Genomic DNA, 115,343 nt, shown 5'->3' with positions numbered 1-115,343 from the left:
ACGCTGTTCCTAAAAACATTTCGGGGAGTACGAGCTATTTCCCAGTTTGATTAGCCTTTCACCCCTACCCACAGATCATCCGGAAACTTTTCAACGTTTATCGGTTCGGTCCTCCAGTACGTGTTACCGCACCTTCAACCTGTCCATGGGTAGATCACAAGGTTTCGCGTCTACCTCCCCTGACTATACGCCCTATTCAGACTCGCTTTCGCTTCGGATCCGTGTCTGAAACACTTAACCTTGCCAGAGAAGAGTAACTCGTAGGCTCATTATGCAAAAGGCACGCCGTCACGCCACCTGGACGCTCCGACCGCTTGTAAGCACACAGTTTCAGGTTCTATTTCACTCCCCTGTTCGGGGTTCTTTTCACCTTTCCCTCACGGTACTGGTTCACTATCGGTCTCTCAGGAGTATTTAGCCTTACCGGATGGTGCCGGCTGATTCCCACAAGGCGTCTCCGACCTCGCGGTACTCAGGATACTACTAGACTAATGGTACTTACGTGTACGAGGCTCTCACTCTATATTGCCAGGCTTCCCATCCTGTTCCACTTCATCGCATTATAATCACATCGTAGTCCTACAACCCCAGTTATGCCGTAACATAGCTGGTTTGGGCTCTTTCCCTTTCGCTCGCCACTACTCAGGAAATCATTATTATTTTCTCTTCCTCTGCTTACTTAGATGTTTCAGTTCGGCAGGTTTGCGTATATTACGACTGGTCTTCAACCAGCCAGGTTACCCCATTCGGAAATCACCGGATCAAGTCATATTTGCTAATCCCCAGTGCTTATCGCAGCTTATCACGTCCTTCATCGCCTCTGAGAGCCAAGGCATCCCCTGTGTGCTCTTATTTACTTTCTTCTCTCCATAGCCTTTTGCGCCTATGGAAATGCTTTTTTGATTGTCATTATCTCTTTAGTATACCTCATGCAATTGCTTGCTTTTGGTATTCCTCAGGTCAAACAACGTCTCTATTGTTGTTTGCTCTTCTTTTTTAACTTCTTCCAATATGTCAAAGAACTTTTCTATCCCGGAATATCTGTTAGGATATCCTATTTCCTTACCTTTTATAACAGGTAACGGTGATGGTGGAGAATAACGGAGTCGAACCGTTGACCTCCTGCGTGCAAGGCAGGCGCTCTAGCCAGCTGAGCTAATCCCCCTTAAGATTAATCTTGTAGTCCCGAGCAGATTTGAACTGCTGACCCCTACATTATCAGTGTAGTGCTCTAACCAAACTGAGCTACGGGACTTGATGTCTATACTGCAGTATGGAGCACTAAACGATGCTTCATCCTATGGGTTTTCTTTTTGAGATCTTCTGTCATTATATCATTTACGTAGCGAGTAGTCTGGCCTACTCCAGAAAGGAGGTATTCCAGCCGCACCTTCCGGTACGGCTACCTTGTTACGACTTAGCCCCAGTTATCGGTTTTACCCTAGGACGCTCCTTGCGGTTACATACTTTAGGTACCCCCAACTTCCATGGCTTGACGGGCGGTGTGTACAAGGCCCGGGAACGTATTCACCGCGTCATTGCTGATACGCGATTACTAGCGAATCCAACTTCAAGAGGTCGAGTTGCAGACCTCTATCCGAACTGTGAATGGCTTTTTGAGATTCGCTTGCTGTTGCCAGCTTGCTGCCCTCTGTACCATCCATTGTAGCACGTGTGTAGCCCCGGACGTAAGGGCCATGATGACTTGACGTCGTCCCCTCCTTCCTCTCTGTTTGCACAGGCAGTCTGTTTAGAGTCCCCACCTTAACGTGCTGGCAACTAAACATAGGGGTTGCGCTCGTTGCGGGACTTAACCCAACACCTCACGGCACGAGCTGACGACAGCCATGCAGCACCTAGTTTCGTGTGATTGCTCACTGACCTATCTCTAGATCATTCACTAACTTTCAAGCCCGGGTAAGGTTCCTCGCGTATCATCGAATTAAACCACATGCTCCTCCGCTTGTGCGGGCCCCCGTCAATTCCTTTGAGTTTCACCCTTGCGGGCGTACTCCCCAGGTGGAATACTTAACGCTTTCGCTTAGCCGCTAACTGTATATCGCTAACAGCGAGTATTCATCGTTTAGGGCGTGGACTACCAGGGTATCTAATCCTGTTTGATCCCCACGCTTTCGTGCCTCAGCGTCAATAAAACCATAGTAAGCTGCCTTCGCAATCGGTGTTCTGTGACATATCTATGCATTTCACCGCTACTTGTCACATTCCGCCTACCTCTAGTCCATTCAAGCTCATCAGTATCAAGGGCACTGCGATGGTTGAGCCACCGTCTTTCACCCCTGACTTAATAAGCCGCCTACGCACCCTTTAAACCCAATAAATCCGGATAACGCTTGGATCCTCCGTATTACCGCGGCTGCTGGCACGGAGTTAGCCGATCCTTATTCCTTCGGTACATTCAGCACATTACACGTAATGTGGTTTATTCCCGAATAAAAGCAGTTTACAACCCAGAGGGCCGTCTTCCTGCACGCGGCATGGCTGGTTCAGAGTTCCCTCCATTGACCAATATTCCTTACTGCTGCCTCCCGTAGGAGTCTGGTCCGTGTCTCAGTACCAGTGTGGGGGGTCATCCTCTCAGATCCCCTAGTCATCGTCGCCTTGGTGGGCCGTTACCCCGCCAACTAGCTAATGACACGCATGCCCATCTTAATCCTATAAATATTTGAACATTGGATAATGCTATCCTGTGTTTTTATGCGGTGTTAATCCGAATTTCTTCGGGCTATCCCCCTGATTAAGGTAGGTTGCATACGCGTTACGCACCCGTGCGCCACTTTCCCAGCTGGCAAGCCAGATGGTATCGTTCGACTTGCATGTATTAGGCCTGCCGCTAGCGTTCATCCTGAGCCAGGATCAAACTCTCCATTGTAAAATGTTATAGTTTGAATCACTGACCATTCTTAACTTGTTAATAATAGTCTGTATTCTTGTTTTTGTATTGTCTGTCAGAACCTGACTCTAAAATAATAGCACCGGTTTCATGTACTTTGAAATCGTACTTTCTTACCTCGCTACGTTGATAAATGACATCTCTTTAATGAACTTCGCGGGTCACCTCACGGATCCCCTTTCTTATATCTAATCGCTAATGGCTTATGTTGTCTGCAAGGTCGTATTGTTCCCCGCTTGCTGTTTAACCAATAACGCTTTTCAATCTTCTTTTTATCGTTAACAAACTCCGTTTGATAACTCCCGTTTTGTTTGGGACTGCAAAGGTAGAAATCTTTTTCTTCTTCGCAAATCTTTTTTCAAATTTCCTGCAGCATTTCTTTCTCTCCTATACCTTCCCTCTCAATGACGCCCTTCCTCCGAAGCGGGATGCAAAAGTAGAAAAATTCAAACACTCTACAAACTTAAATCACCCTTTTTTACCCCAAAATCCATAACACCCTTAAAAACAACAAGAAAAATTAACAGCAGCTTAAAACATGGGTAACATCGGGGTATATATTATACCCTATAGCTAAGGTTTCGCCCTATCACACTAACGCCTTTCCATCAGCCAACATCACACCTTTAATGGCCTGAAAAATGACCAGGGGTCGTTCAAAGTCGTCTCAAACTCGTTCAGGAGTCGTAAATAAGTCGTCTCTTTAATACACCAAAATCCCAAAAAATCCAATTCTGTAATTCTATTATAGTATTATATTTATCTCATCAAATGCACATGACCAGATGAAGATTAAAGACTCTTATAGTTTATTTATATTTTGACGCAACATTTCTAAATAATTTTAGTCTTTTTCTTAATACATCATAAACCCGATTCTTTATAAGCTATTGACCCAATATGAAAAAAACAATTATTGCTATTCTATTTGTACTGATCAGCGATCTATCCTTTTCGCAAACATTATCAAAAACCGATTTCATGGAAGATTTAGAATTCCTGAAAAAAACTTTACCTGTTAAGCATACTAACCTTTTTGCCAAAATAAACAGTAGCCAATTTGAAAATAAGGTTGATCAGGTATCCATGAGATCGAACGGATTTGATCAAAATCGCTTTATTGCTGAACTCTTTAAGTTAACAAAATCCATAGGTGATGAGCACACTTTTATAGAAGTAGATTTCAGTAAAGTTTTACCCATTCAATTCGAGCTTTTTAAGGAAGGTTTATTCGTTGTGGGGATCGATTCTGCAAATGCTTTGGCACTGAATAGTAAATTGGAGAGTATAAACGGACATCCGGTTAGTGAAGTAATGGCTCGTTTTAAGGAAATCATCCAATATGAAAATCCTGCGTATTTTGATGATCGCCTTTTGCAAAATCTTAACAATCCAGTATTGTTAAATGGTTTAGAACTGATTGACAGCGATTCGATAGCAACCTTTACATTGAGCAATAGCACTGGTCAGATACAAAAGATTAGTCTTAAACCGGTGTCAGGCAAAGATGTCACAAAGCTGAACCTGGTACGATCGGGGGGAAATCTGCTCTCGCACAAAAAAAGAAGTAATTATTGGTTCGATTATAATGCGGATAAAAAAATCCTTTATTTCAATTATAGCGAATGCAGAGAGCACCAACAATATTCTTTTGCAAAATTCAGTGAAGAACTTTTCCCTATCATTGATGAACAAAAACCCGAAAAAATTATACTCGACCTACGTTACAACGGTGGAGGAAATTCGGCCATTTTAAATCCTTTCATTGAAAACCTATCTGCAAGTTATTTAAACAAGAAAGGAAAATTCTATGTACTTATTGGCCGTCATACTTTCTCATCAGCAGTAATGAATGCGGTGAGGATTAAAAGAAATACAAACGCTATCTTTATTGGCCAACCCACCAGTGGCAATATTAATGGATATGGTGAAGTAAGGGGCTTTGAACTACCAAAATCGAAGATAATAGTAGCCTATTCTACCAAATATTGGGAAAACTGGAAAGGAAAGAAAGGCCCGTTAAAGCCTGATACAAGCGTAGAATATTCAATTAAAAACTATGTAGAAGGAAAAGACGAAGCACTGACTCAGGTGTACAAGAATGCGAAAGAACATTCTAATTAATTTTTGAGAAGCTAAAAAGTCTTATAAAAAAGAAAACGGAGTCTCGCTTCTTTCGATTTGAGTTCTCCGTTTCCACCTTTTTATCGCCGTAGCTTTAAAAAAGCATCAATTCTTCTTTTACTTTACCATTTCGTAGTATTCTTAGTTCTCACGAACTTTGAAACCCGTCTAAGTTATCTCTTTGTAAATCATCCCGTAGGTTTCATTATCTGAGATACGTCCGTCCTGAAGCAGTCTACATACCTTTGCGCTGGGGCTCCGGTAATCTTAAATCCCGTGTTCTCTGTCTCCTTTGAACTTCGAGTTTTTATTTACTGATCATCGAAATTTCCAGAATCTTTTTGCCCTTGGGCTAAGTTTTCTTTTTGGAATTTCTTCAGACTGTCAAAGTACTTCGTAATTGATAGATCTAATTTACACACTTAAACCATTGAAAACAAGAAAAATATGATTTATTTTTCTAACAATTCACCAACACCTTATCAACAGGTTTTCAACATAGTTATAAACAGAAAAAATCCAACAAAACAACTGTAATACAACATTTTACAATAGAATGAATCTAAAAGATGTGAATATCTGCAGATTGAGCCCTTCCTTTACTTTTCAAATCGATTTGAAATCATGATATTTATTACATAAAATTAAAGCATGAATTTGTTACGCCCATTCCCTATTATAGCCTTTTTGCTTTTGGGACTGCTATTTTTTAATAGCTGCAACCAATCGGAAAAGAAGGCACCAAAAATTACAAAAGACTCATTAAAAAGACGTTCTATTAAAGATTGGAACAAAACAATTCCTGGAAATTTTAATTCTGAGCAGGAGTTATTCTTTGATACACTTCAATTAGAATCGTTTATCACTGCGCATCCTTTGCTTAAAGAATATACTGCCTCAATCCAAAAATTTTATAGCAACAGGCATTTTGCCTTTGCATGGTATAACAAAAATGGATTAATAGAACAGGCAGGCAACCTTACGGATCGAGTTAAAAACCTTAAAGATGAAGGGATTAACAAAGATATTCCATACAGGGCTTCGCTGGATTCTATGATTTATGCCAAATCAACCAAAAAACCAAACATTGAACTGGAGCTGATGCTAACTGCTCAATATTTTGTTTTTGCTAAACTGGCCTGGGAAGGCATGGATGCTTCCATTAGTAAATCGTCGGAATGGTTTCTTCCACGTAAAAAGATTGCGTACGATGCTTATTTAGATAGTATGATTAAAAGCCCAGCCAAATTTGCCGGAACAACTGTTGCCCCGGTTTACAGACAATACGATCTGTTAAAGAACTTCCTTATTAAATACCGGGAGCTTGAGCAAAACGACCAATGGCAACCCATAGTGGCTGATAAAAAATCATATAAGCCCGGAGATTCATCGGCAGTGATTGCCCAGATAAAAACACGATTATTTAAATTAGAGGATTTTAAAGGCGACACTACTGATACGCATTACAATGATGAATTTCTTTTAGCCGTAAAACAATTTCAGGAAAGAAGTGGCATGCCTGCGGATGGTACAATAGGCCCCGGCACGTTAACTGAGTTAAATACCCCAATCAAAAAAAGGATAAGGCAGCTTTTAGTTAATATGGAGCGCAGCCGCTGGTTACCTGTTCAAATTGACTCGAGCTACCTTGGTGTAAACATTCCTGAATTTAAATTGCATGTTTACCATGCTGATAGCTTATTGTGGAGTGGAAATGTTGTGGTGGGACAATCTATACACAAAACGGTTATCTTTTCGGGTGATATGAAATATGTAGTATTTAGCCCTTATTGGAATGTTCCGACAAGTATTGTGCGTAATGAGGTATTACCTGCCATGAGGCGAGACAAAAGTTACATTAAAAATCACCAAATGGAAATAACCGGCTACAGCGGCGGCTTGCCGGTGGTAAGGCAAAAGCCTGGCCCAAAAAACTCATTAGGCTTAGTAAAGTTCCTTTTTCCAAATAGTTACGATATCTATTTACACGATACACCTTCGAAATCATTATTCGGGGAATCTTCCAGAGCATTTAGTCATGGTTGTATACGTGTAGAAGATCCTGCAAAACTTGCCGCATTTCTGCTTAAAAACAACAAAGGCTGGGATGACAATAAAATAAAAACTGCCATGAATGCGGGGAAAGAGCAATATGTTACTTTAAAAAAGAAAGTGCCCGTTTACATCGCATATTTTACCGCCTTTATAGATCGAAATAATCGGTTAAATTTCCGTAAAGACATTTATAGTAGAGATGAACCTCTGGCTAATATGCTCCTTAAAGAAGAATAATTTTCATCTGTTTATAATTTGTCTTTCATTTGTGATGAAGCTATCAAATTTATTCACACCACTTTGTGGTTTGAAAAATCATGATGGTTTCATTTTTTTTAATCCTGCTGTAGCGATTCCTTTGTAAGCCTCGTTTAGTGGTTTGAGAGCGTTAATTTAGATTCAGGGTCGGCTCTTGATGAGCCGGCTCTGTTTTTTTTTATGCTCATTATTAACTGTAAACCCTAAACCAATTTTTATGGCTACTAAATCCTACACTAAAAGCTCTTATTCAAACTCATTTATAATCTGCATTGTTGCTATAATTATCTTGCTTTTAACCTTACTGATGCAATCTTGTAAAAATGATCCTGCTCCCAACCCAGATCTTTCTTTAGTTAGTGTTACTAATGCATCGCCTACTTTAGCTACTTATAATTTCTATTTGAACCAAAGCAAAGTGAATTCCGGTGCGCTTCCTTTTGGGGGTGTTGTACCTTATTTTCGGTTAAGCCCGGGCGAGTTTACCGGTAAACTTACCACCGAAACCAGTACTGAAAGCTTACTTTCGGAAAGCTTAAAATTTGAAACCGGCAAAATCTATTCCTTATTCATTATAGGAAAGGCAACAAGCCTTGACTATCTTGTTGTTAACGATAACATTAAAGTTCCAGCTGCTGAAAAAGCTTTTGTAAGGTTTATAAATTTATCTCCTGATGCCCCCGCGCTTAATCTTGCATTTAAGGATAGTGTTGCTGTGGCTACCGATAAAGCATATAAAGCTGCGAGTGATTTTGTTGAGATTCCTGCCAAGCTCTACACTTTTGAAATTAAAGACAAAGCATCTGGTGCAGTTAAAAAAGAACTGAAAGATATAGATATCAAAAAAGGCAAAGTTTATACTATAATATCAAAAGGCATGCTTACTCCAGAAGGAACCGAACATGCCTTTAATGGCCAAGTTATTACCAATCAATAAAGCCCCCTACATCTCTCCTCTCTCAATAGCGGCTATTTTTTCTAATCGTTTAACATGTCGTTCTTCGTTAGAAAAGATAGCCTTGAGAAACGCCCTCACAATATCTTTGGCCAATTCAATGCCAATAACACGCTCACCAATACATAATACATTTACGTCATCATGTTCAACTGATTGATGTGCCGAATAGGTATCATGGCATACACCTGCTCTGATACCCTTAAATTTATTTGCTGCCATACTAACTCCTACAGAGCTACCACATACTAAAATCCCCCTGTCGCCTTCTTTATTTAACAAAGCATGAGCAACATGTGCAGCATGATCAGGGTAATCACTTGGCGCACTTGTATGAGTTCCTTTATCTATTACTTCATATCCTTCATCAAGCAACATTTTCACTAATATGGTTTTATATGCAAAACCGGCGTGATCTGATCCAATTATTACTTTCATAAATTTGTTTTTCAGTTTTTTGATTCTAATTCTTCAACTGTAAATGCTTTTTGTCTGCCTTTAAGTTTCTCACGAACGCTCACCACATCCTTAACATCGATTTTACCTCCATTGTTTTGCCATGAGCTTCTGATAAAGCTTAGTAATTGAGCAATATCTTCGTCAGAAATTTCATCGCTATGACCAATTCCAGGCATATCACCTGCAATTTCAGGGGCCTGATACACATGACCATTAACATTTACCGGGCCTGTTAATCCAAACAACACAATTGAAATGAGTGTATTTTTTTCACCATTCACCCATTGAGATTTATTTAGCGGCGGAGCTAAAGAAGCTATGCCATTACCATCGTGCGAATGACAGGTTTGGCAGGTTGACAAGAAAAGAGCCGATCCTTTAGGAAATTGTTTGGCAAGAACATCAGGATCTCTATTCTTTTTAGTGTTATTGTAAGCAGTAATTACCCGCTGCAGCTGTTTGTTTATTTTTAGGTTTGTATCAGGTTCAAATTTGGCGATACTTTCTTTAAAACGCTCTTCGCGATAGGCTAAGTTGCTAATCACGGCATCAGAAACAAAACTATTGTTAGGATATTTTTTTACAAGACCAACCAGCATATTATCGGCTGCCTGTTCATTAAATGGCTTAATATATTTTGATACAAATGCAACATATGGCGCTGCTAACTCATCGTTAGCTTCTATAAGGTCATTTAATGCTTTTACATAATACTCATAAGATGATAAATTAATTACCGAAGGCAACACTGTTAAAGCCTGCATTCGAATTGGCCAGTTTGTATTTTTTAACAAAGGCAATACCTCATTGGTTTCTAAGGCATTAAGACCCTCAAGCGTCCATATTGCATGGATTACTTGTAAAGGATTTGTTGTTTCCTTTAAAATTGCCTTTAAATGCGGAATGGCTTGCTTGTACTTTCCATCAATTAGCGTTTGTTGAGCCATATCGCGCACAAAACCATTCGTACTTCCCAATAAGGCTATAAGTTTATCAGGATCATTAGGTATAGTTACAGCAACTGGCTTTTTACCTTTAGGAACAATCTTATAAATTCGGCCGCATGCCAGTGGTAATGTAAGGTTTCTGGCTTTAATCTGGCCAGAAAGATACGGGGTAACATAGGTTTTATGCTGTATAATTCCCCTATACATATCCACAACATACAATGCACCATCAGGCCCATTATATAAACTTACGGGTCTAAAACGTTCGTCGACGCTGGCTAAAAACTCTTTATTTTTGTATGCTTGTTCTCCATTTACAGCATTTCCGTTCTCTTTTAAAATATTTCTCTTAATTAAGTTTGCCGAAGGCTCAGCAACAAATGCATTAAAATCGAAAGCGCTGCCAAATAAATCTCCACGATAAATCAATGGCCCGCATGCTGCAGTAAAGTTTCTTAATCTCAAGCTATCATCCAGTGTTCCTGGTGAATAACCTCTGTTTACCCCTGGTGTAGGCCTGATTGGGTATACGCGATTATCTGGCACTGTTCTTTCAGAAAAACCATCTACACTTCTTTGGTTCCTATTTGTAGCGCCAAAGCCCGGGCTAAAATAATCGCCTAATAAATTTGTTGAATTATCATTGTAGTACAACCTTCCATAATTATCCTGGCTTATTCCCCACTGGCCTCTAAAATGCGTATCCTCAATTAACCATTTATCGCCTTGCTTTCTGTATCTTTTACTTGATTTGGCGTTATAAATCCAATTATCTAGCGCCCTTAATAATCCATTTGGCTGATGCTCTACATTACCATCAACAGCATATTTATTATCTACAAGGGTTCTTTTTACCGGTTTATCATTTTTAAGTTCATAATACCACAAGTTTGGTGGTTCTGCTACCAGAATTCCATCTTCAATTAAGCAAATTGCTCTTGGCAATACTAATGAATCTAATACCAGTTTACGTTCATCTGCTATACCGTCCTTATTTTTATCCTCCAGAATAACGATTTTACCCGAGGGCTTATCTTCTCCAGTCCCTAAAGTATCGGGCATATAACCATTCATTTCTACTACCCACATGCGTCCTTTCTGATCAAAACTCATTGCCACAGGTGTTGTAACCATCGGTTCGGCGGCAATAAGCTCTACTTCAAATCCATCTTCAATAAGCATTTTACCAATGGATTCGTTGGCGGGAACAACAGGCGACTGACTAAAATCTATAGGCTTATCTGAAACCGATTTCAAAGTAGAAGCCTTTTTATAACTCTGGCATTGGTATAAAGAAAAAACAATAAGTATTAAAAACGCGTATATGTAAACTTTCATAATTTGGGCAAAAGGTTGGCTAGTATTTAGTTATTTTTAACTGGAATTTGCTGAAGTACCTTTAGCAAATAGTCCCAGAACTTTTGTACTGAAGAGATCTGTACCTTTTCGTCTGGCGAATGTGCTCCATGAATTGTTGGTCCAAAAGAAATCATATCCATTCCAGGAAGATGAGCTCCCAGAATACCGCATTCTAAACCTGCATGGCAGGCATTAACGTTAGGTTCTGAATTGAAATTGTTTCTGTATAGCTCTGCCATCAATTCTAAAATGGCAGAATCCGGATTAGGTTTCCAGCCCGGATAATCTCCACTACGCGAAACATCACATCCAATAATTTCCAAAGCCGAAGCTACCGCAATTGCTACATCACGCTTGGTACTTTCAACACTACTTCGTTGTAGCGACTGGGTAACAAATTCTCCGTTTGCAATAATAACTCTAGCAAGGTTAGAGGATGCCTCTACCAGGTCAGCAATATCGGGACTCATTCTAAAAACACCGTTAGGCAACGCATAAATGGCGTTTGTAATCTTTGTAAAATCTCCCTCATCCATCACAAACCCAGGTAACTCTGCCTCAGTTGCCGAAACTGATAAAGAAGGCTCTATAGCATGAAATTCAGCCTTAATAGTAACAGTAAAACTTTTTATAAAGTCGTTAAATTTTTCTTTCCGTGCAGATGTTATAACAATCACTGCATTTGATTCTCTCGGTATGGCATTTCTTAAGCTTCCTCCATCAACTGAGCCCAACTGGATACCAAGCTCCTGATTTGCCTCATAAAGCAACCTGTTCATCAATTTATTCGCATTGGCCCGCCCCTTATGAATATCCATACCAGAATGGCCACCAAGTAAACCTTTTATAGATATCTTGTAAGCTATTACATTGTCTGCAACTTGTTTTTGCTTATACGTATATATCGTATTTGTATCTATACCTCCGGCACATCCAATAGTAAGCTCATCATCTTCTTCGGTATCAAGGTTAAGCAGAATAGTTCCCGAAAGGTTAGATGGATCAAGCTCCTTTGCTCCTGTCATTCCTGTTTCTTCATCTATTGTAAATAAAGCTTCAATAGAAGGATGAGTAATATCTGAAGAGGCCAAAATACTCATGATAGTTGCTACTCCAATACCATTATCGGCACCCAAAGTAGTACCTTTTGCCTTAACCCAATCACCATCTACATACATTTCAATTCCCTGAGTATCGAAATTAAAAATGGTATCGCCATTCTTTTGGTGTACCATATCCAGGTGCGACTGCAAAATTACGGTTTGTCTGTTCTCCATACCAGCAGTTGCAGGCTTCTTAATAACTACATTCCCGATATGATCCTGAATTGTTTGCAGTTTAAGGCTTTCGCCAAAATCAACTATAAACTGTATTACCCTTTGTTCTTTTTTTGATGCCCTGGGTATTGCATTTAAACTGATAAAATTATTCCAAAGCGCTGTCGGCTCTAAATTTTCAACTTTCATTAGTCGCTCATTTGTATGTAAACAAACTTAGAGAAAAGTTTTTATAAACAGTTCAGGCTAATCTTTTATCATCTTATTGTTGCACAAACCGGCCATTTGCAATCACTTAGCGCAACTATCTTTATTGGAAATCCTTGACTCTATTGTAAAAATTAGGTTTTAAATGACGTTTTTTCTTATAAAGAATATGATATTAGCACTTTCTTATTAAGAACATCATGAAAAGACTAATATTCTCCCTAATTCTTTGTGCATTTTCGACCATTGCTTTTAGTCAGACTCTTTTACCGGGTAGTGTGCTACCTACGGCAGTTTTCTATAAAACTGATGGCAATGCCTATTCAACAACTCAAATAGCTAAAGGCAAAAAAGCCTTATTGATGTTTTTTGATGCTACTTGCGAACACTGCCAGAGAACAGCCGCAAACATGTCTAAGAGAACCAAAGAACTAAAGAATATTAATGTTTATATGATTACTCAGGATGAGCAACGTTCTATTGACTATTTCTTTACCAATTATGGCAAACCACTACAAGCCCTAAAGAATGTAACGATTTTACAAGATCGTGATCGTGTATTTATTCCGTTGTTCCATCCAAAACAATACCCGTCACTATACCTTTACGATACAGCTAAAAAGCTAACGTTTTACTCCAGCAATGAAAAGGATTTATCAAAATTCTTTGATTTGATGAAATAAACTAGGCTATAGTGGTGGCAAATACAATTTTATTGTAGGCGCCATCCCATAGTTCAATTCGCTTTTTAAGCGATTCTATGGTTGCTTGCTCTGCAGCATTCCAATACTCTGCGTTATTACCGCATAAGTCTGAAGTCATTTCAAGCGCAAGGTGACTATGATGATCTCCATCAACTTCGATATGCCTATCCAGATAGTACTTAAATAGAGAAATCTGTTCAGGAAATTTCCTATTCAGGTCGTTTACTATAGTCAGGAACATATTAGGTATCAAATCTTCTCTGCCAAAGGTAAACGTGCTTGCTTGCAAATGCGGCTGATTGCTATTGATAACTTTAAATGTAAAATCTACAAAGCTCCTGGCCTCATCCGGAGTATCAGATAACTCATAGGCCTTATTCAAATCACCGGTTGTTTTCAAAGCATTTACGAACTGATTTATCTGGTTTGTATCTGCACCACACTGGCTCATGGCATCAAGGTACATCTCAAAGTGACTTTTTCTTTCGCCTTTGCTGTCTATATCAGATTCTTCTCCGGCTACAATTTCATTAATGAGATACCTGTTATTTGCCGATCCGACCGGGAACCATGGAATAGTTGTACATGTAAGGTTAATTTGAAGCGATTTCAATAGCGACATAAAATCCCATACTGCATACACGTGGTATTGCATGAAGATCCTTAAATCTTCAAGGTCATTGATAACTGAATAAACTTTATGGTTGATTATCTGTTGCCTTAAAGGCTCTATTTCTTTTTGGATTCTTTCCAGCTGTGCACTTCCCATTATTCTTTCTTTATTACTGGGCGCAAAGATAAAACTTTACCACCAAAAACCCTGTACCTTAACACGGCCATTAAAACCCGGTAATGCTTTAATTATTTTCCTGAGTTCTACAACCATAGGAACGTTTCCAGCTAAATAAACCGCACCACTATCAAGGTTTTGTTCTTTTAACCACTCCTGCAAATTGTTAATATTACTATTCACTTTTTGAGGGATTGCTTCTAACGGCGAATCAAAATAAGACCTAAATGCTCTGCGGTGTTCTTCTTCCTTAATTACTACAGCTCCCGAAACGTTACCCTTGCCTGCTAATTGCTCCAAAGCTAAAAAATGTCCTATCGCCGAACTGTCGCCTAAGCAGGTTAAAGATACAGAAGAAACAGGTTTTGTAAAAGTACTCGAAATGCCGAGGTAAACAATCTCATCCTTTGGTTTTAGGCTGGCGGCCCATTTGCTTCCGCTACCATCATGGGCTGCATCAACGTACAAGGTGCAGGTTTGTGTCTCCTCGTCCCAATGTGCAGGTGTATAGTCTCTGTAAACGCCATCTGCAACTTTGCATTTCATATGTTGTACACTTTGCCATTTGCTCATATCCACCCCCGGCAAGTGCAGGTCTATTTCATAAAACGTTGAAGGATTCCATGCACGAACGTCCAGAACCTGCCCGGTTTTACCAAATTGCTTTTCGAATATTACAAGTGCCTTTCTTTTTATTAAATTCATATTTACTTGTTTTGAATTCTACAAAACAACATCAAAAAAGCTCACATTACAATGAAGAAAGAAAGGTAATTATTGGACTATTTGCGGTATCCGGCTCTAAAAGCCCCGGCAGAAGTTCCGGCAACTTTAGTAAATAATCTGGAAAAATAAGTATGATCTGAGTAGCCCAATTCAAATGAAATTTCTTTTACCGTCAGATCACTATAATATAACAACCGCTTTGCTTCAAGTACAACCTCATTATGAATCCAATAGCTAACCGGAAAACCCGTATGCCCTTTAACAACTTCATTCAAATAAGTAAGGGAGATATTCAATTTTTCTGCGTATTCAGAAGGGCTTTTAACTGTTTTAAAATTTGCCAGAAGTAAACTTCTGAACTGGCTGTTGATTTGAATGGGTCTGGTATTTTGTTTTTGCCCGTATTGAGTTTCTGCCAGATAGACCTCAGCAACCATTCCTATATAAGACTGCGCCAGCGAATGCGCGATTGGCCTGCTTAAGGACTCTTCAATAAGCTTAAACCTTTCATAGAGCAATTTCAGGCATTCCTTAAATTTTTCTGCCTTAGCATCATCAACAGATAAAGGCTCATTAGTTATAATGTATTGTTCAAAAACGGCTCTGTATTCTTCATTAACCAGTAGCGTATCAATTGCCAGAAACCAGCCTGTAGCATTCTTACTATCTATGCTATGATGTACCTGCCCTGGCAATACATATAATAAGGCACGACCTTTAACCAAAAGCGGTTTAAAATCAAGCATAAAATTGCTTTCTCCCTTTTCCTGAAATATAAAAATGTAATGATCATCTCTATGTATTCCTAAAGGCGATGCACGTTCTTTTATGCCTTCAAAATAGAGCACCTCCATTCCGGCCGAGGAGCGTTCATAGAGTTTATGGACTGGAATAATGTCTTTCACGACACTAATCTAGAACTTTTAAGCGTAATTCAATTTAGTAACCCTTCTGCTTCTTGCAATAAGCATCCATGCAAATGCTGCACCTGTTAAAGCCATTATTGATCCAACCGAAACCGGAGACGTATAATCGTAACCTGCTGCCAGTGGCAACCCACCTAAAAATGCACCTAGCGCATTTCCTATATTAAAGCTGGCCTGACTAACAGAAGCCGCAAGCATTTCTGATCCTTTAGCGGTATTGATCATCAGCATCTGAATTGGTGATGCTGCTGCGAAAGCTATTGCACCTGTTACGAATGTCATTATTACGGCTAATACCTGATTTCCTGACACGTAATGCACAATTAAAAGACTAACGGACATGGCGATCAGTAAGGTAATAGTTGCTTTTGCAGGCGATATTTTATCCGCAAGTTTACCTCCAATAAAGTTACCTACCAACATACCCAAACCAGCTACAACCAGAATATAGGTGATTGAATTGGCTGAGAATCCTGAAACCTCAGTAAGCAAAGGAGCAATGTAGCTATACCATGAAAATAACCCTCCGGTACCAATTGCAATCATTAAAATGATTAACCATGATTCTGGAAGTTTAAAGAAGTTAAGTTCTTTACCTAAATCACGATTCTTGGTAGCTGGTAGCGCTGGCATCCATGATTTTAAACTCAATAAGGTTACTAAACCTACAATAACAATGATTACAAAAGTATATCTCCATGAGTAATTATGGCCAATGTAAGTGCCCAGAGGTACTCCTATTACATTTGCTATAGTTAAGCCTGCAAACATTAATGACACAGATTGGGCTTCTTTACCCTTTTCCGCTATTTTACTTGCTACTACAGAACCTACTCCAAAAAAAGCACCATGTGGCAAACCTGCCAGCAGGCGTGCTATAAACATGGTATTATAATCGGGTGCAAATGCCGAAAACGCATTAAAGCCTGTAAACATAAGCATTAATACCATCAATATCTTTTTTGGAGGATAACTACCCGCAATAGCTACTAATAATGGTGCGCCAATTACAACCCCTAAAGCATAAGCAGAAATAAGATGCCCGGCCTGAGGTATGGTAATATTTAAATCTTTCGCGATGTCTGGCAAAAGGCCCATCATCACAAATTCTGTGATCCCGATTCCAAGGCCTCCAAGGGTTAAAGCAAGCAAACTTTTCTTCATAATCTACTATAGTTAGTGTAAAAAGTACACACTACAAAAGTAGAGAATAAAATAGGTTAATTAGTCTATTTTTAGTAAAAAAAATTGCGAGCTGATTTTGCCTTATTTCAAGTTATTCTTTTTCATTTTAAGCTCCAGTTCTTTAACTCTATTGGTTTGTTTTTTGGCTTTGGCAGCAGCTATTAGCGCCTTATAAGCAGCCAAGTGGTACGGGTTTACCTGAATGGCTTTTTCAAGCAAGGCAATACTTTGAGCTTTTTGATGATTGGCCTGCAATAATTTGGCAGAAGTATAGAGGTAATCTGAAGTATAAATATTGTCGCCAGACCTATTTAGTGTTTTTAACAATTCAGACGCCTTGGTTTTATATCCAGTTTCGGCTAAAAGCCTTATATACCTTAATTGGTCTGGCCCTTTCACAGAAGACTTATCTAAAAGAAATGACTTCAAATAAGTACCGGTACTATCCTTATATTTCAATTCATTATAAAATTCAGCAATTCTTAAATTATAATCCGGTCTTCCGTTTCCTGAGGCAGTCAAAATCCTCTGCGCTTCCTTTAATGTACCGATTGCTTCTTCGTATTGCTTGTTTCCGGCCAGGGCATCGGCATACATATTTATAAGTTCAAAATCCTGTGGATTCTGATCAACAAGCTTTTTTAAAACCAGAGCTTGTTCTGTGTTGCCTAAAGTTGCCCTTAAAGAAGCAGAAAATGCAATGGCATCGTCTATCCTGTCTCTTAAATATGTAGATACTGTTGCTCCGGTTTTAATGTAAAGATCTGCAGCAGAAATAGCTTCCTTTAGCCTGGCATTTTTCCGGTACATTTCTATCAGTAGCAAATTATTCTTTGCGAGCTCCTGATAATCATCTTCCAGGTCAATTGATTGCTGCAGGTATTCGGCCTGCTGTTTAATAGATTCTTCCTCGCTAATTTGCCTGCCTGCATATTTAGCGGCAACAAGTTCTGCATACATCACGTAAATTGGAGCGTACATAATATTAATACCCTTTGCTTTACTGAGCCATTGTTCAGCACCACTAAAATCTTTATTATATATTTTGAGATGAGTAATGCTCAGATAAGCGGGAAGATACTTACTGTCGTACGTTAAAGCTGTATCCAGGTAAGTTTCAGCAAGTTTCGAATTACCTGCCCTACTTGCCAGGCTAACGTACACCTCAGCCCAATTACTGGCCATAGCCTGTTTGTTCCCAGCTAAATAAGCCCTTTCCTTTGAAACCAATTTATCCAGAAAACTATACATATCCGGATCCTTCGATTTTAAATCAGCAGTAGTATTCATCGATTTAAAATCAAGCGGGTGTACTTTTACCGGTTCAAAATATGCGGGATAGGTTTGTGCGAAATATTCACTTTCGTTATTTTGAGAATAATAATCCAGCGTACGCTTTTGTTTCATCGCATTATAGTATAAAGCTCTGATTTTCCTGTTTTCAGCATCAGTTAATACCGCTCCGTGAAATAAATGCACATACTCATGCAATACTACATTGCGTTCCATAAACGCACCACGTTCAACATATTCTATCCCTGCTGCTCCACTTCCTACTCCTCTTATATCCATCCACTGTCTGTTATCAAACGTGGTCATATACCTAAAGGCCGGGGCATTCATTGTTGTTGCCAGATCGTGATGCAAAGGAGGTATTTTAAACGTATTGACTTGTTTAGATAAAAAAGGAAAGTAAACTACCGATGAATACAACTGATTCCAAACCATTGCTTTCGCTGTTTCTCCGGGATAATAATCTACATCTGAAAACACCTTTACAAAATTCTTAATATCTGTAATTTTTGTTTCGGCCAATTCTTTTGTGATTTTTTCATATACATCCAGATATGGAAGCCTTTTTGATTTAATAACCGCCGACAAACCATTATGAGCCGGGCCATAGTGTTTTTTTCTAAGCAAAATTGCTCTAAAAATATGCTCAGCAGAATCAAGGCGCATGTTTCTATCAAGATTAAATGCACTATAATAAATCGATGCTCTATACATTAAAGGCAAAACCGAGTTACCATATTGTTCCTGTACTATTCTGGTAACTTTTATCGCTTCTGTCAAATTATTGGCTTTAACTAATAAATCAGCCTTTGCGAGGGCTTTTCTAACCTCATCATCATTTGGTTCGGCGTAATCTGCATAGGTTAAATTCGTATGTCCATTGCCCCAATGCCAATGCGTTTGATAATGAAGCGGATTAATTGCCAATGCAAGCTCCCATTGTGCTGCCATGGCCTTAAGTTGTGTTGCATCTACCCTCCTCCATATGGCGTAACCGTAGCTGAATCGTGCATCGGCATTAAAAGGATCTAATTCAAGTGATTTAATCAATGGTTGCTCAGCCTTTTCAGGATGCTGATCCCAAAAATAAACATCGGCTTCAAGCTGGTAGGCTTTTGCACTTTTCTGATTAAGCTGTTGTATCTCACCGGCAATAATTAGGGCTGCTGCGTACTCTTTTTGAAGCAGTTTAACCTTACCAAGTAACAGCGCTGCATCTTCACTTTTTGGATTGGTTTGAAGTACTTGTTTTGCAATACTTTCAGCCTTAGGCAAGCGCCATGCTTGTATCTCTAAAAAGCCTTTTATGAGCAGTGCTTTTTCATTTTTACGCTCTTGCTTCAAAACCTTGAGTACTATAATTTCTGCTTCCTTATATCTATTATTTAAGATTAAGTAATTAGCTTTAAGCAATTGATAATCTATGCCTTTATCTTTTGAATACTCTATAAGGCTGTCAGCCGTTTCCCATAATCCAAGTTCAAGCATCCGGCTAATTGCAGAAACTGTTTGTGTGCCATTGCCCGCCTGTAAAATAAGTTGATTTTTAAGCTTTAACAACTCTGCAAAAACTTGTTGTGTGTTGTCGGGATTAATAGACTGAGATTTTACTTTATCTGCATTGACTACCAAAAATAAAACCAGGGCAAAACAAAATTTTTTCATACTTACCTTAAATATACTGGTTTTCTTATCTCTCTTTTTTAAACTATTACACGATTTTCAATGGACTGCTACACAATATGATAAATTTTAATTTATTAAAACACTCTGGTACGGAATGTGTTAGTGATTAGTAAAAGCTTCTATTATGAATTATAAAAAATTAATATCTAACCGCTTGTCTAATTTCCCCACTATGCCCACTGATAAATCTGGAGCAATAGTAGGATTATTGGCTGGTTTAGCGGTAGGTGCTGTTCTAGGTGTACTATTTGCGCCTAACAGCGGAAAAAGAACGAGAGAAAGAATATCTGACAAAGCCTTAGATCTTGCAGATAATGTAAAAGATGGTTTTCATTCCATTAAGGACAATTTCAATAATGGAAAACAAAGTCTGGGCGGACTAAAAAATCAGGTAGTAGATAACGTTAAAACAAAAGTAAATTCCGTATCGCAGGAGTTTAAAGAGTTTAGAGATACAGAGCTGGAAAAAGCTAAATCTGCCGTTAAAAACGCTGCTGATGATGCTAACGATGCTATTCAGAATGCTTAATCTATAAGTTGCTATCCAGAGATCCTTTGGTGTTTAAAAAACATTTTGGTTATAGGCACAAGCATCAGTCCGCATAATCCAAAAACAACAAAGGATACTCTTAAATTAAATGCATGGGCAAGATATCCTATTAATGGGGGACCTAATAGCATTCCTGTTATAGAATAGGTTGCTATAATAGATATGGCCATCCCTGGTGAGTATTTTTTTGAGGCTCCTGCCAATGCATAGGACATGGGGATTATAGATGCTGTTCCAAAACCTACTAACGAAAAACCGATCATGGCTGTCCAGAATGTTGGAAATATGATGGCTAGCAAAATTCCAGACACTATAAAAACAGCACTCATGATGTATGTTTTTGGCATGCCAAACCTTACAATAATAATATCAGAAAGGAATCTTGATGTTGCCATAAAAGTCATAAAGATCAGGTATCCATAGGTAAATATTGGTGCATTTAATACCTCCTGAAAGTAAATCCCGCTCCAATCGAACATCCCGCCTTCACATATTGCGCATAAAAACACAACTATACCAAGGTAAAAGATATATGGATCTGGTTTGCTCAATATCAATTTATTACCTGTTTCAGATTTATCTCCTTTTAGCAAAAACTGGTATGAGTATGCAGTTACAAGCAACATTAAAATGGCTACAATAGAAAAATGAACCGCCAGTGTTACATTTAAGGTTAGTAAAAGAGTAGACAAAGCAATGCCAGCTATACCTCCAATACTCCAAAACCCATGGAATGAACCTATTATCTTTTTCTCGAATCTTTTTTGCAGGGTTAGTGTTTGGGTATTTACAGAAATATTGAAAATCCTGGTGGTGAAAGCAAACACACAAATTGCCAGTACCAAACTAAAGGTATTGTGTGCAATACCAATTAAAGCAAGAGAGAGTGCATTTAATGCATAACCAACAGTTAAAGGCACTCTGCTATTGTATTTTGACACCAACCAGCCAGATATAGGCAGCCCAATTAAAGACCCCACCGGCATTGCCAGTAAAATACTTCCTAATTCTGCTTCGTTAAATCCAAATGTGGTTTTAATTGTAGGGATTCTTGAAGCCCAGGTAGCAAAGCTAAAGCCTGAAATGAAAAAGAAAAGACTTAAAAAAAACCGATGTTTACTGTTTGAAATCATTAATTTGAGATGAAAAATAAAATTAATCACCCTAAAATGCAGCTAGTCGTAATTAATAGGGTACAAATGTAAACAATTCATATTGTAGCTAGAAAAACTATTTAGCAAGATGATCAGATTATTTTTAAAGGTAAGTTAGGTAGTTGAATAAGTTTTAACCCTTCTATTTGTTTTTCCAAAAAATAACATAGCTTTACAAAAAACTTTAGGGGTGCCTTGTGCTGAGATATACCCTTTGAACCTGATGCAGTTAGTACTGCCGAAGGGAAAAGTAGAAGCAAATCTATTGCTGTCTTTTCGTCCCGCTATGGGCTATCTCTACAGTTTTTCCAAAACATTTAAAGATGGAGATAACTGTAAATCAACAAAATTACGAGTTTAACAGCTCTTGTTCTGTAGAACAAATGCTGTCTGCTATTAACGTTCAGGCGAAAGGTATTGCTGTAGCCATTAATCAAACCATTATTTCTAAATCAGCCTGGGCCGAACATGAGTTAAAACATGGCGATCAGGTAATTCTTATTAAAGCCACACAAGGTGGTTAATACCCAAATCACGTATTAAATCAATCCTTCATATAAATTAAAGTATTTATGAAAAGTGAAAAAACTCCAACCGAAGATGTAATCAGTCGCAGCCCCTTCCCTGCCTCGCGTAAAATTTATGTAAAAGGACAATTGCACGATATTGAAGTTGCAATGCGAGAAATTAGTTTGAGCGATACCAAAATCCATAATGGCTTCGGCTTAACTGAACCAAATCCTCCGGTAACAGTGTACGATACCAGTGGCCCATATACCGACCCTAACGCACATATTGACGTAAAAGAAGGCCTGCCACGACTAAGAGAGAAATGGATAACCGACCGATTGGATGTTGAACAAATGGATAGCATATCTTCGGATTATGGCAAACAACGTTTAGCCGATAATAAGTTGGACTCATTACGGTTTGCACACATCAATAAGCCTTACAAAGCAAAAAAGGGAGCTAATGTTTCGCAAATGCATTATGCTAAAAAAGGCATTATTACAGCCGAAATGGAATACATTGCTATAAGGGAAAACCAAAGAATTGACTTATTAAACGAACAGCTGGGTACACAATACGATGTAATGGGCCATCAGCATAAAGGCCACAGCTTTGGTGCAAATACTCCAAAGGGATATATTACACCAGAGTTTGTACGCAAAGAAGTAGCTTCGGGCAGGGCTGTAATTCCTTGCAACATTAACCACCCAGAGTTAGAGCCAATGGTTATTGGCCGGAATTTTCTGGTTAAAATCAATGCCAACATCGGTAATTCAGCGGTAACCTCTTCTATTGAAGAAGAAGTTGAAAAGGCAGTATGGGCATGCAGATGGGGTGCAGATACGATAATGGACCTATCGACCGGAAAAAACATCCACGAAACACGCGAATGGATTATCAGAAATTCTCCGGTTCCTATTGGAACCGTGCCTATATACCAGGCATTAGAAAAAGTTAACGGGAAAGCCGAAGATTTAACCTGGGAGCTCTTTAGAGATACTTTAATTGAACAGGCCGAACAAGGTGTAGATTACTTTACTATACATGCCGGTGTATTGCTGCGCTACATCCCGCTTACGGCAAAAAGAGTAACCGGAATTGTATCAAGAGGTGGGTCTATTATGGCTAAATGGTGCCTTGCGCATCATAAAGAAAGCTTCCTTTATACTCATTTTGAAGAGATTTGTGAGATCATGAAGGCTTACGATGTATCCTTTTCTCTAGGCGATGGTTTAAGACCGGGCTGTATTGCCGATGCCAATGATGAAGCTCAATTTGCTGAATTGGAAACACTTGGCGAACTAACCAAAATCGCCTGGAAACATGATGTGCAAACTATAATTGAAGGCCCTGGTCACGTACCAATGCACCTGATTAAAGAAAACATGGAGAAACAGTTGGAACATTGCTCTGAAGCTCCATTCTATACATTAGGGCCCTTAACTACTGATATTGCTCCTGGGTATGACCACATCACATCGGCAATTGGTGCTGCCATGATAGGTTGGTTTGGAACTGCAATGTTGTGTTATGTAACGCCCAAAGAACATCTGGGCTTACCTAACAAAAAGGATGTTAAAGATGGTGTAATTACTTATAAGATTGCAGCTCATGCTGCCGATTTAGCAAAAGGACATCCTGGTGCGCAGTATAGAGACAATGCTTTAAGTAAGGCAAGATTTGAATTTAGATGGGAAGACCAGTTTAACCTTTCTCTTGATCCGGATACAGCAAAGGAGTTTCATGATGAAACCTTACCGGCAGATGGCGCAAAAATCGCTCACTTCTGCTCTATGTGTGGTCCAAACTTCTGCTCGATGAAAATTACACAGGATGTTAGAGAATATGCAGTAAAACAGGGTGTTGATGAGGAGGATGCATTGGCTAAGGGAATGGCAGAAAAATCGAAGGAGTTTGCAGAAAAAGGCAGCGAAATCTATTTGTAAATGAATGTAATTGTGATTGCAAATCCTGCTGTAATAGGTAGTGAATCAAAAATAATTAATCAATTGTTTGAAAGCGGATTAGACATATTCCATTTAAGAAAAGAATCATGTACCAGGGCATACTGCAAACAACTGATTTCTGAAATTGATGAGGTATATCACAACAGGATTGCATTACACCATTTTCATGAGCTTACAAACGATTTTGGGATTAAACGACTGCATTATAAGGAGGCGCAAAGAAAACAATTGCAAGAAGCTAATGCAGTGTTTAATTTTAAAAATACAGTGTTAAGTACATCCATCCATCAGCCTGAGGAGATTAACAATTTGCAAGGATTTGATTATACCTTTTTTGGACCAGTGTTTAACAGCATATCTAAACCGGGGTACACCGGTGTACTCAATCCTAATTTTAAATTACCACATAGCCAAAACGGCACCAAATTGATAGCATTAGGTGGAATTGATGCTGGCAATGCTGTGAAACTTAATTCAATGGGATTTGATGGGGTTGCTGTTTTGGGTTACATCTGGAATGATCCGTCAAAAGCCGTACCTAATTTTAAAACTATACAGAAAATATGTTAGCAAACAGGCCATATGCTATTAGTATTGCGGGATTTGACCCGAGTGCGGGTGCCGGTATTTTGGCAGATGTAAAGTGCTTTGAACAACATCAAGTTTATGGTTTTGGCATATGCAGTGCACTAACAGTACAAACAGATAAGGAATTTCTTAAAAACAACTGGTTAAATTCATCGCAAATCATTGAACAACTTGAGCCTTTGATTGCCAAATTTAAGGTATTGACCTGTAAAATAGGGTTAATAAAAGATGTTTCTGTTTTGCTTGATGTGGTCTGTTTCCTTAGATCAAAAAGCCCTGATTTAAAGATCATAGTAGATCCTGTATTAAAGGCAAGCTCAGGTTATGATTTTCATGATTGGACAAATGGAATGGAAATACTATCGCCCGTGCTTAAGCAAATTGACCTGATTACACCAAACTATAATGAAATGCTAAGTTTAGGTGGGCAAACAACAGATGCAAGCAGTATAGCCAGGCTTTGGGCCAATTACTGCCCTGTTTTATTAAAAGGTGGTCACAGTATTACAACATTAGGCACTGATTATCTTTATGAAGAGGATGGCATTTACGAGTTTACTCCCCGCGTTAATGAAATCCATCAAAAGCATGGATCTGGTTGCGTTTTATCAGCCGCTATCGCGGCGAATTTAGCTCTGGGCCATAGTTTAAAACAAGCTTGCGGTAATGCTAAGCTATACATCGAAAATTTTCTAAACAGTAACAATACCCTACTGGGGTACCATTCATTATGATTGATAAACTACACTATATATCACAGGAAACTGAAAACACTGGCCATTTAGACGCCATTAACAAAACACTTATTGCAGGGGCAAAATGGATACAACTGAGGGTTAAAAATAAGCCTGACGATGTGATTCTTGACCTGGCCATTAAAGCTAATGCACTTTGCAAGGCTTATGGCGCAAGGTTAATTGTAAACGACCATCCCTTAATTGCGCTTAAGGCTGAAGCTTATGGGCTGCATTTAGGCCTAACGGATATGCCAATTGCGGAAGCAAGAAACATTGTTGGTAATCAAATAATTATTGGTGGCACAGCGAATACTTTTGAGCATGTAAAACAAAGGGTTGCTGAAGGAGCTGATTATATTGGATTAGGTCCTTATCGTTTTACCAATACCAAACAAAACTTAAGCCCTATAATTGGTTTAAAAGGGTATGAAGCAATTATGAAACAGGTTTCTATAACAGGTATCACCACTCCTGTTATTGCAATTGGAGGCATTGAATTAAAGGATATTCCTTTGATTATGACTACAGGCGTACACGGAGTAGCATTATCGGGTGCATTAACGAATGCAAATGATCCGGCTGCTGAGCTGAGCCAAATGTATAGTGCGCTAAAGATTTTAAACCCTATTAATAACTAACTACTATGTTAAAAATAGCAGACAAAACATTTAACTCCCGTTTGTTTACAGGAACAGGAAAGTTCAGTTCAGCTACTGAAATGGAAAAAGCATTGGTTGCTTCGGAATCGGAATTGGTAACTGTAGCTTTAAAGAGAGTCGATTTAAAAGATAATGACGATGATATTTTAATTCATTTAAATCACCCTCATATTAACCTTTTGCCCAACACTTCTGGTGTACGTAATGCAAAAGAGGCGATTTTTGCAGCTCAAATGGCTAGAGAGTCGTTAGAAACGAATTGGATTAAACTAGAGATTCATCCTGACCCTAAATATTTAATGCCTGACCCGATTGAAACTCTAAAAGCCACAGAAGAATTGGCAAAACTGGGTTTTATTGTTCTTCCTTATATTCATGCGGATCCTGTTTTGTGTAAACGACTGGAAGATGCAGGAACATCGGCTGTAATGCCTTTGGGCTCGCCTATTGGCAGTAATAAGGGTTTAAAAACGATAGACTTTTTAGAAATCATTATTAGTCAGAGCAACGTTCCTGTAGTTATTGATGCTGGAATTGGCTCACCTTCTGATGCTGCAAAGGCTATGGAAATTGGGGCCGATGCAGTTTTGGTAAACACTGCGATTGCGGTTTCGCAACATCCTGAACAAATGGCCAGGGCTTTCAAGATTGCTGTTGAGGCTGGAAGAATGGCTTTTGAGGCCAAACTTGGCTCTGTTAATTTACATGCTGTTGCAAGCAGCCCACTAACCTCATTTTTAGATGACTAACTTTGTAGACCTCTTCGAATCCTGTAGCTGGGATGAAACCAGTAAAAGCATTTATACTAAAACAAGTGTAGATGTGGAACGTGCTTTAAATTCTTCGCAAAGAACATTGGAAGACTTTAAAGCGCTTATCTCCCCGGCAGCAGCTCCCTATTTGGAACAAATGGCGCAGATCAGCCAGCGGTTAACTCTAAAACGGTTTGGTAAAGCCATCCAGATGTACGTGCCTTTATATCTTTCTAACGAGTGCAATAACATTTGTACTTATTGTGGTTTTAGCTATGATAATAAGGTGAGAAGGAAAACGCTTTCGCCTATGGAAATTATGCAGGAAGTGGTCGTAATTAAAGATATGGGGTATGATCATGTATTACTGGTTACCGGCGAGGCAAATCAAACCGTACATACTGAGTACTTTAAAAAGGTATTGGAGCTTATTAAGCCTCATTTTTCCCATATATCAATGGAAGTACAACCACTAGATACTGAAGATTATAAAGAACTTATACCATATGGGTTAAATACAATTCTTGTTTATCAGGAAACTTATCATCAGGAAGATTACAAAAAACATCACCCAAAGGGAAAAAAATCCAATTTTCAATATAGATTGGAAACACCTGACAGATTGGGAGAATCAGGAATTCATAAAATGGGACTTGGCGTGCTTATAGGTTTGGAAGATTGGCGAACAGATTCCTTTTTTACGGCAATGCACTTAAATTATCTTGAAAAAAAGTACTGGAAAAGTAAATACAGCATTTCATTTCCTCGGCTCCGTCCATTTAGCGGGGGCTTAGAACCTAAGGTCGCAATGAATGACAAAGAACTTGTACAACTAATTTGTGCTTACAGATTATTTAATGAAGAGGTTGAATTATCAATTTCTACACGCGAATCCATCGTTTTTAGGAATAATATTGTGAAATTAGGGATCACTTCTATAAGTGCCGGTTCTAAAACTAACCCTGGCGGGTATGCCGTTGAGCCTCAATCGTTAGAGCAATTTGAGATTTCTGATGAGCGCAATGCAAAAGAGATAGCTCAAATGATCAGTTCCCAAGGTTATGAACCTGTGTGGAAAGACTGGGACATGAGTTTAACAAAAAACTAAATTAACTATGGATAGCGCTGAAATGAAGAGATATAACAGACAGATACTACTACCGGAAGTAGGCATTGAAGGTCAGCAAAAGCTAAAAGCTGCCAAAGTTCTGGTTATTGGCGCTGGTGGTTTGGGTTGTCCGGTATTGCTTTATCTTGCCGCAGCCGGGGTTGGTAAAATTGGGGTTATTGATCATGATACCGTAGATGAAAGTAACTTACACAGACAGATATTGTTTAACACTACTGATGTAGGAAAAAGTAAGGCGGATACCTCAGTAAACAAGCTTCAGCTGCTTAATCCGCATATCGATTTTGTTTCCTACCCTTTTAAAATTACTTTAAACAATGCTAATTCAATAGTTCAGGACTATGATTTGGTTGTAGATGGCTCTGATAATTTCCCCACCCGTTATTTGGTTAATGATACTTGTGTTGCTTTAAATAAGCCCTTGGTTTTTGGTTCTATTTTTAAATTTGAAGGTCAGGTATCTGTGTTCAATTATAATGGAGGTACAGATTACAGATCACTATTTCCGGAGCCTCCACCAGCAGACAAAGTTCCTAATTGCGATGAAGGTGGTGTAATTGGCAGCTTGCCCGGAATTATAGGGAGCTATATGGCAAACGAAACCATTAAACTTATTTGTGGTTTTGGCGAACTTCTTTCCGGCAAATTACTTATGGTTAATGTACTCGATAATTCCTCCTTGATTCTTAATATAGGGAAAAATGTAGATGTAGCAGCTCCGGTTAACCTTAGCGAAAAAAAGTATGAAGTAATAGACCTGGAAACATTTGAACAGCTAAAAATCAGTGATCCATCTCTGTTTTTAATTGATGTGCGGGAGGATTTTGAATTTGAGGAGTATAATATAGGTGGATATAACTTCCCGCTATATGAACTTAATGATCATTGGAATTCAATTCCTGAAGATAAAAAAATTGTTCTTTGCTGCACAAGCGGCTTAAGAAGTAAAATTGCCTATAATTTGTTAAAAGCAAAAACAGATACTCAAATCTATATTTTGAGTCTTAATAAATAAAATAATTTTTCTCTCAATATTTCAACCACTTTATATTCTTTTCTATATAGACTTGCAGTATAGATTATATTTTGATGAAAAAACTGGTTGCAAATAAAAACAACACAACTAACAAAACGGTAGTTAGAAAAGTTCAGGATAAAACGGGTCCAAAAAAGTTTAAGCTTTTAGAATTAACGAATAACTTAACTCATAGCGCCTATAAGGCAATGAGAAGAGATCTGCCGAAGTTAATAGGCAAGTGTATTAACACATTAGATAATTACAGCTATATATCAATAGACTCAAATGAAGACATACCTTACCATGTGGCACTTAAAATTGAAAAATATTTTGGCATACAACCCGGCTCTCTTAGCAATTTACCGATTTAGTAATGTTACCTTTGTGCTCAATCATTTCTGGTTTATCAGAAATGAGGCAACAAAGTGACCATGATAGCAATAGGACAATACAACGATTTAAGAATAATAAATAAAACAGAAGCCGGCCTTATTTTAACTGAAGGGGATAAAGAAGTATTACTTCCTTATTATGATGTTCCAAAGAATGCTGAAATAGGTGATAACATAACGGTATTTGTATATGTTCAAAAAGATGGCAGGTTATTAGGTACAACTAAGAAACCCCTGGCCTGTGTTGGCGACTTTGCTTATCTAACCGTTGTTGACGATAACGAGGATGGGGCTTTTATGGATTTAGGTCTGGACAAGGATATTTATGTTCCACGAAAAGAACAAAAACGTCCGATGTTTAAAGGTGACCGCCATGTTGTTTATGTTTTTCTTGATGAAAATAACGACCGTATGGTCGCTTCTTCAAGATTAACCAACTTTATTGAAGAGGAAGATATAGATTTGGAAGAGGGTGATGAAGTTAGTTTGCTTATTGTAGATCGATCTGACCTGGGTTATAATGCTATTGTAGATAATAAATACATTGGATTATTGTATACCAATGAATTGTTTGATGAACTTAATCCAGGTGAATTAAGGAAAGGCTGGATTAAAAAAATCCGTGTTGAAGGCAAAATTGATTTAAGTCTGCAACCAATGGGCTATGGTCATATTCTTGATACAAAGGACAGCGTTCTGGAAGAACTAAAGGAAAGTGGCGGCGTAATTGCTTTAGGCGACAAAAGTACCCCGGAAGAAATATATGCGCGTTTTAAGATTAGCAAAAACGCATTTAAAAAGGTAATTGGAGGATTATATAAAGACCGTTTGATTACGCTTTCAGATCATGAGATAAAAATTATTAAAAGTTAAATCCTATAGAGAAATACGGCATTGTTGCTTCTCTTGAGAACCCTAATGTTGCCTGTATTAAAAGTACCTCGCCAGGAATAACATATAGTCCACCCCCATAGCCATGGTGCCATCTGGCAGATGATTCCCCTTTTTCCCAAACGCGGCCCACATCGTTAAAACCGATCATCCCAACAGTTCCAGGAACAAGATATGAAGTGAAATTAAATAGCTTTAACCTCATATCTAGATTATGGTAAGCCATGGTTGTTCCAGTAAACCTCTTGCTGTTAAAGCCTCTTAAACTATTAACACCTCCAATTTGCATGTACTGGAAAAAAGCCGGATCGCCAACCACAGTTCCTGCTCCTATCCTATTGGCAAACACTAAACCTGATTTCGCAGGATTGATGTAGAACCTGAATTCTGTGGTTACAGAGCCATAACGATCATTCGTTTTATCAACCCGTTGCTGGGCAGTTAATGAAGTTTTCCAGAATACCCCCTTTTTAGGATTAGCAATATTATCACGGCTATCATAAGTCCATCCGGCAACAAAACCTGCATAATATTTATCAGAAAATATTTCCTCGTTAGGATGAGCAGCATTATAATCATTAAAGAAACGCTCCTCATTTCCTGATTGTGTACTTGTATAGAAAGATCCTAATACACCTCCTTCTATTTTTAAGTATTTAGTAAGCTTTCTGCTCAATCTTATATCTACATTTAAATAATCATACCGATTTCTGTAATAAGAAATTCCATCTTCCCTGTCCGACTCTCCATTATCATCCTCATGATCATGCAGATACAGCGTATTATTCCCAATACCGAAGAAGTTGCTCAAGTTATTTGGCCCCAACAGATTTGCATGGACAATAAGGTCATTATTGCCTACAGCCTTCTTAAAATCGCCTAGATAATCTAAAATAAACGATTTCCTTCCGGTTGAGTAATTCGCCCAGAATTCATGTTTTGAAGCATATGGTTCCTTTCTAAACCCTTGTTTTTCGATAATATATCCTAACCCTACTTGTACACCCTGATCTATATTATAATTAAAATTAAAAAGGGGGCCAGATCTATCGTATAAAAACCCAAACTTATCGAACTTATTTACCAATGTATCCTTTGCAAGGCGCAACTTGGCTGTTGCTTTTTCCGGCAGTTGGTTAGATTCATCAGAACGGTCGTAAATGAACGGCTTATTTGAAACATCCTGAGCTATTTGAAATTTGTCTGCATCATCTCCACCAATCATCCTAACCTTTATTTTTGAGTTCTCCTTGCCCCGAACTGCAAATACGTCTTCGCCTCCCATTCCAAACAACCTGACTTCTTTGGTTACATTAGGATCAAATGTTCGTTTATATACCAATCTACCATTTTTACCCTCTTTATTAATATTATATACAGTAACTTCTACATTTCCGTTATCTGCATAATTAACATCAAAGAATTCCTTTTTATCAGAGGTAGGCACATCGACATTTATGGACAAAAACTTGTAATAATGTAAAGCAAGTGTATCCAATTTATCCCTTCTGGATAGGAAATGGCCGATCAACTGATTACCACTTAGTTTAAATATTGTATCCGGCATTTGCCTGAAAGAGGTATTGATAAGGTCTGTAGTCAGTTTTTCTTGTACAAACTTAACAGCATCCTTCCAATCCCGTTCACTAAGCTCATTTAAAAAATACCTATCAAAATAACGTTCATTAAAATTCCAATGATTTACATCCCTTATATTATCACTATAAGGCTGCAGATGAGATTTTAGCCATTGATGGTTAAGAATCCATGGAAATATTCCTGAAGTTTTATAAAACACCTTATCTCTATCCCTTGGAACAGGAATATAGGTAGTTTCTCCTTTTTCTTTCTGAGCGAGCCACCGCCAGTTATCTTCATGTCTGTCCCAATCTCCTAACACAAAATCAAGTAATCTGGCCCTAAGTGTTAGCTTCTGGTCTGATGTATGGTCATTATCCTCCTGTATTTTGCGCTGTACTTTAGCTGTATTATCAGTTTCTTCTTCAAATGGTGATCTTGGTTCTAACAGATAAGCGGCATTAGCAAATTTTTCTCTATACTCTCCAAGTCCTGCATCGTCTGCTACATACACAATTTCGGGTTTGGAATGGGCAAGTCCAAGAGCCTCTGCCAAAGGCGGAACAATTAGTGCCGCAAAAGGATGATTAGTTGAGACCTGGTCCTGAGCAATATCTTTTGCAATAGTTGGCCTTAAACTTTCTGGTAAACCTTGCTCAGGATACTTCTGTATTGTCCTTAAAACATATTCTCTTCCATTTGGATCTACCAATCTTAAAGAGCGGGTTTGCATCCCACCCCCTAGTTTAACGATCTTGAGCCCTCCCTTTTCTTTCTGAAGATCTATAATTCGGATTTTTACAGGTGTTGCCCATACGCGGCGATAACTTTCGCCAAGCCAAAACCGATGAAAACCGCTTACATCATTATATTCTGGCGCTATCGCAACTGTAATTGAATCTGCCGTTTTCTGTACCTGTGCTATTGCGGGAATAGACAAGGTAATAAAAACAACACTTAAGAGCTTCTTTAGAGGGCGCATATTAATTAATTATTCTTTTTAAAGTTACTCCTATCCTAAGAGCTTTTAATCCTTCTACACCTTGTAATTCTTCTATTTCTAAATATTCAAGATCGTTATTTAATAAGCCCCGGTTTTGCAATTTTTTAATGTAACCAAGATATTCTCTGGCCTCTGTACTGTTAAAATACACAATTGATATTTTTCCAGGCTGCGTTAACCGCTCTGAGGTATCCTTAATATGGGCTTTGTCAATTCGTTTCTTAACCATCTGATAGCGAATATTGTAACTACCTTCAACATCAAACCTTTGCTCATCAATCCTAAAGCTTACATCAATTGGCTTATCATAAACAAAAATAAGCTGTGTTGTTTCGAGAGGTAAAGAAAAATATGGTCCTAAATTACTTGTTGTTTGTGCAATCTCTGCCAAAACTCTCAATTGTTTCAGCCGGAATGTATTAAGAAGGTCATCTGGCATTGGTATTTTAGGTGCAATAGACTGCCCAAGATAAATATCAAACTCTACCCCGTCAGTTCTGAATTTTTCAAAATAGCTCGGATAAATATTCTGAATCTCTGCATTAAACTCATCAAGATGACGTGTTACTGCAACATTTATCATTTGCATACTTTTTTCGTAACGTTCCCGGTTTTCAAAAACCTTTCCGTTAACACTGGTAAGCATAAAATATCTGTCTATAATACTTTTTACTTCAGGATGGCTATCTCGTAAATTATTTAGCGAAGCTGGTATTTGTCTCTGCAAATAATCTTCTGTCTTTAATATTTCACGGTCCGAAAGTTCATCAAGATCTTTATATTTCCAGATTGCTGCTTCATGAGGTATTTCAGTTTCCTTACAAGCATTCGCAGTATTCCGTATAGCGGTAATCGTTTCTTCCAGAATCTCAAAATGAACATATAAATCCCTTCTAATTGCGGCATTACGCTGTATACTAGAGTTTCTAATGTCTACCGCTCCATAAAAAGGATACACATTTCTAAAGAAAATGGGTTCAATTGGAAGATTCCTATCCCGTGAACCAGATTGTATGTAATTAAATGCGGCCTCGTGAAAACGCCATTGAACAGAAGGTTGTAAAGCTGTAAACTTATCAGTAATTACATCCTGAATTTCATTATTAAAATCAATAATTATGTTATGAAACAGCTGTGCCAGTAAAGGGAACGCAGCTTCTATTTTTGTAAGGGTATTTCCGTTAAATTTACTCGAATCCTTAGTGTATAGTTCAAGGGCTCCAACAAGTTTTCCGTTATAAAACAACGGAAACAAAGCGTATGACTTAATCCCTACCTCATCCAACAGACTAAGCATTGGATAAACCTCCGGTTCTTCATCTGTTATATCAGGAAAGATTAACGTTCTTGGGTTATCAAGGTAATCTTCAATCAGGCTGGAATAGTCATTATCATCCATCCCCTTTTCTTTTGCCAGCTGAACCACCTTGCTCTGAAAACCTGATTGCTCATTAATCAGTAGTTTTTTGTTTAATTTAAGATAAGGAAGCATTCCAAAATTTACATCATCTGATCCCACAAGTGTCTTAAGCGCTGTGGCAATATCCCTGCTATGCTGTCCATTTTGAGATTCATTATGTTCTATAACCAGGTTTTTCACTGTTTCAAGTGCATACTCGGACGTAACATCAGTTAGTGTTACAATTGATATTCCCTCAATACTAAAAATATCAGGTGGTATTAACTTGGTTAATATCTTCAATGAGTTTCTTTCATCCTTTATATAATCTTTTACATCCTTTAAATTATACTCTGGCAGCTTTGTTTTTGCCCTGATATCCAGAAAGCGGGTATCTACATTTAAACGATAATATTTAAGCAGATGGGTTTTAGGATCTACAATAGATTTAACGGTGAATTTGTTATTGCTAAGGGAGAAGTTGTAAAACTTCTCGAGAATAAGATTGTAAAAGGTTGCCAAAAGATTTTTGTCCATTTCTTTTTTGGATGGCAAACTCAGGTCTGACTTTAAACTACACATTGATGGCTCCATGAATACACTATAAAATGCATCGGTACCATAATGAAAGCATGGAGAAACAGGTGTACCTATAGCCCAGTATTGCTGACTTTCATCATTAATAATAGGCGATAAAGAAGTATAAATTAATTCAAAAAGGGAAGCATAATTCTTAGCATTCTCTGGAGGTATAGGGCTTCTGAGCTCTGGATAGTGATTAAACTGCTCCAGAATATATCTGTAAAAATTAATCTTAGCAGTTTTTTCTTTATTAGCTCTTTGCTGAATGTATTCAATAAACGGATTTAAGGACAACTTAATATCCGCACCTACCGGATGTTTTCCTGACTCTTTTATTGTCTGATTTAGGTTTAAAGTTATTGATTGCATTGATCTATTTCCTTACAGAACTTTAATTACAGTATTAAAGCACTGAAATAAATTCTTTAATATAAATAAAATAACCAGTCAAAGGTAGCACCTGTATTTGCATAATAGGTAAAACGCAGGTAATTATTTACTTGATTTTGTCTGGTTCTTAAGGTGTATATTTGAATTTTATAATATTTCCATCCGTCAATTCATCCCCTTCATTTGAAATATAGAGATTAAGATTTTTATCAAATGCAATCCCCTCGGGCTGATTAAATATTGATGAGCTTAAATGGTGAGCTTCTTTCACATTCCATTTATCATCTGTTATCACCAATAGTTTACTTACTGATGAAATAATATACCAATCATTTGTTTTAGGATTTTTAGCCATTGCCGAAGCCCTTAACTCTGTTCTAAATTTAGGATAAATAGCTTTAATTTGTTTTAAATCAATTTTAAAACTACCAGCGGCAACTAAAGTATCCTTAGATGGCTGATAATCCAGTATATATCCAGTAGCCGTTTTTGCCTTTTTGTCAACCGGGCAGTTCTTACACAGAACATACAACTTACTGGTAGCGGCGTCGGCATATAAACTTTCGTACTCTGCTTTTGGCACCAGGTGCTTTGTTTCCTTTACGAGGTCCGATTTTTCTTTAGTTGCCTCAGAGAAGGGGAAAGAAAAAAGAGCCCCATTGCTTTTTAATACAAAAACTCTATCATGAAAAATACTAAGATCCTCATAATCTCCTCTCGAGCCAAATTTCAGGTTCTTCTGTTCTTTAACATCCCATTTTTGTCTGAACAACTTTCCTTCTTCATCCTGAATACTGTATATCGTATCACTATTACTGTCATGAAAGGCAATACCCGATATTTCAAGCAAACTCGAAGGCATATTGAATTTATCAGGTTTAGTTAAGTCATAACCCTTTGGACTTGTATATTTCCCGAATGGACTTTTACATGCATAAGCTCCAAAAAGAGCCAAAACAATAATAAGATATAGACATTTAGGGTAGATTCGCTTCATAAACAATTTGGATTTATATTGTATTAATGTCTTTTAAAAACTTATAAATAGATTCCTGAGCATTATCTTGTAACTGTAAGTTAACAATTTTCATTATAATATCCTTCAATTTAGTATCATATAATGGGAAACAGACTTCTATCCGACTATAAATATTACGGTTCATCCAATCTGCTGACCCCATAAATATTTCCTTATTGCCATTATTCTCAAAAATGAATATCCTACCATGTTCAAGGTACCTATCTACAATTCTGGTAACGGTAATATTATCACTCAAACCGGCCTTTCCAGGCACCAAACAACATATGCCCCTTACAATAAGTTGTACTTTTACTCCAGCTTTTGATGCTTCGTAAAGTTTAGAGATGAGTATCTTTTCTTCAAGATTATTTAATTTAATAGTGATACCGTTAACCAAACCTGCCTTTGCATTGTCTATTTCTCTTTGTATAAGGTTCAGAAATTTTTGCTGTAAGTTAAATTGGGCTACCAATAAATGTTTAAAATCTATCTGATCTTCAGACCCAGGTGCCTTTTTACTCTTGCTCAAAAAACCAAATATGGATTGAAGCTCTTTAAGCATAGGTTTATGTGAAGTAAGTAAAATCTGATCTGTATAAAATTTTGCTGTAGATTCATTTAAATTACCTGTAGCCAACAAGCCCAAAAACTCTTCTTTTTCACTTATAACCCGCTTTGCAAGAGCAACCTTTGCATGTACTTTTAAATCAACACTGCTATAAATTATCTTTACTCCAGCCGCTTTCATTTGCTTGGCCCACTTGATGTTATTGGCTTCATCAAATCTTGCTTTCAATTCAACCAACGCAACTACTTTCTTGCCATTTCTTGCTGCTGTCATTAAAGCGCTTACAATTCTTGAATTGTTTGCAACTCTATACAAAGTGGTGTAGATTTCATCAACAAAAACATCATTTGCTGCCTCATTAAAAAATCTCAATATAGGGTCATAACTTTGATAGGGAACATTTACAAGTACATCCTCTTTTAGAATAAGGCTGAACAATGTCTCATTACCTGGGATTGGAACAGAATGAATAGATGGCCATTTTGGGTAGCTAAAGCTTGCACCATTCAATGGAAAACTATTAAGGTCTTTTAAATTATGGTATCCACCACCTTCAACAACAGATGCATTCCCTAACTTCAGTGCATATATTAAACGGTATAAGCTTCTTAAAGGAATTCCAGGCTCAATTAGAAAACGTGTTGCAAAGCCGAAATCACGTGTTTCAAGCTGACGTTCCAAAACAGTAGTAATATCCTCTTCTGTAGTATTGTCAATCTTTAATTCGGCATCACGGGTAATCTTAAGATTATAAACCCCCTGTATCGTGTCATTAGGGAAGAGATAAGATAAATTATATTTAATAATATCTTCCAAAAAAACCACATAGGTATGCCCATCATCCTGTAACGAATATAGACGTTGCAGGCTATCTGTTGGAACATTAATTAACTCTAAACGCTCTTCTCCAAGTGCATCTTTTAAAATAACCAGTTGATAGAGCTTATTATTTTCGGCAAAGAAATCTGTAAGGTCTTTATCAATACAAATTGAATAAATGTAAGCCAGTACTTCATTAAAGAACAGGTTTACAACCTGATCTGTTATTTGATTAGGAATGAACTTGTTATAAATCCAATGTATATCGTGATTCGCAAGTTCTGGAAGTATTTGCTCTGCAACGATTGCTCCGAATTTCCTTTGCTGCCTGTTAATTTCAGCTTTAGCCAATTCATAATTCCCCTGGCCATCGGCATTTTGCCTGTGCTCATCAACGGCCATTAGCACCGGCATCCTTACTCTATAAAATTCATCAAGATTAGAAGAATAAATAGAAAGGAATTTAATTCTTTCTAATATTGGTACGGTATCCTTTGCCGCTTCCAGAAGTACTCTTTCATTAAACCCAAGCCAACTCAGATCTCTGTTAAAAAAAACTGTTTCAGCCATAAAGTTATTACATTGTTACCAGTGCAGATGCAATAATAAAGGCCAATACTGCCGCTACAATACCAAACATAAAAACATTGTAGGCAATTCTTAACAATCTGTACTTACGCCCTAAAACTACACCCTGGGCATACACATCCTTTATCAAACTACCGTATAAAAAATCACGATCTTCCATAACTTTAATCATGCCATTTTCGTATTCAGGTAAGCTCATTCTATAGAAATTACCAAAGAACAGCAGGTTTACCCTTTTCTCTTTTATGTCGTCTGTTGTAAATACTCCCGTTGGAATTGAGGGCCTGGTTGCCAGTATTGAAAACACCATAGTAACTACGCAAATGATTAGCAGAAGTAGCGTTGGAATAATTAAATGAGGATTATCTTCAAGTTTACGCAGAAGCACACTCAAAATAACCGAGAGGATAATTGAATTGGTAGAGATCATGATATGAGCTTTATTATCGGCCATATCGCTCAGGCGCTGATGATTAGTGGAGGTGATCCGGAACATAGTTTCGATACCACGCTCTGGTCTGTCGTTCTTTTTCTTTTTTCCTTCTTTTGACTCATTATCTTTTGAATTGTCAAATTTAGAGACTCCAGTTGTATCCACGTTTTGTTCTTTTATAAGTTTACTTTCCAGTTCCGCCAGATTTTCAGCCTTTTTAGCGTTAAGCAGCTGCTGGCAAAATTCTGTATGATAATGGTGTGCTTTAAATAAAGCTATTGTTTTAATTCTCCAGTCTGCCTTATCAATTTTATGCTTTATAAATGCTTCAGCCTCTTTACGCATTAACCTATTACGTTCTTTAAATCTATCGCTTCCCAGATGAAAAAGATCTGCATCACAAACAATCTGCTGTAATAGTCCTTCCGGATTTTGAGGCATTTTAGTGGCCATAATACAGCCTTTTACCTGTTCGATTACTTCTGAAGAAACACCATTGGCAGATAAAAAATCATTGGCTAAACTTGCTCCCTGGCTTTCATGCTGTGTACAATCAAAGAAATATCCCATGTCATGAAACCAGCTTGCGGCAACAACAATAAAAAAATCCTGATCAGATAGCTGGTAATGGTTAGCAATCCTAACTACGTTTTCAACAACCTGCTCTGTATGATGCAAATTGTGATAAATGAACCGCTCATCTTCGTGAGTCTGAAACAAACTTGCAACATGCGTTCTAAGCTGATCTAGTAATTCCCGGTATTGCATTTTTCAGTAGTTAGTAGGTACTTCATTAATTGTATAAATATGGCGTAAGTATATTTAATCTGCAAATTTTAGTTTAGCCTTCATAAGAAAAACATTATAAGGTTTCCACATCGACATTAGAAAATAGAATTCATCTGTGTTCTCATTTGCAGGATGCATAAATGCACCATATAATCCCGGATATTCTGTTGATTTCACTAATGTCTTTTCAGAACTCCACGGGCCGGTTATATTTTGAGCGCTTCTTAATACAATTTCCGCTTTCTTTTCATTTAAATAGGTAATAATCCATCGCTTAAACTTTTTATTATACGCAAGCGAAAGTTCCCCTAAAGGTGCTTCTATTATTGCATCAGCACTCTTCTCATCATTTTTAACCCAACCTTTTGCATTGTTCCAATATTCGTAAGCATCTTGTTTTAAAATATCACTTTCTTTAAAGCGGGCGAGATGAGCAGATCCCCAGCGGCCCGGAACAGTACCTACCATGTATACAAACCCCTCCTTTTTAGCATAAGTTACCTGCGCAAAATTACTAAGGGCACCAAAACTTACCTGATTACACTTAACCCAATTCTGGCCATTATCTAGAGATTTGTATAAACCAGAATAATTTGTAGTCCAGCTGCCAGTACTACCCCATTTCCTTACATCCATATAATGAACATAATCGGCTCCTGCTGCATGTATTGCAGCAGTTGGAATGGTTGTATGACTGCCAGTACCATCTGTAATATGCGGACTTGGAACTATCTGATGCGCTACCATACTTTCAAAAGTAAGTCCGTCTGCTAATGTTTTATCATTCGATAAGCCCAATACGTTTGATCGCCAGTTACCTGCTTTGCCCGGTCCACCTTCATTAACAACTTTAAAATCGTTACCATAAGTATCACCAAAAAAGAAACCCACTTTTCCATTTCCCATTCTCCAGGCTATACCTAAATCTGTACCTCCAACATCATAAAGTTCATTTGTCCGATTTGGATTCGGAAAAGTTTCGCCAGAAATTGACTTGCCTGTTACACGAGCCACACGCTCCAAATTAAATGGAACAACATCACCTTTTACGGCTATAAACGCATAAAACGATACTGACAATAAGCTTCCTGCTAGCATAAGTATTCCGTTTCTGATATATTTATTTTTTATCATATTCTACTATCCTAATAGTCCTAATAAATCCTTTTTTGTTAACGACTTAAATATAGACTCTTCTGTTTTTATTAAATCAGTAGCCAAATCCTTTTTGGCATCCTGCATTTTCATAATTTTCTCTTCAATTGTATCTGGGCAAATTAGTCTTACTGCCACAACATTTTTTTGCTGGCCAATACGATAGCTTCTATCTATCGCCTGATTTTCAACTGCCGGGTTCCACCACGGATCTATAAGATAAACATAATCTGCCTGGGTCAGGTTCAATCCCGTTCCCCCGGCTTTTAAGCTAATTAAAAAAACACGAATATTCGGGTTATCCTGAAAAGAACCAACAACAGCCGATCTATTTTTAGTTTGACCCGTTAAATATTCAAATCCAATATTTTTGTTTACTAGTTCTTTCTTTACCAGATCAAGCATAGTAACAAACTGAGAAAATATAAGAATCTTATGATGAGGGGATTTATTTTCTATCTGTTCCATCAATACATCCAGTTTAGAGGATGTATTTTCATGTTTACCTTCTTTCAAAATTGCCGGCGAATTACATATCTGCCTTAATTTAGTAATCCCCTGCAAAACATGCATACTACTTTTGGCAAGCTCATCTTCAGATTTACCCAGCAGATAGTCGCGTATCTCTTCTTTATTGGCTTCGTAAATGTCCCGCTGTTCTGCGCCCATTTCACAATATATCACCATTTCGGTTTTATCGGGTAGCTCAGTAGCCACCTGCTCTTTTGTACGCCTAAGAATAAATGGATTAATCTTTTTTTGTAACTCCAAAGCATTTCTGGTATTCTTAAATTGATCTATCGGAACTGAATAAAGTCTTTTAAACTGCTGTTTTGTTCCTAATAAACCAGGACATGCGAATGACAACTGCCCATACAAATCGAATGTATTATTCTCTATAGGCGTTCCTGAAAGCACAACTTTATTTCTGGATCTCAATAAGCGAACAGCCTTGTAACGCTGCGATTCAGGATTCTTAATAGTTTGCGATTCATCAAGAAAAATGTAGTTAAATCTATAATCTTTAAGAAATCTTATATCGGCCAACAATGTTCCGTACGAAGTTAAAATGATCTCATAATTATCAAAATCATGAACTACTTTAGCCCTGTCAGAACCATATATGGTTCGTAATTTAATGGACGGGGCAAATTTCTCTACCTCTTGCTGCCAATTAAATATAAGCGAAGCAGGAACGACAATTAAATTAGTATTGTGATGTTCTTTCTTTCTCTGTGAAAGGATGAAAGCAAGCACCTGAATGGTTTTACCCAAACCCATGTCATCGGCCAGACAGGCTCCAAAATTAAAACCATCCAGAAAATTAAGCCAGTTTAAACCCTCTTTTTGATACCCTCTAAGCGTAGCATTAAGTTCTGCAGGAACTTCCACCTGCTTAATAGATTCAAAATCAGATAATTTAGAGCGATAAATCTTTATTTCATCTTTAACTACTCCGTCTAACTGATCTTGCTCATATAGCTCATCAACTGAGGCATAATTAATCTTTGAAGTGCGAATAGTTTCTTCAACTACTTCCCCTGCGCTAAAATAGCCTGTAAACTTCTCAATCCACTCGTCCGGCAATATTCCAAGCGTACCATCATCAAGCTGAACAAATTTGCTTTTATTACGAATTGAGCGATGCAGATGCTTTAACGACACCGTCTGCTTATCAAACTTAACCTTTACCGAGGTCTCAAACCAATCTATACCACTAATTACATTAATAGAAATGTTTGCCTTATATGAATTTAAATTATTGTTCTTTAATTCGTTAAAACCAAGAATTGTAATTCCTTTATTTCGCCATGCTTCAAAAGCATTCAAGAACCAGCTATTTTCTATAAATCTCTTTTTATGAAGATAAAAACAATCTGCATGAGCCTGCTCCGGCAGCTCCTGTACTTGCTCATAAAAAAATGGATGCTCTCTTGAAATGTTAGATATAAACTGGAACTCTCTATCTTCATCTCTGTTCAATGTAAATATGTTTCCCCGTTTATCTTTTGCCTTGATTTGCTTTTTAGAAAGTATTGGAATTTCCAGACTCCCATACCTGATAACAGGCGTAACCAGCACAAAATCTTCTGACTCCGACAAATAAATAATCTGTTCATTATCAAGATCAAAGCCCTTTTCTTCTATTTGCTTTTTAGTTGCCGGTTTTAAATAGGAATAATTTACCTTAACCTTATCCTCTAATTTTGAAAGTATATTTTCCTGAAACAGTTCAAATTCTGATCTGTGTATAACTATAATATCGTTATGCTGTTTAAAGAAGGCAAGCACACTTAAAAAGTATGGATTGCTGATCAGGTAAAGCGTACTATTCAACTCAATAAAATAATGATACCTGATCTTAAGCATATCTAAAGAGAAAGGCCTGTTCTCCAGCATTAGTCTGGCCGAGAGTTCAAAAAAATCCCCCTCTTCATCCACATTTAAAGTAAGATCAACCTTCAATACCTTTAACTTTCCTGGTTTAATGGAAGTTGCGGTAATATTAGTTGAAACCTTATCATCATGCAGGTAAACATCTAATCCCAATGGATTTTTAGCCAGAGCTTTAAGTCCTTCCAGGTCAGACTCTGATTTACCTGCATCATAATTATTTCTGAACTTTGCAATGCCTGTATAAAACTTCAGTTCCTCCTGATTTTCTGTTTTCCAGATCATATCAGTAGGATCAATAAAAGTAAGAGGATTTTTAGGCTTTCCGGTTAAAGTAACCTCTGCTTCTGCCAGCTCTATTACCAAATGTCTGTAAAAACGATGCTGACTAAATATCAGTATCATTTTAGTGTTTTCCTTTTTTTCAGATACTGGCAACTTAATTCTTTGCGCGGCACTCAAAATCGGCTTCAGCGGTGAGAAGTCAAAATTTTCAGAGTTGTATCCTTCCTTTTCCGTCATTCAGTAATGTAATAGTAACTTGCTAAAGATAATAATAAATAGAAGGTTTAGTTTCTATCCCTGCTATTTACAAAAAGTAATATATAATACAGCAAAGTAGCTATTGAACTTATTGCAGCTACAACATAAGTTCTGGCAGCCCATTTTAGTGCATCGGCGGCTTTATCATGTTCGTAAGGTGTGGTAATATGATTATTTTCAAGCCATTTTAATGCACGGTTACTAGCATCATATTCAACCGGGAGTGTAATAATAGTAAAGACCGTTGTAATGGCAAACAAAAGAATTCCAATAAGCAATATAGTTGGATTTGCGCGGCCAATTAAAAAGCCAAGACCTGCAAGTATTACCCATTGTGAGAGTTGGGTACTTATATTAACAAGTGGAACAATTTTACTTCTAAAAGTCAGCATGCTATACGCTGTAGCATGCTGAACAGCGTGACCACATTCATGGGCAGCTACTGCCGCTGCAGATATACTTCTACCTTCATAAACATCAGGACTCAGGTTTACCGTTTTATCTTCAGGATTATAATGATCGCTCAGGTGACCCGGTGTAGACATCACCCGAACGTCATAAATTCCATTATCGTAAAGCATTTTCTCGGCCACTTCCCTACCGCTCATACCATTTGCAAGGCCGATTTCACTATATTCTTTAAACTTACTTTTGAGCCTGTTGCTTACAATAAGCCCCACAATAAACATAATCCCTGCTATCAGGTAATACCCCATTAATCCCATGCATTTAAACTTTTTGTTAAGCTAATAAACCAAAGTTATACCATTAACAATTTAAATTCAAATTGGTTCGTCATGCTACTTTCACTATTACTTATGGGTTACATTTTAATTATGCTTTAAAGTTTGCCTATTGTTTATACTCTCCCAATAAAATATCCATATCTGCCAAAAGCTTCTTTACATCGGCATCATCCGTACCGTCGTAAACACCTCTAATGCGCTTTTCCTTATCTACAAGTGTCAAATATCCGCCATGTACAAAACCACCCGGAGCATTTTTATCTTCTTGTGCTGCAGCTAAATAATTTCGTTCGGCAAGGGTATAAATTTCGTCTCTTGATCCCCATAAATATTCCCACTGTGTTCCTTTAACACCAAGTTTATCCGCATATGCTTTCATTCTTGAGGGAGTATCGTATTTTACATCGATAGTGTGAGAAGCAAGTTTTACCTCAGGATTACCTTCGTACTTCTTGTAAATTTTTAAAAGGTTACGGTGCATAACCGGACAAATTGTAGGGCAAGAAGTAAAAAAGAAATCGGCAACATAAATTGTTCCATCAAAATCTTTTTCAGTTACAGCGACACTATCCTGATTCAATAGTTTAAAAGATGGTATAGTTCGAAATGTTGTATCCGCAACTGATTTTCCTTCAACAACCTTTTCAGCGACTTCCATCTGTAAAAACGGCAATCGTTTAGCTTCATTTTTACAACCCAAACTAAAAAGCCCAATTATAAAAGCTCCAAAAAACAAATTTTTCATTACTTCTTAAATTTTCCAAGGTAATCATCAGACAATTTGATTTCCTGCTTATACAAGCTATCAATTAATTCAATTTTCTTCTTCTCCTCTTTAAAATACTGAACTGCAACCTCATTTGATTTACCCGTTACATCAGGTTCAAATTTGTGCATCCAATCGTTCATCAGATCTTCAGTCTTACTCAGATCATTTACCAAAATCAACATAGCTTGTTTCTCCTTTAAGGTATCCATCTCAGGAAATTTGGTCTTCAAGCCTTTTATATCCTTCATTAAAGTATCCAACTTCATCTGATTATTAACAAGTGTACTATGATCACCCATTACCACATCATGAAATTTCATTACCTCATCACGTACAGCCTTGTAATCAGTTGTACCATTATTTTGCTGGCATCCAGCTGCTATAAGCGCTATAAAAGCGACAAAAATTATTTTCTTCATTTTTCAATATTAAAATATATAAATCACTTATAAGTAAGGCACAAAATTTCTGCGCTAAACTCAGGCGCACAAAACCTATCCGCGCCAAACCTCTCTGCATCCTGTTTCCCCGTAAATTTACCTTCTCAGAAAAGACCTCGGAATCATTGCGCTCCTTCAGCGCATTTATTCCAGTCTTTAAAGAGAACGGTTAATTTACCTCTTTTGGCGGATGAAATATAGAATTCTTAATACTTTGCGGTATTCCTGTAGAAAAAGGAATGTGGAATTTAATAACCGCTAATGAATATTGTTTAAAAACCTGAGGCTTTACAATTAAAGCATCCTGTATTTGAGTTTTTTGCGACTGTCTCTCCTGCTTTTGCTCTTTATCTTGTGCTTGTTTTAATTTTTTCATTAAATAGCACTTGCCATTACAATGCATTTCAGGCTTATCCCTGTTTTCGCAAAGCTCAGTCGCAATATATTTCTTGTTTACCTCAAAACCCATAAACACTAATAAATTTGAGCAATTTGCACTAAGCAAACTAAACAAAAGTAATATGGTTATTGGCTTTAACAGCATCATTTATTTTAATATAGAAGTTGGTTTTTTATTTTCGTCAATTGCTACAAATGAAAACTCTCCTGTTACTGCTTTTTCTCTGTGTTCAGAATACATCTGTTCGATGAAAATCTCTACACTTACTTTAAGGCTTGTATTTCCGATATGACTTACCCTGCCAACCAGTTCTACAATTGTACCAGCTGGAATTGGCTTTTTAAAATCTATCCTGTCACTACTTACTGTTACCATAATCTGCCTGCTAAAACGGGTAGCGGTAATAAAAGCTACCTCATCCATCATATGCATAGCAGTGCCACCAAATAATGTATCGTAATGATTGGTTGTATTTGGAAAAACGGCTTTGAAAATTCTGGTTTCCGAAGCCGTAATTTTTTCTTCTAATGTCATTAATTGGATTTTTTGTTCCTTAAGTTACCCCATTTCAAATAAGTAGCACCCCATGAAAAACCAGCACCAAACGCGGTTAACATTAATTTGTCGCCATATTTGAAATCATCTTTAAAGTCCCATAAACACAAAGGAATAGTTGCGGCAGTTGTATTACCATATCTATCAATATTAACCTTTACCTGATCTTCAGATAGTCCAAGATAATCACCCACAGATTGGATAATTCTTAAATTAGCCTGATGAGGAATCAGATAATTGATTTGTGAACTTTCCAGATCATTAGATTTTAATACCTTATTACAAGTATCAGTCATCCCCTGAATTGCCGCTTTAAATACAACACGACCATCCTGACGCACATAATGTAACTTATCATCAAGCGTTTGCTGAGATGCAGGGAATTTAGACCCTCCAGCAGTAACAATCAAATTCTCTTTACCACTGCCATCTGTTCTGAAATAGCTATCCATTAAACCTACAGGTTCCTCAGTTTGCTCTAATAAAACAGCTCCGGCGCCATCACCAAAAAGAATGCAAGTGTTACGATCAGCATAGTTTATTATAGAACTATTTTTATCAGCACCAATAACAACTACTTTTTTACAACGACCGCTTTCAATCATACTCGAACCAAGGGTTAGTGCATATAAAAAACCGCTGCAAGCCGCGTTGGTATCAATACCCCATGCATTTTTCAAACCCGCCTTTTCACAAACCATGCTCCCGGTTGATACCATTACATAATCGGGTGTTGAAGTAGAGACAATTACACAATCAATCTCATCCGGATCTACATTTCCTTCTTCCATCAACCTCTTTAGGGCATAAGTAGCCATGTCTGAGGTTGCAATATTTGGATCATTTACTATTCTTCTCTCCTTTATCCCGGTCCTCGCAACAATCCACTCGTTATTGGTATCTACCATCTTTTCAAGGTCATGGTTACTTAAAATAGTGTCCGGAACATAACCCCCAACCGCGGTAATCACCGCATTTTTCCTTATTCTCATTTATGTTTATGTAATTCTATAAAAAGGGTCGGGCATAAAACTCTCCTCTTTTTTTTGCAAAGTTACGGCTTCTTCCACATATTCCCGCAGTACTTTTGAAGCTGATATCATTTCTGTTAAATACTTCATCTAATAATTCCATACTTATAAGCTAAAACTTACATTTTATTACCCCCACATTACATATTATTTTTTGAGTAGCGTACCTTTGCAACATTCAAAAAGCATTATTATGAAATTTAACCGATCCATTTTATCAGCACTTTTATTCGGCGGCATAGTATTTCTGGCCTCTTGTAAGGAACAAAAAAAACTTCCAATTTTAGGACCAAGAGAAGCCGCGACAGTCAAAAACGCAGATGGATCGACCAGCGTTGATACAGTTTACAAAACCATACCTGCATTCAGTTTCTTAAATCAGGACAGCAACGTTATTAACAACGATACTTTTAAAGATAAAATTTACATCGCCGATTTCTTTTTCACTTCATGTACAACAATATGCCCCACCATGCACCGCAGCATGAAAACCATATTCGACAAATACAAAGACCACCCGGATGTGATGTTCCTTTCCCATACAATTGATTTTAAATACGACAAGCCTTCAGTTCTAAAGAAGTATGCACAAAAACTAGGTGTTGATGGGCCAAAATGGCAATTTGCATACGGTTCAAAAGACAGCATATACAAAATTGCAGAAAAGGATTATCTGGTAGCAGTAATTGAAGATAGCACAGCCAAAGAAGGATATGTACATCAGGGTTGGCTAATTTTAATTGACAAACAAAAACGTATACGTGGAGCTTACGATGGAACAAACCCAGAGCAGGTTGCGCAACTCACCAAAGATATTCCGGTTTTACTTGCAGAAGATAAGAAGTAATTATGCGTAAGTTAATATTAAGCTCATTATTTCTGATTACAGTTGCTACTATGATCTATTCTTGTCAAAGCTCAGAGCAGTTAAAGCAAGATATTTATTATGCAAACGGCCGTGATCTTTACATTAAACATTGCCAAAACTGCCATGGCGCTAATGGAGAAGGTTTAAATGCTTTAGCCCCACCACTTACAGATACCATTTTTCTGAAAGAAAATAAGCAAAAAATAGCTTGCTTTATTAAAAATGGAGCATCCGGTCCGGTTACAGTAAACGGTCAAAAATATGATGGGAAAATGCCCGACTTTGCTACTCTTGCCAACATAGATATAGCTCAAATTGTTGTTTACATTACCAACACATATGGCAATAAGCAAGGAATGTATACTCCTGAGCAAATAGCTGAGGATTTAAAAAATTGCAAATAATCATATTTAATTAAAAACCCTTGCCGATAAAAATAATTTACAGCAAGGGTTTTTAATTTATAAAGCTAAACTACTTCCAGATAGACTTAGCAGAATAAACTTCCAGATTTTTAACATCAATATTGTTTCCCCAAAAATGGAAACCTTCTTTATTATCAGCAAATGGCTTTCTTTCCATTGAATAAGAATAAGCACCACCATCAATAAATACCTCAATCGATGTCTTGTCTACATAGATGTCGGCTGTCAGTTCCATACTCGTCATATCGTTTGGCGAATAGAAAACACCATTAATTGTATTATTATTCATGTCGTAATCAATAACGCGCTGTCCAAATAAATTAAACCCTGCACTTGTTGCGTGCGAAAGCTTAAAGGTAGTTTTAATGCGTATTTTATCAGCACTATAGAATTCTTTAAGCTTTTGATTTGCATCATCTGATTTTAGATCAGTCCATTGATTTGTACGATCAAACAATTGTTCTGTTTCTTTTATTGGTGTACTAAACACCCTTACCCCATTTTTAGTTGAATGAAGTTTTAGTTCAGTAGGCAATAACATCATGTTATTAAAAGGCATATCCGGCTGAGCTATTCTTCCCCATCCTATTTGAATACGTCTACCGTCGCTTTCAGGAATATTAGTATAAGTTTGAGCAGCATAAATAGACCCTGCCGAATAAAAAAACTTGCCTGCTTCAGGTGTAAAGGCTTTTCCGTCAAATGAACCAATCATATAAGTACCAGATGCACCATACATCACCCATTTGGTATTTTCCTTATTACCATCAATTGGCAATTCAAAAAGCTCAGGGCATTCCCAAAAGCCGGTAACATGGCTTTCATAATTCCATTCTTTTAAATTCTTAGAGGTATAAATAGAATGACCATCGCGTTCATTTAATACCATCACCCAATGCTTACCTGGTTTATACCAAAAAACTTTAGGATCCCGTGTATCTCTGCTGTTCCATTTCTCTTTTGAATCTATAACCGGGTTCTTTGCATATTTAGTCCAGGTACGTCCTTTATCAAGGCTGTAAGCAATACACTGAATCTCTCTATCCGAGTTGTCGGCCGTATATATGGCAACCATTGCAGGGGTATTCCCTTTGTTAAACCCAGCAGTATTGCCATAATCAATTACGGCAGAACCAGAAAACATAGTCCCTAAATTATCAGGATGCAAGGCTACAGATAACTCATCCCAATGCACAAGATCTTTACTTACTGCATGCCCCCACGACATATTTTCCCATTCTCTTTCATAAGGATTATGCTGATAAAACAGATGGTATTCACCTTCATAAAATATTAGTCCATTTGGATCATTAATCCATCCTCTTCTGGTCGAGAAGTGAAATTGAGGACGATTTTTCTCGTGATACAAAGAATCCTGGCCTGCAATCTTATCATCCTGATAAATTTTGCTAAGTCCGGTCCCATCTCCATCATAGCTTATTTTAATGGTTTTGCCTTTATAGGCCGATACATCTGTAAACACCCAATATTCAGGATCACCAGGAGCCAGTCTGATTTTAAATGACCGCTCCTGTTTGCCTCCTATTTCAAATATCATTGTTTTCCTATCCTGACGCTGTGATACAGGCAGATTCAGGTACTTTTTTGTGATTTTAATAGAAATATCGGCTGCAAACATCGAGATACTGCAGCACAGCATTAACCCTGTGGTAAGTATTGTTTTTAACATTGATTTCATCGCTTAATAATTTAGGTTAAATTGTATGTTTATGTAATTATAGTGTTTTAAATCCATTACCAGCCCTTATTTTGTTGATATAAGCCTTTGCTAAAATTAACCTGGTTTAATGGAATTGGAAAATACTCATCTCTCGCAGCTGTAAATTTAGCTGTGGCCAAATGATTAGCTCTTGATTTTTCTACATTAAAATAGGCGTTCATAGTTTGTGCTGCCACACCCCAGCGTACCAAATCAAAAAAATGGTAGCCTTCAGTAGCAAACTCAATTCTTCTTTCAAAACGGAGTGCTTTTCTTGCATATTCCTGTGTCCATGTGCAGTTCACACCCGGTTTATATAACTGAACATTGTAATTTGAGGTTGGATTTCCGTTGGCAAGTTTAAGAAGCGCTTTACTTTTTGATGAACGATCTCTAACCTGGTTTATCAATGGGTAAGCCTCATCTTGTCTGCCAAGTTCTATTAAAGCCTCAGCTTTCCATAAAAGCACATCAGAATAACGAATGATCTCCCAGTTTTTAGAGCTCGACATAAATGGCGGGATTTTCTGAAAAGAAGCATCACCAGGCAATACTGCTTCCTTTAAACTTGCAAATGCATCATAAACAGCAGGAGCCCTGGCCCAAAAGCGTTCAAATATAAAATCTGTTTTATACTTAAATGGAGCACCAGGCTTAGCAACGGTATGGTCTAAACGAGGATCAAAAGTACTGGTCTGAAAATCAAGAGAAGCTGCAACATCCACATCGTTGTAACTTGCAAACATGGGTAAACCACTTGCATCAGTTTTAAATGAATTAATCAGATCATGACTAGGCACATTGAAACCGCAGCAGCCATAATCCTGGTTCATAGGATAGTTAAGCGCATGTCCATAATCAAGTCTTCCTTTAGGCGTTCCATCATCTTTCGAATACTGAATTGCAAACACAGACTCCGGGCCATTTTCAGTTGCCGATAGAAAGTTATCAGCAAAATCATCACTTAAATGGTATCTTCCTGATGCAATTACTTCATCACAAAGCGCATTAACCTCTGTTAATTTTTCATTGCTTATAGAAGTTACCGCATTATTTTCGTCCTGAGTGTATGCCTGATATAATAAAGCCTTGGCTAAATAAGCTTTGGCAGTAAATTTATTTGGTCTGCCCTTATCACTTTGATCCGGTGGAAGCACTGCTGCTGCATCTTTGAAATCAGCCGAGATCTTGTTCCACAATTCATCATTACTTAATGCCCTGTTAGAAATTGTTGGGTAATCTTCTTTTACAATTGTTTCATCAATATAAGGCACATATTTAAAAAGGATTTTAAGCAGAAAATAATAGTGTCCTCTTAAAAACTTCAATTCCCCTTGTCTTTCGGCTTTTTTAGGGTAATCAGCATCAGATAATGCATTTACTCTTTTTAAAGCATCATTAACCCTTCCAACGCCAACATAAAGCCTAAACCATAACTGATCTAACAAGCCATTATCTACGCGGTTTGTAACAAAAGTTTCAAAAAGATGGAATTCTGATAAATCTCCGGGTCCATCTCCTCCTTTGTAAGTATCACCACCTCTAACACTTCCATATGGCCACATACTTGAATATGGAGAAGTATAGTGATCATTTCCTAAAGATGAATAAGCGGCAATTACCATCTTGTCAACATTTTCTGGAGTATTCAACTCCTCACCAGAGGCAACTCCCTGTGCCGGCTCATCCAGTACCTTTTTACACGACGTAAAAAGGATACCAAGAACTACTAGTGTATATAATAATCTTTTCATGTTCTGTTATTTTTAGGTTACAATGTAATGTTCAGGCCAATAGTTCCTATTACAGGTACCGGAAATCCATAATTCGGGGTTTCAGGATCGGTGCCTGTAAATGATTTACTTTTTATAGTGAATAAATTACTCCCTTGTATAAATATCCTGGCATTTTGAATTTTCGATTTGAATAAACTCTTTAAATTATACCCCAATTGCAAGTTTCTTAACTTTATATAAGATCCATCTTCAATAAAGTAGGTAGATGGTCTACCTTCATTATTATTATCTATTAACGTAAGTGCCGGAATTGTTGAACCTGGGTTAGCAGGAGTCCAGGCATCAAGAGTTCTTGCTCCCCAGTTTGTTCCCGTCCACAGGGACGAAAAATCAGTATAAGTCTTAAACTCATTCGTTACTTTAATATTAATTGCCTGCACAAAAAAGCTAAGATCAAAGTTCTTATAGGTAAAAGCGGCGTTTAGTCCATAGGTAAATTTAGGGCTGCCATTGCCAATAAAATCTCTGTCCTTATCATTTATAACATTATCTCCGTTTAGGTCTTTATATCTGATCCTACCAATACCCTTACCAGGCTGTGCTGCTGAGGAATTTACCTCGTCTGCATTTTGAAACAAACCATCAGCCACATATCCAAAGAATGAATTAACTGGTCTGTTCAAAATGGTTTTATCTGTTCCATTTCCAGGATAGGATACCAGAACATCCTGTGGCAAATAAGTAACCTCATTCCGGTATAATGAAAAGTTACCGGTTAGGTTCATTGAAAAGTCATTAGAGAACTTGTTATCGTAAGATAGTAAAGCATCAAAACCCTTATTACGCATTGAGGCCCCATTTATATATTTACTCCCTCCATCGCCTAAAACAGCCAGATAGGCAGGTTTTATTAAAATATCGGAAGTGTTTTTAATAAAATAATCGAATGAACCGGTGATTTTGTTGTTTAGCAAGCCGAAATCTAAACCAAAATTAGATTCCTGTAAAGACTCCCATTTTAATGCATCGTTACCTCTCTGTATCGAAGTAAAACCTGATGGTAATAGTCCTGATCCACTACCGCTAATATCATAAGCACTTCCTGAATCGAAATCCCAGGTAGGATCCATACCATAAATAGCAGCATATAAAGCTCTGTTAGCGTTATTTGGAATTTCCTGATTACCCGACTTACCCCAACCGTACCTAAGTTTTAAATCGGAAATGAAAGGAATCTTTTTCATAAACTCTTCCTCGCTAACACGCCATCCGGCAGAAAACGCGGGGAATGTACCATAACGGTTATCCTGTCCGAAACGGGACGACCCATCTCTTCTTAATGTTACTGAAGCTATATACCTGTCATTAAAAACATAGTTTACTTTTCCAAAATAAGAGAGAAGTGAGTTTCCTGATCCTATACCATCATTTAATGTATTGCCTGTTGCAGCGCCCAGGTAAGCATAGTCAATGGTTTCTAAAGCAAGCCCTTGTCTGGCGGCAAGGAATGACTGATTGATATTTTTAATCTGCTCATGGCCAAGTAAAAATTCAACCTGATGCTTATTGCTGGTTAGCTTATAGTTCAATGTATTTTGCCAAACTATGTTCCCATCATAATTTTGTGAATTGGTAACCTGATTAGAAGGATCGGCCAAAAATCCTGACACGTACGACTTACGCAATGTTCTCTGATAAGTACCGCTATAATCTACCCCTAAACTTGTACGTAAATTTAAACCCGGAATAATGTTATAATCAGCATATACATTACCCATAATACGATAGAAATTACTTGAATTCTGTCTATTATCTTCTATCAGTCTCACAGGGTTTTGTCTGTCAGTCATGCCCGATGCAGGTCCACCCCAACCACCATCTACTGTATGTATTGGAACAATAGGCTGCTGAACCAGAGATGTAAACAAGATATCACTAACAGGCGTAAGTGCATTTTTAATATAACTAGCCGTAAGGTTCTCTCCAATTTTAAGCTTAGAATCCAGGAAATTAAAATCCGTATTTATCCTGGCAGTAAACTTGTCGTTTTTAGACGATCTTACAATTCCCTTGTTTTGATAGTAACCTACAGAAAACATGGTGTTTCCTTTTTCACTCCCATTGCTCAAGGCAACATCATACGATTGAATAATTGAATTTTGAGAAATCGCATCAAACCAATCTGTATTAGCAGGTCTCATTGTTTTGGCATTATCAATAAATTCAGGATAAATAACCTTATTTAAAACGGGGTTATTAAAATCTTTATTCCAGTCAAATTGATAGATCTGATGCTTATTTGGATCTGCTTTATCATTTACGGCAGCCTGCCAATATGCACGGCCTCTACCATCTGCATCCAGAGTCTTTAATTTTGTAGCATAGTTCTGAATAGATGCAGATACATTTACATCAATCTTAGAATATCCTGCTTTGGCTTTTTTTGTAGTAATGATAATTACTCCATTCGCAGCTCTTGATCCATAAATTGTAGATGAAGAAGCATCTTTCAGTACCTGTATAGATTCAATATCATTAGGATTTAACTCTTGTAAACCCCTCTTAGATGGAACACCATCTATTACATACAATGGATCATTGTTACCTAAAGTTCCGATACCACGAATCCTTACAGTAGCACCTCCCGAAGGCGAACCATCAGTGGTAATAAAAACTCCCGGCACCCTTCCCTGAAGTGATTTAACCGGGTTTCCTACAGGAATATCCTTAATGCCTTTTACGTCAACTACATTTACTGCTCCGGTAATGTCCTTTTTACGCTCTTTCTGGTAACCGGTTACTACCACCTGGTTTAAACTGGTACTGGCAACATTCAGTTTGATTTGCAGATTTTGAGATTCCAGCGTAACAGTATAACTGTAAGGATCTGCACCCATGTAGATGAACTTTATGGTCTGTCCATTTTCGGCACTAATTTTAAAGTTACCATTCTGATCAGTAAGCACTGTTGTTTTAGTGCCCGGTATTGCTACTGTTACCGCCTCCAAAGGCACCGATTCTCCATCAGTTACCCTTCCGGTAATGACTCTGGTTTGCCCAAAGCTCGCGCTTATCGCTATGAGCAGCAAGCTGCATAGCAAGAAAAATTTTCTCATGATAATTTGGTTATGGTTTAAATATTTGGTTGTGTTTTACTATGTTTATTTAGGTTTTAAATATTTGATTTTTGAATTCGATGTACTCAGAAATATCGTACTGTGGGCAGCCTCCTTTTTTGGTAGCAATAAAACCACCCATTGCTATCGCTTTCATTAATATATCTTTAGGCTGATCACTGAGGTAATGACTAGCTATAAAAGCCGCCAAAAAAGAATCTCCACTCCCTATTGTATCCGTTACTTTAATCTCATTTCCCCAAATATGATGTGCCTCATCATTCTTATAATAAGAAGCCCCGAACTCTCCTTTTGTAACAATAATTTCGGGCACATTAAAACGGTCCTGAATAAATTTAACCATCTGAGGTTCCCCATCAAATGAACCACTAAACATGGTTTGAACCATACTCAGCTCCGCTTCATTAAATTTCACGATGTCGGCTTTGGTTAATAGAATCTCCAGCAATGAATGATTAATAAAAGGTGGACGAATGTTAATGTCAAAAACTTTTATTGCATCAATATCCAATAACTCTATAAGTGTATTTCTGGAAATATCATTTCTGGAAGCAAGACTGCCATAAATAAAATATTTTGAGGATTTTATTTGTTCCTTTAACCTGTTAGCCTCATTTATAAAATCCCAGGCTACCGGAAAAACAATTTCATAAGTTACCTCATTTCCATTATTCATTCTGGCCAGTACCTGGCTGGTTGCATATTCCTTATCAGTTTGCAGAAAAGCTTTATTCATGCCCCAGTTATCCATCAATTCTTCCAGCTTATGCCCATTGGTATCATCACCAATCCTACTGATCAAACCAGATGCTACACCCATTTTATTAAGGTGATAAGCTACATTTAAAGGAGCTCCGCCTGGCTGAGGGCCATCTGGCAAAACATCCCAAAGTATTTCACCATAACAAACTGCGGCTGTTGCCAATGTTTCTTGTTTCATAGTTCAAAGGTTTAATGTAAAACAATGTTGTCGCCGATGCTCTCTAATGATTTACCTTTAGTTTCGGGCATAAAACGCCATACAAATAACAATTGTAAAACCATCATGGTGCCGAAAAAGCTAAAAGTTGCCGCACCACCAAAAGTTTCGGCAAAATAAGGGAAGTAAAAAGCAACCAGGGCGGCCATTACCCAATGCGTAGAGCTACCTAAAGTTTGCCCTTTTGCACGCACCTGATTCGGAAAAATCTCTGATATAAACACCCAGATAACCGCGCCCTGCGAGAAAGCAAAAAAAGCAATAAACACCATCATATATATTGGAATGGCCATACCGCTAAAACGCTCCGTATAAAATGTAAAGGCCACTAAAAATAAGGAAGCGACAAGGCCAAAAGACCCTATAATCATTAACACCCTTCTACCAACCTTATCTATAAAATTTAAGGCCAGTAAAGTAAAGGCAAAATTGATTAACCCAATTCCAACTGTAGACAATAGTGATGAATGCGCCCCTAAACCAGCCATTTCAAAAATTCTGGGCGCGTAATAAATGATTGCATTAATACCAGAAACCTGATTAAAAAAGGCAAACAATACTGCAAATATCACTGGTTTTGAATACTGACCTGAAAATAAGCTTTCGCTATTTTTTTGAGATTCACCTAGTTTAATTTCCGATGCTTTAATTGCAGCAAGCTCTTTATCACTGTTCAATGGATTAATAATCTTTAATATTTCCAATGCCTTTTCGGTAGCTCCTTTTTTAAGAATTAGCCACCGTGGACTTTCCGGAATAAATTTAATTAAGATCAGAAACACTAAAGATGGTACCGCTTGCACGCCCAGCATCCAACGCCATGATGATTCTCCGCCCTGACTGATCAGGTAATTTGAAAGGTAAGAGATCAGAATTCCAAGTACCACATTAAACTGGAACAACCCTACCAAACGGCCACGCCTATCGGCTGGCGAAATTTCTGATATATAAATTGGAGCAGTTACCGATGATGTGCCAACACCCAGGCCACCTATAAATCTGAATACAAGGAAAACATACCAATTATCTGCAAGCGCAGTTCCTAACGATGACAACAAATAAACTACTGCAACAAAATACAAAGTGTTTTTACGACCGAAATGATCTGATGGTCTGGATCCAAGCAATGATCCAATTACCGTACCTATTAAAGCTATTGAAATGGTTAGCCCATGCTCAAATACGGAAAGGTTCCAATATTGTTGAATTGATTTTTCGGCTCCTGATATTACTGCGGTATCAAAGCCAAATAAAAACCCGCCTAATGCTACTACTACCGACCAGGCCAGCACTGAATTTTTTTTCATGAAGTTCGATTTATAAATGGTTAATGATTGCAAATTATAGGTAAAAAACCAGCAGGTGTTATAATTCTAATATCAAAATCTTTAAAAAAACAAACCAAACACAACAAATTGACTATCAATAAATTAAAAACAAAAAATAATCTAAATTTTCCACACCTTAAATCTGGTTACACGATTCTTTAACTCTCGTTACACTGCTTATTTCAGCTACACATGCGAAATTTTAAAATGAAGTATATAATTTATAGCTTTAATGATCAGCACTTAGTTTTTATCCCATATAATGAGCAATTCAAACAACTTTAAAAGCCTTTTAAAATGCCATATTACAATGCAGATTATAACTGCATTTTGGCTGATATTGGCTTTAACAGGCTGCTCTGATAAAAAAGAAGCAAAAGAGTACAAGATCGGTTTTTCGCAATGCGTTGGGTCTGATTTGTGGCGCAAAACAATGCTCGATGAAATGAAAACAGAGCTATCGCTTCGCCCGGGAACTAAATTAAGCTATGCTGATGCCAATAACAGCAGCAGCAAACAGATTGATCAGGTAAAAGAGATGATTGATGAGGGTATAGATTTGCTGATCATCTCACCAAATGAGGCACTTCCTTTAACTAAAATAGTTGAAGACACTTATAATAAAGGAATCCCTGTAATCGTAATCGATCGTAAAACTTCTTCAGCTCTTTATACTGCTTATGTTGGTGCAGAGAATTACCAGGTAGGCAAAATAGCGGGCGAATATTTGGCCAACAGCTTAAAAGGATCAGGAAATGTTATAGAAGTAATGGGACTACCTGGCTCCTCGCCTGCTATTGAGCGCGATAAAGGTTTTACAGATGCGCTTAAAAAACATCCTCAAATTAAAATAAACGGACAGTTTTATGGTGACTGGCTTGGCGAAAACACCGAGATTGAATTACTTAAAAACAAGGATAAGCTTAAAAACGTAGATGCCATATTTGCCCACAACGATGTAATGGCAACAAGTACCAGAAAAGTACTTCAAAAGCTTGGCTTTAGCCACCAAATACAAGTTATTGGTGTTGATGCTTTGCCTGGCAATGGAGGGGGCTTAAACCTGGTGAGCAACCAAACACTTACTGCAAGTGTACTTTACCCAACCGGTGGTAAAGAAGCCATTAACATCGCCATGCGAATCTTAAACAAAGAATCATTCTCTAAAGAAAATATACTGCAAACTGTAGTTATAGATAGCAGTAATGTGCAGTTAATGAAACTTCAATGGGCAAGAATAAACAGTCAGCAAAGTGACATAGAACGTCAGCAAACTTTACTGGCCGACCAATTTAAGGTATACAATAGCCAAAGGCTTGTATTAAATTTTATTGTAATTACACTTGTACTAGCTGTTGTATTTGGTGGGCTTGCATTTCATGCTTTGCTAGAGAACAGAAAAATTAATAAAAGCCTGGAACTAAAGAATACCGAGATCTTAAATCAACGAAATCAATTAATTGAAATGTCTGAAAAGGCTCAGGCAGCTACAGAGGCTAAACTTAACTTTTTCACCAACATATCTCACGAATTCAGAACACCATTAACACTTATCTTATCGCCACTAGAGGATCTGCTTAAAAATGAAAAGATAAAATTAGCAGCTGGCAGTAACCTTAAACTGATTTACAAAAATGTATACAGGCTGCTTAGACTAGTAAACCAGTTAATGGACTACCGAAAAATTGAGCACAAGAAATTTAAACTACATGCTACTGCCAATAATTTAATAGATTTTATAAAAGAAATTCTGGACAGCTTTAAACACAGTGCCGAAAAACGCAATATAGATTTGAGGTTAATAGTAAAAGAAAGTCCTGGCGTAGTTTGGTTTGATGTAAATATTCTGGACAAAGTGATATTTAACCTTCTTAGTAATGCTTTAAAATTTACCAGCGACAATGGCAGGATATATATTTCAATAGGTAAAATGGAAGGCACTGTTCATATTGATGTAGAAGACAATGGTGTAGGAATGACCGATACAGAACTTAAACATATTTTTGATCAGTTCTACCAATCAGAGCTTAATTACAGCAGAGGCTCAGGCTTAGGGCTATCGCTTTCAAAAGAATTAATTCTTTTGCATAAAGGTAACATCTCTGTAACCAGTAAAAAATGGCAGGGAACTACATTTACAATAGCCCTACCTTTAGGAGAAGACCACCTAACCAACAATGAAAAAGCCACACAGGAACACCAAAGTGCCAAGCTTTATGATCAGGTAAAAATATACACTACAGAACATGATCAGGCTGTAAGCAACGAGAAAGATCGTACATTTGAACACATTAAGGATCAATCCATATTAATTATAGAGGATAATCAGGATCTCCTGGATTATTTAACACATAAATTTGAAACTACCTTCGAGATATTTACTGCCTCTACAGGCACCAATGGATTAGCAGAAGCATATGAAAAAATTCCGGACCTGATTATTACTGATGTTGTAGTACCGGGAATATCCGGAAAAAACCTAACTCATCAATTAAAATCAGATATCCGAACATCACACATTCCTATAATATTACTAACTGCGCAAGGAAGCATTGAGCAACAGGTAAATGGTATTCAAAGCATGGCCGATGTATACATTACCAAACCATTTAATTTTGAATACCTACAGGCCAATGTAGAGAACCTTATTAAAAACAGGGTTATTTTAAAAGAGCATTACTCAAGTGATATTTCGTCATCAGGCGTTAAAAGAACTGCCAATAATCTTATTGACAAAAAATTCTTAAATGATTTTGCGGGCATTGTAGAACATAACCTAAGCAATGAACACTTTAGTGTTGATGATATCAGCAAAGCTATTGGGATATCCAGAGTTCAACTGTACCGTAAAATTAAAGCCTTATTAAACTGTAGTATAACGGACTATATTTTAAACCGCAGGCTTAAAAAAGCGAAGTACTATTTAAGCAACGAAGAATACTCAATTTCCGAGATCACTTATATGGTTGGCATCTCCTCGCCCACTTATTTCTCTACCATATTTAAAAACAAGTACGGTATGACCCCTACCGAATATAAGAAAACCCGGCTACAGTAAAATTTATTATTTTCCGGAACAATCTATAGTCTAGTTTGTTATGCACAATACACAAACCCTAAATACTATGGAACAGTTTAAAATAGAAGTTACTGACACCAGTGTCTTCGGACGTTTTCTGAGTATAAAAGCACTCGAAAACGAGCAATATCAGATTTATAATGAACAACAGGAAAGAATTGCTACAATTGAAATAGACCACGAGGATCACCAACATTTCAGACAAAGTCTGGATTGTAAAGTTGGCCTCCCTTTACTCAATTCAATCAGAGATAGTATTCTCCAACACCAGAAACAAGAATTGGCAATAAGATAATGTATTGCCTAATGATTAGACTTCTTTGCATTTTGCAGATGCATAATCTCATCAAATTCCACTTTTGCCACAGGATACCCCTTTAAGCTCTGCTGCACCTGATACACTTTATTTGATTGATCACCAAAGAGGGCCAATTTCCCATAATTTTTCAAGTAAGTACCACAATTTTCCCTTAACAGTTCAAGCGCTTCAAACTTCTTCATATTGGTATAAAATGCTGGATCTTTAGCTCCCGGCAACAAAGCTCTTTGTGCCAAAATCCGCCAGTACAAAATAGCAGGAGTTATTTTGCCGGCATTTTTTTGAGCCTGTTCCAATTTTACCAATGTACTTTCATACTCGCCCGCAGCATAACTTTTTTCAGCCTCCCTCACTTTAGAATTAACAGATACTACCTGCCCAGTACCAGTAATTACGCTACTGATAAGTACTACAAGCAGAATTAGAAGTTTCTTCATTTACCTTCCTTTTTCGGCGCAATCCCTTTTTCGGGTTCTAAAGTATAAGATGCCTCCGATGCTTTAGAAGCCTGCTCAAATAATTCTATTTCCGGTTGTTCTACCTTACCTTCATCAAATGCATCTTCAAGACCATTTGAATGTATGTCTTTTTGACTTTGCTGATCCTCTGACTCTGAGTTTTCAGAATCATCAAGAGGAATGTTGTTTTCTGGAGTGATCATATATTTTTTTTGTTAAAATAACAATAAATATTGGCGACTTGTTTCAATTACTTATCTTAACCTCCAATTAAAACATTACGCTCCATGAAAAAAATCCTTTTAATAATACTTATCCTTTTCGGTGCTCATTTATCTTTTTCTCAGGTTAAAAATCAAAGCAGCTTTCCAGTAGCAATAAAAAAAGCAAAATCTTCAAAAAAAATAGTTTGTGTTTATTTAGGAGTTCCCCAGAAACCGAATTTCAAATATAAAAGTGCCTTTTACAACAAAGACGTAGCAAAGTATTATAACAAAAACTTTGTTAACTATTATTATGCCGCCGGAGATACCAGTGCGCTATCCTTTATTCTTAAATATAAGATTACCAATATGCCTACTTGTGTCTTTATTGATCATACAGGCGAATTGATATTTAAAGGATCTGTTGGCAACAATACGTCTGACCACTATTTGGACATGGCTAAGCAAGCATTGCGCCGTAAAGCCAATGGGTTAACCCTTGCCAACTATGAAACAAAATTTAACAATGAAAAACATAGTGAAAAACTTTTAAAGGAATACATTAATTTAAGAATTGAATCTGGCCAATTCAATAATGCCGACTTAATTGACGAATATATAGATTACAAAACCATAGGGGATTTTAAAGACCCTGAAGAAGCATTGTTCATTTTAAAAGCAGCTCCATATGCGTTTGGTAAAGCATATAACCTGGTATATACGTATGGCATACGAGTAGACAGCATGTTTCTGCAACTTCCACTTTCTGAGCGCATAACAATCAACAACAGTATTATAAGTAACACACTAAATGAGGCCATAAGAACAAAGAATCTAAACATGGCTCAAAACGCAATGAATTATACCAGAAACACCTGGGGAAAAAACTACGAAGAAGGTTCAAAGCAATCTCAACTCAAGATATTAACTTACTACAAAGCCGTAAAAGACTCGGCTAATTTTTACAGTCTGGCTCCATATCTTTTTGATAGTTACATGAGGGTTAGTGCCGATTCGATTAAAGTTCCTGAAAATATAGAGCGCTCAAGGATAGAAAAGATGCTTAAGGATCAGGCTACAGAACGAATCAAAGAAAAAAAAACTACTCAAAAAACCTCGGAAGGCACTACAATGATTGTATCTAGTATAGTAACTATTGGCCCGTCGCAATACAGTTCAATTCCCAGCCTATTAAATAATGCAGCCTGGGACTATTTTACTTTGGGTACGCGTAACAAAAATCACCTAAGCAAGGCTATTCTATGGGTAAAAAGGGCCATAGATCTAAAACCAATGCCGCAATATTACGATACACTTGCCCAGATATTTTACCGAATGGAGTTTTATGATGAAGCATTACTCAATCAGAAAAAAGCCATAGAAATGGCTATTCAGCAAAACATTACAGACAATGAACTGAAATCGCTCAAATTAACTGAGCAAAAAATTAAAGATCGTACATTATAGTAATGCTACAATGAAATAAGAACATGTATCCCATCAGGGTTATTATCAAAGCTTAAATAAACCGTATTTGAGCTCATATCCCATGATGTTTTGTAATCAGAAATTTTCTTCCCTGAATTATCTGTAATAGCAATATCAGCAGGTTTAGCCGGGAGCAAAACACGAATGCTATTTACAGTTTTTGCAGGGCTTTTACACACAAAAGAATATGTTTTTCCGTTTCTTTCTTCATTATATATTCTTGAGGCTGAAGCCAAAACCATAGGTTTAGTTTTATCTTTTACACGCTGTACATTATATAAAAGCGCTTGCTCCCCCGGCTTAATAACTTTCTCTGAAAGCACCGGTAAATTTGGATCAAAAAGATCAATAACAGGCCCCTTAATTTTATAGGGCTCAGTACTTACAGATTCATCCAATACAGAAACGATATCGTAAGCCCCTCTTTGCAAATAAAGGCTGTTTTTAAACAATAACTCTCCTGCCTTTGCATCATTTTTATAAGCATGCTTAACAATATCAAGATAAGTACCTGCCGAGTTTGCATTTAGCACAAATTCTTTAGGATTCTGTTTTATCAAATAAACGGCTCCTTTACCTACTGATTCTTTCTTGTTTTCAACAGGCTTAACGTTCATCAAGCTAAACAAATGGTCTGAAGGAACTTTAAACTGATTACCTTTAGTATTCCACCATTCCATTACAGATTGATAAGGATCATCATCGCGGCCACAATAAATTAAAACACCACCTTTTTTAACCCAATCAGCAAGGTACTTATGCACATCTGCAGAAACAGGTTTCATATTAGCATAACTTACAACCAGCACTTTGATATCTTTTAGTGTCTCTTTAAACAACAGGTTTTCCATATGTACTGTTTGTACAGGAACCCCATTTTTTAACAATGGCAGCGTTTGCCCGTAGAAATTAGAAAACTGTGGATCATCATATCCTTTATGATCCGGAAAACGTTGAAACATCAGGCTATTACTCATCAAAACGCCTATTCCGTTTTTACCGGTCACCCTATTTTCCGATAACGGCATATCATTTAATGCATTAGCCATCACCTGCATTTGAGTAGAATAGTACTTAGGAATTAACACCTCTTCCTTGCTATTGGCCAGCTTATATGGCCTGGTATAAATACGTTCAGGCCAAGGCATTACTTCATAATTATTTACCATAGGGTACAGCAACTTAGCTGTAAAAGTAGCCTGATAATTGAGCTTATAATCGCCCCAATCCCGCGGCCAATCTTCAATAGGATCTGTCAAAAAGAACATTTTCCGTCCGGTAGGCGCAGTCATAGAAACCATAGATCCATACTCAAGAAAAGCATTTTCAAATACCCGCTCCTTTTTCTGTCCATCAAAATATGTAGGCTCTCGCGATGTTCCTGTCCAAACCTGAGCAATATAACCGTCAATACCAGGCAACGAGGCTAAACTAGCTTCAGGACTAACAATTTGCCACGATGAATAATTAACCAATGAATGTGTAGCAATGTAAACTTTTATAGCCAGTCCCTTGGTTTTACCATACGATTTGGCATACGAAGAAACATCCTTAATGGCTTCGTAATATAAATGGTATTTTAATTTGCTGGACAGGTAGGTATTCTCTGCCGATTCATGTTGCGGGCGCCAATCAAAGCCATAATATTTTTTCCATTCCTGTTTAAACACCTCACTATATCCGGCTCTTGCCCAAAACTCCGGTTCTTCCAGATAAATAGAAGTTATCCCGGCGTCTATCACTTTTTTAATGATAGCCGTTTTCATATATTCAAGAAAAGATTGAACCGGCACAATATAAGGCACACCTCCCCCGTGCCAAATCACCTTTCCATTTCTCTCTACCTGCCCAATATCCTGATGATTTTTACCATCCCACTTGCCTAAAAAATAATCCTGATACTCGCCCCAGGCTATCCCTGTCATAAAATGTGTTTGATAACCATGATCTCTCCAGGAGTTTACGCGTTCCTGAAATGTCATACCCGGCCTGTCATTTGCACCATAAACAATTGCAATATCAGATCGTACATCTATTTCAGGTCTCCATGCGCTGCCAGTCTGAAATGCAGTTTTTTCTAATTGTGCATGGGCACCCATATAAATTGAAAAAGAAAATAACGCAAAAAGGATAAGTGTTTTCATTAATTTGGTTCTTAGGTTTGGTTAGTGTGTTGTTATTGTAAATATAAATTATTCATCTGTTTATTGGTCAGGATTTATTAACTTACTATATATCTATTGGTTTTAACCGCTTATCACTAATATGGACTGGCTACTGATTTCAGAAATCATTTACGTTCTTCTTCTAATCTTTGTCTGTCTGCGCATTATATACGATACCCGAAGCACAACCAAAACCCTTGCCTATCTATTGTTTGCCATATTTGTACCCTTTTTAGGAATGCTATTCTATTTCTTTTTTGGTATTAATTACCGGCACCGAAAAATGTACAGCAAAAAGCTTTATGAAAATGATGATCTGGCAAATAAATTCAGACACGATATAGTTCAGTATTCAGAACTCACATTTAAGGAAAACGGAAATGCCGTGATTGGCAATAAGGAACTGGCATTTATGATATTAAAGGACTCTATGAGTCCGTTAACTGCAAAAAATTCTTTAAAATTATTGATAAACGGCGAACAAAAGTTTCCCGAAGTGTTAAATGCCATTAAAAGTGCAAAACACCATATCCATATTGAATATTACATTTATGAAGATGATGAAATAGGCGCCGAGATAAAGCGGGCACTAATCGAAAAAGCTAAAGAAGGTATTACTGTTCGCTTTATTTATGATGATTTTGGAAGCCGCAGCATCCGGAAAAAGTTAGTTCCACAATTGGTAGAAAACGGTGTGCAGGCCTTCCCTTTCTTAAAGGTCCATTTTATGCTTTTTGCCAACCGGCTCAATTACCGTAACCACCGTAAAATAATTGTAATTGATGGTGTTACAGCCTTTGTGGGTGGTATTAATGTTAGCGACAGGTATATTAATAACGGATCTGACAAACTCTACTGGCGTGATACACACCTGCGGATTGATGGTCCGGGAGCACAATATCTGCAGTATCTATTTTTATGCGACTGGAATTTCTGTGCTGATGAATTGTTACAACCCAATACAGACTTTTTCCCACCAAAACCAGCCCAAACAGGAAATGACAATAAAATTGTTCAGATTGCTGCCAGTGGCCCTGATTCAGAATCGCCAACTATTTTGTTTTCCATCATTCAGGCCATCAATCTGGCAACCAGCGAAATACTAATCACAAGTCCTTACTTTATTCCCGGCGAAAGTTTACTTGATGCATTAATCATCGCTTCGTTAAGTGGAATTTCAGTTAAACTTTTAGTACCTGGCATTTCAGATTCTATACTGGTAAACTCGGCAGCAAGATCTTACTATAGCGAGTTGCTAAATGCCGGTGTAGAAATCTATCTGTACCAGAAAGGCTTTGTACATGCCAAAACAATGGTTACTGATAAGAAGATTGCCATGGTAGGCACTGCAAATATGGATTTCAGAAGCTTTGACCTTAATTTCGAGGTAAATGCAATTGCATATGATACTGCAATTGCAACCGAGCTTAGCGATATTTTTTACAGGGATTTGAAAGATGCATTAAAAATTAATCCTGTTTATTGGAATTCGCGTCCTATGTACAAGAAACTATTGGAAAAAGCAGCAAGATTACTGTCGCCACTGCTTTAGATTTTTTCATGATTTCTGTTTTTATGTGATTAATTAATTTTTTATTACTCAATAATTTTTGGATCCTTTCTGGAACCTTCAGATGTGTCGGCCCTGGTACCAATATTAAACGAACCTTATATGGCTCTGGTCGAACGAGGTACGAACAAAACCCGTTTCAGTCTGCCCCCAAAACCGACTATATTATTAACCTGAGCGGTTGTCGTTACCAATGCCAAAGCAAACCCAAAATCGATCTTATTTTTAGGTTATTACAGGTTTTCAGTTGCTTTCATTAATTTAAATATACGAGAAATAAAAAATCCAACTGACGCAATATGCGCTTTATACGTTCTGTGCGTTTTATACGCGTAATATGACTTAAAAGTTATAAATTAAGCTATCAATAGCTTTTTAAATTTTCTCATTACACTATAATCAATTCCTGATACCGGGTAGATATCATTTAGCAAACCCTGCCAATATATACTTTAGTATCGTAATGAATGGTAATTGAATTATCTTCCTTATAATGCTCAAAAAGCTGTTTTAGGTCTGCAACCATTGCTTCGTACCCATCTTCTCCCCTGGCAGGCATATAAGAGGATGAAAATAACCTCCCCTGCAAACCATAAAAATCAAAAACCTGTTTGTTCTGAAAAAGATGATAGGAAAAAGATTCAGGAGCAAAAAAATCTCCGATTTTAATTTCATCAATATTTCTGTGATCTACTTTCATATAATCGCTTCCGTGCTTAATGATCAGTTCATCGTACGCAACCTCAAAATCAGATTTAGTCTTTCTTTCGTTCCATATAAGTACTACTAAACCTTTTGGCTTTAATATTCTGCTAAACTCAGATCGGGCAGCGGCCCTATCAAACCAGTGAAAAGCCTGCCCGGCTACAACAGCATCAATGCTACCGGTTTCGAGCGTTGTATTTTCAGCCGTTCCATTAACTGCGTGGAATGCAGGAAGATGTCCAAGAAGCTCAATAGCCTTCTCCCTCATCTCCATATTTGGTTCAACAGCAAAAACCTCATATCCTGAATTAAGAAACAGTTCAGCAGAAATTCCTGTACCTGCTCCAACATCTGCAATAATTTTATCCGGAGATAAACCAAATTGGGATTGTAGAAAATCGATGATCTCTACCGGATACCCCGGACGGTATTTAACATAGTCTTCAACCCTGTTACTAAACCTGCTTGTATTGTCTTTTGCCATAATAAATATCCAACAAAAAAAAGGCCATACCACTATAAAATGGTATGGCCTCTCTATTATAAATGGATTATTTTACTAATGTTACATTTACCAGAATCGGGAAGTGATCTGAAACAAACTTACCATGATAAGTATCAGTAAGTATCCCCCATTTATCGGCTTTAAAGCCTTTGGTTACAAATACATGGTCTATAATTTCATAACCATCTACACTTTTACCCCAGGCATTAAATGATGAATTATTTGCATACGGATTTTTAACCTGTGTATAGGTATCAGTTAAAAGGCCTGAATTAGCTAATGTTAAATACCATTCGCTTTTTTGGCCACCATTTAAATCTCCGGTAAAAATAGCTGGTGCATCACCTGCAATTTCACTGATCTTTTTTACAATCAGCTTGCCGCTTTCTACACGTGCAACCTTACCCTGATGATCAAAATGCGCGTTAAAGTAGTAAAACTTCTTACCACTGCTTATATCCTGAAGGTAAACCCAGGTACAAATACGGTTGCAGCAGGTAGCATCCCAGCCTTTTCCCGGTTTATCGGGAGTTTCAGATAACCAAAAATCACCTTTAGCAAGTAGTTTAAATTTATCCTGACGGTAAAAGATTGAAGAGTGTTCGCCAGCATCTTTACCATCATCACGGCCTAAACCGTAATGTGCATATTCTGGCAATAGTTTACTTAAATCATCTACCTGATTCTTTAATCCTTCCTGAATACCAAAAACATCGAACTCATGAAACCGTAAAAGATTTGCCGCTACCGGAGCTCTTTGAGCCCATCTGTTGCCTTCATCTCCGGCATTATCATAACGAATGTTAAAAGATCCGACAGTGAATTTCTGAGCAGAAGCACTAATGCTTATTGCCATCAAAAATAAAGAAAGAATGATTTGTCTTATTTTCATTGAAGTATAAATTTACTTTTTAATGTTCTTCCATCTTGAAGCCTGTCCAAAAGTAGAGTTCCAATATGAACAGGGTGTTAACTCTTATTATTTGGTTATATTTAGTTAATTAAATATATGTAAAAGTTGCTCACTTGCTTATAATAACTCATTAAATATATGGAGATCAGAAAAAAACACCTGACATTCTTATTGATGTTCATTTCAGTAAACATTTCTGTGGCATATGGTCAAAAAATAGGCCGCAAAAATGTAAAAATGCAAAGACTGCAGGTATCTGACAACCACAGATTCCTTGTTTATGCTAATGGCAAGCCATTTTTTTACCTTGGTGATACTGCGTGGGAGTTATTGCACAGACTAACCCTTAAGGATGCTGAAATCTATATGGACAACCGCAGGGCTAAGGGTTTTACTGTTCTTCAAACAGTAATATTAGCGGAGCTGGATGGTATAAATGAACCAAATGCACTGGGGCATAAGCCATTGAAAAACAACAACATTTCTGAACTTAATGAGGATTATTTTAAGGACATTGATGCATTTGTTGAACTGGCTGCCAGTAAAAATCTGTATATGGGTCTTTTACCATTGTGGGGCGATAAGGTTTTTAAAAGCACCTGGGGTAAAGGCCCTGAAATTTTTAATGTTCAAAACGCAAAAGAGTACGGAAAGTTTCTTGGGAACAGGTACAAAAATCAACCTAATATCATTTGGATTTTAGGTGGCGACCGCAATCCCCGTGGCGAAAAAGATGTGGCTATTTGGCGCTCTTTAGCTGAAGGTATTGCTGAGGGTGCCGGTGGTAATGATAAAACTCTGATGACTTTCCACCCTCAGCCTAAAGAAAATGGTGGTTCATCAACCTGGTTTCATAATGATGAGTGGCTGGATTTTAACATGCTGCAAACAGGACATTGCAGAGATGGAAGTAATTATGACAAGATCACTTACGATTACAATTTAAAACCAACAAAGCCGGTAATTGATGGCGAACCACTTTACGAGGATCATCCGGTTTGTTTTGATGCAAAAAAGTATGGATTCTCAACTGCAGATGATATTCGAAAATTAGCATACTGGCAAGTATTTGCAGGTGCATTGGGCCATACTTATGGTTGCCATGATATTTGGCAATTTTATGCTCCCGGGCGCGAACCAGTAAATTTAGCCAGACATTACTGGAAAGAAGCAATGGATTTGCCCGGTGCAAAACAAATGGGTTATGTAAAAAAATTAATCCAATCGCAATCTATGCTGGATAGAATTCCCGATCAGGATTTAATTTCAGGAGAAAACCCTAAAGATGGAGCCTACTGTAGTGCCACGAGGGCTAAAGATGGACATTATGCTTTCATTTACACTCCTACCGGACGCAAATTGACAGTTAATACAACTAATCTTAAAGGAAACAGATTATTTAAAGCAAGGTGGTTTAACCCACGCGATGGGGTATTTAGTGCTTCTTTCAAAATTGAAAGAAAGCCACAGCTCAGCTTTACACCTCCAACCAGCGGGCAGGCCATTGATTGGGTACTGGTATTAGAAAAAGGCTAATGATTAATACCTATAATCTCTGATAGTCCTTTTTCATTTAATACAACGATGTTTCGGCCAGAAACCTCAATCAATTTATCTTTTACAAAGTCGTTGCTTACTTTAAATAAGGTTTCATATGTTGTTCCGGCATACGATGCGATATCTTGTCTGCTTAATCCTAAAGCAATAAACCCATTCTCATCAACACCAAATTTATGCAGAAGTGCTAAAATTGATTGCGCTATTCTTGCTTTAACAGACATATGGGCCAGATCGCGCATTGCACGATGAGAATCTTGCAATTCATTGGCAAAAAACTGCATTAACCTGTATGTTAATTCTGTATTTACTTTTAAAGTGGTTTCAAAGAAATCTCTTTCCAGATAACATACGGTAGTATTTTCTAATGCCGTAGCAGATACAGGGTACAATGGCTTTTTCCCTAAACCCAAGTGACCTATGATGTCTTCCGGTCCGGCAAAACGAATAATCAATTCCTTTTCCTTATCCCATCTTTTATGAACCTTAACAACACCGCTGTATACAAAGTAAATTCCATTCACCGGATCGCCTTCTTTGAAAATTGCTTCGCCTTTTTTTACTTCAAAGTTCTTTTTTTGAATTTCAAGCGCTGGCAGCCATTCTGGCAAACACAGTTTACACAAAAAGCAACTTTTAAGATTACACGCATTACGAGACTCCTTCATTTTTAAACGGGCTTTTGATTTGCAATAATACCATATAAATATCAAAAAAGAAGAATAGACAGACTAGAGCGAACACAAAAATATTATAAAAACAATATAAATTAATTAATAATACAAAATAACAAAACAATTAATATTGCATATGCAATAAAATTAGCTTTAAAACAACATAAAATAACCATACCTTTGTGCCCGTAAATAAAATCACTTATAATTTAACACTAAAAAATTTTCAGCTAAATGAAAAGGCCGTTGCATACAAACGGGATTCCGATATCCCCCTCCTTAGATTATTTAACCCAATCAGTTGATGATTCAAAGAAGGGCTACTTTCAAAAAAAACGTTTACTACAAATTTCTTTACTCTCTATTGGTGTCGCAATTGCCATTAGTTTAGTCGCTAAGGTTTTAATTGCTCTTATAGATCTTGTAACTAACATAGCATTTTATGGTACTTTTGATTTAAAATTCAATAGTCCGGCAAATAATCACCTGGGGATATGGGTTATAATCATACCCGCAATTGGGGGCGTTATGGTTGGGTTAATGGCCTTATATGGCTCTAAAGCCATCAGAGGACATGGCATTCCAGAAGCTATGGAGCAAATTCTGGTTAACCAAAGTAAAATAAAACCATCAATTGCACTTTTAAAACCTATCTCTTCTGCAATAGCAATAGGAACCGGAGGGCCATTTGGCGCCGAAGGCCCTATTATTGCAACAGGTGGAGCATTAGGCTCTACATTAGGTCAGCTATTTAAAATTACACCTAATGAACGTAAAATCATCCTTGCCGCAGGAGCTACCGCAGGTATGTCAGCCATATTTGGAACACCTATAGCAGCTATTTTCCTGGCAATTGAACTTCTTCTGTTCGAATTTTCGCCAAAAGCCATACTCCCAGTTGCGCTGGCTTGTATTACCGGTGCTGCCGGGCATCAGCTTCTGTTTGAGTCGGGTCCTGTATTCCCAATGCCAGAGCTTAGCTCACCATCAAATATGGCTCTGGGTATATATAGCTTTATGGGGATCATTATCGGTTTTGTATCATTAGGGCTAACTAAAATAGTTTATCATATAGAAGATGCTTTTGAAAAACTACCTATCCATTGGATGTGGTGGCCGGCAATTGGCGGCTTTGCAGTTGGGATAATAGGCTTTTTAGCACCACACACCTTAGGTGTTGGTTACGATAACATAACCAGTGTTTTATCAGGAAAAATACCTTTGGCTTTGATGCTGAGCCTATGCTTCTTTAAATTTCTATCATGGGCAATTGCACTTGGCAGTGGTACCTCTGGAGGTACACTTGCCCCCCTATTAACAATTGGAGGTGCAGCAGGAGCTATACTTGGCTCAATTACACTTCTTCTGTTCCCTAACTCTGGCATTAGTATACCCATGGCAGCTTTAGTTGGTATGTCATCAATGTTTGCTGGTGCCTCAAGGGCTTACCTAACCAGTATAACCTTCGCACTGGAAGCCACAATGCAATCGCATGCGCTATTGCCTTTACTTGGAGCCTGCACAGCATCATATCTTATATCTTTCTTTTTCATGGAAAATACAATTATGACTGAGAAAATTGCAAGAAGAGGAATATACACTCCAGATTCATATGAACCTGATGTATTGCGAAAAATGACTGTAACAGACGTACTAAAAACAAATAGCATTGTTATAAGTACAAAGAATAGCATAAGTGAAATCAGATCATTCTTTGACCTTAACCCACCTTTAGAAAATCACTTTATAGTAACTGATGAGGATGATAATTTTAAAGGAGTAATTACACTTTCGAGCTTATACAATAAAAAATACGATGCAGATGGTCCAATAGCAGAGATTATGGAACAAAATACACCTACAATTGGAAGCAACGACAACTTGGCGAAAGCTGTAGAACTGATGTCTAAAAGCGAAGAGGAGTTTTTACCGGTTGTATCTGCCACAGAAAAAAGCAGAATAATTGGCTTACTTACTTACAAAGATGTGCTTACCGCATACAAAATACACCTGAAGGAAAATCAGGAAGCAGGAATAAGCCTGTCGTTAAAGCGTCAACGCATCAAAATACTAGTAAGAGGACGTCAATTGATCCACAAAGCAAAAGACTAAGCAGATTTATGCGCTTGCTGAGCCGCAATGAATTCTGCCGCTTTTACAACATCGCCAATTATTATAATTGCAGGATTTGTAAGGGCGGAATTCATTGCAGCCTCAAACAAATCTTTTACCTCGCAAACAACCCGCTTTTGATGTGGCATTGACGCATTTTGGATTATTGCCGCAGGAACAGCTCCTTTTCCGGACATAATATAGGCTAAAGAAATTTCCTTAAGCTTTTTCATCCCCATATATATAACAACGGTAGCTTTGCTTTTAATTGCAAGTTGAAGATCAGCAGACAAAGTACCATCCTTTTTGGTACCGGTTATAATCCAGAAACTTTCACTTACACCACGATGAGTTAAAGGTATATCACTCAATCCACTCGCCTGCATACTACTAATACCCGGCACATAGTGAGATTCTATACCATGCTCACGGGCAAATAGAATTTCTTCAAACCCTCTTCCAAAAATAAAAGGATCACCACCTTTTAAACGAACTACATTTCCCCTGGTAAATGCATAATACTTTATAAGCTGATGAATGGTTTCCTGTGAAGTGCATAACCCGTATGGTTTTTTACCCACATAAATTTTCTCGCAATCGTTGGAAGCTATGTTTAGCAACTCTTTGTTTGCTAAATTATCATAAAGTATAACTTTTGCAGCTTTTAAAACATTAAAACCTCTAATAGTTAGCAAATCTGGGTCACCTGGACCAGAACCAACAACAAAAAACGTAGGATTATCTATTTTTTTCAAAGAATTACTCATAAAAATCATACTAAATATTAAAAAATATAATTTAATACTACAAAAATAGGATATAAATAACAAGAAAACATAATTTTAATTCATTTTAACATAAAATATAAGATAAAAATTAAATATAAATCATAAAATAATTCAATTTAGTATTTATAATTTACAATAAACATGATTAAAATCATATAAAAATTATAATAATATAAATTATTGTATATATTTGATCAAACAAAACACAATTAATAGAAAAACAGAATTAATAAACCAACAAAATTTAAGTTATGAATCAAAAAATAATAGTCGTAATAGGAAATGGAATGGTTGGATATAAGTTTTGTGAAAAAATAACCGACAAATCTGATAATTTTAAAATTTTTGTGTTTGGAGAAGAACCAAGAAGAGCTTACGACAGAGTTCATTTAAGTGAATACTTTAACGGAAAGACCGCGGAAGACCTATCTTTATCTCACGAAAACTGGTACAACGAAAAAAATATTACCCTTTATCTTGGCGATCCGGTAAAGGAAATTGACAGAGATAACAAAACCATACATTCAAATAAGGGGCTTACTTTAAATTACGATTATCTGGTTCTTGCAACAGGCTCATCAGCTTTTGTACCGGATATCCCTGGCGTTGACAAAGAAGGAGTTTTTGTGTACCGCACAATTGAAGACCTTGAACTTATTAAAAATTACGCTTTAAATGCAAAAACAGGCGCTGTTTTAGGCGGAGGGCTACTGGGCTTGGAAGCAGCAAAGGCTTTAATAGATTTAAACCTCGAGGAAACAAATGTAATTGAGTTTGCCCCAAGGTTAATGCCAAGACAAATAGACAACACCGGAAGCTTAATGCTGCAAACTAAACTCAACGCACTTGGATTAGCTATACACACCAATAAAGGCACCAGCAGCATAGAAGGAACAGACCGTATTGAAGCGCTAAAGTTTAATGATGGTAGTGAATTAAAAACAGACATACTGGTAATTTCAGCTGGAATTCGCCCCAGAGATGAACTCGCAAAACTTTGCGGCATTGAGGTAGGCACCAGAGGTGGAATTCTGGTAAATGAATTTATGCAGACCAGCGACCCATCTGTTTTTGCAATTGGAGAGTGTGCTTTATTTAATCATAACATCTATGGACTAATTGCTCCGGGATATGAAATGGCTGAGGTTGTGGCAGCTAACCTCTGCGATGGCAATAAAACATTTAGTGGATTTGACATGAGCACCAAGCTTAAACTTATTGGTGTAGATGTTGCCAGCTTTGGAGATCCATTTATAACAGAACCAGATTCAAGAAGCATCTTATTTGAAGATACTCACAAAGGAGTTTATAAACGCATTAACATCAGTAACGATGGAAAATATTTGCTAGGAGGCATACTAATTGGCGAAGCAGAAGCTTATAACATGCTACTGCAAACGGTAAATAATAAAATTGCACTCCCCCCTAACCCCGAAGACCTAATATTAGGATCTCGTGGCGGTAACACGCAAACTGAAAATTCAGGATTGGCCGGACTTCCTGATGATGCATTAATTTGTAGTTGCGAAGGTGTATCTAAGGGACAGATTTGCGACTCTGTCTCTTTAGAGGGATGCGAATCGGTTGATGCTATAAAAAAATGCACAAAAGCAGGTACAGGATGCGGAGGCTGTATACCAATGGTGAAGGATTTGATGCTGCACACCATGAAAGAAAATGGCAAATACGTAAGAAATGTAGTTTGTGAGCACTTTCAACTGAGCCGTCAGGAGTTATATGATCTTATAAAAATACACAACCTTAAAAATTACGAGCAAGTACTGGACAACGTAGGCAAAGGCGATGGCTGCGAAATTTGCAAACCGCTGGTATCATCACTTCTGGCAAGTATCTGGAATGACATGATCCTTAAAAGAGGTAATGATACCGCCCAGGACAGCAATGACAGATTTTTGGCAAATATTCAAAAAGGAGGAACCTACTCTGTTGTTCCAAGGATTCCGGGAGGCGAAATTAAACCGGATAAACTTGTTATTATTGGAGAGGTTGCCGAAAAATATGGTTTATACACAAAAATAACCGGCGGGCAACGGATAGATATGTTCGGGGCACACCTAAGTGATTTGCCACTAATTTGGGAAGAGTTAATTGCTGCAGGTTTTGAAAGCGGACATGCCTACGGAAAAGCCTTACGAACTGTAAAGAGTTGTGTTGGTAGTACCTGGTGCCGTTTTGGTTTACACGATAGTGTAAGTTACGCCATCAGAATAGAGGAACGTTACAGAGGCTTAAGAGCTCCGCACAAACTAAAATCAGCCGTTAGTGGCTGCATCCGCGAATGCGCAGAGGCACAAAGCAAAGATTTCGGAATTATAGCAACCGAAAAAGGATGGAATTTGTATGTATGTGGAAACGGAGGCAGTAAACCGCAGCATGCACTACTTCTGGCTTCAGATGTAGATAGTGAAACATGCATCAAATACATCGACAGATTTTTAATGTTCTATATCCGCACTGCTGATCCGCTTACAAGAACTGCCCCATGGTTAAATAAGATGGAAGGTGGAATTGAATACCTGAGAAATGTGGTGGTAAACGATAGCCTGGGAATGGCTGAACAATGGGAAATTGAAATGCAAAACATTGTTGACAGCTACCAATGTGAATGGAAAACGGCAATTGAGGATCCGGAAATAAGAAAAAGGTTCAATCATTTTGTGAATGCTCCTACAGAGAGAGATCCAAGTATAAAATTTGACGAAATGCGTGGCCAAAAAAAGGCTGCAAACTGGACAACAGTTTAACCTGAAATAAACAAACCTATTTATACACTAACAAAACAGAAAATCATGGTAGAAATTACAACAAACTGGTTTGAAGCATGCCGCGTTGAAGACGCCGTACAAAACGGAGGAGTATGTGTTAAATGCGGAGAGGAACAAATTGCACTATTCTATTTTACCCGCAGAAATGAATGGTACGCAACACAAAATTTATGCCCCCACCGCAGACAAATGGCTCTTAGCCGTGGTATGATCGGCTCTGTTGGCGAAGACCCTAAAATAGCTTGTCCTTTTCACAAAAAGACATTTTCACTTTCTACAGGCGAGTGCCTGAGCGGAGATGAATGCGCCATCCAAACCTACCCTGTTAAGGTTGAAGATGGGCTAGTATACATCGGCTTACAAAATTAAAAGATCACTTTATTAAAAAATATGCGCGACATAACCAGCAAACAAATCACATTAAGAACAGCCAGAGCAGTTGCATCAATTTTTTGTTCAACAGAAACAATTTCCTTGATCAAAAACAATGAACTCCCTAAAGGCAATCTTTTTGATGTGGCCAGAGCAGCTGGTTTTTTAGGTGCCAAATTAACCCCTCAACTACTCCCTCATTGCCATCCTGTTAATATTGACAGTATGGATATCTCTTTCAGCTTTAGCAAAACAGGTATCGAAATACTAGGCGAGGCAAAATCCATTGGTCGCACCGGTATAGAAATGGAAATTCTTACAGCTGTTTCTATTGCTGCATTGGAGATCTACGACATGCTAAAACCTGTAGATACTCAGTTAGAAATTGGCAACATTAAACTTCTGCAAAAAACTGGTGGTAAAAGTGATCGAAAAAAATACTTCTCTACCTCTCCTAGCTGTGCAGTTTTGGTATGTTCAGACTCAACCGCAGCAGGAAAACGTGAAGACAAAAGTGGATTATTAATCAAAAGTATACTTCAACAGGCAAACGCAAAGGTAGTGGCTTACGAAATAGTTTGTGATGACAAAGAACTAATACAAAAACAGATATTAAAATGGGTTGCAGAGGATATTCATTTCATTTTTACTACAGGAGGAACAGGATTAGGACCCCGCGACAATACAGTTAGTGCTGTAAGTGAAATACTGGAACGTGATGCCGACGGAATTACCGAAGCCATGAGAAATTTCGGACAAATGCGAACCCCAATGGCAATGATGAGCAGGGCTGTTGCCGGATCCATTGCACATTCCCTAATTGTAACATTACCCGGAAGTACAGATGGCGCAAGGGAATCTATAGAGGCTATAATCCCCGGCATTTTTCATGCACGGAAAATGATGAAAGGTGGAGGACATTAGCGTATGATAAGTTTTGAAGAAGCTATAAGTACAATATCCAGTCTGGCACAACCCTTCGAGAAGGAATACATAAGTCTGGAAAACGCTGAAAACAGAATATTAGCCGAAAATATTTATGCCGACCGCGACTATCCCCCATTCAACAGGGCCGCTATGGATGGCTACGCAATTATGCTTAGCGACTGGAACAAAGGCTTAAGAACCTACAGCATAACCGAAATCATTTATGCGGGTGACGTTTCAAAAAGTGACTTAACCTCCGGACATTGCTACAAAATCATGACCGGAGCGGCTACTCCAGAAACAGCAGATGTTATCATTAGAAAAGAAGACACACATGAAATCAACAATGAAGTCTCTATAATAGCCGAAACAGCAAAACATTTTCAAAACATAGCCCTAAAAGGGCAAGATGTTAAAAACCAAGCTCTAATACTATCTGCTCCTCACAAATGCACTCCACAAACTATAAGCCTGCTGGCCGCCGTAGGAAAAGCAACATTACAAGTTTATAAATTGCCTACAGTTGCGGTTATAACTACCGGCAATGAAGTGATAGCACCAGGCAAGCCAATAGCGGCCCATCAAATTCGTAACAGCAACCAATTCCTTTTAAAAGCACTTTTAAAAAAATGGGACATTACCCCCCAAATTTGTGAGCATATACAAGACAATAAGGAAGCACTCACAAAAGCATTTAAAGAAGGCATTAAAAATCAACTTGCCATTATAAATGGAGGCGTATCTGCAGGTGATGCCGATTATGTACCGGCTGTTTTAAAATCCCTGGGTGTTGAAATGATATTTCACAAAGTTAAAATACGACCTGGAAAACCATTATGGATAGGAAAAACCCCAACAGGGGGTATTGTTTTTGCACTACCCGGCAATCCACTATCCTGCCTTACTACCTTCACAATATTCGTGGAAGATTATCTGTACAAATGCTTCGGCTTCTCTAACCGCCCTGTATACAGGTTCCCTTTACTAGAAAACAGAATTAAAAAACATCAGTTAACAGACTTTTTCCCTGTTAAAATCAACAGATTACAACAGGGCCTAAACCTTATCCCTTACAATGGATCTGGTGATATTACCGCAGGCCTTGATGCAAGCGGACTGGCACTTCAGCCTGATGTAACAGAAGAATTTAAAAAAGAAGATATCATTAGTTTTTACCCATTTAACAATAGTTTATAGCGAAAAATTTTACCCCCCTTCACCAAACAAATCCTGGAACCTAAATCTCACGAATTATGACCGAAGAACTTAAACCACTAAAAAAACTTAACATCTTTTCAACGAAAGGCATTCAAATGAAAACCTTTCACATTACCTGGATAACCTTCTTTTTCTGCTTTTTTGGTTGGTTTGGTGTAGCTCCGCTCATGCCTCTTATCAGAGAACAATTGCATTTAAGTAAAGACCAGATTGGCAATATCATAATTGCATCGGTTTCAGCAACAATTATTGCCAGGCTAATTATCGGCAAACTATGTGATACTTTAGGACCTAGGTTATCCTATACAATACTTCTTGCCCTTGGTTCAATCCCTGTAATGTGCATAGGGCTAAGCAACAGCTACGAAAGCTTTCTTTTGTTCCGCTTTGTTATTGGAATTATCGGCGCTTCGTTTGTAATTACCCAGTTCCATACTTCAATGATGTTTGCCCCTAATGTAATAGGAACAGCAAATGCAGTTACAGGCGGATGGGGAAACCTTGGTGGCGGAGTTACAAACCTGATAATGCCCCTTGTAGCAGCAGGCTTTGCCGGAATGGGCTTTGTAAGCCATGCAAACTCATGGAGAGTTGCCATGATAATTCCCGGAGTAATTCTATTAATTATGGCTTTTGTTTACTACAGGTATACAAAAGATACTCCCGCCGGAAACTTTAAAGACCTGCAGGTTATTAAAGTTAAAAAAGCCCAAAAGGGTTCTTTTATAACGGCATTAAAAGATTACAGAACATGGGTGTTAGCATTAGCTTATGCGGCATGTTTTGGCATAGAAATAACAGTTGATAATGTAGCTGCAACCTTTTTTACAGATCAGTTTGGAGCATCAATCATCATGGCCGGTGCAATGGCAAGCATATTTGGTGGTATGAATATTTTTGCAAGGGCACTAGGCGGTTTTGTTAGCGATAAAGTAGGAAAATCATATGGTCTTAGAGGCAAAGGAATATTACTAGGGATGCTTTTAGTTTTAGAAGGAATTGGCATTAGTTTGTTTGCGCAATCTCAAACATTAGGCCTGGCAATAGCAGCAATGCTTTTATTTGCACTATTCCTAAAGATGGCCAATGGTGGAACTTATGGCATTGTACCTTTTATTAATAAAGATGCAATTGGTTCAGTAAGCGGCATTGTAGGTGCAGGCGGAAACATTGGCGCTATGCTGGTAGGCTTTCTATTTAAATCAGAACACCTTACCTATGCCGATGCATTTCATTACATCGGTATTGGAGTAGCCATAATTGGCCTTCTGGTATTTATTACACGATTCCAGTTAAAAAGATCTGAAAATACAGAAACAGTAAATCAGTTTCAACAAGCTTAATTCTAACTAACGGAAAAAGCGTATGTCTGGAGATAAGAACAAGATTTTTAAAAGTACCTGTTGCTATTGTGGCGTTGGCTGTGGCGTAAACATTACTTTAGAAAAAAACAAAACCATTACAGTGCAGGGCGACAAGGACCATCCTGTAAACCATGGTATGCTTTGCAGCAAGGGCCTTAATCTCCAATATACAGTAAACGACAAAAGCGATCGCCTGCTTTACCCTCAAATGAGGTATAATAAAAACATGCCGATGCAAAAGGTAAGCTGGGACGATGCCTTAAACCGGACGGCAGCTGTTTTTAAAACGTTTATTGATAAATACGGACCAGACTCTGTTGCTTTTTACGCATCCGGACAATGCCTTACTGAAGAATACTATGTTATCAATAAATTAATTAAAGGCTTTATAGGCAGCAACAATATCGATACCAATTCCCGCCTTTGTATGAGCAGTGCGGTTACTGCTTATAAAATGGCTTTGGGCGAAGATAGTGTCCCTATTTGTTATGATGACATTGAACTTGCAGATTGCCTTTTTATTACCGGTGCCAACCCTGCGTGGTGCCATCCAATACTTTGGCGCAGAGTTGAGGCCCATAAAGCTGCAAATCCTAACGTTAAAATTATTATTGCTGATCCTAGAATTACAGACTCTTGCAGCCTTGCAGATCTTCACCTGCAAATCAATCCGGGAACTGATGTAACACTAAACCATGCAATAGGACGAGCTCTTATTGAAACAGGAAATGTTGATATTGATTTCATAAATAACCACACAGAAGGCTTTGCAGATTATAAACAAAGGGTATTTGAAAGAACCTTGTCAGAATCAGCCAAAATATGTGGAGTTACCGTATCTGAAATACTACTTGCGGCAACATATATTGGTGATGCCAAAGGCTTTTTAACCATGTGGACAATGGGACTTAACCAAAGTTCTATTGGTGTAAACAAAAATCTGAGCCTGATTAACTTAAATCTAATTACAGGCCATATTGGAAAGCCTGGTTCAGGCCCCTTCTCACTTACCGGACAGCCCAATGCCATGGGTGGCCGTGAGGTGGGCGGCCTTGCAAATCTTCTTCCGGCACATCGTGATTTATCCAATGAAGCACATCGTCAGGAAATACAAAAATTCTGGGGTGGCACTACAATTTCCGGCAAAACAGGACTTACGGCTACCGAAATGTTCGAAGCGCTGCATGATGGACGACTTAAAGCAATATGGATACTTTGTACAAACCCCTTAACAAGCCTGCCTAATGCCCGGTTTGCTGAAGAAGCGTTAAAAAGAGCAAAATTCGTTGTTGTACAGGAAATTACTGATAAGGCAGAGACACTTGCCTATGCTGATGTTATTTTACCCGCAGCAGCCTGGACTGAAAAAGAAGGTACAATGACCAATTCTGAAAGAAGGATTAGCCACCTGAACAAGGTTATTGAGGCACCCGGCGAAGCCCTTCCGGATGCCGAAATCATTTGCCGTTTTGCCAAAAAAATGGGCTACAAGGGTTTTGAGTATAACAGCATGGAGGATATTTATAAAGAACATGCTAAACTCACCTACAGAACCAGTATTAACATACACGGGCTAGATTATAAACAAATTGACAAAAGTCATACCCTGCAATGGCCTTTTAACAAAAGAACTGAAAGTGGCACAAAACGACTGTTTACAAATCATTTATTCCATACCAGCTCAAAGAGAGCAATTATACATAGCCCTTCAGATGAAATAAAGAGCGAACTTCCTGATGAGGATTTTCCATTTATATTAACCACAGGCAGGATTCGGGACCAGTGGCACACTATGTCTAAAACAGGCAAAGTAAGTAAGCTTAAACAGCATATTAAAGATGCCTTTATGGAAATCAACCCTGCCGATGCAGCGTTCTTATCTATAGAAGACAATCAGGTTATAGTAGTCCGATCCAGAAGAGGTGAAGTGCAGGTAAAAGCCAGACTATCAGCTTCTATAAAGCAAGGCGTGGTATTTCTGCCTATGCACTGGGGAAAAATATTGGGCAGCGACTTAAACCGGGCCAACAATATTACCAGCACCATTTTAGACCCAATATCAAAAGAACCTGATTTTAAATATTGTGCTGTAAGCATTGAAAAGTTCAAAAAGGATTTCCAAAAAATAGTGATTATTGGTGCAGGAGCCGGCGCATATGGCTTTGTCAAATCTTATAGAGAAATTAATAAGGACGATCAAATCACAATCTTCAGTAAAGAGAATTTTCCGTTTTACAATCGCGTAATGCTGCCAGACTACATAAGCGGAGAGCAAAAGTGGGAACAGCTGGTAAAAATGAAAGACGATGAAGAGCCTGAGTATAATATAAAGCTGTTAAGGGGTGTAAGTGTAGAGAAAGTTAATAGAGAACAGAAATACGTAACAGACTCAACAGGTAAAAAAACTTCGTACGATGTGTTGGTAATGGCTACCGGAAGCCGCTCTACCCTTCCTAAAAATGCGCCTTCATTACCCGGCATATTTACTATGAGGAGCCGGACAGATGCAGATAATTTCAAAAAACATATCCCTAAAAACGCTCATGTAGTTGTTGTAGGTGGTGGTTTACTTGGTCTGGAAATGGCCGCTTCATTACGAGAAATTGGGGTAAAAATAACCATCATTCATAGGGTATCCAGATTTCTAAACCGACAACTTGATCCTTTGGGAAGCCAGATGCTTCATGATGAAATGGTAGATCAGGGCTGTGATATTTATTATAATGATGAAGTACAGCTTTACTATGGCCGCTCTAAGCTTACCGGTATAGAACTAAAAAGCGGACGCAGAATTAATTGCGATGCAATTATATTAGCTATTGGCACCACTCCTAATATTGAACTGGCTAAAGAAATAGGACTGGAATGTAAGCGCGGCGTACTTGTAAATGAGCGCTTACAAACTAACGATCCTTCCATTTACGCAATAGGCGAAATTGCCGAATTTGAAGGAACACTATACGGAATAACCGCAGCGGCGGAACAGCAGGCCGAAGTGGTAGCTAAATTTCACAATGGAGACATTAGCAGCTATTACAAAGGTAGTCTGTTCATGAACATCATAAAAATCCATGGATTTGATCTATGCAGCATCGGACTATCGGAATGCCCGGATGATAAAAACTACGAAGAGATTGTTTTTATAGATAAGGCAAAGCGCTATTATAAAAAATGTATTATCCATCAGGACAGACTTGTTGGAACAATCCTTATCGGGGATAAAACTGAGTTTCTTGAATTTAGGGAACTAATAGCCAATAAAATAGAGCTAAGCGATAAAAGGTTACAGTTGCTTAGAAGCGGCAAAAAAAAACGAGCCTGTATCAGGCAAACTGGTATGCAGCTGCAATAATGTTGGCGCAGGAAATATCCTCAATAAAATAACCTCAGGCTGTTCCGATTTTAAGAAATTATGCGAATCAACAGGCGCAGGAATGGGATGCGGCTCATGCAAACCTGAGGTTAAGCTTATACTTCAGGAAGCATTAAAAGAAGAGGTTTTAGAAAAATAGAACTGATATGGAAAACAAGGAAATAAAAAAACATCAAGTTAAAGTGAACCTGCCCGGTGGCATTGTCTCTGTTGGTGATCTTTTACAGATCCTTAATATTCTTGAAGAATCAGGGATTGAAAACGTAAGATTCGGCACCAGACAGCAGCTTTATTTTTCTGCTGATGAGGATAAACTGGAAGATATAGAACATGGGTTCTTTATATCAGATACTGAGTTTGAAATTGACACTGATAAACAGCCAAACATCATTAGCTCTTATGTAACAGAAGATATATTTAACAATTCAAATTGGCTTCGCGAAGGAGTTTACAGAGACATTTTGGATTCTTTTAATTATACACCAAGACTAAAAATCAACCTGGCAGACAACAGTCAAACCTTAATTCCATTTTTCACCGGAAATCTAAACTTTATCTCATCAGAGATTGGCAACTATTGGTATTTATACATTCGCTTTCCAAGAACTAACATCATTTATTGCTGGTCGTCCTTAATTTACTCTGAAGATATTGGCACCCTTAGTAAACTTGTTGAAGATGCAATATTTAACAATAAAAACTTGTTTTATGATCAGGTAAGTATTGATGGACAACTACTGGAAAATGAAGTAAAATTAAAAGGAAGCATTTTATACCAACCACTCTCCGCTCCGCTAAAACTACCTGATTTTCAATTACCTTACTACGAGGGCTTCAATAAATACAATGACAAATATTGGCTGGGAATTTACCGTAGAAATGAATTATTTCCGGTATCATTTCTTAAAGACCTTTGCGCAATCTGTGCAAAAACACGCATAGGCCAGCTGTATACTACTCCTTGGAAATCAATTATCATTAAAGGCGTAGAAACAGACGACAAAAAACTATGGAATGCCGTACTGGATAAGAACCGCATAAATGTACGTCATGCTTCCAACGAGCTAAATTGGCAAAGCGAGGATCTGTGCGAATATGGACTTAACCTTAAACGCGAGCTCATTACTGAGTTTAACAAGGTAGATTTAAGAACCTTCAAACTTTGTTTTGCGGTTAAAACGAATCCTAAAAGTGGTCTTTTTGGATCGGTAATTATCAGAAAATGCACCAATAGCAATGAAGAAGAGGAATGTAAATTCGATATTCTGCATACTACAGATTTCAACCCCAATTCAAAGAATTTTACACTTTATAAAAGCAACATTTTAAGAGCATCATTAGCTCAGGAATTGATGCAGCTCTGCAACAATTATTATGAGCTCCAAACTTTATCAGAAATCTCTTCGGCAAACAATTATTATGACTCAGAATTGGTTACCGAAGTTGAACATGTTATTGTTCACCAGTGCAATCATTGCTTAACCATATACGATGAAATATGGGGCGACGAGGCGAATGGGATATTACCCGGCACCAGCTTTTCAGATTTAAAAGAAGATTACAGCTGTGCAATGTGCGGGGCTCCAAAATCAGATATTATTCCAATTCATAAAGAATCAGTATTAACAGTTTAAAATTATGGCATTAGACATTAGCATAGCATTATCTTTATTTTTAGTAGGTTTCCTGTATTCTTCTGTAGGTCATGGTGGTGCAAGTGGCTATATAGCTGTGCTCTCGCTATTTGCCATTCCGGTTACTACCTATAAACCTCTAATTCTTGTTTTAAACATTATTGTGGCCGGCATGGCATTTTATCAATTCTGGAGATCAGGATACTTTAAGTGGAAATTATGCAGAACCTTTTTAATAACCTCTATCCCCTGTGCCTTTATCGGTTCCAAATTCCCAATTCATGGAAACGTATACAACATTTTGCTAGGACTGGCATTGGTGCTGCCAATAATTAAATTACTTGGAATTACCCCTGATGTAAAAGAAGAGAAAAAGAAAGTTGTCGTAGTTCCTGCATTAATTATTGGGGCAGTAATTGGTTTTCTTTCCGGAATGCTAAACATTGGCGGAGGCATATTTCTAAGTCCCGTTCTCATCTTATTATCATGGGCTAATGCCAAAGAAGCAGCGGCGGCATCAGCACTTTTTATAGTTTTAAATTCTCTTGGCGGACTGCTTGGCAACTCCACCGAAATCACCATAACCTCCTCATCGGCTTTATGGTTTTTAATGGCTGCGGCAGGTGGCTTTACTGGTTCGTACTGGGGTAGCTGGCGCTTTCCTCAAATCACAGTACGCTACCTGCTAACTGCAGTTCTGGCAATTGCATCATGTAAACTAATATTTTTTATGTAATGACGGCACTTAGGGATAATTTAGGAAGAACTTTCAAAACGCTTAGAATAAGCCTGATAAACACCTGCAATCTGGCCTGCACATATTGTACTTATGGTAACGATGAAAGCAAAGAAAATTACACCAAACATGAGTCTAATGTAATTTCAGTTCATGAAATGCTAAACCTGATTAAGCGCCTGCATGCAAGGTTAGAGCTAACAACAATACGTTTTACAGGAGGCGAGCCATTGCTTTATAAAGAGCTTACCACCCTAATTACAGGAACAAGGGACCTTGGAATAGGTAACCTGAATTTAACTACCAACGGACTTTTGCTTCAAAAAATGGCTCCGGCTTTAAAAGCCGCTGGTTTACGCTCTGTTAATGTATCATTGGATGCTATTGATCCTTTAACCTTCTTTAAAATGAGTAGACGACATGGATTAGAACAAACACTTAGCGGAATTGAAGCCGCAATAAACGAAGGCATAGAAGTAAAATTAAATGCTGTGATTATGAAAGGGATGAACGACAACCAGGTAATCCCACTATTAAAGTTTGCTTTTAGTAAAAACATTAAAATTCGTTTTCTGGAAATCATGTCGATGGGCCATTTGCACGGTAAGATTGATGAGTATTTTTTCTCACAAAAAGACATATTGTCTCTTATAAACAGGTATTATAATTTCAGCCCGGTAAGCAGATCGGATAGTGCAACGGCCAATTACTGGAGAACCGAAGAAGGTCACCATTTTGGAATAATAGCTAATGAAAGTCACCCCTTTTGCGCCGATTGTAATCGGTTACGACTTGACGCTTACGGAAACATCTATGGTTGCCTAAGCAACAACAATCCGGTTTCTATTGCCCATACAAATACCGCTGGTTTTGATTTCAAATTAAGAGAAGCACTGGCACAAAAACAATCTATAAAATTCACAGGAAGTAAGTTAAGCATGCTTCATATAGGAGGATAAAAAATGAGAATCGAGGTTTTTGCAATTTTAAAGGAATATTTCAGCAAAGAGTTTGAAATTAACGAGAGGCTAAAAACAATTGAAGAGCTTAGGGCACATTTGACCATCATAAATCCCGCCTCTTCTAAAATACTTAAAATATGTCGTTTTGCCGTGCACGATGAGTTTGTAGCAGACCATTATGAACTTACAGGCACCGACAACATTGTTATCATACCACCTAGCAGCGGAGGTTAATATGGACTATATAACAAATAAAGATTTAGACCTGGTAGGATTGCTTCAAAAAGCGCATCATCCGGCTGCCGGAGCTGTAGTATTGTTCAGTGGCGATGTGAGGGATAATAATGTCGGGAAAACAGTCGATTTTCTGGAATATGAAGCTCACACTTCCATGGCCTCTAAAATGATCGAAAGCATTTTAATTGATGCAAAAAATAGATGGAGGCTTAATATAGCTGTAGCTCAGCACAGAACAGGAAAAGTCGGGATTATGGAAGCAGCAGTTGTTGTAATTACAGCTTCTGCACACAGAGCCGAAGCCTACGCAGCTAACCGTTATATAATAGATAGAATTAAACACGAGGCCCCAATATGGAAATGTGAATTCTTTACAGACGGGACAAAGGAATGGGGAGGCAATTGTAATTGCCATAAAGACACCGGCGACGTTAACAAACACATTTACGAATTCGAAGATATATTATGATAGGTGTAGTATTATGCGGTGGAGAAAGTAAAAGAATGGGATCAGACAAAGGCCTTTTATCAGTTGGTTCCCTTACCTGGGCTCAACATGCCGAGGCAAAACTTGCAGAACTGGATATCCCTGTAGTAATATCCATTAACCAGACTCAGTTGCCAAAGTACAACCACATTTATAATACAGAAAAACTGATAATAGACACCATAAACGTTAAAGGGCCACTTAAAGGTTTATTAAGTGTGCATCAATATTACCCTGATGATGACTTAATGCTACTGGCCTGCGACATGATAGATATGGATGTTGATACACTGCAGGAATTAAAGAAGAACTATTACATAAACCCTCATTTTGATTACTATTTGTACCAATGCGATGGTTTTATGGAACCACTATGTGCAGTTTATCCTGCCGAAACATTAAAAGCTCTTATAAAGATCATCGATACTTCAGAGCTTACCCATTTTTCAATGCATAGAATAATTAAAGAATCCAACTATAAAACTATTGAAATAAAAGAGAAAGAGAAATTTTCCAATTACAATACCGCCAACTATTTACGAGCAAAAACAAGCAATTAAGTTCACATTTAAATTATCATTTCATGAAAGCACAATTACAAATTGCCATTTATGGCGTACTGGCACTCTGCATGCTCAATTTTAAAGGAAAAGCTCAAACAAGTCAAATTAAACCTACTCTATTTGAAGGGGTTGTGGTATTAAGCTATATTGATCATGGTGCTGCAATAAACTGCACAGGGCCAGCCATTAAATTCACCAGCAAACCGTTCAGTTTATTAGTTGGCTTATTACCCAGTTTAAAAATTAAAGAAGATAAGTCGGCAGGCAATGCACCTAAAAATGCAATTATTATGCCTTCTCTAGGCTGTGGGGTAACCGCAATTTATAAGCACATTGCTTTACAAATGCCCATGCTTTATACGGCAAAAACAAGTACTAAAGATGGAAAATGGAACGTTGGAGTGGGCTTAGGATATAAGTTTTAAAGTTTATGCAATAAGTGTTAATGCCTTTAAACCTCTGGGATCTTTAACACTTATTGCTTTTCCGGTAACCGATATCAGATCTTCTTTAACTAGTTCATTCATCATCCTGAAAACAGTTTCGTATGTTGTTCCGGTAAAAGCTGCAAGGTCCTGTCTGCTAAGCGTAATATTGATATGTCCCCTGTCATTTACTCCAAATTGATCTTTAAGCTGGATTATAGATAAAGCCAAACGGCCTTTAACAGACATATGTGCAAGATTCCGCATCCTACGTTCCGACTCTTGTAACTCATCGGCATAAAACATCATCAATTGAAAAGTAAGCTCTGAGTTTATTTTAAGGGTCGACATAAAGAAATCTAGATCAATAAAACATACCGATGTAGCTTCAAGTGCAGTAGCAGATATTGGAAAAACTGCGCTCCTGGTACTTAAACCTCTATGGCCAATAATTGCACCATTGCTGGCAAAACGAATTATCAGTTCCTTATCTCCCCAGGTTTTATGTATTTTAACCTTGCCCTTATTAACAAAATAAATACCATTAACAGTATCCCCTTCTTTAATTATAACCTCTCCTTTTTTTACCAGAAAATTCTTCCGATGAGTCTCAATAGGTAATTTCCATTCCTTTAAAACCAATCTGCACATTAAGCAGCTTTGCAAATCACATGCTTTTGTATTTTTCTTCATAAAAACCGGTAGGCTAAAAAGATTTTGTCTTAGTTAACAAAGAAACAATAAATCAATTAAATTAAGCCAGCAGATTAAAAAAAATCAGATTAGATTTGGCATAATAGTGCAATAATAGCAATTCTGTACAGGTATAATTTTTAAATCAAAGCATTTGGACTATCTTTGAACCCAATGTACTTATATAAGAAATTTCATAAAACGTTAAGTAATCAGCTTGCAACATCATTGCAAATTGCTATTACTATGTTTTTACGCTTTCTTTCCCTACAGTACAACTTAGGAGATTCTTTTCTTAAAAGCAGCAAGGACTTTATTAAATAAGCCCCTCCCTTTTCTTAGGCGCAGGGGTCTCAATATTTAATTCTTTCCTTTCACCACTTGCTATTCTAAAATGAAATTAATTAGCACTAAATATTTTTTTAGAGCCATTTATATATTGTTCCTTTGGTCTACCCTAATAGTTCTGCTATTGGCTGTTATACTTATTAAGCCACTTTTAATCTTGCTTTCAGCAGGTGCATTTGCATGCTTAACAAACTTGCACAACAATAAAGCCTTCGATGCACTTGCCTCAGTCCACTAATCGTGGCTGGGGCTATTCATAAATCAAATTATTAAGTCATTTACTAAATACATAAAAATATGAATACTGAATCGATAAAAATAAACGATACACCTATAATACTATCAACCGGAATTTACGACCTGCTTAAAGATCATTTAAGAAGAAGAAAATTAAGCAGATATAATGAAGCAAAGCTTGAATTGGAATTGAAACATGCCAAACAAGTTTTAAGAAATGATTTACCTGCTGATGTGGTTACAGTTGATACCCATGTAAAAGTTAAAGAAATAGAATCAGGAAAAGAGTTTGCTTACAAGCTGGTTGCACCTGCAAAAGCCCGAAGAAAAAACAATACCCTTTCTATCCTTTCTCCAATAGGCGTAGCAATTCTTGGCTATACCCAGGGGGCTATAGTACAATGGGAAATGCCCGAAGGGATAAGAAAATACCAGATAGAAGAAGTTACTAAATTATCTTTTAATTAATTTAGTAACCATCTTTATTAGTCTCATAATTTGAAACATAAAAAAGGGTTACTAAACTATTTATTCCGTTTTTTGTAACCCTTTTTAATCTCAATACTCTTTAATATAGCAATCAGTTAACAAGCAGATCTTATGAATCATTTAGGCCATCCAAATACCTCCACTTTAAGCGACGAAGAGATCGTAAAGCGAGTAGTAAAGGGCGAAAAATATTTATATGAAAACCTGATACGTAAATACAATTTACGTTTATACAGGATAAGCTTGTCTATTGTTAACGATGATGCCGAGGTAGAAGACATTATCCAAACAACCTACCTTAACGCCTACCTGCAACTTGCAAACTTCCAAAACAAGTCAAGCTTTAATACCTGGCTTACAAGAATACTTATAAATGAAAGCTTACTTCATAAAAAGAAAAGCATGAGGCGTAACCAATTGGCAATAGAATCAGAAAAAGATGAAATGCACCACGAAACCCCATTAAAAAATCTCATGAATAAAGAGCTAAAAGTTATACTCGAAAAAGCGGTATCCAACCTTCCGGAGAAATACCGCCTGGTATTTGTAATGCGCGAAATTGAAGAAATGAGTACCCATGAAACAATGGAAGTTCTTGATTTAGGAGAATCGAATGTAAAAATCAGACTTACACGTGCAAAAGAAATGCTCAGAAATGAACTAAGCGATTATTATAAAACCGCTCAGCTTTTTGAATTTAATCTGGTAAGATGTGATAAAGTTGCCAATTTTGTAATGTCCAATATAAACCTTTAAGGCTTCGCGTTTTTCTTCTCCCATAATAGATAAGTTTTAGTAATTTCGGTTACACAACAAATGAAAAACTATTATGAAACGCAAACTCACATTCCTGCTTGGGCTACTGCTATGCTACAGCCTATTTTCCAAATCACAGACCTTAACAAGTGCACATTTCCGAATCTCCGACAGAGAAAAAGGAATCAGATCTGTTGAATTAAATATCAACAATACGATCATCATTGGTTTAAATTCTCAGGGCGATATTTCTTACATTGAAGAGGCTGAAGGAGCCCTTCCTGATTACACAAGTGACCTGGAATATACAGATGACGGAGGTTCTAAATTAATTGCTAATCAGAAAATTGAATACTACGACCATTTTGACGATAATAAATCAGGAAAAGTAAAGTGGATTGGCGGTATCAAAATCGACTACAATGACAATTTTGACATTCATGATCCCAAAGGAAAAATAAAGTCCATTGGCAACATCCAGATCAAGTACAATAATGCCTTCGATATCCACGATAAATCGGGGACAATGAAATCCATAGGCCCTATTCAGATTAAGTACAACAATGTCTTTGACATTCACGATCCGGCAGATAAGGTAAAATCAATAGGGAATGTAAAAATCACCTATTTTAACGCCTTTGATGCACAAAGATTATTCGGTAAAATAAAATCAATCAAAGGAAACAGTAAAAAGATTTACGTTACAAAATAAGGAACCCTCATTTATACATTGCTTATTTTGTATCTTTGCCGCAAATGCAAGCCGTTCTATCGCTGCGATTATATCGGAGAGGAAAGTCCGGGCAACACAGAGCATCTCGCTTCCTAACGGGAAGAGGTTTGGGGGTGAACACCCGAATTATGGAAAGTGCCGCAGAAAGCATACCGCCGATGGCTTTTTAAGTACAGGTAAGGTTGAAAACGTGAGGTAAGAGCTCACGATTTTTCCGGGTGATCGGAGAACTGGTAAACCCCGGGAGTTGAAAGACCAAATAGGCTGACGCATGTAGGGCTGCTCGTCCGATGTCAGTGGGTAGGTCGTTAGAGATAAATGGCAACATTTATACTGGATTAATGATAGAAGACATGAGTATTCATGTTACAGAACCCGGCTTACAGGCTTGCATTTTGTTTTTTACACAATGTATCAGTTTCATAACTTTAAAAAAGTTTATTTTAAACTGAAAAATAATATATTAGCACTGGATAACACAAGAAGATTTAGCATTACCTATGGCAAAATTGTTAATAATTGACGACGAGAGAGCAATAAGAAGTACATTACGTGAGATCTTAGAATACGAAAATTATGAAGTTGAGGATATTGACAATGGTGTAGATGGATTAGAACTCATCAAAAAGAAAAAATACGACCTTATATTGTGCGATATCAAAATGAACAGAATGGATGGTATGGAGGTGCTGGAACAGGCACTTGCCTACAGTCCGGATCTTCCTTTCATAATGATTTCAGGACATGGCACAGTCGAAACGGCAATAGAAGCCAGTAAGAAAGGTGCATTTGATTTCATTTCAAAACCACCAGACTTAAACAGACTACTCATAACAGTTAGAAATGCACTCGACAGAGGCACTTTAGTTACTGAAACCAAAGTCTTAAAAAGAAAGGTTAGTAAAACCAGAGATATTTTAGGTAGTTCAGAAAATATCAACAAAATAAAAGAAACTATAGAACGTGTTGCTCCTACCGAAGCAAGGGTACTCATAACAGGTGCAAATGGAAGCGGAAAGGAATTGGTTGCACGTTGGCTACACGAAAAATCTAATCGTGCTGACAGCCCCCTTATCGAGGTTAACTGCGCGGCTATTCCATCAGAACTTATAGAAAGTGAATTATTTGGCCACGAGAAAGGCTCATTTACTTCAGCTGTAAAGCAACGTATAGGTAAATTTGAATTAGCCAACGGAGGAACGCTGTTTTTAGATGAGATTGGCGACATGAGTCTTTCGGCTCAGGCTAAAGTATTACGTGCATTACAAGAACACAAAATTACCCGTGTAGGCGGTGAAAAAGAGCTTGAGGTTAATGTTCGTGTACTTGCAGCAACAAATAAAAATCTATTAAAAGAAATAGAAGATGGCAATTTCCGTATGGACTTGTACCATCGTTTAAATGTAATAAACATCCATGTTCCTCACTTGTGTGAACGTACAGACGACATCCCTGAAATTGCACAAAGTTTCCTTGAAGAGATTTGTAAAGAATATGGCATGCCTGTTAAAAAGATCAGCGATAGTGCAATGGTAGCGTTGCAAGGTCTGCCATGGACAGGTAACGTAAGGGAATTACATAACATGATTGAACGATTAATTATCCTAAGTGATAAAACCATCACTGATCATGATGTAACTGCATTTGCAAATCCTGGCGGAGGAACAAACATAGGTGCAGCAGGCAGTGCGCCAAATGGATCTGCAACAAATGCAGCCTCTCCAACATTGGCTTATGATAAGTTCAATAACTTTCAGGATTACAAAGACTATGCTGAAAAGGAATTCATCAAGTTTAAATTAGAAAAAAACAATTGGAACGTATCCAAAACTGCCGATGATATAGATATTCAACGCAGTCATTTATACAGTAAGATTGAGAAATTCGGATTAAAAAGGTCCTCAGAATAATAAAAAAAGCTCCTGACAAAACCAGGAGCTTTTTTATTCCATATAATCGGCCTGCCTGCTTAACAAGGCTCTGTACTTATTAAAAATCGCAGTTTTAGAAACAAAACCAAGATATGCTCCACTTTCATCCAGTACAGGCAATAACCACGCATTTTCCTTTTCCATTTTTCCCAGTACTTTTTTAAGCGGGTCAGTAATTACAACAATAGCAGGAGCGGCCTGCATCAGGTCATTTACAGAAAGGTTATCTTCTTCTGCCCTATTCGTTTTCAAAACATCTTCAACAAATACCAACCCTTTAAAACTCTTGTCGTTACTTACAACCGGAAACAAATTCCTTTTCGAATGTAAAATCTCCTGCATCCTTGCTGAGACCAAATCATCTTCACTTAAAACAAGATAATCCCGTTCAACCAGATACCTAAGCTTCATCATATTAAGAACGGTAGTATCCTTATCCTCGTGCGACAAAAGCTCGCCTTTCTCTGCCAAAGGTTTGGTATAAATAGAGTACTTATTTGCACTGCGATTAATCAGGTAAGAAAGTGCCGATGTAATCATCAACGGAACCATTAAAACGTAGCCACCGGTAATCTCAGCAATCAAAAATATCCCGGTAAGGGGTGCATGCATAATTGCGCTTAAAGAGGCGGCCATGCCTGCTACAATAAAATTTGCAACATTCAGGTTTGCTATACCTAAGGTATTTGCAGAAAAAGCCACCACAAAACCTATTAAACCACCAATAACCAAACTTGGCGCAAAAATACCCCCATTTCCACCCGCTCCTAAAGTAATAAGAGTGGCGCATGATTTAGCAAAAACAGTTATTACCGTAAATAAAATCACCAGCCATGGCAAACTACTATACTCAGCAAATATACTGTTGGTCATTACATTAGTATAATTTCCGCCTAGCAGGTTTTTAATAGTTACATAGCCCTCTCCATACAAGGTTGGAAACAGGAATACCATTAGCCCCAGCATTAAACCACCAATAACTACACGCTTATACGGGTGATTAATCTTGTAAAAGAAAGATTTAATTAATGAATTAGCCTTAGTAAAATAGATAGAGAATAAACCAATTAGCACTGCAAGCAGTACATAATAAACCAAAGCATTCATTTTCCAACCTTCGGTAACCAGGAAGAAAAGCTGTTCATTAAAAAAGAACCTTGCCACTACAGCAGCTGTAGCCGATGCAAGTAACAAAGGTATAAAAGCCGGAATTGTAAACTCCGGCAACAGTATCTCTATGGCAAATACAATACCCGCTATTGGGCTGTTAAAAGCAGCTGATATTCCGGCCGCCGCACCACATGCCAGCAGCATAGTGGTTTCACGGTAAGACAAACCTAAAAATCTACCTACTACAGAGCCAATGCCTGATCCGCTGGTTACAATTGGTGCCTCCAAACCTGTAGACCCGCCAAAACCAACAGTTAGAGCCGCAGTAATAATTTGCGAATAAATATTATGTGGTTCAACCTTACTCGATTTTTTGGAAATAGTATAAAGCAAAGGCGTTAATCCCGTCTCAAATTTCCCCTTTCTTATGAACCTGCGTACATACATAACTGATAGCAGTATACCTATAAAAGGAAAAAAGAAGTACAGATAGTATTTGTACTGCCAATGAAATCCTGTTTGCAGGAAATCTTCTATATGATGGGTTAGCGTTTTTAAAAGTGCAGCAGCAAGACCGGCCAGAATACCAACTATTAGTGCAGCAATTACTAAAAAATTACGGTTAGAAATTTTAGTTTTCCGGTAGTGGTTAATTGAATCTATATAATTTACCAGCCGTACATACATAATTTACCTTTTTTAAGCGTCAAATTTATCCAGTAATTTGATAAGGGTAGCAAAATCCTTCGGATATGGTGCCTCAATAACAATATCCTTATCATCTAATCCTTTAAATACCAAATAACGTGCATGTAGGGCAAAACGTTTCATTATAGGTTGCTCTTCATCGTCTTTAGCAATCCTATATCCTTTTTTTATAGCCGAAAGGAAAACAGGTTTACCCTTATACATATGATCTCCAACAATAGCTGCACGCTGAGTAGCCAGATGTATACGGATCTGGTGCATTCTACCTGTTACAGGTTTACATTCCACTAAAGTGTAATGTCTGTAGTTTTTAATAGAGTTGAAATAAGTTTCTGCACGCTTTCCTTCCTTACGATCTATTGTTACACTCTTGTTCCCATCATTTAAAATAGGCAGATCAATAAACAGATCCTTAAAAGTAAACTGACCATCAACAATAGCGTGATATACTTTATTTACTTTACGTTTCTCAAATTGAATGGAAACAGAACGGTAAGCCTCAGGGGTTTTTGCTATAATGATAGCGCCCGATGTTTCTTTGTCTAAACGGTGGCACACCTGTGCATCGGGACTGTACTGTTTAGCAAGACGTAGAATATTAACTTCACCCGAACCGCCGCGCTCATCTAAAGAGGCAACAAAAGGTGGCTTGTTTACAACGATATAATCATCGTTTTCGAATAGGATAATGTCTTTAAAAGAAGGATATTTCAATTCAGTGTTTTTTCAGAAGTAACTAGTGCATTCCAGGCTGGAACGATAACAATAGGCTAGTTTACTACGAATAGCAACAAGCCTAATCATCTTCCAGAATGCAAAAGTACTAAGAAAGTTCGAATTTATACCCTACTCCTTTTACGGTAGCAACATAACTTTCACCCAACTTCTCACGTAACTTACGTATATGTACGTCAATTGTACGGTTGGTCACCACAACAGAATCTTCCCAAATATTCTTTAAAATAGACTCTCTTGTATATACTTTACCTGGTTTAGAGGCTAATAGATAAAGTAATTCAAACTCTTTCTTAGCTAAAATTACCTTTTTACCATTCTGAAAAACAAGATAAGCCTCTCTGTCAATTACCAGATCACCTATTTCAACCTTATTATCAGAAACCTCATCACCACTTGCATTTCTTCTTAATATCGCATTAATACGGCTTACCAGTGCACGGGGCTTAATAGGTTTAGCAATATAATCGTCTGCACCAACATTAAACCCGGCAATTTCCGAATACTCTTCACTACGTGCGGTTAAGAACACCATAAAAGTATTTTTAAACTCAGGAATAGCCCTCATTAACCTGCATGCCTCAATACCATCCATCTTTGGCATCATGATATCCAGAATAATCAAATCAGGATGAACCTTCTTCGCAATCGTAATGCCTTCCTGACCATTATTGGCTAAGAATACCTGATATCCCTCTTTTTTTAAGTTATATTCAATTAACTCTAAAATATCTGGTTCGTCATCAACAATAAGTATCTTCTGTTTTACGGTGCTCATAGTAGCTTTAATTATTTGTTACGAAATTAGGTAATCAATTATAATATACCGTTAAACTCATGTTAACAAATTGTTAACTACTTCATGTATATTAACATGAATTTAGGGTTAGCGTAAAGTTTTATTTAAAAATGCATCAAGCTCTTCTCCACGTAAATTCTTTGCAATAATCGTTCCCTTAGGATCTATAATAAATGAGCTTGGAATAGCCTCTATCTGATACAATCTAACAGTTGAACCTTCAAAATCACTTAGTTCACTGGCATGGTTCCAGGTAAGCTTATCATCGGCAATTGCTTTTTTCCAGGCAGCAGGATCTTTGTCTAACGAGATTCCCAAAATCGTAAAATTCTTGTCTTTGTAAGCATTGTAAGCTTTAACCACATTTGGGTTTTCTTGTCTGCATGGCATGCACCATGAAGCCCAGAAATCAAGCAATACATATTTTCCTTTAAAATCAGATAACTTAACCGGTTTTCCATCAATACCCGTAATTGTAAATTCCGGAGCAGCCTGGCCAATTTGAACAGCCTTTAAGTTAGCCATTCTCTTTAAAAATTCAGTTACTGCTGCATTGTCATTAAAGTTACTTTTAATTTTATCAGAATAGTCAACCATTTCCTTTTCAAATTCCGAAGGATTTAACAGGTTTATGGCATAAAATCCAGCTAACGATTCAGTATTCTCCTGAGCAAATTTCAACACCGCCTTATTTAGTCCATCAATTTCAGCAGTATATTGAGGTCTCATTTGCTCCATAATAGCTTCTCTCTTATCTGGCTGAGCCGTTACAGCCTCATCAAATTGAGTTTGTATTGCCGCTATTTTAGTCATATACTGATGCTTGGTTGTATTCAGTTCCTGTAGCTTATCAGCCTCAGCAGCTCCAGATGTAGTATAGGCTAACGATTTATCAGCCAAATCAGCAGTAATTTTAATTACATCACCATTCTTTGCAATAATCATATATTCGTTATTACCTGCCGAAATTCTAAAGAAATCTGCACCTGGTGTAGCGTGGGTAAATTTAAATTCACCTTTTTCTGAAAACACAGTTGAATCTAACGGTAATGCACTATCCTTTTGTAAACCAAACAAGTAAACTTTGCTTTTTGGAGCAGCATTTTTAAATTCTCCGTTAATTACAAACTTACTTTTATCCTTACATGCAGCAAAAGCTATGCACAACACCACTAAATACGCAATACGTTTCATCATAATATTTACTATTTTAATTTCTCTTGTAATAATTCATTAATTTTTTGAGGATCTGCTTTTCCTTTGGCAAGTTTCATTACTTCACCTACAAAAAGTCCAAGCACACCTTTTTTACCCTTTTTATAAGCCTGCACCTGCGCTTCATATTTCGATAAAACCTGATCTACAAAGCCAGCAAGTTCATCACCATTTTCTTCGATTAACAAGCTGTGATCCGCAGCAAGTTTATTTACATCAGCACCCTCCGTATTAATTATTAACGGCAATAACTGCTGTAAAGCAATTTGCTGGGTAATCTTTTTATCATCAACCAGGTTAATTACATCTGCAAGCTGCGCCGGGCTAACTTTAAATTCCGAAATTGATATTTCCTGTTCACTTAACAACGCTCTAACTGAACCCGTAAGCCAGTTCACCAGGCTTTTTTTATTTTTAACCGCAGGCAATGCCGAATTTAAATAAGCAAGCAACTCCGTATCCTCAGCAAGCAATGTTGCCTCAGATGTATTAACTCCATAATCCTTTACCAATCGTTTAGATATCTCTGCCGGCAATTCAGGCATTGAGGCCTTTATCTGTGCAAGCCATTCATCAGAAATATGTATTGGTGGCAAATCAGGGTCCGGAAAATACCTGTAATCATTAGCTTCTTCCTTGCTGCGCATTGGCGATGTTGTACCCTCTTCAGCATCAAAGTTCAATGTACTTTGTATAATCCTGCCTCCGGTTGTAACCACCTCCTTTTGCCTGTTAAACTCAAAATCCATAGCCCTGCGAACATTCCTTATAGAGTTTAGGTTTTTCACCTCACAGCGCGTTCCGAATTCTGTAGTTCCGGCTTCGCGGATGGAAATATTTGCATCACAGCGCAAACTTCCTTCTTCCATATTACCATCGCTCACGTTTAAATGGCGAACCAGTTTTCTCATTTCTGTTAAAAGCGCAGATGCTTCTTCTGAACTTCTGATATCAGGCTCAGTAACAATCTCAATTAATGGAACCCCTGCCCTGTTTAAATCCACATAAGAGTATTGATCATTCTGATCATGCATGCTCTTACCAGCATCCTCTTCAAGGTGTATCCTGTTAATTCCGATACGCTTTTCTTCGCCATTACTTAATGTTACGTTCAGATAACCATTCTGGCAAATAGGTTTGTTATCCTGAGTAATCTGATAACCTTTAGGTAAATCAGCATAGAAATAATTCTTTCTGTCAAAAAAATTAAGCTGATTAATGGTACAGTTTAGCGCCAGTCCCATTCTAATGGCCTTGGCAACCACCTCTTTATTTAATTTAGGCAATGCACCCGGCAATGCCAAAGAAACAGCCGAAATATGCTCATTAGGTTTTGCCCCAAAAGAAGCACTGTCTGACGAGAATATTTTTGTTTGTGTATTTAATTGTACGTGGATTTCTAAACCAGATACCAATTCGAACTCTGATGGAGAAACTGCAGTTTTCGTACTCATTTATAGGCAATAATTAACTTTATTCAATATATGTTTAAGATACAAACATAACCATTTATGCGTTATTAACACATGTTTGTAGCCATAATTATACTTATGGCACAAACTTTGGTTTCAATATATCACACACAAATAATAAATCAATTCTATGAAAAAACTATTTTTATTGGCGATGCTCGGATTTGCATCAATAATAGCAGCAACAGGATCAGCAAAGGCGCAGGTAAACATTAGTGTAAACATAGGCTCGCAACCGCAATGGGGACCACGGGGCTACGATTATGTAGACTACTATTACATGCCCGATATAGAGAGTTATTACTATGTTCCTACCAGGCAGTTCATTTATTTAAACGGAAACAGATGGATTCATTCGCGTTCACTTCCGCATAGATACAGGGGATACAACCTATATTCCGGAAGAAAATATGTGATCAATTCACCAAGACCTTACCATAATCATAATGTTTACAGGGTTAAATACGGCCGACATGATAACTGGAAAGGTAATAAAAGATATTACAGTGAAAGGTATCGTGAAGACAGGCACCATGACCGTGGCGGAAAACGCTACAGAGAAAGAGATAACGATAGAAGACGCGATAACAGACATTATGAAAACAGAAGGGAAAGAAGAGACCCCGGTATCGAAAGAATAATCAGACCAAGAGGGTAATATTCCCATCTAAAGCCAATCGCCATCCTAAATAAAACAGGGTGGCGATTCTTTTATAACAGCTTTTTTTCAAACATTAAAATTACATTCCATTTAATTTATAATTATTTTAAATAGGGTATATTTGCCTGAAGATAAATAGCGTTATGAATTGATACCTTTTAATGTTATGACGAATAAAGCAACATCAGAAAAAAAAGCTGCATTCCTAAAATGGATGAAAAAAGTCGGTGTTTGGGGCTTTTTGTTTTTCCTTGTAAAAGGCCTTATTTGGCTTGCAGTAGGATACTGGGCCCTAAAATAATAACGACTTTCAGACGACTACTTACCGACTTTGAAACGACTCTGAACGACCTTTTTCATCAAAAAGGCTTTTTAATGTGATTTAAATGTTGATAATGAGACTTCTATCTAATACAGCCTAATTACCAGGCTTTTCTCAAAAATCTTAACCAGTTTCCGCTCATCAGGTTTTCAACATCTATGTCAGAATACCCTCTGGCCTTAAATAATGCAGGTATCTTTTGAAGATCAGCAATAGTTTCGAGATCGTAAGGACATTGTTCCTTACCAAATGCACCATCCAGATCAGAACCAATTCCAACATGCAGTGTGTTACCGGCCAACTGGCAAATATGATCTATGTGATCAATCATCACATCCAGACTGCAATTCGTACCCTGAGGGGTTGATTTGCCACGCACCCAGTTGGGCACCATCATCCAGGCATCCAAAGCGCCGCCAATAACTGCACCACGTTCTATTAATGCTTTGATCTGATCATCACTAAACTGGCGGTTATGATTTACCAACGTTCTGCAATTGTTATGCGAAGCCCAAACATACCCATTAAAATGGTCAAGTGCTTCCCAAAAACTATCATCACATAAATGTGTGGCATCTAAAATAATGTTTAACCGCTCCATTTCCTTAAGTAATTCATGGCCTTTAGGCCCCATATATCCTGTTGCATCAGTACCCTGGGCATATCTTCCGGGGCCGTAATGAGCCGGGCCAACTGCTCTTAAACCATTTTGATAAGCTTTTTCTAAATGCCCGATAGTTACAATAGAATCGGCACCTTCAAGACTCAATATATAGCCAATTGGTTTTTCAGTATCAGGGGTATCAGCAGCCCACAAAGCAAGGTGTTTTTCCAGACCTGCCAGGTCATTAATCTGCACCATCTCTCCTGCCTCTTCCATAGCTTTGTACCATGCAAGCTGACCTTGTGTTTGCGCCCAGGCCTGTGCTGGCGAATGCCATCCCGGCAAAGTATTTCCCGGTGCTACAAATCGCGCAATCTGAGTAGCCACAACCAACCCAATTTTACCTTTTCTAAGTTCAGGAAGTGAAACAACTGCTTTTGCCCTATCGGGCTTATCGGTCAATCCCACCTCCCTTGCATTGATCGAAGAAACAGGCAAAGTCAAATCTCTATTCCATTCCAAAGCATTCATGCTTAAATCCAAATGCACATCAATTGTAAACATAGGTTATATATTAATCTTTCTATTTCTCGAAACAATGGCCCACTCACCTCTAATTTTATGACCTATAACGGTTGCTGCTCGATCGTACAAAGCAACAGTTGGACAAATATGAATGGGCAAGCCATACAGAACATCTCCTATTTTAAAGCCATGATCTTTACCCATTTCCAATACCAGATGCTCTTCGCTCTGGCTTATTATCCGGGCATCAGGAGCGTTTATAAAAGATACTCTTTTTGTAAGCTCATTCTCTGCAGCAACAGCTTTATGCCCCAAATCCAGGCATATTTTAGTCTCATCCAATATAGAGATTACACGACTTATGAGAACTGCGGCAATTTCATAATCTTGCTCTTCAAAAGAATTCTGATATCCTTTATCCCATAAAATAAATGTGCCGGGGCTACATTCTACCTCAGGTTGCTCTGCATAAAATGGATAGGTTGGCGTGCCACCTCCAACAATAACGGGAACGGGCAAACCACTAGCCACAATACTATCTTTTAAGCTTTTAATAGCATCCCAGCCAACCTGCCATTTTTCCCTTCGTTTAGATAAGGAAACATCATGTATATGGCCATCATAGCCATGTAAACCTATAGCATTTATTCCCTCGGAAACATTCATTTTCTGATAAAGCGCCAAAGCCTTTTCATTAGGTAAAATGCCTGTTCTGTTCATTCCCAGGTTCAAATCCAAAAATACATTGATCTGTAAATCTGATTCAACAGCAGCTGCTGAAAGTTCATTTAGCGACTGTTCATTATCTACTAAACATGAAAACTGCGTTTGCTGAAAAGTTTTTATAAGCGATATATACCTTTTCACTTTCGGGCCAACAGGCTGATAAGCTAGCAGAACATCAGCAGCGCCACAAACAGCCAGCATCTCTGCCTCGGCAATTGTGGCACATTTGAACTTGGTTATCCCAGCATTTATCATTAGCAAGGTAACCTCTGCCGACTTATGTGTCTTTACATGAGGGCGCAATCTGCTAATTGAATCAATGCTGGCCTTTAGTGTACGTATATTTTCTGCTATACGATCAGGATAAAAAGCCAATGCCGGAGAATCAAGTTCACTCACATTATCAATCTCAAACCAATACCGGTTTGTTAGTTTTTTAACGCTATTCATGAAGTTCAAATAAAGCTTCAATCTCAACAGGGATATTATCTGGTAACGAGCCAAAACCTACTGCACTTCGGGTACCAATGCCATTTTCTTCTCCCCAAACCTGGGCAAAAAGCTCACTGCAACCATTAATTACAAATGGATGTCTTTCAAAATCAGGCGTACAGTTTACCATTCCTAAAACCTTAATCACCCTTTTTACACGATTTAAACTACCTAAATTTGTTTTTATAGTTGACAGCATGGTTAACCCCACTTGTCTTGCAGCAAGCTTACCTTCTTCTTTATCAAATTCAACTCCCACGCGTCCGATTATTAAGCTTTTATCATCTCTAACCGGCCCGTGACCTGATAAATAAAGATACTTACCATCAATTAAAAAAGGTTTATAAACTCCCAAAGGCGTTGGCGCCGGGGGCAATGTTAATCCTAATTTTTCAAACTGCTCATCTGCATTAAAAGTTCCCATATCTGTATTTAAATAATTTGATTTAATAAAAGTACACCCACCAATCCAACAATCCCTACTATTGATTCCATTACGGCCCACGATTTAAAAGTATCCTTCATACTTAAATTAAAATACTCTTTAAACATCCAGAATCCGGAATCGTTTACGTGCGAGAACATTAAACTGCCTGCACCAACTGCCAAAACCATTAAGTTAGGATCTGTGTTAGATGATACCATCAAAGGTAAAATAATCCCGGCAGTTGTCAAACCTGCCACCGTTGCAGACCCTACACAAAAGCGAATAATTGCGGCAATTAACCAACCTAAAAACAAAGGCTGCATGTCCATATCTTTTAAAAGCAATGCTATTTGTCCGCTTACCCCGCTATCTACCAAAACTTGCTTTAATGCGCCAGATCCACCGATAATTAACAATATCATGGCAACATCTTTAATCGCTTCGCCATAGATATTCATGATATCGCCCATTTTCTTGCCCTGAAAAATTCCGAGAGAAAACGTAGCCACAAATAAGGCAACAAGCATGGCTATTGTGGGGCTTCCGGCAAAAGCAAAAAAACTGGACACGGCCGGGTTCTGATTTTCTGAAAACGTGAATACTGTAGCGCCAATTAAAAGTAACACAGGCAGTAAAGCCGTAAAAAAGCTATTAAATGTACCTGGCAATTCTTCTTCCGGCATATCGGCAGGAACAAAAGATTCAAGGGGCTTTGATGGTATCGCTTTAAGTGTTCTTGAAAACAATGGACCTCCAATTATAATGGCAGGGATGGCCACAATTAGTCCATACAATAGCGTTAAACCCATATTTGCCTTAAACTGAATAACCAGAGCTGATGGTGAAGGGTGCGGTGGTAAAAATCCGTGAGTTACAGATAAAGCGGCCAGCATAGGCAAACCAATATAAATTACTGGTAGCTTGTACTTGTAAACGATCGAAAAAATAAGGGGTACCATCAACACAAAACCTATCCCGTAAAACAATGGAATACCTATCAGAAACCCGGTTGTAACCACTCCCCATTGTATATATTTCTCTCCGCAAAAATTCATCATAGATGATGCTATTCTTTGCGCTGCACCACTTTGAGCCACAAGTTTACCTAACATGGCCCCTACGGTAATAATTACTACCAGTGAGCCTAAAATATCTCCAATTCCCTTTTCAACTGAAGCTGTAACCTTGTTAAGCGGAATGCCCAGCAAAATACCGGCAAGTATAGATACTATTAAAAATGCGATAAACGCATTGACCCGAAATGCTGATACCAGAACGATCAAAAACAGGATACACAATAGGACGATTAGGATGGTCATACTTTTTATTTTATTTGGAAAACACAAAATAGAAAAAAAAGCGAGTTGCTAAAAGTATTTCTATATTAGTATTACAATAAACATGAAAAGAAACCTAACCAAATCACTCATCGCGCTGTCCTTAATTTTAAGCTCAGCTGCGTCATTTGCTCAATCAAAGAGCTTGTTTAACGGTAAAGACCTAACGGGATGGCATGCAGATGTACCCGAAATGGATAAAGACTCTAACGCCCAGATGCCTTTTATAATTCGCAATGGCTTATTGGTAAGTTTGGGAACTCCAGGAGGTCACCTGATTACTGATGCTATTTATAAAAATTACCGTTTGGAAGTGCAATATCGCTTTGCCGCCAAACCTGGCAACTGCGGTGTACTTGTGCACGCTTCTACCCCACGTGCGCTTTATGATATGTTCCCAAAATCTATTGAAGTGCAAATGCAACATACCATGGCTGGCGATTTCTGGTGTATTCAGGAAGACATTACTGTTCCTGATATGGAAACCAGACGTGGCCCTAAAGAAAACTGGGGTGTAAATGGGGATAAGTTAAGGAGAATTAAGAGGCTGGTGCAGGATGTTGAAAAGCCTGTAGGCGAGTGGAATAAAATGGTTATAGAATGTCTGGGTGATCAGGTAAAAGTATGGGTTAACGGCGTTTTTGTAAACCATGGAACCAATTGCACTGTTAATAGTGGCAATATTGCCTTGCAGGCAGAGGGCTCTGAAGTGGAGTTTAGAAAAGTGGTGTTGGAGCCGATAAAAAAACTGACGCCTTCTAAAGGGTAAAATAGCCATTCTACTCTAAGGCTGGAATCTTTTGCCCGCTTCGCTAAATGGGCAAAATTTCCTAGGCCTTTTCGCAGAAAGTCGATTTTAAGTAAAGCAGGTGTACTAAAACTCCCGTCATCTCTCCTTCGGTCGAGATGACGGGACAGCAAAAGCATCATTAGCCTATCAACGACTCTGCTTTAGTTAGAACTGTAGCTAAGCCATCTTTGTTCTTTCCTCCGGCAGTTGCATAGAAAGGCTGACCACCGCCCCCGCCTTGGATATCTTTAGCTAATTCTCTAACTATATTAGAAGCGTTAAGTCCCTTATCTTTAACCAGATTCTCTGATAACATTACTGTAATTCCAGGTTTATCATCAATTAAGGTAGTAAACACAAGAAACAGATCATCAACCAGATCCTTAACTGAAAATGCCAAATTTTTAACTGCTTCGGCATTTGGCAGATCAACATGGGTAGCAATCAGGTTAACACCATTTATAGTTTTAAGGTGATGTACAATTTCATGCTTAAGGTTTGCGGCCTGCTCACCTACAGCCTTATCGGCATCTTTTTTAAGCTTTGCGTTTTCTTCAATAAGAGCGGCAACGGCAGCTGTAAGGTCTTTATTTCCTTTTAACAGCGATCTAAGCTCATTCAATTCTTTGTTTTGGTCTAAAACAAATGCCTCAGCTTTATCTGCGGTAATTGCTTCTATCCTTCTTACGCCTGCCGCTACAGCACTTTCAGAGGTAATTTTAAAATAACCTATCTGACCTGTTGCCTGTACGTGCGTGCCACCGCAAAGCTCTTTCGAATAATGATCATCAAATGTAATGATGCGTACTAAATCACCATATTTCTCACCAAACAAAGCAGTTACCCCACTTGAAATAGCCTGATCATATGGAACATATCTCTGCTCCTTTAAAGGAATATTTTCTCTTACCTTCTGATTAACCAGATGTTCAATTTGTGCCAGCTCCTCATCGGTAACCTTTGCAAAATGCGAAAAGTCGAAACGCAGATAATCCGGATTTACCAATGAACCTTTCTGATTAACATGCGACCCCAATACCTTTTTCAACGCCGCATGCAACAAGTGCGTAGCAGTGTGGTTATCCTGAGAAAGCAGACGCTTGTTTTCGTCAATAACAGCCCAAAACTTACCATCAACATCTTCTGGTAAAGTATCTGCATAGTGTACAATCACCCCGTTCTCTTTCTTGGTATCTGTTATTTCAACAAAGAAAAGTCTACTATGATCTTCCAACCTGCCAGTATCGCCTACCTGGCCACCACTTTCAGCATAAAAAGGCGTTTTGCTCAGTACAATCTGATACTGATCTTTACCTTTTGCACTCACCTTACGATATTTTATAATCTCAGTTTCAGCCTCAGAATCGTCATAGCCTACAAACTCAACTTCAAGATCAGGATTTACAATAACCCAGTCGCCGGTATCAACTGCTGTAGCTGCACGCGAACGCTCTTTTTGCTTTAAAAGCGCCTTATTATATTCATCCATATCAACAGTCCAGCGTTGTTCTCTGGCCATCAATTCAGTTAAATCTATCGGAAATCCGTAAGTATCATTCAGCTCAAAAGCGAACTCTCCCGAAATCACCATCTGATCTTTCAGTATACTGTAAACCCATGGATCATCAAATCTTTTTTCAAGCTCAATTGCATTCTCAGCCATCAATACTTCGCCTTGCTTTTTAGTATAGTTATCAAAGCGTTGGATACCTGTAGCTAAAGTTCTTAGGAAAGAGATTTCTTCCTCTAAAACTACCTTTTGTACAAAATCCTGCTGTAAAGAAAGCTCATCAAACACCCCTTTAAACTGCTCGGCCAATACCGGCACAAGCTGATTTAAAAATGGATCCTTAAGGTTAAGGAAGGTATAAGCATACCTAACTGCACGACGTAAAATACGACGGATTACATATCCTGCCTTGTTGTTGGAAGGCAACTGCCCATCGGCAATTACAAATGAAATGGCACGAATATGATCGGCCATAACACGCATAGCGATATCTGTTTTTTCATCTATACCATAATCAATACCGGCGTGTTTAGCTATAAATTGAATTAGCGGCTGAAAAACATCAGTATCATAGTTTGAAGATTTCTCCTGCAATACGCGAACCAGACGTTCAAATCCCATTCCTGTATCAACATGTTGGGCAGGAAGCGGCTGTAGCGAACCGTCTTTTAAACGGTTAAACTGCATAAATACATTGTTCCAGATCTCAATTACCTGAGGATGGTCTGCATTTACCAACGATTTACCTTCAACGGCTTTACGCTCATCATCAGGTCTGCAATCAACATGGATTTCAGAACATGGACCACATGGGCCGGTATCACCCATTTCCCAAAAATTATCTTTTTTATTACCTAAAATAATGCGGTCTTCAGGAACATACTGTTTCCAAAGTTCATAGGCCTCAGTATCTCTTGGCAATCCTTCTTTTTCGTCTCCTTCAAAAATAGAAACGTATAATTTATCTTTTGGAATTTTATAAACCTCAGTTAGCAGTTCCCAGCTCCAGGCTATGGCTTCTTTCTTAAAATAATCGCCAAAACTCCAGTTCCCAAGCATTTCGAACATGGTATGGTGGTAAGTATCTATTCCCACCTCTTCCAAATCATTATGTTTTCCCGATACACGCAAACAACGCTGGGTATCAGCCACTCTTGGATATTTTATTGGGGCTTCTCCTAAAAACAAATCTTTAAACTGATTCATTCCTGCATTGGTAAACATTAATGTAGGGTCGTTTTTAACAACAATAGGTGCCGATGGAACAATTTGATGTTGTTTTGATTGGAAAAATTTTAAGTATGCCTGTCTTATTTCCTTAGCTGTCATCCTTCTCTTGATTAGTGGAACAAACTTAGATAAAAAAATGACCTCTATGGAGGAAAATTGAAATTTTATTGTTGGATTCTACTAAAATCCCACTACATTTGAACACTTTAAATAAAAGCTGTAAAACATTAATAATCAACACTAAAGTATGCCTTACAAAGAACGGGATATCAATAAAATGTACTATACGATGGGTGAGGTAACCGAAATGTTTGGTGTAAATGCATCCCAAATACGGTTTTACGAAAAAGAATTTGACGTACTGCAACCTAAAAAAAATAAGAAAGGAAACCGCCTTTTTACCCCTGAAGATATTGAAAATTTAAAGATCATTTTTCACCTGGTAGAAGATAAAGGCTTTACTTTAAAGGGTGCAAAAGATCACCTGAAAAATAATACATCTGAGGTTAAGGAAAATCAAAAGATCATTGCCTCTCTTGAGAAATTAAAAGATTTCTTACTTAAACTGAACGATCAGATTTAGTTATTTCCTGATATTAACTTAGAGATTCTTTGCTATAAGTCCATGTTGAGTCCACAGTGTGTTCAATAACTGTACTGCTACTCAAACTCGGCCATTTATTTTCACTTATCCGGATAATTACTTTTTAAAGTGAAAATAATTAATGTGGTTAGACATATTTATGTATACCACAACAAGAATACTCTGCACGTTTGTTCTTTCACTGTCCTTTTTTAACGTAAAGGCACAGGAAGACTCGCTTATTAAGGATATTATTGAAAGTTTCGCTGAAAACTTATCAGATGATTATGACTTGTCTGAGTTAACGGAGCGCCTTAACTACTACCGAAAGCGCCCAATTGACCTGAACCAAACCAAGCCCGAAGAGCTCAAAGACCTGATCTTTTTATCGCCCCTTCAAATCAGTAATTTTTTCAATCATATGAAAATTAATGGGAAACTACTAGACATCCTTGAATTGCAAGGCATTGAGGGGTTTGACCTCCAAACAATTACCCATTTAATGCTTTTTACCATTGTAAAGGCCCCTTTGCCAATTTCAGAAATGAGTTATAAGGAACTCGTTAAAAAAGGCCAGAATGATTTGATTTTCAGGTACGGCAGATTAATTCAAACTCAAAAAGGGTTTAAAGACTTACCGGGGAGCAGGTATTTAGGCACACCTGATAAGCTATTATTACGATACAGATATACCTATTCCAATACACTTTCGGCTTCGCTTGTTGCTGAAAAAGATGCAGGCGAACACCTGACCAACAACAAAACAGGTGTTGATCATTTATCGGGCAATGTTGCATTTTATAAACTGGGGAGGGTTAAAAAGCTTGTATTGGGAGATTATAGTCTTCAATTTGGCCAGGGTTTAGCACTTTGGTCGGGCTTTGCATTTGGAAAAGGGCCTGATGTAACAAGTGTAGCAAGTAAAGATTTAGGCCTGCGTCCTTACTCCTCTTCAAATGAAGCATCCTTTTTCAGAGGAATAGCTGGCACAGTTAATCTGGCTCAAAATATTGATATTAATACCTTTATATCTTTAAGAAAACGCGATGCCAGTTTAAAAACAAGTGCTGGCCGAACTACACTTCAAAATATCGGGATATCGGGGCTTCACCGCACAAAAACTGAACTTAAAAACCAGCGTAGCCTTGAACAATTTATTTATGGCGGGGTTTTGCAATACACAACTAACAACCTAAGCCTTGGCTTGGTGGCCTACCAATCTGCCTACCAGCATGAATTTGTGACAGGAGCTTCCCTTTATAACAAGTATGCATTTACCGGCAAAAAGCTAACCAACACTGGTTTTCATTACAGCTACACCTTTAAAAATATCTATTTCTATGGCGAAACAGCCCATAGCTTAACAACCGGATGGGCTGTTGTTAATGGTGCAATGGCCAGCCTGTCAAAACAGGTTTCGGCTGTTTTACTGCATCGTAACTACGATAGAGATTACCATAGCTTTTTTAGCAATGGTGTAGGCGAAGGCACTGAAATTAATAACGAAAAAGGTTGGTATGCAGGCTTAAATTATGCACCATCCAAACAGTGGACCTTTTCTGTTTACGGCGATTACTTTAAATTTCCATGGTTAAAATACAGGGTTGATTCTGCTTCTTCTGGATATGAAACTCTTGGCCAGGTTGCCTATACTCCTATCAAAACCTTTAAAGCTTTAGTCAGGTACAAGCGAGAAATAAAGCCTCAAAATGCCAATGCAGGAAGTAATTACCCCTATTTGCTGGACGTAAGCAAAGAAAATTACAGAATAGAATGTAATTGGCAATTAAACAAAAGACTTGGCTTTCAGCAACGTGCAGAACTGGTTCATTATAAAAAGGGAACTATTGATGAAGTTGGCTATCTGGTTTATCAGGATATAAACTACCGCCCATTGTCATCTAAACTAACAGGTAATATCAGGCTTGCCTATTTCAATACTCCCTCTTATAATAGCCGGGTTTATGCTTATGAGGATGATGTTTTATATGGTTCCGGTTTTGGTGTATATAGTGGCAAAGGCACCAGAACCTTTGCAAACATAAGATGGCGGGTATTAAGAAAAATGGATGTTTGGGGCAGATATGCAATTTTCCTTTATAAAGATGTTGATAAGATAGGTTCAGGATTAGACGAAATAGAAGGCAACAAAAAGTCTGATTTTAAAATACAGGTTCGTTATCAGTTTTAGCAACACATGAAAAATGAACTGTTCTTTTTAAGGGTTTTACTTCCTTTTGTATTTGGGATAATTCTCTTTTATAACACCAATATACCTTCGTTTGTATGGCTAATTGGCTTACTATGCCTCATTTCTTTTCTGTTTCTGATTATTATAAATGCATTTTATAGAAAGCTAAGTGCATATAAGTTTAAAGGCTGGGTGGGCTGTTTAATTTATATTTTTTTATTTCTGTTTGGAGCTTTGGCATGTACTTTAAATAAACACTATTTAAGCGGCAACTACTTTAACACCAATAAGTATAGCTTTTTAAAAATTAAGGTAAATGATGAGCCTCAATTAAAATCAGAGATTTTGCGGTTCAGGGCAGATATTACCAAATCTTATTTACAAAAAGACACAGCGTTAGCCAAACCCGAAAAAGAAGTTGGCAGGTTATTGGTATCTATAAAAACGGATAGTTTAAATAAAATTCAGCTAGCTTATGGAGATGAATTACTGATCTGTGGAAAAACAACTGAAATAGCGCCTCCAATTAATCCTGCCGAGTTTGATTACCGATCATGGCTCGCTGCACAAAACATTTATCATCAGGTATTTTTAAAACCACATCAGCTGAGTGTAATAAGTACAAATGCAGGTAATCCTATAATTGCCTTCGCACTGGAGTTAAGAAGCAAGCAAGTACAATTTTACAGAAAATATCTTAAAGATGATGATGCATTTGCTGTAGCATCAACCCTTATTTTGGGATACAGGGCCGATTTAAGCCAGGAAACTTTAAGCATATATTCTAAAACAGGTACTATCCATGCCCTCTCTGTTTCAGGAATGCATGTAGGTCTTATTTACCTGGTGTTGAATTGGTTATTTCAGTTTATGAACAGAAATAGTTTATTAAAAATAGGTAAAGTAGCCATTATTATAGCTCTGATTTGGTTTTATGCTTTATTAACAGGCTTTTCGCCTTCTGTGTTACGTTCGGCAATAATGCTTTCGGTATTCATCATGGCCAAATCGTTCAACAGACAAAGTAACAGCTACAACATCATATCATTCGCTGCCTTTTGTTTGCTGCTTTATGATCCTTTTTTAATATGGGATGTTGGCTTTCAGCTATCATTTCTGGCAGTATTAGGCTTAATCTATTTGCAGCCCAAAATACAGAACTGGTGGCATCCCAAAAACAAATGGATAAATAAACTGTGGGAAGCAACGGCAATGTCGCTGGCAGCCCAGTTCATTACCTATCCTTTGAGTGTTTATTATTTTCATCAGTTTCCTATTTATTTTTTAATAAGCAATCTGTTTATAATGGTTCCTATTGCTTTGCTGATGTATTTGGGCATTATTATATTAATGGGGAAACTTGTTTTTTTGGTTCCTGAGTTTGAATGGCTTATTAAATTTACCAATTCGGGATTGAGGTGGATTGCCGATTTACCGTTCTCAAACCTATCAGCAATATGGATTAGTAAAACTGAGCTTTGCCTGCTTTGTATTGCCCTTACTTTATTTGTTTTGGCATTAGCCGGTTTTAAAAAGCGAATGCTCTTGCTCTCTATAACATGTTTTGCGGTTCTGCAATCCTTTTTAAGTTATGATAAAATCAGTGCCTTTCATCAGAAAAAGACAATTGTGTTTAACGTTCGTAAAAACTATGGCACAGCTTTTATTTCGGGACAGAAGGCTGTGGTTATTACTAGCCTGAATAGGACAAGTAAAGGCTTCAGGTATTTTATTCAACCAGCTCTTGATCAGCATAGAATAACAGAAATCGTATATATTGAGGAAGGGGATAATAAAAAAGACGGTGGGTAACCAACCCACCGTCCAAACCTAACTGAGTAAAAACTAACTACCAGTAAATTGTATATAGTGCAACTATTAAACCGCAAACAATTAAGGCTCCTACAGCAAAAGCCCTGTTTGTAGTAAACATCTCTTTCTCTATTTCAAGTCCGTTTGTTACTACACCTCGTCTGGTTTCAATAATACTTATAGCGTACATTACCACAAGACAAATGATAAACACAAAGCCCATACGGTCAAGAAAAGGTATTTCGTAAAGCATACTTCCATCCCTTTGCTGTACCAGCTTAGAGAACCCTGTTGAACTAAGGAACTCCAGGTTCATAACATGGGGAAGGAATTTGAAGATTACTGACAATGCGAAACCGCCAACGGTTGCAAACAAGGCAGCATTTGAAGTTGTCTTTTTCCAGAAGAAACCAAGAATAAACATGGCAAAAATACCGGGCGAGAAAAATCCGGTATACTCCTGTATAAACTGAAAACCACCTTTCTTATCTATACCCAATAATGGGGAAATAATGATGGCTATCAGCATTGCAAGAATTACGGTAATCCTACCAATTACTACTTGCTTATCCTCATTCGCTGTTTTATTGATTACTTTCTTGTAAATATCAAGCGTAAAAATGGTGGCAATACTGTTTGCTTTACCAGCAAGCGAAGCAACTACCGCAGCAGTTAATGCAGCAAATGACAATCCTTTTAATCCTGCTGGAAGAAGATTTAAAAGCACTGGATAAGCGCTATCCGGAGATACCTCACCTCCTTGCAGCATATCTGTTTTAAAGTCTCCATATCCTTCTTTATAAAGTACAAACGCAGCTATACCTGGAAGAACCACGATAACCGGCATTAGTAATTTTAGAAAAGAAGCAAATAGAATTCCATTTCTTGCTGTTTTAAGGTCGGCTCCAAGGGCTCTTTGAGTGATGTATTGATTACAGCCCCAATAATTAAGGTTTACAATCCACATACCGCCTATTAGTACGGTTAAACCCGGCAGGTCAAGATAGTTCTCGTTATCCTTTTTAAAGATCATGTGGAAGTGCTCTTCTGCATGTACCTTTAGCAGGCTAAAGCCTTGCATCACTCCACTTGAACCAAAATGCGTAGCTACCAGTTCTAAGGCCAGATAAGTGGTTGCCAAACCTCCCAGAATAAGAAAAAACACCTGAATTACATCGGTATAGCCAATTACCTTCATTCCGCCAAGCGTAATGATGATGGAGAAAATAGCCAGCAGATACATACATCCGGTTAAATTAATTCCGGATATGCTGTGTATGGCAAGTGCACCAAGGTACAATATAGAAGTTAAGTTTACCACTACATATAACAACAGCCAGAAAATAGCCATAATCATGGCCACCGTGCCATTGTAACGCTGATTTAAGAACTGAGGCATGGTGTATATCTTATTTTTAAGATACACCGGTATAAAAAATACCGCCACAATTATTAGGGTAACGGCCGCCATCCACTCGTAAGTGGCAATTGCCAATCCCATCTTAAATCCTGATCCACTCATTCCAATGAACTGTTCTGCGGAAATATTGGAGGCAATAAGGGAAGCCCCTATTGCCCACCAGGTAAGTGAGTCTTTAGCCAAAAAGAAATCTTTAGAGTTCTCTTTATGAGCCTTTTTTTGCCTGTACACCCACCATCCGTAAAACGCAACGATCAGAAAA

At 37.7% G+C, this 115,343-nt stretch carries 93 protein-coding genes, 2 tRNA genes, 2 rRNA genes, 1 other RNA gene and 1 riboswitch (2 of these 99 only partly in view); of the genes, 47 read left to right on the top strand and 51 right to left on the bottom strand.

The genetic code is table 11. The features are described 5' to 3' along the window. The 4 genes from CPT03_RS05645 to CPT03_RS05630 all read right to left on the bottom strand — a co-directional run. Nucleotides 1-863, bottom strand: a 23S ribosomal RNA gene (locus CPT03_RS05645) (it extends 2,014 nt beyond the left edge of the window). Between the two features lie 225 nt (nucleotides 864-1,088). Further along, a tRNA-Ala gene (locus CPT03_RS05640) sits at nucleotides 1,089-1,165 on the bottom strand. Between the two features lie 15 nt (nucleotides 1,166-1,180). Then, a tRNA-Ile gene (locus CPT03_RS05635) sits at nucleotides 1,181-1,255 on the bottom strand. 113 nt (nucleotides 1,256-1,368) lie between these two features. Then, nucleotides 1,369-2,890, bottom strand: a 16S ribosomal RNA gene (locus tag CPT03_RS05630). The 16S and 23S rRNA genes sit together here with 2 tRNA genes alongside, the layout of an rRNA operon. A 921-nt stretch (nucleotides 2,891-3,811) precedes the next feature. On the opposite strand from CPT03_RS05630, the gene CPT03_RS05625 reads away from it, so the two are divergent. The 3 genes from CPT03_RS05625 to CPT03_RS05615 all read left to right on the top strand — a co-directional run bounded on the left by CPT03_RS05625 (nucleotide 3,812) and on the right by CPT03_RS05615 (nucleotide 8,285). Further along, nucleotides 3,812-5,035 carry a S41 family peptidase gene (locus CPT03_RS05625; RefSeq protein WP_099437923.1) on the top strand — a complete coding sequence of 408 codons (1,224 nt, stop codon included), beginning with the start codon at nucleotides 3,812-3,814 and terminating at the stop codon, nucleotides 5,033-5,035. Between the two features lie 651 nt (nucleotides 5,036-5,686). Then, the gene (locus CPT03_RS05620; RefSeq protein ID WP_099437922.1) at nucleotides 5,687-7,327 is read left to right on the top strand and encodes a murein L,D-transpeptidase; all 1,641 of its coding nucleotides are present in this window, start codon (nucleotides 5,687-5,689) and stop codon (nucleotides 7,325-7,327) included. Between the two features lie 238 nt (nucleotides 7,328-7,565). Next, the gene (locus tag CPT03_RS05615) at nucleotides 7,566-8,285 is read left to right on the top strand and encodes a DUF4397 domain-containing protein (RefSeq protein WP_157766361.1); all 720 of its coding nucleotides are present in this window, start codon (nucleotides 7,566-7,568) and stop codon (nucleotides 8,283-8,285) included. 6 nt (nucleotides 8,286-8,291) lie between these two features. Here CPT03_RS05615 and rpiB read toward each other — a convergent pair whose 3' ends face one another. The 3 genes from rpiB to CPT03_RS05600 are packed head-to-tail and all read right to left on the bottom strand — an operon-like array spanning nucleotide 8,292 to nucleotide 12,534. Continuing rightward, nucleotides 8,292-8,741, bottom strand: a complete 450-nt coding sequence (gene rpiB, locus CPT03_RS05610) for a ribose 5-phosphate isomerase B (protein WP_099437920.1) — start codon at nucleotides 8,739-8,741, stop codon at nucleotides 8,292-8,294. Between the two features lie 11 nt (nucleotides 8,742-8,752). Continuing rightward, nucleotides 8,753-11,047, bottom strand: coding sequence for a c-type cytochrome (locus CPT03_RS05605; protein WP_099437919.1), 2,295 nt, complete (start codon nucleotides 11,045-11,047; stop codon nucleotides 8,753-8,755). Nucleotides 11,048-11,073: 26 nt separating this feature from the next. Further along, entirely contained in the window at nucleotides 11,074-12,534 is a 1,461-nt protein-coding gene (locus CPT03_RS05600) for an aminoacyl-histidine dipeptidase (RefSeq protein WP_099437918.1), read from the bottom strand. Nucleotides 12,535-12,752: 218 nt separating this feature from the next. Between CPT03_RS05600 and CPT03_RS05595 the strand changes: the two genes are divergently transcribed. Beyond that, nucleotides 12,753-13,235: a TlpA family protein disulfide reductase gene (locus CPT03_RS05595; RefSeq protein ID WP_099437917.1), complete on the top strand. Its 483-nt coding sequence runs from the start codon at nucleotides 12,753-12,755 to the stop codon at nucleotides 13,233-13,235. A gap of 1 nt (nucleotide 13,236) precedes the next feature. Here CPT03_RS05595 and CPT03_RS05590 read toward each other — a convergent pair whose 3' ends face one another. The 5 genes from CPT03_RS05590 to CPT03_RS05570 all read right to left on the bottom strand — a co-directional run bounded on the left by CPT03_RS05590 (nucleotide 13,237) and on the right by CPT03_RS05570 (nucleotide 19,841). Further along, nucleotides 13,237-14,025, bottom strand: coding sequence for a DUF3050 domain-containing protein (locus CPT03_RS05590; protein WP_099437916.1), 789 nt, complete (start codon nucleotides 14,023-14,025; stop codon nucleotides 13,237-13,239). 36 nt (nucleotides 14,026-14,061) lie between these two features. Then, a complete protein-coding gene (locus CPT03_RS05585) occupies nucleotides 14,062-14,751 on the bottom strand; it encodes a siderophore-interacting protein (protein ID WP_099437915.1) in 690 nt (229 codons plus the stop codon). Nucleotides 14,752-14,828: 77 nt separating this feature from the next. After that, a complete protein-coding gene (locus tag CPT03_RS05580; protein WP_099437914.1) occupies nucleotides 14,829-15,677 on the bottom strand; it encodes an AraC family transcriptional regulator in 849 nt (282 codons plus the stop codon). 18 nt (nucleotides 15,678-15,695) lie between these two features. Then, nucleotides 15,696-16,862 (bottom strand): MFS transporter, encoded by a 1,167-nt coding sequence (locus CPT03_RS05575; protein ID WP_099437913.1) that lies wholly within the window; start codon nucleotides 16,860-16,862, stop codon nucleotides 15,696-15,698. 102 nt (nucleotides 16,863-16,964) lie between these two features. Then, a complete protein-coding gene (locus CPT03_RS05570; protein ID WP_099437912.1) occupies nucleotides 16,965-19,841 on the bottom strand; it encodes a tetratricopeptide repeat protein in 2,877 nt (958 codons plus the stop codon). A gap of 145 nt (nucleotides 19,842-19,986) precedes the next feature. Here CPT03_RS05570 and CPT03_RS05565 point away from each other — a divergent pair, with 145 nt between their 5' ends. After that, complete coding sequence (locus tag CPT03_RS05565) at nucleotides 19,987-20,391, top strand: YtxH domain-containing protein (protein WP_172954141.1); 405 nt, start codon at nucleotides 19,987-19,989, stop codon at nucleotides 20,389-20,391. Nucleotides 20,392-20,402: 11 nt separating this feature from the next. On the opposite strand, the gene CPT03_RS05560 is transcribed toward CPT03_RS05565, so the two are convergent. Beyond that, nucleotides 20,403-21,545 (bottom strand): MFS transporter, encoded by a 1,143-nt coding sequence (locus tag CPT03_RS05560; protein ID WP_099437911.1) that lies wholly within the window; start codon nucleotides 21,543-21,545, stop codon nucleotides 20,403-20,405. Nucleotides 21,546-21,742: 197 nt separating this feature from the next. Further along, nucleotides 21,743-21,830, top strand: a riboswitch (TPP riboswitch). Between the two features lie 59 nt (nucleotides 21,831-21,889). Here CPT03_RS05560 and thiS point away from each other — a divergent pair. The 10 genes from thiS (at nucleotide 21,890) to CPT03_RS05510 (ending at nucleotide 30,191) form a co-directional block, all read left to right on the top strand. Beyond that, nucleotides 21,890-22,090: a sulfur carrier protein ThiS gene (gene thiS, locus CPT03_RS05555; protein ID WP_099437910.1), complete on the top strand. Its 201-nt coding sequence runs from the start codon at nucleotides 21,890-21,892 to the stop codon at nucleotides 22,088-22,090. Nucleotides 22,091-22,138: 48 nt separating this feature from the next. Next, nucleotides 22,139-24,022, top strand: a complete 1,884-nt coding sequence (thiC, locus tag CPT03_RS05550; protein WP_099437909.1) for a phosphomethylpyrimidine synthase ThiC — start codon at nucleotides 22,139-22,141, stop codon at nucleotides 24,020-24,022. Further along, nucleotides 24,023-24,613, top strand: coding sequence for a thiamine phosphate synthase (locus CPT03_RS05545; RefSeq protein ID WP_099437908.1), 591 nt, complete (start codon nucleotides 24,023-24,025; stop codon nucleotides 24,611-24,613). It begins immediately after the preceding gene. Next, entirely contained in the window at nucleotides 24,607-25,365 is a 759-nt protein-coding gene (locus CPT03_RS05540) for a hydroxymethylpyrimidine/phosphomethylpyrimidine kinase (RefSeq protein ID WP_099437907.1), read from the top strand. The genes CPT03_RS05545 and CPT03_RS05540 overlap by 7 nt, the downstream gene beginning before the upstream one ends. After that, complete coding sequence (locus CPT03_RS05535) at nucleotides 25,362-26,006, top strand: thiamine phosphate synthase (RefSeq protein WP_099437906.1); 645 nt, start codon at nucleotides 25,362-25,364, stop codon at nucleotides 26,004-26,006. Before CPT03_RS05540 ends, CPT03_RS05535 begins: the two co-directional genes overlap by 4 nt. 5 nt (nucleotides 26,007-26,011) lie before the next feature. Beyond that, nucleotides 26,012-26,776: a thiazole synthase gene (locus tag CPT03_RS05530; RefSeq protein ID WP_099437905.1), complete on the top strand. Its 765-nt coding sequence runs from the start codon at nucleotides 26,012-26,014 to the stop codon at nucleotides 26,774-26,776. Then, on the top strand, nucleotides 26,769-27,887 hold the full coding sequence (gene thiH, locus CPT03_RS05525) for a 2-iminoacetate synthase ThiH (RefSeq protein ID WP_099437904.1): 1,119 nt from the start codon (nucleotides 26,769-26,771) through the stop codon (nucleotides 27,885-27,887). Before CPT03_RS05530 ends, thiH begins: the two co-directional genes overlap by 8 nt. A 7-nt stretch (nucleotides 27,888-27,894) precedes the next feature. Further along, nucleotides 27,895-28,923 carry a HesA/MoeB/ThiF family protein gene (locus CPT03_RS05520; RefSeq protein ID WP_099437903.1) on the top strand — a complete coding sequence of 343 codons (1,029 nt, stop codon included), beginning with the start codon at nucleotides 27,895-27,897 and terminating at the stop codon, nucleotides 28,921-28,923. A gap of 74 nt (nucleotides 28,924-28,997) precedes the next feature. Continuing rightward, nucleotides 28,998-29,297, top strand: a complete 300-nt coding sequence (locus tag CPT03_RS05515; RefSeq protein WP_099437902.1) for a hypothetical protein — start codon at nucleotides 28,998-29,000, stop codon at nucleotides 29,295-29,297. 60 nt (nucleotides 29,298-29,357) lie between these two features. After that, a complete protein-coding gene (locus tag CPT03_RS05510; RefSeq protein WP_099437901.1) occupies nucleotides 29,358-30,191 on the top strand; it encodes a S1 RNA-binding domain-containing protein in 834 nt (277 codons plus the stop codon). On the opposite strand, the gene CPT03_RS05505 is transcribed toward CPT03_RS05510, so the two are convergent. From CPT03_RS05505 to CPT03_RS23235, 14 genes are all read right to left on the bottom strand, one after another. Next, the gene (locus CPT03_RS05505; RefSeq protein ID WP_099437900.1) at nucleotides 30,181-32,769 is read right to left on the bottom strand and encodes a BamA/TamA family outer membrane protein; all 2,589 of its coding nucleotides are present in this window, start codon (nucleotides 32,767-32,769) and stop codon (nucleotides 30,181-30,183) included. The genes CPT03_RS05510 and CPT03_RS05505 overlap by 11 nt on opposite strands. 1 nt (nucleotide 32,770) lies before the next feature. After that, nucleotides 32,771-35,140, bottom strand: coding sequence for a GAF domain-containing protein (locus CPT03_RS05500; protein WP_099437899.1), 2,370 nt, complete (start codon nucleotides 35,138-35,140; stop codon nucleotides 32,771-32,773). Between the two features lie 148 nt (nucleotides 35,141-35,288). Continuing rightward, nucleotides 35,289-36,158, bottom strand: a complete 870-nt coding sequence (locus tag CPT03_RS05495; RefSeq protein WP_099437898.1) for an SdiA-regulated domain-containing protein — start codon at nucleotides 36,156-36,158, stop codon at nucleotides 35,289-35,291. Between the two features lie 13 nt (nucleotides 36,159-36,171). Next, nucleotides 36,172-38,139 carry a polyphosphate kinase 1 gene (gene ppk1, locus CPT03_RS05490; RefSeq protein WP_099437897.1) on the bottom strand — a complete coding sequence of 656 codons (1,968 nt, stop codon included), beginning with the start codon at nucleotides 38,137-38,139 and terminating at the stop codon, nucleotides 36,172-36,174. A 7-nt stretch (nucleotides 38,140-38,146) separates the two neighbouring features. Further along, nucleotides 38,147-39,358 (bottom strand): Pycsar system effector family protein, encoded by a 1,212-nt coding sequence (locus tag CPT03_RS05485; RefSeq protein ID WP_099437896.1) that lies wholly within the window; start codon nucleotides 39,356-39,358, stop codon nucleotides 38,147-38,149. Nucleotides 39,359-39,412: 54 nt separating this feature from the next. After that, nucleotides 39,413-40,513 carry a DUF4185 domain-containing protein gene (locus CPT03_RS05480; RefSeq protein ID WP_099437895.1) on the bottom strand — a complete coding sequence of 367 codons (1,101 nt, stop codon included), beginning with the start codon at nucleotides 40,511-40,513 and terminating at the stop codon, nucleotides 39,413-39,415. Nucleotides 40,514-40,519: 6 nt separating this feature from the next. Beyond that, nucleotides 40,520-43,450, bottom strand: a complete 2,931-nt coding sequence (locus CPT03_RS05475) for a DEAD/DEAH box helicase (protein WP_099437894.1) — start codon at nucleotides 43,448-43,450, stop codon at nucleotides 40,520-40,522. Nucleotides 43,451-43,497: 47 nt separating this feature from the next. Next, nucleotides 43,498-44,196 carry a zinc metallopeptidase gene (locus CPT03_RS05470; protein WP_099437893.1) on the bottom strand — a complete coding sequence of 233 codons (699 nt, stop codon included), beginning with the start codon at nucleotides 44,194-44,196 and terminating at the stop codon, nucleotides 43,498-43,500. Nucleotides 44,197-44,323: 127 nt separating this feature from the next. Further along, nucleotides 44,324-44,962 (bottom strand): SCO family protein, encoded by a 639-nt coding sequence (locus CPT03_RS05465; RefSeq protein ID WP_099437892.1) that lies wholly within the window; start codon nucleotides 44,960-44,962, stop codon nucleotides 44,324-44,326. Then, on the bottom strand, nucleotides 44,962-45,405 hold the full coding sequence (locus CPT03_RS05460; RefSeq protein WP_099437891.1) for a membrane lipoprotein lipid attachment site-containing protein: 444 nt from the start codon (nucleotides 45,403-45,405) through the stop codon (nucleotides 44,962-44,964). Before CPT03_RS05460 ends, CPT03_RS05465 begins: the two co-directional genes overlap by 1 nt. 190 nt (nucleotides 45,406-45,595) lie before the next feature. Then, nucleotides 45,596-45,973, bottom strand: coding sequence for a hypothetical protein (locus tag CPT03_RS05455; protein WP_245869982.1), 378 nt, complete (start codon nucleotides 45,971-45,973; stop codon nucleotides 45,596-45,598). Beyond that, on the bottom strand, nucleotides 45,974-46,360 hold the full coding sequence (locus CPT03_RS05450) for an acyl-CoA thioesterase (protein WP_099437890.1): 387 nt from the start codon (nucleotides 46,358-46,360) through the stop codon (nucleotides 45,974-45,976). Further along, a complete protein-coding gene (locus CPT03_RS05445) occupies nucleotides 46,360-47,373 on the bottom strand; it encodes a beta-ketoacyl-ACP synthase III (protein ID WP_099437889.1) in 1,014 nt (337 codons plus the stop codon). The genes CPT03_RS05450 and CPT03_RS05445 overlap by 1 nt, the downstream gene beginning before the upstream one ends. Before the next feature lie 16 nt (nucleotides 47,374-47,389). Next, complete coding sequence (locus tag CPT03_RS23235) at nucleotides 47,390-47,515, bottom strand: hypothetical protein (protein WP_262497714.1); 126 nt, start codon at nucleotides 47,513-47,515, stop codon at nucleotides 47,390-47,392. Between the two features lie 90 nt (nucleotides 47,516-47,605). Between CPT03_RS23235 and CPT03_RS05440 the strand changes: the two genes are divergently transcribed. Together CPT03_RS05440 and CPT03_RS05435 are read left to right on the top strand one after the other, a co-directional pair. Continuing rightward, the gene (locus tag CPT03_RS05440; RefSeq protein ID WP_099437888.1) at nucleotides 47,606-48,259 is read left to right on the top strand and encodes an SCO family protein; all 654 of its coding nucleotides are present in this window, start codon (nucleotides 47,606-47,608) and stop codon (nucleotides 48,257-48,259) included. Between the two features lie 2 nt (nucleotides 48,260-48,261). Continuing rightward, on the top strand, nucleotides 48,262-48,684 hold the full coding sequence (locus CPT03_RS05435) for a c-type cytochrome (protein WP_099437887.1): 423 nt from the start codon (nucleotides 48,262-48,264) through the stop codon (nucleotides 48,682-48,684). Between the two features lie 70 nt (nucleotides 48,685-48,754). Here the strand turns inward: CPT03_RS05435 and CPT03_RS05430 are convergent, their stop codons facing one another. Genes CPT03_RS05430 through CPT03_RS05410 form a run of 5 tightly spaced genes read right to left on the bottom strand, consistent with a single transcriptional unit; the run spans nucleotide 48,755 to nucleotide 57,584 of the window. After that, nucleotides 48,755-50,404 carry a glycoside hydrolase family 32 protein gene (locus tag CPT03_RS05430; protein WP_099437886.1) on the bottom strand — a complete coding sequence of 550 codons (1,650 nt, stop codon included), beginning with the start codon at nucleotides 50,402-50,404 and terminating at the stop codon, nucleotides 48,755-48,757. A gap of 56 nt (nucleotides 50,405-50,460) precedes the next feature. Continuing rightward, entirely contained in the window at nucleotides 50,461-52,179 is a 1,719-nt protein-coding gene (locus tag CPT03_RS05425) for a RagB/SusD family nutrient uptake outer membrane protein (RefSeq protein WP_099437885.1), read from the bottom strand. A 17-nt stretch (nucleotides 52,180-52,196) separates the two neighbouring features. Beyond that, entirely contained in the window at nucleotides 52,197-55,277 is a 3,081-nt protein-coding gene (locus CPT03_RS05420) for a SusC/RagA family TonB-linked outer membrane protein (protein WP_099437884.1), read from the bottom strand. Between the two features lie 49 nt (nucleotides 55,278-55,326). After that, nucleotides 55,327-56,238: a PfkB family carbohydrate kinase gene (locus CPT03_RS05415; protein ID WP_099437883.1), complete on the bottom strand. Its 912-nt coding sequence runs from the start codon at nucleotides 56,236-56,238 to the stop codon at nucleotides 55,327-55,329. 11 nt (nucleotides 56,239-56,249) lie between these two features. Beyond that, nucleotides 56,250-57,584, bottom strand: a complete 1,335-nt coding sequence (locus CPT03_RS05410; protein ID WP_099437882.1) for a sugar porter family MFS transporter — start codon at nucleotides 57,582-57,584, stop codon at nucleotides 56,250-56,252. Between the two features lie 331 nt (nucleotides 57,585-57,915). Here CPT03_RS05410 and CPT03_RS05405 point away from each other — a divergent pair, with 331 nt between their 5' ends. Both CPT03_RS05405 and CPT03_RS05400 read left to right on the top strand, forming a co-directional pair. After that, nucleotides 57,916-60,663, top strand: a complete 2,748-nt coding sequence (locus CPT03_RS05405) for a substrate-binding domain-containing protein (RefSeq protein ID WP_099441019.1) — start codon at nucleotides 57,916-57,918, stop codon at nucleotides 60,661-60,663. A 67-nt stretch (nucleotides 60,664-60,730) separates the two neighbouring features. Next, on the top strand, nucleotides 60,731-60,979 hold the full coding sequence (locus tag CPT03_RS05400) for a hypothetical protein (RefSeq protein ID WP_099437881.1): 249 nt from the start codon (nucleotides 60,731-60,733) through the stop codon (nucleotides 60,977-60,979). 8 nt (nucleotides 60,980-60,987) lie between these two features. Here the strand turns inward: CPT03_RS05400 and CPT03_RS05395 are convergent, their stop codons facing one another. Further along, complete coding sequence (locus tag CPT03_RS05395) at nucleotides 60,988-61,440, bottom strand: hypothetical protein (RefSeq protein ID WP_099437880.1); 453 nt, start codon at nucleotides 61,438-61,440, stop codon at nucleotides 60,988-60,990. Then, nucleotides 61,437-61,664 (bottom strand): hypothetical protein, encoded by a 228-nt coding sequence (locus CPT03_RS05390; protein WP_099437879.1) that lies wholly within the window; start codon nucleotides 61,662-61,664, stop codon nucleotides 61,437-61,439. Before CPT03_RS05390 ends, CPT03_RS05395 begins: the two co-directional genes overlap by 4 nt. An 84-nt stretch (nucleotides 61,665-61,748) precedes the next feature. On the opposite strand from CPT03_RS05390, the gene CPT03_RS05385 reads away from it, so the two are divergent. After that, entirely contained in the window at nucleotides 61,749-63,131 is a 1,383-nt protein-coding gene (locus tag CPT03_RS05385; RefSeq protein WP_099437878.1) for a hypothetical protein, read from the top strand. Between the two features lie 5 nt (nucleotides 63,132-63,136). On the opposite strand, the gene CPT03_RS05380 is transcribed toward CPT03_RS05385, so the two are convergent. Continuing rightward, on the bottom strand, nucleotides 63,137-65,296 hold the full coding sequence (locus CPT03_RS05380; protein WP_099437877.1) for a hypothetical protein: 2,160 nt from the start codon (nucleotides 65,294-65,296) through the stop codon (nucleotides 63,137-63,139). 121 nt (nucleotides 65,297-65,417) lie between these two features. Between CPT03_RS05380 and cls the strand changes: the two genes are divergently transcribed. Next, nucleotides 65,418-66,869, top strand: coding sequence for a cardiolipin synthase (cls, locus tag CPT03_RS05375; protein ID WP_099437876.1), 1,452 nt, complete (start codon nucleotides 65,418-65,420; stop codon nucleotides 66,867-66,869). A gap of 445 nt (nucleotides 66,870-67,314) precedes the next feature. Here cls and CPT03_RS05370 read toward each other — a convergent pair whose 3' ends face one another. Both CPT03_RS05370 and CPT03_RS05365 read right to left on the bottom strand, forming a co-directional pair. Further along, nucleotides 67,315-68,076: a class I SAM-dependent methyltransferase gene (locus CPT03_RS05370; protein WP_099437875.1), complete on the bottom strand. Its 762-nt coding sequence runs from the start codon at nucleotides 68,074-68,076 to the stop codon at nucleotides 67,315-67,317. A 67-nt stretch (nucleotides 68,077-68,143) separates the two neighbouring features. Further along, the gene (locus tag CPT03_RS05365) at nucleotides 68,144-68,989 is read right to left on the bottom strand and encodes an endonuclease/exonuclease/phosphatase family protein (protein WP_172954140.1); all 846 of its coding nucleotides are present in this window, start codon (nucleotides 68,987-68,989) and stop codon (nucleotides 68,144-68,146) included. Between the two features lie 159 nt (nucleotides 68,990-69,148). On the opposite strand from CPT03_RS05365, the gene CPT03_RS05360 reads away from it, so the two are divergent. Then, nucleotides 69,149-70,546, top strand: a complete 1,398-nt coding sequence (locus CPT03_RS05360; protein WP_099437874.1) for a glycoside hydrolase family 140 protein — start codon at nucleotides 69,149-69,151, stop codon at nucleotides 70,544-70,546. On the opposite strand, the gene CPT03_RS05355 is transcribed toward CPT03_RS05360, so the two are convergent. After that, nucleotides 70,543-71,193: a Crp/Fnr family transcriptional regulator gene (locus CPT03_RS05355; protein ID WP_317044328.1), complete on the bottom strand. Its 651-nt coding sequence runs from the start codon at nucleotides 71,191-71,193 to the stop codon at nucleotides 70,543-70,545. The genes CPT03_RS05360 and CPT03_RS05355 overlap by 4 nt on opposite strands. Before the next feature lie 282 nt (nucleotides 71,194-71,475). Here CPT03_RS05355 and CPT03_RS05350 point away from each other — a divergent pair, with 282 nt between their 5' ends. Further along, nucleotides 71,476-73,353 carry a chloride channel protein gene (locus CPT03_RS05350; protein WP_099437872.1) on the top strand — a complete coding sequence of 626 codons (1,878 nt, stop codon included), beginning with the start codon at nucleotides 71,476-71,478 and terminating at the stop codon, nucleotides 73,351-73,353. Here the strand turns inward: CPT03_RS05350 and cobA are convergent. Then, a complete protein-coding gene (gene cobA, locus CPT03_RS05345) occupies nucleotides 73,350-74,120 on the bottom strand; it encodes a uroporphyrinogen-III C-methyltransferase (RefSeq protein ID WP_099441017.1) in 771 nt (256 codons plus the stop codon). The genes CPT03_RS05350 and cobA overlap by 4 nt on opposite strands. A gap of 272 nt (nucleotides 74,121-74,392) precedes the next feature. Here cobA and nirB point away from each other — a divergent pair, with 272 nt between their 5' ends. From nirB to CPT03_RS05280, 14 genes are read left to right on the top strand one after another with little or no spacing between them, the layout of a single operon-like run. Further along, nucleotides 74,393-76,906 carry a nitrite reductase large subunit NirB gene (gene nirB, locus CPT03_RS05340; RefSeq protein WP_099437871.1) on the top strand — a complete coding sequence of 838 codons (2,514 nt, stop codon included), beginning with the start codon at nucleotides 74,393-74,395 and terminating at the stop codon, nucleotides 76,904-76,906. A gap of 45 nt (nucleotides 76,907-76,951) precedes the next feature. Beyond that, on the top strand, nucleotides 76,952-77,296 hold the full coding sequence (nirD, locus tag CPT03_RS05335) for a nitrite reductase small subunit NirD (protein WP_099437870.1): 345 nt from the start codon (nucleotides 76,952-76,954) through the stop codon (nucleotides 77,294-77,296). A 21-nt stretch (nucleotides 77,297-77,317) separates the two neighbouring features. Continuing rightward, a complete protein-coding gene (gene moaCB / locus CPT03_RS05330) occupies nucleotides 77,318-78,223 on the top strand; it encodes a bifunctional molybdenum cofactor biosynthesis protein MoaC/MoaB (RefSeq protein WP_099437869.1) in 906 nt (301 codons plus the stop codon). Nucleotides 78,224-78,226: 3 nt separating this feature from the next. Continuing rightward, a complete protein-coding gene (locus CPT03_RS05325; RefSeq protein ID WP_099437868.1) occupies nucleotides 78,227-79,423 on the top strand; it encodes a molybdopterin molybdotransferase MoeA in 1,197 nt (398 codons plus the stop codon). A 56-nt stretch (nucleotides 79,424-79,479) separates the two neighbouring features. Further along, nucleotides 79,480-80,787: a NarK family nitrate/nitrite MFS transporter gene (locus CPT03_RS05320; RefSeq protein ID WP_172954139.1), complete on the top strand. Its 1,308-nt coding sequence runs from the start codon at nucleotides 79,480-79,482 to the stop codon at nucleotides 80,785-80,787. 22 nt (nucleotides 80,788-80,809) lie between these two features. Continuing rightward, entirely contained in the window at nucleotides 80,810-84,160 is a 3,351-nt protein-coding gene (locus CPT03_RS05315; RefSeq protein ID WP_245869981.1) for a nitrate reductase, read from the top strand. Next, nucleotides 84,084-84,320: a bacterioferritin-associated ferredoxin gene (locus CPT03_RS23285; RefSeq protein ID WP_317044345.1), complete on the top strand. Its 237-nt coding sequence runs from the start codon at nucleotides 84,084-84,086 to the stop codon at nucleotides 84,318-84,320. The genes CPT03_RS05315 and CPT03_RS23285 overlap by 77 nt, the downstream gene beginning before the upstream one ends. Before the next feature lie 7 nt (nucleotides 84,321-84,327). Beyond that, the gene (locus CPT03_RS05310) at nucleotides 84,328-85,815 is read left to right on the top strand and encodes a rubredoxin domain-containing protein (RefSeq protein WP_099437866.1); all 1,488 of its coding nucleotides are present in this window, start codon (nucleotides 84,328-84,330) and stop codon (nucleotides 85,813-85,815) included. Between the two features lie 4 nt (nucleotides 85,816-85,819). After that, nucleotides 85,820-86,551: a sulfite exporter TauE/SafE family protein gene (locus tag CPT03_RS05305; protein WP_099437865.1), complete on the top strand. Its 732-nt coding sequence runs from the start codon at nucleotides 85,820-85,822 to the stop codon at nucleotides 86,549-86,551. Then, nucleotides 86,551-87,510, top strand: a complete 960-nt coding sequence (locus CPT03_RS05300; RefSeq protein WP_099437864.1) for a GTP 3',8-cyclase MoaA — start codon at nucleotides 86,551-86,553, stop codon at nucleotides 87,508-87,510. Before CPT03_RS05305 ends, CPT03_RS05300 begins: the two co-directional genes overlap by 1 nt. A 3-nt stretch (nucleotides 87,511-87,513) precedes the next feature. Further along, entirely contained in the window at nucleotides 87,514-87,747 is a 234-nt protein-coding gene (locus CPT03_RS05295) for a MoaD/ThiS family protein (RefSeq protein WP_099437863.1), read from the top strand. Between the two features lies 1 nt (nucleotide 87,748). Next, the gene (locus tag CPT03_RS05290) at nucleotides 87,749-88,219 is read left to right on the top strand and encodes a molybdenum cofactor biosynthesis protein MoaE (protein WP_099437862.1); all 471 of its coding nucleotides are present in this window, start codon (nucleotides 87,749-87,751) and stop codon (nucleotides 88,217-88,219) included. Beyond that, on the top strand, nucleotides 88,216-88,797 hold the full coding sequence (locus CPT03_RS05285; RefSeq protein WP_099437861.1) for a molybdenum cofactor guanylyltransferase: 582 nt from the start codon (nucleotides 88,216-88,218) through the stop codon (nucleotides 88,795-88,797). Before CPT03_RS05290 ends, CPT03_RS05285 begins: the two co-directional genes overlap by 4 nt. A 23-nt stretch (nucleotides 88,798-88,820) precedes the next feature. Further along, nucleotides 88,821-89,225, top strand: a complete 405-nt coding sequence (locus CPT03_RS05280) for a hypothetical protein (RefSeq protein ID WP_245869980.1) — start codon at nucleotides 88,821-88,823, stop codon at nucleotides 89,223-89,225. A 3-nt stretch (nucleotides 89,226-89,228) separates the two neighbouring features. Here CPT03_RS05280 and CPT03_RS05275 read toward each other — a convergent pair whose 3' ends face one another. Beyond that, complete coding sequence (locus CPT03_RS05275) at nucleotides 89,229-89,918, bottom strand: Crp/Fnr family transcriptional regulator (protein ID WP_099437860.1); 690 nt, start codon at nucleotides 89,916-89,918, stop codon at nucleotides 89,229-89,231. Between the two features lie 645 nt (nucleotides 89,919-90,563). On the opposite strand from CPT03_RS05275, the gene CPT03_RS05270 reads away from it, so the two are divergent. From CPT03_RS05270 to CPT03_RS05250, 5 genes are all read left to right on the top strand, one after another. Beyond that, nucleotides 90,564-90,971: a GreA/GreB family elongation factor gene (locus tag CPT03_RS05270; protein WP_099437859.1), complete on the top strand. Its 408-nt coding sequence runs from the start codon at nucleotides 90,564-90,566 to the stop codon at nucleotides 90,969-90,971. A 132-nt stretch (nucleotides 90,972-91,103) separates the two neighbouring features. Further along, nucleotides 91,104-91,748, top strand: coding sequence for an RNA polymerase sigma factor (locus CPT03_RS05265; protein ID WP_099437858.1), 645 nt, complete (start codon nucleotides 91,104-91,106; stop codon nucleotides 91,746-91,748). Between the two features lie 73 nt (nucleotides 91,749-91,821). After that, entirely contained in the window at nucleotides 91,822-92,460 is a 639-nt protein-coding gene (locus CPT03_RS05260; RefSeq protein WP_099437857.1) for a hypothetical protein, read from the top strand. Between the two features lie 43 nt (nucleotides 92,461-92,503). Next, nucleotides 92,504-92,880, top strand: an RNA gene (gene rnpB, locus CPT03_RS05255) — RNase P RNA component class A. Nucleotides 92,881-92,981: 101 nt separating this feature from the next. After that, nucleotides 92,982-94,391 (top strand): sigma-54-dependent transcriptional regulator, encoded by a 1,410-nt coding sequence (locus CPT03_RS05250; protein WP_099437856.1) that lies wholly within the window; start codon nucleotides 92,982-92,984, stop codon nucleotides 94,389-94,391. 33 nt (nucleotides 94,392-94,424) lie between these two features. On the opposite strand, the gene CPT03_RS05245 is transcribed toward CPT03_RS05250, so the two are convergent. From CPT03_RS05245 to gatB, 5 genes are all read right to left on the bottom strand, one after another. Further along, nucleotides 94,425-96,209 (bottom strand): chloride channel protein, encoded by a 1,785-nt coding sequence (locus tag CPT03_RS05245; RefSeq protein WP_099437855.1) that lies wholly within the window; start codon nucleotides 96,207-96,209, stop codon nucleotides 94,425-94,427. A 12-nt stretch (nucleotides 96,210-96,221) separates the two neighbouring features. After that, the gene (locus tag CPT03_RS05240) at nucleotides 96,222-96,944 is read right to left on the bottom strand and encodes an RluA family pseudouridine synthase (protein WP_099437854.1); all 723 of its coding nucleotides are present in this window, start codon (nucleotides 96,942-96,944) and stop codon (nucleotides 96,222-96,224) included. Nucleotides 96,945-97,053: 109 nt separating this feature from the next. Then, nucleotides 97,054-97,743 (bottom strand): response regulator transcription factor, encoded by a 690-nt coding sequence (locus CPT03_RS05235; protein WP_099437853.1) that lies wholly within the window; start codon nucleotides 97,741-97,743, stop codon nucleotides 97,054-97,056. A gap of 108 nt (nucleotides 97,744-97,851) precedes the next feature. Further along, entirely contained in the window at nucleotides 97,852-98,961 is a 1,110-nt protein-coding gene (locus CPT03_RS05230) for a TlpA disulfide reductase family protein (protein ID WP_099437852.1), read from the bottom strand. Between the two features lie 8 nt (nucleotides 98,962-98,969). Next, nucleotides 98,970-100,433, bottom strand: a complete 1,464-nt coding sequence (gatB, locus tag CPT03_RS05225) for an Asp-tRNA(Asn)/Glu-tRNA(Gln) amidotransferase subunit GatB (RefSeq protein ID WP_099437851.1) — start codon at nucleotides 100,431-100,433, stop codon at nucleotides 98,970-98,972. A gap of 148 nt (nucleotides 100,434-100,581) precedes the next feature. Between gatB and CPT03_RS05220 the strand changes: the two genes are divergently transcribed. Next, nucleotides 100,582-101,109 (top strand): hypothetical protein, encoded by a 528-nt coding sequence (locus tag CPT03_RS05220; protein WP_157766360.1) that lies wholly within the window; start codon nucleotides 100,582-100,584, stop codon nucleotides 101,107-101,109. Between the two features lie 425 nt (nucleotides 101,110-101,534). On the opposite strand, the gene CPT03_RS05210 is transcribed toward CPT03_RS05220, so the two are convergent. Genes CPT03_RS05210 through CPT03_RS05195 form a run of 4 tightly spaced genes read right to left on the bottom strand, consistent with a single transcriptional unit; the run spans nucleotide 101,535 to nucleotide 105,527 of the window. Then, complete coding sequence (locus CPT03_RS05210) at nucleotides 101,535-102,602, bottom strand: dipeptidase (protein ID WP_099437848.1); 1,068 nt, start codon at nucleotides 102,600-102,602, stop codon at nucleotides 101,535-101,537. A 3-nt stretch (nucleotides 102,603-102,605) separates the two neighbouring features. After that, nucleotides 102,606-103,739 (bottom strand): D-TA family PLP-dependent enzyme, encoded by a 1,134-nt coding sequence (locus CPT03_RS05205; protein ID WP_099437847.1) that lies wholly within the window; start codon nucleotides 103,737-103,739, stop codon nucleotides 102,606-102,608. Then, nucleotides 103,732-104,205: a RidA family protein gene (locus CPT03_RS05200; RefSeq protein ID WP_048906113.1), complete on the bottom strand. Its 474-nt coding sequence runs from the start codon at nucleotides 104,203-104,205 to the stop codon at nucleotides 103,732-103,734. The genes CPT03_RS05205 and CPT03_RS05200 overlap by 8 nt, the downstream gene beginning before the upstream one ends. An 8-nt stretch (nucleotides 104,206-104,213) precedes the next feature. Further along, nucleotides 104,214-105,527, bottom strand: a complete 1,314-nt coding sequence (locus CPT03_RS05195) for a gluconate:H+ symporter (protein WP_099437846.1) — start codon at nucleotides 105,525-105,527, stop codon at nucleotides 104,214-104,216. A gap of 82 nt (nucleotides 105,528-105,609) precedes the next feature. Here CPT03_RS05195 and CPT03_RS05190 point away from each other — a divergent pair, with 82 nt between their 5' ends. Continuing rightward, complete coding sequence (locus CPT03_RS05190) at nucleotides 105,610-106,314, top strand: DUF1080 domain-containing protein (protein WP_099437845.1); 705 nt, start codon at nucleotides 105,610-105,612, stop codon at nucleotides 106,312-106,314. Between the two features lie 160 nt (nucleotides 106,315-106,474). Here the strand turns inward: CPT03_RS05190 and alaS are convergent, their stop codons facing one another. Next, entirely contained in the window at nucleotides 106,475-109,174 is a 2,700-nt protein-coding gene (alaS, locus tag CPT03_RS05185; protein WP_099437844.1) for an alanine--tRNA ligase, read from the bottom strand. Between the two features lie 148 nt (nucleotides 109,175-109,322). Between alaS and CPT03_RS05180 the strand changes: the two genes are divergently transcribed. From CPT03_RS05180 to CPT03_RS05170, 3 genes are all read left to right on the top strand, one after another. Further along, nucleotides 109,323-109,658, top strand: coding sequence for a MerR family transcriptional regulator (locus CPT03_RS05180; protein ID WP_068891664.1), 336 nt, complete (start codon nucleotides 109,323-109,325; stop codon nucleotides 109,656-109,658). Nucleotides 109,659-109,800: 142 nt separating this feature from the next. Further along, on the top strand, nucleotides 109,801-111,849 hold the full coding sequence (locus CPT03_RS05175) for a helix-hairpin-helix domain-containing protein (protein ID WP_245869979.1): 2,049 nt from the start codon (nucleotides 109,801-109,803) through the stop codon (nucleotides 111,847-111,849). Nucleotides 111,850-111,855: 6 nt separating this feature from the next. Continuing rightward, nucleotides 111,856-113,661: a ComEC/Rec2 family competence protein gene (locus CPT03_RS05170; RefSeq protein ID WP_099437842.1), complete on the top strand. Its 1,806-nt coding sequence runs from the start codon at nucleotides 111,856-111,858 to the stop codon at nucleotides 113,659-113,661. 37 nt (nucleotides 113,662-113,698) lie between these two features. Here the strand turns inward: CPT03_RS05170 and CPT03_RS05165 are convergent, their stop codons facing one another. Continuing rightward, nucleotides 113,699-115,343, bottom strand: the 3' portion of a protein-coding gene (locus tag CPT03_RS05165; RefSeq protein WP_099437841.1) for a sodium/sugar symporter. The gene runs 44 nt beyond the window's last position; the window shows 1,645 of its 1,689 coding nt (coding positions 45-1,689); its start codon lies beyond the right edge, outside the window; its stop codon occupies nucleotides 113,699-113,701.

It is taken from the genome of Pedobacter ginsengisoli, assembly GCF_002736205.1.
Taxonomy (GTDB): domain Bacteria; phylum Bacteroidota; class Bacteroidia; order Sphingobacteriales; family Sphingobacteriaceae; genus Pedobacter; species Pedobacter ginsengisoli_A.
This window is presented reverse-complemented; position numbering and strand designations above follow the sequence as displayed.

Bases quoted from the DNA above. Each gene is read 5' to 3' on its own strand.
- CPT03_RS05200 (WP_048906113.1), bottom strand. From the start codon at position 104,205: ATGGGAACTTTTAATGCAGATGAGCAGTTTGAAAAATTAGGATTAACA.
- ppk1 (WP_099437897.1), bottom strand. From the start codon at position 38,139: ATGGCTGAAACAGTTTTTTTTAACAGAGATCTGAGTTGGCTTGGGTTT.
- CPT03_RS05600 (WP_099437918.1), bottom strand. From the start codon at position 12,534: ATGAAAGTTGAAAATTTAGAGCCGACAGCGCTTTGGAATAATTTTATC.
- thiC (WP_099437909.1), top strand. From the start codon at position 22,139: ATGAAAAGTGAAAAAACTCCAACCGAAGATGTAATCAGTCGCAGCCCC.
- cls (WP_099437876.1), top strand. From the start codon at position 65,418: ATGGACTGGCTACTGATTTCAGAAATCATTTACGTTCTTCTTCTAATC.
- CPT03_RS05520 (WP_099437903.1), top strand. From the start codon at position 27,895: ATGGATAGCGCTGAAATGAAGAGATATAACAGACAGATACTACTACCG.
- CPT03_RS05590 (WP_099437916.1), bottom strand. From the start codon at position 14,025: ATGGGAAGTGCACAGCTGGAAAGAATCCAAAAAGAAATAGAGCCTTTA.
- CPT03_RS05530 (WP_099437905.1), top strand. From the start codon at position 26,012: ATGTTAAAAATAGCAGACAAAACATTTAACTCCCGTTTGTTTACAGGA.
- CPT03_RS05615 (WP_157766361.1), top strand. From the start codon at position 7,566: ATGGCTACTAAATCCTACACTAAAAGCTCTTATTCAAACTCATTTATA.
- CPT03_RS05270 (WP_099437859.1), top strand. From the start codon at position 90,564: ATGAATACTGAATCGATAAAAATAAACGATACACCTATAATACTATCA.
- CPT03_RS05605 (WP_099437919.1), bottom strand. From the start codon at position 11,047: ATGAAAGTTTACATATACGCGTTTTTAATACTTATTGTTTTTTCTTTA.
- CPT03_RS05570 (WP_099437912.1), bottom strand. From the start codon at position 19,841: ATGAAAAAATTTTGTTTTGCCCTGGTTTTATTTTTGGTAGTCAATGCA.
- CPT03_RS05585 (WP_099437915.1), bottom strand. From the start codon at position 14,751: ATGAATTTAATAAAAAGAAAGGCACTTGTAATATTCGAAAAGCAATTT.
- CPT03_RS05295 (WP_099437863.1), top strand. From the start codon at position 87,514: ATGAGAATCGAGGTTTTTGCAATTTTAAAGGAATATTTCAGCAAAGAG.
- CPT03_RS05265 (WP_099437858.1), top strand. From the start codon at position 91,104: ATGAATCATTTAGGCCATCCAAATACCTCCACTTTAAGCGACGAAGAG.
- thiH (WP_099437904.1), top strand. From the start codon at position 26,769: ATGACTAACTTTGTAGACCTCTTCGAATCCTGTAGCTGGGATGAAACC.
- CPT03_RS05365 (WP_172954140.1), bottom strand. From the start codon at position 68,989: ATGAAAATAAGACAAATCATTCTTTCTTTATTTTTGATGGCAATAAGC.
- CPT03_RS05565 (WP_172954141.1), top strand. From the start codon at position 19,987: ATGAATTATAAAAAATTAATATCTAACCGCTTGTCTAATTTCCCCACT.
- thiS (WP_099437910.1), top strand. From the start codon at position 21,890: ATGGAGATAACTGTAAATCAACAAAATTACGAGTTTAACAGCTCTTGT.
- CPT03_RS05320 (WP_172954139.1), top strand. From the start codon at position 79,480: ATGACCGAAGAACTTAAACCACTAAAAAAACTTAACATCTTTTCAACG.
- CPT03_RS05350 (WP_099437872.1), top strand. From the start codon at position 71,476: ATGAAAAGGCCGTTGCATACAAACGGGATTCCGATATCCCCCTCCTTA.
- CPT03_RS05180 (WP_068891664.1), top strand. From the start codon at position 109,323: ATGCCTTACAAAGAACGGGATATCAATAAAATGTACTATACGATGGGT.
- CPT03_RS05470 (WP_099437893.1), bottom strand. From the start codon at position 44,196: ATGGGATTAATGGGGTATTACCTGATAGCAGGGATTATGTTTATTGTG.
- CPT03_RS05515 (WP_099437902.1), top strand. From the start codon at position 28,998: ATGAAAAAACTGGTTGCAAATAAAAACAACACAACTAACAAAACGGTA.
- CPT03_RS05620 (WP_099437922.1), top strand. From the start codon at position 5,687: ATGAATTTGTTACGCCCATTCCCTATTATAGCCTTTTTGCTTTTGGGA.
- CPT03_RS05230 (WP_099437852.1), bottom strand. From the start codon at position 98,961: ATGATGAAACGTATTGCGTATTTAGTGGTGTTGTGCATAGCTTTTGCT.
- CPT03_RS05560 (WP_099437911.1), bottom strand. From the start codon at position 21,545: ATGATTTCAAACAGTAAACATCGGTTTTTTTTAAGTCTTTTCTTTTTC.
- CPT03_RS05290 (WP_099437862.1), top strand. From the start codon at position 87,749: ATGGACTATATAACAAATAAAGATTTAGACCTGGTAGGATTGCTTCAA.
- CPT03_RS05480 (WP_099437895.1), bottom strand. From the start codon at position 40,513: ATGATAAAAAATAAATATATCAGAAACGGAATACTTATGCTAGCAGGA.
- CPT03_RS05545 (WP_099437908.1), top strand. From the start codon at position 24,023: ATGAATGTAATTGTGATTGCAAATCCTGCTGTAATAGGTAGTGAATCA.
- alaS (WP_099437844.1), bottom strand. From the start codon at position 109,174: ATGACAGCTAAGGAAATAAGACAGGCATACTTAAAATTTTTCCAATCA.
- CPT03_RS05465 (WP_099437892.1), bottom strand. From the start codon at position 44,962: ATGAAAAATTTGTTTTTTGGAGCTTTTATAATTGGGCTTTTTAGTTTG.
- CPT03_RS05250 (WP_099437856.1), top strand. From the start codon at position 92,982: ATGGCAAAATTGTTAATAATTGACGACGAGAGAGCAATAAGAAGTACA.
- nirB (WP_099437871.1), top strand. From the start codon at position 74,393: ATGAATCAAAAAATAATAGTCGTAATAGGAAATGGAATGGTTGGATAT.
- CPT03_RS05415 (WP_099437883.1), bottom strand. From the start codon at position 56,238: ATGAAACAAGAAACATTGGCAACAGCCGCAGTTTGTTATGGTGAAATA.
- CPT03_RS05405 (WP_099441019.1), top strand. From the start codon at position 57,916: ATGCAGATTATAACTGCATTTTGGCTGATATTGGCTTTAACAGGCTGC.
- CPT03_RS05595 (WP_099437917.1), top strand. From the start codon at position 12,753: ATGAAAAGACTAATATTCTCCCTAATTCTTTGTGCATTTTCGACCATT.
- cobA (WP_099441017.1), bottom strand. From the start codon at position 74,120: ATGAGTAATTCTTTGAAAAAAATAGATAATCCTACGTTTTTTGTTGTT.
- CPT03_RS05535 (WP_099437906.1), top strand. From the start codon at position 25,362: ATGATTGATAAACTACACTATATATCACAGGAAACTGAAAACACTGGC.
- CPT03_RS05450 (WP_099437890.1), bottom strand. From the start codon at position 46,360: ATGACATTAGAAGAAAAAATTACGGCTTCGGAAACCAGAATTTTCAAA.
- CPT03_RS05575 (WP_099437913.1), bottom strand. From the start codon at position 16,862: ATGAAGAAAAGTTTGCTTGCTTTAACCCTTGGAGGCCTTGGAATCGGG.
- nirD (WP_099437870.1), top strand. From the start codon at position 76,952: ATGGTAGAAATTACAACAAACTGGTTTGAAGCATGCCGCGTTGAAGAC.
- CPT03_RS05300 (WP_099437864.1), top strand. From the start codon at position 86,551: ATGACGGCACTTAGGGATAATTTAGGAAGAACTTTCAAAACGCTTAGA.
- CPT03_RS05385 (WP_099437878.1), top strand. From the start codon at position 61,749: ATGAAAAAAATCCTTTTAATAATACTTATCCTTTTCGGTGCTCATTTA.
- CPT03_RS05505 (WP_099437900.1), bottom strand. From the start codon at position 32,769: ATGCGCCCTCTAAAGAAGCTCTTAAGTGTTGTTTTTATTACCTTGTCT.
- CPT03_RS05275 (WP_099437860.1), bottom strand. From the start codon at position 89,918: ATGAAGAAAAATACAAAAGCATGTGATTTGCAAAGCTGCTTAATGTGC.
- moaCB (WP_099437869.1), top strand. From the start codon at position 77,318: ATGCGCGACATAACCAGCAAACAAATCACATTAAGAACAGCCAGAGCA.
- CPT03_RS05400 (WP_099437881.1), top strand. From the start codon at position 60,731: ATGGAACAGTTTAAAATAGAAGTTACTGACACCAGTGTCTTCGGACGT.
- CPT03_RS05370 (WP_099437875.1), bottom strand. From the start codon at position 68,076: ATGGCAAAAGACAATACAAGCAGGTTTAGTAACAGGGTTGAAGACTAT.
- CPT03_RS05380 (WP_099437877.1), bottom strand. From the start codon at position 65,296: ATGAAAACACTTATCCTTTTTGCGTTATTTTCTTTTTCAATTTATATG.
- CPT03_RS05455 (WP_245869982.1), bottom strand. From the start codon at position 45,973: ATGATGCTGTTAAAGCCAATAACCATATTACTTTTGTTTAGTTTGCTT.
- CPT03_RS05305 (WP_099437865.1), top strand. From the start codon at position 85,820: ATGGCATTAGACATTAGCATAGCATTATCTTTATTTTTAGTAGGTTTC.
- CPT03_RS05495 (WP_099437898.1), bottom strand. From the start codon at position 36,158: ATGAAGCGAATCTACCCTAAATGTCTATATCTTATTATTGTTTTGGCT.
- rpiB (WP_099437920.1), bottom strand. From the start codon at position 8,741: ATGAAAGTAATAATTGGATCAGATCACGCCGGTTTTGCATATAAAACC.
- CPT03_RS05475 (WP_099437894.1), bottom strand. From the start codon at position 43,450: ATGACGGAAAAGGAAGGATACAACTCTGAAAATTTTGACTTCTCACCG.
- CPT03_RS05485 (WP_099437896.1), bottom strand. From the start codon at position 39,358: ATGCAATACCGGGAATTACTAGATCAGCTTAGAACGCATGTTGCAAGT.
- gatB (WP_099437851.1), bottom strand. From the start codon at position 100,433: ATGAGTACGAAAACTGCAGTTTCTCCATCAGAGTTCGAATTGGTATCT.
- CPT03_RS05360 (WP_099437874.1), top strand. From the start codon at position 69,149: ATGGAGATCAGAAAAAAACACCTGACATTCTTATTGATGTTCATTTCA.
- CPT03_RS05435 (WP_099437887.1), top strand. From the start codon at position 48,262: ATGCGTAAGTTAATATTAAGCTCATTATTTCTGATTACAGTTGCTACT.
- CPT03_RS05500 (WP_099437899.1), bottom strand. From the start codon at position 35,140: ATGCAATCAATAACTTTAAACCTAAATCAGACAATAAAAGAGTCAGGA.
- CPT03_RS05190 (WP_099437845.1), top strand. From the start codon at position 105,610: ATGAAAAGAAACCTAACCAAATCACTCATCGCGCTGTCCTTAATTTTA.
- CPT03_RS05310 (WP_099437866.1), top strand. From the start codon at position 84,328: ATGGAAAACAAGGAAATAAAAAAACATCAAGTTAAAGTGAACCTGCCC.
- CPT03_RS05540 (WP_099437907.1), top strand. From the start codon at position 24,607: ATGTTAGCAAACAGGCCATATGCTATTAGTATTGCGGGATTTGACCCG.
- CPT03_RS05440 (WP_099437888.1), top strand. From the start codon at position 47,606: ATGAAATTTAACCGATCCATTTTATCAGCACTTTTATTCGGCGGCATA.
- CPT03_RS05260 (WP_099437857.1), top strand. From the start codon at position 91,822: ATGAAACGCAAACTCACATTCCTGCTTGGGCTACTGCTATGCTACAGC.
- CPT03_RS05395 (WP_099437880.1), bottom strand. From the start codon at position 61,440: ATGAAGAAACTTCTAATTCTGCTTGTAGTACTTATCAGTAGCGTAATT.
- CPT03_RS05410 (WP_099437882.1), bottom strand. From the start codon at position 57,584: ATGAAAAAAAATTCAGTGCTGGCCTGGTCGGTAGTAGTAGCATTAGGC.
- CPT03_RS05420 (WP_099437884.1), bottom strand. From the start codon at position 55,277: ATGAGAAAATTTTTCTTGCTATGCAGCTTGCTGCTCATAGCGATAAGC.
- CPT03_RS05195 (WP_099437846.1), bottom strand. From the start codon at position 105,527: ATGACCATCCTAATCGTCCTATTGTGTATCCTGTTTTTGATCGTTCTG.
- CPT03_RS05280 (WP_245869980.1), top strand. From the start codon at position 88,821: ATGAAAGCACAATTACAAATTGCCATTTATGGCGTACTGGCACTCTGC.
- CPT03_RS05235 (WP_099437853.1), bottom strand. From the start codon at position 97,743: ATGAGCACCGTAAAACAGAAGATACTTATTGTTGATGACGAACCAGAT.
- CPT03_RS05175 (WP_245869979.1), top strand. From the start codon at position 109,801: ATGTGGTTAGACATATTTATGTATACCACAACAAGAATACTCTGCACG.
- CPT03_RS05460 (WP_099437891.1), bottom strand. From the start codon at position 45,405: ATGAAGAAAATAATTTTTGTCGCTTTTATAGCGCTTATAGCAGCTGGA.
- CPT03_RS05315 (WP_245869981.1), top strand. From the start codon at position 80,810: ATGTCTGGAGATAAGAACAAGATTTTTAAAAGTACCTGTTGCTATTGT.
- CPT03_RS23235 (WP_262497714.1), bottom strand. From the start codon at position 47,515: ATGGAATTATTAGATGAAGTATTTAACAGAAATGATATCAGCTTCAAA.
- CPT03_RS05210 (WP_099437848.1), bottom strand. From the start codon at position 102,602: ATGTTTACAATTGATGTGCATTTGGATTTAAGCATGAATGCTTTGGAA.
- CPT03_RS05220 (WP_157766360.1), top strand. From the start codon at position 100,582: ATGAAAAAACTATTTTTATTGGCGATGCTCGGATTTGCATCAATAATA.
- CPT03_RS05325 (WP_099437868.1), top strand. From the start codon at position 78,227: ATGATAAGTTTTGAAGAAGCTATAAGTACAATATCCAGTCTGGCACAA.
- CPT03_RS05510 (WP_099437901.1), top strand. From the start codon at position 29,358: ATGATAGCAATAGGACAATACAACGATTTAAGAATAATAAATAAAACA.
- CPT03_RS05425 (WP_099437885.1), bottom strand. From the start codon at position 52,179: ATGAAAAGATTATTATATACACTAGTAGTTCTTGGTATCCTTTTTACG.
- CPT03_RS05205 (WP_099437847.1), bottom strand. From the start codon at position 103,739: ATGAATAGCGTTAAAAAACTAACAAACCGGTATTGGTTTGAGATTGAT.
- CPT03_RS05390 (WP_099437879.1), bottom strand. From the start codon at position 61,664: ATGATCACTCCAGAAAACAACATTCCTCTTGATGATTCTGAAAACTCA.
- CPT03_RS05285 (WP_099437861.1), top strand. From the start codon at position 88,216: ATGATAGGTGTAGTATTATGCGGTGGAGAAAGTAAAAGAATGGGATCA.
- CPT03_RS05625 (WP_099437923.1), top strand. From the start codon at position 3,812: ATGAAAAAAACAATTATTGCTATTCTATTTGTACTGATCAGCGATCTA.
- CPT03_RS05170 (WP_099437842.1), top strand. From the start codon at position 111,856: ATGAAAAATGAACTGTTCTTTTTAAGGGTTTTACTTCCTTTTGTATTT.
- CPT03_RS05445 (WP_099437889.1), bottom strand. From the start codon at position 47,373: ATGAGAATAAGGAAAAATGCGGTGATTACCGCGGTTGGGGGTTATGTT.
- CPT03_RS05430 (WP_099437886.1), bottom strand. From the start codon at position 50,404: ATGAAATCAATGTTAAAAACAATACTTACCACAGGGTTAATGCTGTGC.
- CPT03_RS05245 (WP_099437855.1), bottom strand. From the start codon at position 96,209: ATGTATGTACGGCTGGTAAATTATATAGATTCAATTAACCACTACCGG.